Source organism: Micromonospora sp. URMC 107 (assembly GCF_051386315.1).
Classification (GTDB): Bacteria; Actinomycetota; Actinomycetes; order Mycobacteriales; family Micromonosporaceae; genus Micromonospora.
Genome location: NZ_JBPQTK010000011.1, coordinates 1 through 83,737 on the forward strand (window position 1 = coordinate 1; position 83,737 = coordinate 83,737).

Below are 83,737 nucleotides of genomic sequence, written 5' to 3' on the forward strand. Positions count from 1 at the left end.
CCCCCCCCCCCCCCCCCCCCCCCCCCCCCACGGCCGGTGCCTCGGGGCTGCCGCCGGCCCCCGCCGACCGCCGTTTCCTCGACCGGCTCGGCGACGCGCTGGGGCTGCGCTGAGCCGCTCCGGCCCACCCAGTCCCCCCGGGCTCGCTCCGGGCTCGCCCAGTCCACCCGGGCCGTCCCAGTCCCCCCGGGCTCGCCGCGGTCCACCCCGGGCCCCGTCCCAGTCCACCGGGCCGGTGTCGGGCCGTCCGGCCGCCCGGGCCCGTGCCCGCGCCGGGGTCGCGGCCCGGGGTGGGGCCTGCGGGCCGTACCCTGCGTGACCGTGACCGGAGACCAGCTCGACGTCGGCGTGGGACCATGGCCCGGGGATCCGCCGGACGACCCGCGCTACGACCCCGAGCTGCTCGCCGGGGGCGACCGCCGCAACGTCGTCGACCGGTACCGCTACTGGCGGCGCGAGGCCGTGGTGGCCGACCTGGACCGGCGGCGGCACGACTTCCACGTGGCGATCGAGAACTGGCAGCACGACTTCAACATCGGCACGGTCGTCCGCAACGCCAACGCCTTCCTCGCCGCCGAGGTGCACGTCGTCGGCCGTCGGCGGTGGAACCGGCGCGGCGCCATGGTGACCGACCGCTACCAGCACGTCCGGCACCACGAGACCATCGAGGAGTTCGTCACCTGGGCGGCCGGGCGGGAGCTGCCGGTCGTCGGCATCGACAACCTGCCCGGCTCCCGGCCGCTGGAGACCGCCACCCTGCCCCGGCGCTGCGTCCTGCTGTTCGGGCAGGAGGGCCCGGGCCTCTCCGACCCGGCGCGTGCCGCCTGCGACCAGCTCTTCTCCATCGCCCAGTACGGCTCCACCCGGTCGATCAACGCCGGCGTCGCCAGTGGCATCGCCATGCACGCCTGGATCCGCGCGCACGCCGGTCCGCCGCCGGGCTGAGCGGGCCCGATGCGGCCCGCCCGACGCGCCCGGCGGCACCGTTGAGCGGACCCGACGCGGGGCTGTGCGACGCCGTCCGGCGGCATCGAAACCGGCGCTCCGCTTGACGGGGCGGCGCGACGGGGCGACGGTGGGATGGTGAGTGTCGCGGTGAGTTGCCCGAAATGTGGTGGGCCGGTGCGGGCGCCGGACCTGATGCACACCGAGTCGCGCTGCCTCGACTGTGGGCCGGTGCCCCCGCTGCGGGTGCCCGAGCACATCGGGGCGGAGATCGTGGCCAGCGTCGTGGAGCGGATCTCCGCCGCGGCCGACCCGCCGACCCGGCCGAGGACGCCGCTGTGGTGCCCCTGGCCGCTGCCGACGGGCTGGACCATGACCGGCGTGGCGTACGCCGGCGACGACCGCACCGGGGTGCGCGCCACGGCGGTCGCCTGCGCCGGGCCGGAGCCGCTCGGCGGCGGTCCCGCGGACCTGGTCTTCGTGGCCGAGGAGCCGGGCGTCGGCCTGGGTACCCGGTTCGCGGGGCTGGCCGGCCCGGACCCGGGCCCGGAACTCGCGCAGGCGTTGACCGATCCCGGGCCGGGGCATCCGGAGCACGTCGGGCAGGCCAGGATCAAGGTGGCCGGTCATCCCACTCCACTGTGGCTCGTGAATTCGCCGACGGATCGAAGCGCGTACGCCGGCGAGGCTCGGGGATTGTGGCTCCATGCGATAGCCTGGCCGGCGAGTGCGGGACACCTGCTCGCGGAAGACATCGTGCTGCACGACCTGACCGAGTGGACACCGCCCGAACTCGTGTACGGCGCACCGTCTCCGTATTTGCACGGGAAGGCTTGACGGGCCTCAGGGCTTGACAGGCGTCCCGGAATGTCGGAGAACGGACGCAGATATTCACTGTACGACACCACACTGATACTCTGGGTGCCGCTGCGGTAATGGGACCCGGCGCCGCGCGAGAGGATGGCCCGCCATGGTCAAGAAGGTCCTCACCTGGGCCGGAATCGCATTCTTGATCTTCTTCGTCGCATACCGGCCAAATTCTGCGGCGGACGTGTTCAAGTCACTGGGCGGCGGAATCATGGACATCGCCCAGGGGTTCGGCGACTTCTTCACCAGCCTCGTCGCCTAGCCGCCGATGGGAAACCCCTCCGGTCCACCCTTCGATCCCGACGATCCCGATCGGGAGCGCCGGGAGCGAGACACGGAGCCGATCCCCCGGCTCGGCCCCGACGACGGGCCGGGCTACGGCACCGGTCCGGGCCTCTCCGACGGCCCCTCCCTTTCGGACGACGCCGGCTTCGGCGACGGCCCGGCGTACGCCGGGGAGGGGCGGTCCGGTCGGGCCTGGGTCCGTGACCCGGAGGCCGGCTACCAGCCGCCGCAGATCTCCGAGGACGAGCTGGCCGGTCTGCGGGCCGACGCCGCCGGCATGGCGCCGCGCCGGGTGCTGCCGTTGGAGGACGAGCCCAGCTCGCTGGTGGCGCGCTACCTCTTCCCGACCGAGCGCTACCGGGGCGAGTGGAAGCGGCACTGGATCCACCTCTCCACCCCGCTGCTGGTCGGCATCGCCGCGACCTTCGTGCTCGGCTACCTCTCCGGCTTCCTCGCCGGGCAGGACGTGGGCGCGCTCACCACGATCGCGGTGCTGCTCTGGTTCGCCGTGATGGGGTGGGTGGCCTGGAAGGTCGCCGACTGGTGGTACGACCGCTTCATCCTGACCAACAAGCGGGTGATGGTCGTCAACGGCATCATCACCCGGCGGGTCGCGATGATGCCGCTGGTCCGGGTCACCGACATGAAGTACGAGCAGACCCCGACCGGCCGGGCGCTCAACTACGGCACGTTCGTGCTGGAGTCCGCCGGCCAGGAGCAGGCGCTGCGCGAGATCAAGAACCTGCCCAACCCGAACGAGCTCTACCTGCGCGTCGTCGAGGAGATGTACGAGCCGCAGGCGGTCGAGGCGCGGCTGGGCAAGGAGGCCGACGAGGCCAAGGCCGACGACGGGGCGTGAAACTTCTCGTCCGAACATCGGAGGAACTGCGCACCATTCGCCGTCGCTTCGACCACCCCGGGCATGGCAACCTGCCAGGGGGACGGGGTGCGGAGGTGGCCGGTGGCGAGCAGGGATCCCTTGGAGGAGGAGTTCCGCGACTTCGTCGCGGCCCGCTCCAGCGCTCTGCTGCGCACCGCCTACCTGCTCAGCGGGGACTGGGCCACGGCCGAGGACCTGTTGCAGACCGCGTTGACCAAGACGTACCTGGCCTGGAGGCGGCTCGGCGGGATCGAGGCGATCGAGCCGTACGCCCGCCGGGTCATGATCAACACCTCGACCAGCTGGTGGCGTCGGCGCTGGCACGGTGAACGCCCCACCGAGGTGCTGCCGGAGCGGGCCGGGGTCGACGAGATCGAGCAGCAGCTCGACCGGGACCTGCTCTGGCGCCACCTGAGCGCGCTGCCCAGCCGGCAGCGGGCGGTGCTCGTGCTGCGCTTCTACGAGGACATGTCCGAGGCCCAGACCGCCGCCCTGCTCGGCATCTCGCCGGGCACGGTCAAGAGTCAGACCTCGCGCGCCCTGGGCACCCTGCGGCGCCGGATGGGCGTCGAGGCCGCCCTCGACCTGCCGACCGGGGCCGACCCGACCCCGGCTCCCTCGGGGGCCGACGGCACCGCCCGGCCCGCCCGGGGCGGCGCCGGTCGGTCCGCTCCCGCCCACGGCGACCGATCCGTTCCCGCCCACGGCGACCGGCCCGCTCCCGCCCACGGGGGCGTGCCGGTCAGCCCGTCGGCGGCCTACCGGGCGCCGACGATGGTGGTGGGCGAGGACGCGGCGGCCGTGGTCGCGGCGACGAACGCCCCGCCGCCGGTCGTCGCGCCGGCCACGGCGGGCAGGCGGGACGGCGCCCCCACCGCCGTCTCGCACAGTTCGGGGAGCGCCGGCACCGCCGTCCCGGGCGGTCCCGCGACCGAGCTGCCGGCACAGCCAGTCCCCGGGGCGGCCACCGCGCCGGCCACGGACGCCGGGCGCGCCACCTCGGCCGCCGAGCTGGCGGACGAGTCGGCGGGCGACCCGGTGCCCGTGGCCTCGGGCGCGCGGGCCGGCGTCGGGGCGGGGCCGTGTACCGGCCGCGACGAGCGACGCGGCCGGCAGGCCGCCTACCCGGCCGGCACCGGAGAGCACCGGTGAGCCGTCCGGTGGGCCGTGGTGACAACCGGACCGACGGCCCGACGCGTCCATTCGCCGTGACCGAGGACGAGCTGGAGCAGGCGGTACGGGAGACGTTCGCCCGCCGGGTGGCCGTCGCGCGCCCGCTCGTCGCCGACCCGGCGGGACTCGCGATCCGGCGGGCCGACCGGTCCCGGCGCCGACGGACGCTGACCGGGATCGCCCTCGCCGCGGTGGCCACCGTGACGGTCAGCGCCGGGATGGCACAGCTGGGGCAGCAGCCCGGGCGGCCCACCCATCCCACGGTGGTGCTCGGTGACCCGTACGCCTCGCCGCTGCCGGACCCGGCCCCGCAGCTGTCGGCCGCCCCGCAGCCTGACCTGGGTCGGGGCGAGGTGGACCTCGTCCTCAACGACGTGCTGGTCACCGCGAGCGGGCAGCGGATCGCGCTGCCCGACGTGGGCACGGCCGCCGAGCGTGCCCAGCGGCTCCCCGAGCGGGCCGGCTGGGCGGTGGTGGGCGCGTCGACGGCGGCCGGCCGCTCGCTGTGGATCGTGCTGCCGACCGGCGCGGCACACCTGCTCCTGGCCGGGGCCCGGGAGATCGTCCTCAGCCCGGACGGGCGGCAGGTCGCCTGGCGGGAGGGGGCGGACCTGGTCGTCGCCGGCATCGTCGGCGGCCAGGTCGTGGCCGTCGCCCGCACGCCTTCGCCACGCGACGCGGTGCCGGTCGGTTTCGCCGGGGACACCGTCGTGGTCCGCCTGGACCCGGGCCGGCCCGGGCACGCCCTGTGGCGCCCGGCGGCGGGCCCGCCGCGGGGCGCGGGCGACAAGGCCCTGCACGTCTACGGCATCCGCCCCGACGGGCTGGCGGTCGCGCTGGTGTCCGCCGGCACCCCCCGCCGGCCCTGCGTCGCCCTGCTCGACCCGGCCCGGGACCTCGCGCCCGTGCGGACGGGCTGCGGGCCCGCGCTGGCCGGCGACGGGACGGGCGGGGTCTCCGCCGACGGGCGGTGGCTGCTGGCCAACGGGAAGGCGGGCCCGCAGGACGGCGCGGTGCTGGTCGACCTGGACCGGCTCGCCCCGGCGCCGGCGGCCCACCCGGCCGGTCCACCCGTGGCCGGGCCGGTGGCGTGGACGGCGCAGGGGACGGCCCACTACTCCGACGCGGCAGGCGCACTGGTGCGGGTCGAGGTGAGCCGGGTGCTCGACGGCGAGGCGGCCCGCTCCGCGCCCGTGGACGGCCTGCCCGCCGGGGCACGCCCGGTGCCGGTGGGCGGCGACCGCCGTTCCTGACCGCGCCCGCCTGCCCGGGTTGGGCCGCCGGCCGGTAGCGTCGGGCCGATGAGCGCGGCACCCCGGATCGACCTGCACACCCACTCCACCGCCAGCGACGGCACGCTCAGCCCGGCCGAGCTGGTGCGGGCGGCGGCGGAGTCGGGGCTGGACGTCGTGGCGATCACCGACCACGACACCACGGCCGGCTGGGCGCCCGCCCTGGAGGCGCTGCCGGCCGGGCTCAGCCTGGTCCGGGGCGCGGAGCTCTCCTGCCGGTGGTACGGCGAGGAACCGGCGCTGCCGCTGCACCTGCTGGCGTACCTGTTCGATCCGGAAGCCCCGGAACTCGTCGCGGAACTGGCCCGGGTGCGGGCCGCCCGGGAGGAGCGGGGCGAGCGGATCGTGGCGCTGCTGCGGGCCGACGGGATCGACGTGAGCTGGCCGGAGATCCTGACCGGCGCGGGCGGCGGGACCGTGGGCCGGCCGCACATCGCGCAGGCGCTGATCCGGGCCGGCCTGGTGGCAACGACCACGGAGGCGTTCGGACCGGACTGGCTGGGCGAGCGCTACCGGCTGCCCAAGGAGGACATCGACGTCTTTCGCGCGGTCCGGCTCGTCCGCGCGGCGGGCGGCGTGCCGGTCTTCGCCCACCCCCGGGCCACCCGGCGGGGGCGGATCGCGCCCGACGAGCTGATCGCCGACCTGGCCGCCGTCGGGCTGGCGGGGCTGGAGGCCGACCACGAGGACCACTCCCCGGCCGAGCGGGCCCACGTCCGGGCCCTGGCCGACGAGCTGGGCCTGGTGGTGACCGGCTCGTCGGACTTCCACGGCACGCACAAGACCGTCCGGCTCGGGGCATTCACCACCGACCCCGGGGCGTACGAGCGGATCGTCGCCGAGGCGCGCGGGGTGACCGAGGTCGCTTCCGGCTGATCCGCGTTTCCGCCTCCGGCGGCGCGGCTACGTTGATCACGTGGATGCCAAGCTGTTCGGCGAGGTCTTCGTGACCCTGCTGGTGATCGTCGACCCGCCGGGCATGATGCCCATCTTCCTGGCGCTGACCGGCCCGCTGCCGGCGCGGGACCGGAACCGGGCGGCCTGGCAGGCGGTCGCCCTGGCGCTGGGCGTGATCGTGATCTTCGCGGTGGCGGGGCAGACGCTGCTCGACTACCTGCACGTGGACCTGCCGGCGTTGCAGGCCGCGGGCGGGCTGCTGCTGGTGCTGGTGGCCCTGGAGTTGCTGACCGGCAAGGCCGACGACCCGAGCCAGCAGACCACCTCGAACATCGCCCTGGTGCCGCTGGGCACGCCGCTGCTGGCCGGCCCCGGCGCCATCGTGGCCACCATGCTCTTCGTCCAGCAGGCCGACGGCGGGGCGGACGTCACGGCCATCGCCGCCGCGATCGTGGCCGTGATGGTCACCGTCTGGATCGTGCTCCGGTTCTCCGGCGGGATCGTCAAGATCCTGCGACCCGGCGGGATCGAGGTGCTGACCCGGATCGCCGGCCTGCTGCTGGCCGCGATCGCGGTGCAGCTCATCGCGGACGCGGTGGCCGCGTTCGTGACCCAGTACGCCAACATGACCTGACCGGCGGCCGGTTTCGTCGGGGGCGGATGGCAGGATCGCGGTGTGCGACGAGCCTCTTCAGCCGGACGGTCCTCCACCAGCGGCGGCCGGGCGCCCCGGCCGCGCGGTGACCAGCCCGAGCAGCTCGGCTTCGAGGGCATGCCGGAGCGGCTCTTCGTCTGCACCCCCAGCAAACTGGGCGCCTACGCCGACTGCCCCCGGCGCTACCGCTACTCCTACGTCGATCGTCCGGCCCCGCAGAAGGGCCCGCCGTGGGCGCACAACTCCCTCGGCGCGAGCGTGCACACCGCCCTGAAGAACTGGTACGCCCTGAGCCCCGAGCGGCGCCGGCCGGAGGCCCTCGCCGCGCTGCTCAAGGGCACCTGGGTGCGCGAGGGCTACCGCGACGACGAGCAGGAACGGGCGGCCTACCGGCGGGCCCTGGGCTGGCTGGAGTCCTACGTCGAGACCCTGGAGCCCGGGGTCGACCCGCTCGGCGTGGAGCGGGTGGTGGCGGTCAAGACCGCCGTGCTGGCCTTCAACGGCCGGGCCGACCGGATCGACTCCCGTCCCGGGCCCGACGGTCCCGAGCTGGTGATCGTCGACTACAAGACGGGCCGCACCGGGCTGGACGCCGACGACGCGCGCGGCTCGCAGGCGCTGGCGCTCTACGCGTACGCCGCCGAGCGGGTGTTCCGCCGGCCGTGCCGCCGGGTGGAGCTGCACCACCTGCCGACCGGCACGGTGGCCGCGCACGAGCACACCGTGGAGTCGCTGGCCCGCCAGCTCACCCGGGCGGAGGAGACCGCCCGCGACATCATGGCCGCCGAGCGGGCGGTCGCCGACGGGGACGACCCCGACGAGGCCTTCCCGACCACGCCGGGCCCGCGCTGCGGCTGGTGCGACTACCGGCGCACCTGCCCCGTGGGGGCGCAGGCGCCGGGCAAGGAGCCGTGGGCGGCCGTCGAGCGCGCGACCGACCCGGTGCCCGGCAAGGACTGACAGCTCCGCACGCCCCCCACCGGCCAAGCCTGACCGCCCCCGCACCTCCCACCCGGGCACGACCGACCGCCCCGGGGCCGTGCGGCGCCCGGGCACGACCGACCGCCTTGGGCCCGTGCGGCAGCCGGCACGGCCGTGCGGTCAGGCCGGCGTGCCGGTGAGCCGGGTGGCGCGTTCCTTCGCGGCCTGCTGCAACGGCCCCTCCCGCCAGCGGCGGGGCACCGCGGCGAGGGTCAGCCGCAGCGCCCGGACGCTCAGGTCGGCGGAGAGCGCGGTCGTGGGCAGGCCCAGCCCGCCGTACATGCGCCGGGCCCAGGCCGGTAGCAGCGCGAGCGCGGTGCCGGCGATGCCGAAGTACGCCCAGCGGGGCGGCCCGAGGTTGAGCCCGATGCGGGCGGGCAGGCTGAGCTTCCACGGGATCGGCGGCGCGGTGAGAAAGAGCGCCGTCTCGGCCGCCTCGCGGGTCATCCGGAGCTGCGGACGGATCTGCCGGTAGTAGTCGGCCACCTCGGCGGCGGTGCCCGGGACCGTCTCCGGGTCGAGGCCGACCAGGGCCGCGGAGCGCCGCTGCTCGGTGTAGTAGGCGTCGATCTCGTCGGCGGTCAGCGGCAGCCCGGCCCGCCGGGCCGTGTCGAGGAACGACTCGACCTCGGTGACGTGCACCCAGCGCAGCAGCTCGGGCTCGTCGACGCGGAACTCCTCCCCGGTGAACAGGTCGGTGGCCCGCAGCCGGGCGTGCCGGCGGCGCACCCGGAGCCCGGCGGCCTCCGCCTCGGCGGTGGTGCCGTAGATGGTGGTGCCGACGTAGGTGGCGGTGCGCACCAGCCGGCCCCAGGCGTCGGAGCGGTAGTTGCTGTTCTGCGCGACCCCGGCCATGGCCCGGGGATGCAGCGACTGAAGGTAGAGCGAACGCAGGCCGGCGACGATCAGGATCGGCTCCTCGTGCACCTTCCACGTGACCGAACCCGGACCGAAGAGACCGAGGTCATCGGAGTCCACCGACCAAGCGTCCCACGCCCCGCCGTCGGGTGCCGGCGGAGAGCGGCCGGCCGTCAGTCGTCGGCGGAGCGGCGGGCCTGGCAGGTGGGGCAGAGGCCCCAGAACGTCACTTCCGCCTCGTCGACCTCGAACCCGTGGGCGATGTCCGGGTCCAGGCAGGGCGCGCTGCCGACCGCGCAGTCGATGTCGGCGATCTCGCCGCAGCCCCGGCAGACGACGTGGTGGTGGTTGTCCCCGGCCCGGGCCTCGTAGCGGGCGGGGCTGCCGGCCGGCTCGATGCGGCGGGACAGCCCGGCCCGGGACAGGGCGCCGAGCACGTCGTAGACCGCCTGGGTGGAGACCGAGTCGAGGCGCTCGCGGACCCGGCGGGTGATCTCGTCGACCTCGAGGTGACCGCCGGCGGCCAGCACGTCGAGCACGGCGAGGCGTGGCCGGGTGACCCGCAGGCCCCTCGACCGGAGCAGTTCCTCGCCACCGGGCATGTGCCAATGACAGCACGCGGGTCGGGGACCGACAACCGGCCTCCGGAAGAGGGTGGCGCCGGCCACAGCCAGCTCGCCCGGCCGGGCCGACGCGGGCGGCCGGGCATCGTCGCCGAGCGGTGGTGAACCGGACCGCTTCCGGGCGCGTGTAGTGGATCGAGACGACCTGGGCGGGTCGACCGGCGCACCGTACGCTGGCAATCCGCAACCGCGTACCGCCGGAGGTGTGGATGTTCAAGGAGATCCTGGGTCTGCCGGCCCACGTGCTGGTGGTGCACGCGGTCGTCGTCCTCGTGCCGCTGCTGGCCCTGCTCTCCGCCGCGTACGTGGCGCTGCCCCGGTTCCGGTCGCGGCTGGACTGGGCGGTGGCGCTCCTCGCCGTGGCGGCGCCGGTGTCGGCCTTCGTCGCGGTCGAGTCGGGGGAGGAGCTGACCGACGCGTTCGTCGCCCGGGGCATGCAGGGCCCGATCCTGGAGCAGATCCTCGCGCACTCGCGCTACGGCGACGTCCTGTTCCGCTGGGTGCTGCCGCTGGCCCTGGCGACGCTGCTGCTGCTCGTGGCGACGAGCGGGCACCGGCGGGTGCCGAAGCTGCCGGCCTGGGTGACTCCGGTGCTGTCGGTCGCGGTGGTGGCGCTCGGCGTCGTCAGCATCGTCTACGTCTATCTGACCGGGCACTCCGGGGCCGTGACCGTCTGGGGCAACACCCTCTGACCGCCTCCCGCCGGACACGGCGGCCCGTCGGCGGCCGGCACCCGGTCAGAACACGAGCCGGGAGCAGAGCACGCAGACCAGGAGCACCAGCACCACACCGGCCACCGTGCCCACGCCGTACGTGAGCCGCTGCGCCCGCTGCTCCGCCGCGTCGAGTTCCGCCATGTCCTGCGGCGGCAGTCGCCGGGGCGGTGGCGGGCGGAGGTGCACCGGTGGGCGCCACCCGGCCGGCGGCGGGGTGGTCGCGGGCGGGCCCGCGTAGCCGCTCCCCCGCGCCGGGGGCGACGAGGCCGGCCCCGCCGGCGCGCCCGTGGGCCGCTCGGGCGGGGTGTCGGGCCGCCGCCAGTACTCGTCCGGGGGGCCGCCGGAGGTGGGGGTCGTCACGCCGTCCGACGCTACCAACGCCCCGGCCCGCCGACCGGCCGGACGCGGCGGCCCGGCGGTTCGTCGCCGGCCCCGCCGGTGGGCGGCTGCGCTAGTCTTGCCGCTCGTGAGCATTCCCGAGGACCCGGGCACGCCGGCGGTACGCGGCGACGACGACCGCACCGTCGACCTCAGCGACGACTTCGTGGTGCTGCCCGAGCAGACCGCCGACGACACCGACCGGGGCTGGGGCGAGCGCTCCGGCGGCAACGACGACTGGCTGCTCGCGGAGCGCCCCCCGCACTGGGACTGACCGAGCCCACCGCCGGCCGGTGAGACGCGGCGCCCTGTGGACGACCTTGCCGTCCTGTGGGCAAACCTTGGCGCCCTGTGGACGACGCGGCTTGCCCGAGGTCCGGCCCCGGATAGGGGCGGGTCCTCGGGCCGCGGCGGCGTGGGATCAGGAGGCGCTGGCGGTGCTGGCGGCCGGGGTCTTGCCCCCGCCCCCGGTGGAGCCGCCCCCGCTCGACGACGAGGACGAACCCGACGACGAGGACGAGTTCGACGACGAGGACGAGCCGCCGGACGAGCCGGAGTCGCCGCCCGGGGACGAGTCGGACTTCGCCGGCTTGGCGGCGGCGCCGCCCTTCGCGCCGTCCGAGCCGGACGAGCGCGAGTCCGTGCGGTAGAAGCCCGATCCCTTGAACACGATGCCGACGGAGTTGAAGACCTTCCGCAGCCGTCCCTCACACGCCGGGCACTCGGTCAGCGGCGCGTCGGAGAAGGACTGCACCGCCTCGAGCTGGTGGCCGCACGCGGTGCAGGCGTACTGGTACGTGGGCACGTTCTCCTCCGGATCTGGCCACGGCCGGTTGGCACTCGACGTATTCGAGTGCCAATGGTGCGTCATCGCCCCCGGATTCGTCCAGCGGAAGTGTGGGGCGCGACACCCGCCGTGCCGTCCGGGGCGGCGTCCAGCGTACGCAGGCCGTCGGCGGGCGTGACGACCGCGCGTACCGGCCGGTCGTGCGGCTCGGCGGGAAGCGCCTCCACCAGCTCGCCGTCGTGCAGCGGGACCACGGTGGGCGTGGACGCCGGCACCCGGGCCAGCGCCCGGTCGTACGAGCCGCCGCCCCGGCCCAGCCGCACCCCCCGCCGGTCCACCGCCAGCGCCGGCAGCACCACCAGCTGCGCCCCGGCGACCGCCGCCCGGCCCAGTCGCGGCCCCGCCGGCTCGCGCATCCCCCGCCCGGCGGCCACCAGCCCCTCCGGCCCGCTCCAGGCCGCCCAGTCCAGGTCGAGGTCGTCGCGGAGCACCGGCAGCAGCAGCTCCCCGCCCGGCGGCAGCGCCGCGTGCAGCACCGCCGGCAGGTCGGGCCCGCCCGGCTCGGTGCCGACCGGCACGTACGCCGTCATCCGCAGTGGGCGCAGCCGGCGTACGAGAGCCACCAGCTCGGCCTGGACGCGCCCGGCTGCGGCGGCCCGCTGCGGCGCGGTCAGCGCCCGGCGGCGGGCGAGCAGGACGGCCCGCACATCCCGCTTGGCCCCTTCCGCTCCATGAGAAAAATCAGGCACGCAACACTCCTGACGCAACGCTCGCCGACTGGTGGCTCTGTGTCAGCATCGCAAGCAACGGCGGCGGAACTTCCGGGGGGACCGAGTGACGCTACGCGGGCGGTTGACCACAGCCTTCCTGGCGGTGGCGCTCGGCCCGGTGGTGCTCGGGGTGATGTTCGTCGGGGCGACCGTGGCGGCGGTCGACTCGAGCCGCTCCACCGAGCGGCTCGCGGTGGCCGCCGCGACCGTGCGCACCTCCGTCGACGCCCTCTGCCAGCAGCTGCGGGCCGCCGCCGACGCGGTCGCCCTGACCAGCGACCGGCCGGCCGCCGCGAGCCAGGTGGTCCGCCGCGGCCTGGCCGCCGCCGTGCGGGTCACCGACGTCACCGGCCGGGTCACCTACGCCACGCCCGGCGGCCCCGCGGAGCCCTGGCGCGACTGCGCCGGCCCGCCGGTCACCGGGCCGGTGCGGGCGCTCGCGGCCCGGGCCGACCTGCGCGACCGGGCCGGCGGGCCGCTGGGCACGGTCACCGCCGCGCAGCCGGTCGACCCGGCCTTCGTGGCGCGCCTCGCGGCCGTGACGGGAGTGGCGGTCACCCTGCTCGACGACGCCGCGGCGCCCGTCCGGCTCGCCCACAGCACCGAGTCGACCGGCGTACGCGACGCCGTGCTCGCCGCCGCCGGCACGCTCAGGGGCGAGCGGGTCACCGAGACCCCCGACGGCCGGTACGTCCGCCGGGTCGGCCCGTCCGCCGGGCAGCCCCTGCCGCTGGTCCTCTCGGTCCCCAGCGAACGGCCGCGGGGCCTGTACGTCGCGCTGTGGTCGGCGGTCCTGGTGGCGGCCATGCTGGCCGTGGTGGCCGCGTGGCGGCTGGCCCGGGTGACCACCCGCCCCCTGGTCGAGCTGGCGAGCGCGGTGGACCGGGTGGCGCGCGGCGACCTGACCGCCCGGGTGCCGGTGCGCAGCCGGGACGAGATCGGCCGGCTGGCCGGCGCGTTCAACCGGATGACCCGCGAGACGGGCACCTACGTGGCGGCGCTGACCAGCAGCCGCGACCAGCTGCGCGGGCACCTCGCGGTGCTGGGGGACACCCTGGCGAGCACCCACGACCTGCAACGCATCCTGCGGGTGATCCTGCACAGCGCGATCGCGGCGACCGGCGCCCGGGCCGGGGCGGTGCTGCTGGTCGACGACGGCGGGGTGCTCGTCGCGCAGTGCACCGAGGGGCTGGACGGGGGCGCTCCGGCGGACGAACGGTCGGGGCCGTTGCGGGTGCCGCTGGGCAGCGGCGTGGTCGGCGCAGTCGCGGCGACCGGGGAGCCGCGCCGGGGCCGGGTGGAGCCCTCCGCCGCGCCGCCGGGGGAGCCGCGCTGCCGCACGTACATCGCGGTGCCGTTCGCCGCTCCCGGCACGGCGGGCCCGCCCGACGCCACCGTCCGCGACGGGCCGGCCGGCCGCCCCGGGTCGGAGCCGGCCGCCCCGGCCGGGGCGCTCGGCGTGCTGGCCCTCTACGACCGGCTCGGCGCGGACGAGTTCGACGACGACGACCTCGTCACCCTGCGCACCTTCGCCGGCCACGCCGCGGTGGCGGTGGACAACGTCCGGGTGCACGAGGAGGCGCAGCGGCTCTCGCTGACCGACCCGCTCACCGGGCTGTGGAACTACCGTTACCTGCGCGAGTCGATCCGCCGGGAGGTCGAGCGGGCGAGCCGGTTCGGCCGGATGCTCAGCGTCCTCGCCCTCGACCTGGACCGGTTCAAGGACGTCAACGACACGTACGGGCACGCGGCCGGCGACGCCGTGCTGGCCGAGTTCGCCCGCCGGGTGCGCGGCGAGATCCGCGAGGTCGACCTCGCCTTCCGGCAGGGCGGCGAGGAGTTCGTGCTGCTGCTGCCGGAGACCGACGCCCGGGGCGCGGCGATCGTCGCGGAGCGGCTCGGCGCGGCGGTCCGGGACGCCCCTATCGCCGCCGACGGGCACGGCGGGACGGCCGTGGCCATCGGAGTCACCGTCTCCATCGGCATCGCCGTGCACCCCGACCACGGCGGCACCGGCCAGCAGGTGCTGGACGCCGCCGACGACGCGCTCTACGCCGCCAAGGCGGCCGGCCGGGACACCTGGCGGATCGCCGAGGTGCGGGCCGGGCCGCCGGCGCGGGAGATCCCCGTCCCGGCCGCGGCGGTCACCCCCGAGGACGGGCTGCCGCGCGCCGGCGCTCCCCGCCAGCCGGTCCGGACCCGTCCCGAACCGGGCGACCCGGCCGACGCCGTCCCGGGGAGCGCGCCGGCCGGACCCGACCCGGTGCGGCCGGGTCCCTGCGGCGGCGCGTCTTCCGGTCCTCACCCTCCACGACAGAGCCGTGGCCGATAGTCTCGCGACATGTCGGAGCACTCAGCGAACCCCTCAACGGCGACCGCCGCAACCGGTCGCTCCCGCGCGGTCAAGGCCGTCATCCCGGCCGCCGGTCTGGCCACCCGGTTCCTGCCGGCCACGAAGGCGGTGCCCAAGGAGCTGCTCCCGGTGGTCGACCGCCCGGTGCTGCAGTACATCGTCGAGGAGGCCACCCAGGCCGGCATCGGTGACGTGCTGTTGATCACCGGGCGGGGCAAGACGTCGATGGTGGACCACTTCGACCGCCGCCCCGACCTGGAGGCGCGGCTGGAGGCGAAGGGCGACGCCGAGCGGCTGGCCGCCGTGCGCGGCCCCAGCGAGCTGGCCGAGATCTACACCTGCCGGCAGCCCGAGCAGCTCGGCCTGGGTCACGCGGTCGGCTACGCCGAGTCGCACGTCGGTGACCAGCCCTTCGCGGTGCTGCTGGGCGACGAGTTCGTCAAGCCGTCCGAGCCGCTGCTGCCGGCCATGCTGGAACTCCAGGCGCGCACCGGCGGCGTGGTGCTGGCCTTCTTCGAGGTCGACCCGGCCGAGACGAAGCGCTACGGCATCGCCTCGGTGGAGCCGGCGGAGGCGGAGCTGACCGACGTCGGCGAGGTCGTGCGGGTCACCGGCATGGTGGAGAAGCCCAAGCCGGAGGACGCGCCGAGCAACCTCGCGGTGCTGGGCCGCTACGTGCTGCCGAGCAGCATCTTCGACGCGATCCGGCGGACGAAGCCGGGCAGCGGCGGCGAGATCCAGCTCACCGACGCGATGGAGCTGCTGCGCAGCGAGGGCACCCCGGTGCACGCGATCGTCTACCGGGGCACCCGCTACGACACCGGCATGCCGCTGGGCTACCTCCAGACCGTGGTGCAGATCGCCGCCGAGCGCGACGACCTCGGCGCCGAGTTCCGCAAGTGGCTGACCGAGTTCGTCAACTCCGACGCGTCGGGCGTGACTGGTACATGACAGCGTCGGCCGACGCCGAGGCGGCCGCGAACGAGTTGACGCCGCTCGCCGACTACCTGGGCAGCGTGCTGCGCAGGTTACGCGCGCTGCCTCCGCTCGACCTCGACCTCACCCAGGCGCACGGCAACGTCCTCGCCGAGGACGTCGTCGCGCCGCACTCCTTCCCGGCCTTCGACCAGGCGGCCGTGGACGGGTACGCGGCCCGCTGGGAGGACATCTCCGGAGGCGGGCGGGGCGTGGGCTACGTCCCGTCCCAGTCCGGCGGGCCGGGCGGGCGCAACGTCCGGCTCAACGTCGTCGGCGACCTCGGCGCGGCGAGCTGGCGGCCGGTCCGGCTCACCCCGGGCGCCTGCTTCTCCGTCGCCGCCGGGGCGCCGCTGCCGCTCGCCGCGGACGTGGTCGTCCCGGTCGAGTGGACCGACCAGGGCATGGCCGCGGTGGAGATCTTCCGCGTCCCCAAACGGGGGTACGGGGTGCGCCGGGCGGGCGAGGAGCTGCCTGCCGGCACCCTGCTGGCCCGGGCCGGCACCTACGTCTCGCCGGCGCTGGTGGCGGTCTTCGCCGCCACCGGCATCGGGCACGTCGTGGTCCGGCCCAGCCCTCGCGTGGTCATCGTGGCCACCGGCGACGAGCTGGTCGACGTGGGCCGGGGCAGCCAGCCCGGCCAGACGGTCGACGCCAACTCGCACGCGCTGACGGCCGCCGCGGCCGAGGTGGGGGCGCTGGCGTACCGGGTGGGCATCTGCGACGACGATCCGGAAGGGCTGCGCGGGTTGCTGGAGGACCAGACGCTGCGCGCCGACCTGATCATCACCACCGGCGGCACCGGCACCGGGCCGGGCGACATGGTGCGGCGGATCCTCTCCCGGCGGGAGGGCAGCCGGGCCGGCCCGGTCACCTTCACCGAGGTCGCGCTCTATCCCGGCACCTCGCTCGGCTTCGGCACGGTCGGCGCCGAGGAGGTGCCGGTGGTCTGCCTGCCCGGCGACACGGGCTCGGCCCTGATCGGCTTCGAGGTGCTGGCCCGCCCGGCGATCAACCTGCTGGCCGGGGCGGAACCGGTGTTCCGGCCCAGCGTCCGCGCACACCTGCTGGAGACGATCTCGTCCCCGGTGGGGCTGCGCGAGTTCCGTCCCGCGCACGTCGCCGAGCGGCGCGGCGGCGGCTACACGGTGCAGCCGCTCAACGGTGGCCCGTACACCCTCTCGGGGTTGGCCGAGGCGAACGGGCTGATGGTGCTCGGCGAGCGGGTGACCACGGCGGCGGCCGGGTCCACGGTGGACGTGCTCCTGCTGGACCGGCGCCGGTGAGCGCGAGGAGTGGGCTTGCGGGCCCCGCAGTCGCGAGCGGAAGGTCTGTGCGGTGAGTCTGTTCGGGGTCGGTCGGGCGCCCGGCTGGCCGGCGGTGCTGGCCGACGGCCCGGTGCTGCTGCGGCCCTACCGGCGTTCGGACGCCGCCGCCTGGTCGGAGGTGCGCCGCGCCAACCGGGAGTGGCTCGCGCCGTGGGAGTCGTCCCTGCCGGGGAACTGGCACGAGCTGAACTCGCCGGCCGCGTTCCGCTGGGTGTACCGCGACCAGCGCCGGTCGGCGCGCACCGGCGAGGGGATGCCGTTCGCCGTCTGCCTCCGCGAGGACGGCCGGGAGCGGCTGGTCGGCCACCTCAACGTGGGCAGCATCGTGCGGCGGGCGTTCTGCTCCGGGTACGTGGGCTACTGGGTGGACTCCCGGGTGGCCGGTCGCGGCGTCATCCCCACCGCGCTGGCGCTCGCGGTCGACCACGCGTTCGGCGTGGGCGGGCTGCACCGGGTCGAGGTGAACATCCGCCCGGAGAACCGGCCGTCCCGACGGGTGGTGGAGAAGCTGGGCTTCCGCGAGGAGTCGTACCACGTGCGCTACATGCACATCGACGGTGCGTGGCGGGACCACATCGGCTACGCGATGACCAGTGAGGAGGTCGTCGCCGAGGGTGGGCTGCTGGCCCGCTGGCACCGGATCCGCGCCACCACGGGGTGAGCCGTCCCACGCACGGGATCGGCGCGGCGTGTCAGCATCCGCGTCCACGGCCCGTAACCTCAAGTAACTGCAAGCTGTGGCAAGCGCTGCTCCATCCGTACGATCCGCGCACCCGACCACGATCGGTGGAAGATCCTGCGGTCGGACGGCGGTTGCTCCGAATTCGGTGACGGGAGGGGTGAGGGTGCCGACCTCGGTGCTCCTCGCCGTCCTCGCCGCCGCCGGTCTGCTCGCCCTCGCCCCGGCGCTGGTCCGCCGGTACGACGCCACCGAGCGGCTGGTGGCGGAGCGGGCGCAGTCGACGGCGCGGGTGCTCCAGCGCCGCCGGCGGCGCCGCACTGTGCCGGGGCGCCGCCCGGTGCACCCGCCCCGCAGCCTTGTCATCACCCTCAGCGAGGACGCGAACACGGGCGGCCTCTCCGCGCCGGTCTCCGCGCCCCCCGCCGCGCGCCGGTCGAAGCGGCTGCGCGCCGTGCCGCCCGCCGCCAGGAAGGGCCGGCGTCGGCCGCCACCCCGCCGGCAGCACGCCCCCGCCGTCTATCGGCGCCGCCGGGTGCTCGCCGCGCTGCTGCTGCTGAACTTCGTCGAGCTGATCGGCGTGATCGTGGTCAGCCCCGGCTTCTGGATCAGCTTCGGGGTCACCGCCGCGCTGCTGGTCGCGTACGTCGTACACCTGCGGCGGCTGGCCCTGGCGGATCGCCGGCGGCGGCGGGCGCGGGCCCGGGAGGCGGCGTGGCTGGCCGCCCGGCAGGCCGAGGTGCGGCGGGAACAGGCCCGCCGGGCGGCGGCCCGCCGGGAGGCGCAGCGCCGCCTGGCGGCCCAGCGCGAGGTGGTACGCCGCGCCGCGATGGGCCTGGACCGCCCGGCGGACCTGCCGGCGGCGGCCAACGGCGGCTCCGTCTCCTACCGCCGCTCGGGCGGCCTGCGCGGCCGCCCCTACCAGTCCGGCCGCGGCTCCCACTCGGCCTGATGCGGGGGCCTGCCGCGCACCGCTCGTGGCCGGCGGTCAATTCCACCCGGCCCGCGGCGCGTCAGTTCGGGGTCGGCAGGCGGTAGACGGACACGTGGGATCGCGAGTCGGCGGTGAACTCCGCGCCGGACCAGTCCGCGTGCCGGCTCTCCAGCTCGAACCCGGCCAGCTGACCCATCAGGTCCAGCTCCGCCGGCCAGATGTAGCGGTGCGGCGACCGGAACAGCCGGGCGTGCGTGCTCTCGTCGAACTGGAAGTGGTGCGACACGACCTGCTGGTGCAGCACGTCGTAGGTGTCCAGGCCGATGTACCCCGGCTCGGACGACCAGACCGTCGCCTCCTGGCCCGGTGGGAGCTTGCGCAGCTCCGGCACCCACAACTCGATCACGAACCGGCCGCCCGGGGCGAGGTGGCGGGCGGCGTTGCGGAAGCAGGCCACCTGCCCGGCCTGGGTGAGCAGGTTCGAGATCGTGTTGTAGACGAGGTAGACCAGCGAGAACTCGCCCGGCGCGGTGGCGGTCGCCATGTCGCCGACCACCACCGGGACGGTCGCCTCGTCCACCTTCGTCCGCAGCCGTTCCACCATCGGGCGGGACAGCTCGATGCCGCTGACCGGCACCCCGCGCGCGGCGAGCGGAACGGCCACCCGGCCGGTGCCGACGGCGAATTCGAGCGCCGCCCCGCCGGCGGCCAGCTCGGCGAGGCGGTCCACGGTCGGCCCCAGCACCTCGGGGGCGAACATGCCGGTGCCGGGGGTGTCGTAGCGGCGCGCGGTGTCGTCGTCCCAGACGTCTTCCTGTCGCATGCGTCCCACGCTGCTCACCGACGCCCACGATGTCCACCGACTTTCGCCCCGCTGACAGCCGGAGGTCTCTGCCTCGCGATCCTGGCGGCTGGCGGCCCCTGGAAGGGCGGTCTCGCACCAGGATCCCGCTGCGCGGGGGGTGGATTCGCGGCGGGGGCGGTGAACCTGTTAACCTTGGCGCCGGCCCGCCCGGTGAAAGCCGGGTGGGACCGATGCCGGTCCGCCGGCGGAGGGGTTGTGGCGCAGTCCGGTAGCGCACCTCGTTCGCATCGAGGGGGTCAGGGGTTCGAATCCCCTCAACTCCACCCAGCTCAAGGCCGTTTCCGCTCGTCGGAGACGGCCTTTTTCGATCCGTGCGGCTGCCGCGGGGGGCAGGCGCCCGTCTTCGTCGACGGACGCCTGCGAAACGTCACACCCGCGCCGGGCCCCTGCGCGCCGGGGTCAGGGGGCGCAGGGTCAGCACCTCACCGAGCCCGTCGACGTGGGCGAGGTCGGTGGCGAACGCGTCGCTCAGGGCGCGGCGCAGGTAGTCCAGCACCGCCGGCCCGGGGGTGAGCGGCGCCGATCCGGGGTCGCCGGTGCAGACCAGGTGCACCTCGCGGGCCAGCCGGCCGGAGGTGTTGACGAACCGGCAGAGGTCGTCCCACCGCAGGTACCGCCAGAAGTCGACGCTGACCACCGCGTCGAGGCTGCCCGGTGGGATGGGCGGGTCCATGCCGACCAGGTGGAAGTTGGTGGGGCCGGGCGGGGCGGCGTAGTCGAAGGTCAGCGCGCCGGTCGGCAGGCCGGCCTGCTCGCTGCCGGTGCCCACCCACAGCACGCGGGGGCCGGGCAGGCGGTCGGCGAGCCGGTCGTACGCCGGTCCGATCCGGCACGTCGAGCGTTGTGCGCAGTCCGTGGCCGCGGCGCGGTAGTACACGATGCGCTCCAGCGAGTCGTACACGTCCAGCAGGCCGTAGAACTCCCACTCGATGACGTGGTACTGCCCGGTCAGCAGGCCCCGGTTGGCCGCGAAGTCGGTCCAGTCGCGGTCGGTGTTGCGGTGGTGCGGGAGGTGGAAGGCCCGGGCCTCGTCGTCGTAGGCGAAGTTCGACGCCGTCACGCCGAGGTGCCGGTGCACCCGGTAGAACAGCTCGATGTCCTCCAGGCCCCAGCGCAACCCGGAGCGCTCGTCGAATCCGCCGGCCCGGTCGAACAGGTCCCGGGCGAGCGAGATGTTGTGGGTGTAGGCGAGCGCCCAGCCCGCCAGGAGCCAGTCCTGCCCCGGCGGCTCACCGTGCGGGAAGCGCAGGTCCCCGGCGCGGTCCGCGCGGCGGCGGGGGACGTCGGTCAGCTCCCGGCCGTCTAGGGCGGCCTCGACGTGTTCCAGGCTCAGCTCGTCGCGACGGCCCATCAGTACGGCGGGCCGCCCGGCGACCGCGTGGTGGGCCAGATGGCGCTCCAGCAACTGCGGGGCGGCGTACGAGTCGGCGTCGAGGAACAGCAGCAGCGGCGCCCGGGTGCGCCGGACCGCCTCGTTGCGGGCGGCGGAGCGTCCCCGCCGCCTGGGGAACTCCAGGAGGCGGAGGTCGAGCCCGGCGGCCGCCTCGACGGCCTCGGCGTATCCGGTGGGGGAGCCGCCGTCGCGGACCACGACCACCTCGAAACGCCCGGGGTCCACCGTCTGCCGGGTGAGCGACCGCAGCGTCAGCGCCAGGCACTGCGCGTCCTGGTAGGTGGGTATGACCACGCTCAACTCGACCGCGTCGTCCGTCCGTGCCGCCATCCGACTTCCCTCCGTCATGGTGATCCCCTCGGTCGGGGTGCCGGCGCCTGCCGGCACCCCGACCGCGACATCCGGGCGCCGGACCGGCCGTCGCCGGGGCGCGCTGGAAGCGTTTCCATCAGTAGGTGGGATTATCAGCCAAGGGATAGTGGCGATGCACGATTCCCACTGATGCGGCTCCTACGCGAGCGCGGGGTCGATCAGGCGTAGTAGTTCACGCTCACCGGCCAGGAGCCGGTGTACGGCGTCCAGCCCTGCAGCGTGGCGGGGATGCCCACCCGGGTGTTGCAGTTGATGACCTGGAAGTGCAGGTGCGGGCCGGTGGACGCGCCGGTGCTGCCCGACCAGCCGATGACCCGGCCCTGCGGCACCCAGGTGCCGGCGTTGTAGATCGCCCGGTTCAGGTGCGCGTAGTGGGTGCACTGGCCGTTCGAGTGCCGGATGATCACCTCGATGCCGTTCTGCCAGTACGGCGACCAGTTCGACATGATGATGGTGCCCGCCTGCGAGGCGGAGACCTCGTAGTTCGCCGGCAGGCCGAAGTCCCAGGCGTACTCGTTGTACGGGCCGACGTGCGAGTAGGTGCCCTCCGGGCCCTGGGTCACCCGGTAGGACTCGCCCGCCGGGTACGGCATCTCGTAGTAGTAGTTCGCGGCGGCGGCCGGCGTGGCCCCGACGACCGCGGCCCCGGCGACCACCAGCATGGCGCTCGCGGCGGCGGCGATCCGACGCAGGACCGTCGTCATTCTGTTCACTGTGGATCTCTTCCTGGTGTGTCGGCAGATATTCAGCCTCGTCGTCGACGGTGCCGGCGTGAGCTAAACAGCGCGCCAGATGTGGATCAATGGATCGCGTGGACGTCTGGGGTGGGATCAGTGGGTCGGCAGGGGTCGCGACGACACGGGGTGACGAACGCGCGGCGCGGCGTCCACGGAACCCCGTAACGGAGCCGGCGGCCGGACCCGCGACCGTCCCGAGCATCGACGCGCGTGCGGGCGCTCACTACGCTGCCGCCCGTGGAGCGGATGGCGAGCGTGTTCTGGCTGGGTGGCTGCGCGGCGGTGGCCGTCCTCGTCGTGGCGGGCCTCGTCGCGCTGGTGGTGGCGGGCCACCGGCGGGAGCGGGAGCGGCGGGAACACTGGCGGCAGTGGGCCGCCCGGTACGGCTGGACGTTCGTCGAGCGGCCCGAGATCACCTGGACCGACCGGGTGCCGGGCCGGAGCCGGCGGGGCGTGCGGTTCGCGCTGACCAGGACGCTGCACGGCCGCCCCGTCTGCGTGGCCGAGTACGCGTACACCGAGACGCACAGCTCCACCGGCGCGGACGGCAACCAGACGACCAGCTCGCAGACCCACACGTACGTCGTCTGCTCGGTGTGGCTGCGCCGGGCGTTCCCGGCGCTCGCGGTCGGACCGCGACACGCGTTCTCAAAGCTGGGGCGCGCGCTGTTCGGCAGCGACACCTACGCCACCGGGCACGAGGAGTTCGACCGGCAGTGGCGGGTGGCCGCGGCGGCGCCGGGGCAGCAGGCGCTGGTCGGGCCGACCCTGATCGCCGCACACCTGGCGGGGGCGGTGCCGAGCTGGAGCGTGCGGGAGGCGGAGCTGATCACCTACCGGCCCGGCCGGCTGGAGGATCCCGCCCTGCTGCCGTCGCTGGTGACTCCCCTGATCACGGTCGCCGACCTGCTGGAGCAGGGGCGCTGACGAGCAACGGACCCCGGGCACGGGACGGCCGGCGGGCGGAGCCGGGGGATCGGCCGGCAAGGGCGCGGGAGGCCGGTCCCGAGGGGCCGGCCTCCCGTCACGATCCGCGGATCACGGCTTCCAGGAGCCCGCAGTCTCGAACCTGTGCCGGTATTCCAGCGCGCCGTTCTTGTCGGCCACGTTGAACACCACCGTGCCGGCCCGCTTGCTGCCCTCGCGCAGGTTGTTGCCGGATCCGAGCGTGTCGCCGCAGCCGGAGAGCGCGCTCGCCAGGCCGTTGGCCGTGGTGCCGTTGGCGGCCACCCACTCGAAGTAGAACGGGTTGATGGAGCTCTTGCCCTTGGTCACCGTCGCGGTGACGTGGGCGATCAGGTACATGCCCTTGTCCGGGTCCGGGGCGTACGCCCGGCAGCCCTTGGTCTCCGTGGTGAACCGGGTGACCGTGATCTCGATGGTTCCCTCGTCGTCGGCGACGACCAGGGTGGCGCCGGGCTTCAGGTTGAAGTTCTCGCCGTCCTTCGCCGACGGGGACGGGCCGTCCGGCTGCAGAGTGGGGGTCCCCGGAGCGGGCAGGGCCTTCTCCAGGTCGTTCGCCGCCTTGTTGGCGCCGGCGACGAGCGCGACGATGCCGCCGACGCAGCAGAGCAGGGCCAGCACGGCCACCACGGCCACGACGATCAGGACGGTCTTGTTCTTCTTCGGCGGGGCGGCGACCGGATGCGGCGCACCCAGCGGGTAGCCGGGCCCGGCGGGCGGGTATCCCTGCGGGCCGGGCGGGTAGCCGGGCGTGCCGGACACCGGCGGGTAGGGGGTGCCCGAGGTCGGCTGGTGCGGGGCGGCCCACGGCTCGCCCGGCGCTCCGGAGACCGGCGGCTGCGGGGCCCCGGAGACCGGCGGCTGCGGCGCGGCCCACGGGTCGCCGGCCGACTGCTGCGGCGGCACGGGCGGGAGGGGGGCCCACGGGTCGCCCGTGGCCTGCGGGGCGCCGGAGGTCGGCGGCTGGGGCGGGTAGCCGCCCTGTTCGCCGGGGAACTGCGGCATCGGGGCCGTCGGGTACGGCTGCGGCTGCTGCTCCGGGTTCGGCTGGTTCGGATCCTGAGGCCCGTAAGGGGGCGGGGGGTGACTCACCGTACTCCTAGGCACCTGACGACGACGGCAAACGCGGCTGACGCTACCGTGCGCGGACAACGGACCATCTTCGCGTCTCCGGCAGCGCCGCGCTGTCCCCTGTTCGGACGCTCTGCCCGGGTCAACGGGGCAGCAGCACGGCGGCGGTGCGGACCAGGGCGTCGTCGACGCTGAACCGGCCGGTGACCAGCGCGGGCGGCTCGGCCACCGGGGCGGCGTCGCGCCGCGCCGGCGCGATGCGGGCGGTGAACGTGCCGGCCTCCGGATCGAGCTCCACCAAGGCGTCGTGGAAGTCCAGCCACGTGCCGACGACCGGGTGCCACACCTTGTAGACCGTCTCCTTGACGCTGAACACCACCGCCGGCCAGGAGGTCCCCGCCGGCAGGCGGGCACACCGGTCCTCCTCCTCGGGCAGGCAGACCAGCCGGCGTACGCCCGCGTTGAGCTCGCGGTGCCCCTCGGCGTCGATGCCGACCGACCGGACCTCGCCGGCACGGGCCGCGACCGCCGCGCAGTAGCCGCGGGTGTGCGTGATGGCGCCGACCACGCCGGCCGGCCAGACCGGCGACCGGTCCGCCGCCGCCGGCACCGCGACCGGGGGCACGCCGAGGGCGGCCATCGCCCGGCGGGCGCACACCCGCCCGGCGGTGAAGTCGCGGCGGCGGCTCTCCACCGCGCGTTCGCCCAGGCAGGCCCGCTCGGCCGGCAGCAGCTCGCCCGTCCAGTCCGACGGCCCGGCCACGGCCACCGCCACGGCCGGCGGCAGCAGGTCACGCATCGCCGTCCCCCGACAGGTACGACCGCACGCGCGCCCGCTCGGCGTCGAGCGCGTCGGCCGGCACCGGCGGCGACCCCGGCCACAGGTCCACCACCGGCTCCCCGTCGCGGGCCTCCCAGGTGCCCACGACCCGGCCCCGGTGCACCACCACCGGCGAGATCCACCCGGCGGCCCGGCTGACCGAGGAGCGGCGCTCGGCCGGGACGACCGTGGTGTCCTTCGTGCCCGGCCCGAGCACCCACTGGTCGAACGCGGGGAGCAGCCGTACGGCGTCGTCGGGGCGGGCGGCGGCGATCTCGTCCACGTCGGCGGCGCGGGCGTACGCCGGCCGGTCGCCGACGGTCACCGGCACCAGTTCGCCCGCGTCGACGAGGCGGGCGAACCAGCCGCGCAGCGCGGCCCGCTTCGAGCCGCCCCGGCTCAGCCACTGGTCGAAGGTCTCCGGGCTCGCCGGTCCGTACGCGCCCAGCCAGGCCGGCACCACCCGGGACGCCGCCTCCTCCGGCCCGGGCAGGCCCGGCCAGCCGGGCAGCAGCGTCTCCGGTCGGGTGAAGGTGACCCGGTTGCCCTCGGCCGGCCCCTGCACCAGCAGGCCCTGCCAGGCCAGCGGCTTGAGCACGGCCCCCCACCCGGAGTCGAGGTGCGCGGCGACCGTCCCGTCCCCGGTGCGTTCGACGATCTCGGCGGTGAGCTGCTCCCGGGTGAGCGTGCGCCCGTCCAGCGCGGCGGCGGCGGCCTCGGCGATCGCCGCCAGCCGGTCGACGGTCACGAAGGCGCGCTGCCACGAGCCCTTTTCCCAGAACCGGCCGGCGGCCAGCAGGGACAGGCAGGCCGGGGCGTCCTCGGCGCGCATCAGGTGCAGGGTGCCGCGCATGGCCCAGGTGCGCACCAGGAGCCGCCCGGCGAGCGCGCCCGCGACCCCGCCGGGCCGGGGGTCGGCCTGCCGCGCGGCGACGGCCTGCTCGGCGGCGGAGGCGACCTGTGCCTGCACCCCGACCAGGCGGCCGACCACGTCGACGGGACGTACGCCCGCCGGCCGGTGCAGCAGGTGTCGACCGGACCGCCAGGCCAGCACCTGGTCCACGGTCAGCGTCGCGACGGCCATGGTTGGTGAACGTACCGCAAGGCGTAACACCGGAGCGTCCTGCGGCGCTGACAGGGCGTCGCCGGGGGACGATGGGCATCCATTGTCGACCACGCCCCGCCCGGGGCCGGTCGCCACGTGAACCGGAGAGGGAGCGCGATGACCGGTGCTGCGGAGTCCTCGGTGTCCGGGGCGGACGAGCACGCTCCACTGGCGCCCGGCTGGACCTGCGACACCTGCGGCGCCGACTGGCCGTGCGCGGCCAAACGGTCCCGGCTGCTGGAGGAGTACCGGGCGGACCGGGCCATGCTCAGCGTGTACCTGGGGTCCTGCCTGGCGGCCGCCGCGCAGGACCTGCCGCCGTCGCCCGGCACCTGCCTTCAGGACCGGTTCATCGGCTGGCTGCCCCGCCACCCCCGGGCGTCCTGACCCGCGCCCGGGGCGACCGGTCGGCCGCCCCGGCACGCCCGGCGGTCAGTACGCGTGGGTCACCGTGAGCGTGATGTTCGTGCAGGAACTCGCCCGGCTGGTCAACGCGCTCTTCTCGGCGCTGTCGACGCTCAACCGCCACCGGGTCTTGACCGCGACCCACTCGCCGACGTACCGGCACTTCTCGTAGGTCGGCAACCAGGTCGCCGGGTCCTGGTCGCCCTTGGCCTGGTTGACGTTGTCGGTCACCGCGACCAGCGACCTGACGTCGCCGAGGTCGTTGGCGAACGCCTGCCGCCGCGACGTGGTCCAGTTCCGGGCACCCGAGTCCCACGCCTCGGCCAGCGGGACCATGTGGTCGATGTCCAGGTCGGACGGGTCGGTCCAGGAGGCCCCGTCGTAGTAGGAGCGCCAGCGCCCGCCGCTGAGCTGGCAGCCGGAGCCCACCGAGGGGCGGGTGGTGGCCTCGGCGATCAACACCTCGTAGCGGGTGTTGCAGCCGTCGGAGTCCGCATCCGTCCAGTGCGGGAACAGGTCCCGGGAGTAGCCGGTGCGGCTCTCGGTGGCCACCGGCAGGTCGGCGACGAGGGTGCGCAACGGCACCGAGACGGTGGCGGCGTGGGCGGGGGCGGACAGGCCGAGGGTGGCGGCGGTGACGGTGGCCAGCAGGCCGCCGGCCCAGCGGAGGGTACGGGTCATCGCGAACTCCGTCCGAATCGATCGGGGGTTTGGCCGACAGTGCAACCGGCCCGGGTGCCGAGAGACCGGACACGGGATGACTGGAGAACCAAATTCATCGATACGTTACGGGAACTCCCCGCCGGTGGGAATCCCGTCGGCTGCACGATGTGGCCGACGCCGAACCCGGCGGAAGTCGCCGATCCGTACCGTTTGCGCAGGATGACGGACTGTAAGATGCCGGATGTAAACCATCCGTTCGGTGTGGCACGGGTCGGAAATCTGACCGAAGTCGACCCGTTGTGCCGGTGGTACGGGGTGGTTAAGCTTCTGATGCGCGCCCCAATCGCCCGCTTCCCCCGTGGCAGGCGATCGGGGCGCGCTTATACGTCGAACGGGCCCGCACGCCACCGCGTGCGGGCCCGTTCCCCGTGTGCCCGCCGCGCGGCGGGCACCGTGCCGTCCGTCAGATCCAGCGGCCGTCCAGCCACATCCGCGCCGACCACTCGGCGTACGGCAGCAGCTTCCCGACGAAGATCGGATGGAAGTACGCGAAGCAGAGCGCGACCAGCAGGACGTACGCCCCGGCGATCACCCCGCCGACCAGCCTGCGGTCCCGAGCCTCGTCCGGCTCGCCGGGCGCGGCGGCAGGGGCGGCGTCGCCCGGCTGCGCGGCGACCGCTCCCGGTGGACCGGCCGGCGTGACGATCGCGCCGAGCACGTAGACCACCGCCAGCACCAGGAACGGCAGGGCCGGCGCCGTGTAGAAGGAGAACATCGTCCGGCCGTCGAGCGCGAACCAGAACCAGGGCAGCAGGCCGGCCGCCACGACGAGCAGGATCGCCCCCGCCCGCCAGTCCCGCCGGGCCAGGCCCAGCCAGGCCAGCGCCACCAGGGCGGGCAGGAACGACCACCAGAGCAGGGGGGTGCCGAGCAGCAGGATCTCGGAGGCGCAGCTCGGCGCCCCGCAGGTCCCCTCGCCGGACCAGTAGAAGGCGACCGGCCGGCCGAGCAGCAACCACTGCCACGGCCACGACTGGTACTTGTGCGGGTCGTCGAGGCCGGTGTGGAAGCCGTACGCGGCCTTGTGGTACTCGATCAGGTTGTTCAGCGCGCCGAACACCGGGGTGTCGCTCAGCGGGGCGTTCGGGTACCGCTCGGCGAGCCGGTAGTAGCCGTCGTCGCCGAGCAGCCAGCCGGACCAGGTGCCGACGTAGGTGACCACGATCAGCACCCCGGCCAGCACCAGCCAGGGCACCTCGTCGAGGAGCGTGTCCCGCCACGGGCGGCGTACGCCGGCGGAGCGGCGGACCCCGACCTCCCAGAGGATGACCAGCAGCGCGAAGACGGGCAGGAAGTAGAGCGCGCTCCACTTGACCGCGCAGGCGCAGCCGAACAGGACCCCGGCGGCGAGCCGCCACCACGGCCAGTTCCGCCAGCCGCCCGCCGGCCGCCCGGCCCGCCCGGGCCGGCCCGGATCCAGGCCGGCCTCCAGCGCCCGGGCCCACCGGCGGCGCCGGGCGTCCCGGTCGAGGACCAGGGCGCCGAACGTGGCGAGCACGAAGAAGAGCAGGAAGATGTCGAGCAGCGCGGTGCGGGACAGCACCAGGTGGAAGCCGTCCAGCGCGAGCAGCAGGCCGGCGGCGCAGCCGAGCGCGGTCGAGCGGAACATCCGCCGGCCGACGCGGACCAGCAGCAGCACCGACAGGGTGCCGACGACCGCCGCCGAGAACCGCCAGCCGAACTCCGGCGCGGTCGTCGTCAGGTGCCCCGGCACCGAGATGCCGTGCTCGGTGTCCTGATAGCCGAAGGCCCACTCGCCGAGCCCGATGAGCCACTTGCCCAGCGGCGGGTGGACCACGTAGGACGGGCCGCCGTCCTTGAAGTTCCACTCGACGCCCTTGTCGATCAGCCCCCAGGCGTCCCGGGCGTAGTAGGTCTCGTCGAAGATCTTGCCCGGCGGGTGGCTCAGACCGACGAAGCGCAGGATCGCCGCGATCGCGACGATCACGCCCGTGGCGAGCCAGGAGCGCCCGTCCAGCCGGGCCTCGACGGTGGCCAGCCGCCGCCGGACCACGCCGGGGACCCCGTCGCCGGAAGCCGGGGACGCCCCCTGGGGCGGGCCCTCCGCCGTGGGATCCGGTCCCGCCTGGTCCGCGCTCTGTGCTGTCGACGCACTCGTCACCCGGCGATCGTAGGCTGCGAAGGTGCCCGGTGGCGCCCGTCGTCTCCGATACCGGTAACGCCGTCGATGAAGGAGTTGCATCTCGTGGGTGAAATGTCCGAAACCGGGCGCCTGGTCCTGCTCGGCGCACCGCTCGGCAACCCCGCCGACGCCTCCGCCCGGTTCCGCGAGGTGCTCGCCGCCGCGGACGTGGTGGCCGCCGAGGACACCCGCCGGCTCACCCGGCTGGCCCGGGACCTCGACGTCACCGTCGGCGGCCGGATCGTCTCCTACTTCGAGGGCAACGAGGAGCGGCGCACCCCCGAGCTGGTCGACGTGCTGGCCGCCGGCTACCTGGTCGCCCTGGTCACCGACGGCGGCATGCCGAGCGTCTCCGACCCGGGCTACCGGCTGGTCCGGGCCGCCCTGGACGCCGGCGTGCCGGTCACCGCCGCGCCCGGCCCGAGCGCGGTCACCACCGCCCTGGCGCTCTCCGGCCTGCCCTGCGACCGGTTCTGCTTCGAGGGCTTCCTGCCGCGCACCGGCGGCGCCCGCCGGTCCCGCCTGCGGGCCCTCGCCGCCGAGGAGCGGACGCTGGTCTTCTTCGAGGCGCCGCACCGGATCGCCGCCGCGCTCGCCGACCTGGCCGCCGCGTTCGGCGCCGACCGGCCCGCCGCGCTCTGCCGCGAGCTGACCAAGACGTACGAGGAGATCGTCCGCCGCCCGCTCGGCGAGCTGGCCGACTGGGCGGCCGAGCGGGAGCCGCGCGGCGAGATCACCCTCGTGGTGGCCGGCGCGCCCGAGTCGGCGGCCGAGCGGCCCGACGACGACACGCTGCGGGCCGCCGTCGCCGCCCGGGAGGCCGCCGGGCTGTCCCGCCGGGACGCGATCACCGAGGTCGCCACGGAGTACGGCCTGCGCCGCCGCGACGTCTACACCGTCGTGCACGCCGGACCCTGAGCGGGAGTCGACGCGGCCCGGCCGGCACCCGACGGCGGCCCGGCCGGGCACCCTGCAACCGTGGGGTTCACCAGGCGGCGACGAGGAAGCCGGCGGTGATCACCAGCGGGCCGGCCAGCGCGCCGGTCACCGCCCAGCGGCGGGCGCGGGGGTCGGCGAGCCGGGTCGACCCCGTCCACCGGGCGATCCCGGCGGCACAGCCCAGCACCACCAGCAGGCCGAGCAGCCAGCGCAGGTGTGCGGCCGGGCCGGTGTCCGCGTACGCGGTGCCGCCGTCCGGGCCGGTCATCCGCGCCGGCAGCCTCGTGCCGGTCGCGGTGCGCTCCGCGGTCACCCCGCCCACCCGCACGCCGTGCGCGGTCCACCTCTCGTCGGCGGCGGTGAAGTTGCCCCGGCAGCGCTGCGTGAGCCCGCCCCCGGTGCAGTCGGCGATCACCACGGTGCCCCGCGTGGCGTGCCCCACCGCCAGCCAGAACGGGCCGGCGCTGACCCAGGCGAAGAACGCCGCGACCAGGCTCAGCGCCAGCAGCGCGGCCAGCCCCGGCAGCGGATCGGGCGGACGCGGGGTGCGCGGGGCCCGCCGCCGCGCGGCATCGTCCCGGGTCGACCGCTGCCGCTCGTGCGGCGGCTCCTCCCGGATCGGCGTGCCGTCCCAGTGCACCAGCTCGATCGGCGGCCAGTACGCGCCGTCGTCGCCGTCGGACACGCCCCCGCCGCCGTCGCCGTCCGGCGTACGCCCGCCGCCCCCGCCGTCCGGCGTACGTCCGCCCTCGTCCCGGCCGGGCGTGCCGACGGCGGGGGAACGTCCCCGGCGCGGCCAGCGGTTCGGCTGCCGGACGGGGACCCGGCGCGGCACGGCGTCGACCGGCGCCCCGGTCGTGGGCTCCAGCTCGACGGCGGGCGCGGGGGACGGCGGGGCCGCCACCGGCCCGGCGGCCTCGGCGGGCGGTTCCGGCGGCGCGGCGGCCGGGACCACCCGGGGATGCGGCGCGACCGTGCCACGCGGCGCCCTCGCCCCACCGCCGTCCGCCTCGCCGGTGGGACGGTCGTCGCGATCCCGGGCCGCTCGTCTGCCAGTCACGACGTTCATTGCACCCCGCCACCCCGACGTCGGCCCGCAGCCCAGGCCGCGTGTCGGCGACAAATCGGGCAGCGAGCGGACCCGGTCCGGCCGGACCGCCGACCCGCGGGCCCTATTGGTTCGCGGCCACCGCGAGCGGGTCACTAGGCTTGCTGGTCATGAGTCACGTTCTCGCGGCGGTCGCCTGGCCGTACGCCAACGGCCCGCGCCACATCGGCCACGTCTCCGGTTTCGGCGTTCCCTCCGACGTCTTCAGCCGGTACATGCGGATGGCCGGGCACGACGTGCTCATGGTGTCGGGCACCGACGAGCACGGCACCCCCATCCAGGTGCAGGCGGACGCCGACGGGGTCACCCCGCGCGAGCTGGCCGACCGCTACAACCGGGTGATCGTGGAGGACCTGCACGGCCTCGGGCTCTCCTACGACCTGTTCACCCGCACCACCACCCGCAACCACTACGCGGTGGTGCAGGAGCTGTTCGAGGGGATGCACCGCAACGGCTACATCGTCCCGAAGACCACCATGGGGGCGATCTCCCCGTCCACCGGCCGGACGCTGCCCGACCGCTACATCGAGGGCACCTGCCCGATCTGCGGCTACGACAGCGCCCGCGGCGACCAGTGCGACAACTGCGGCAACCAGCTCGACCCGATCGACCTGATCGACCCGAAGTCGCGGATCAACGGGGAGACCCCGAAGTTCGTCGAGACCGAGCACTTCTTCCTCGACCTGCCCGCCCTGGCCGACGTGCTGCGGCAGTGGCTCGACACCCGCGAGGGCTGGCGGCCCAACGTGCTGCGCTTCTCGAGGAACCTGCTCGACGACCTCCAGCCCCGGGCCATCACCCGCGACCTGGAGTGGGGCGTGCCGATCCCGCTCGACGGCTGGCGGGACCGCCCCGACAAGCGCATCTACGTCTGGTTCGACGCGGTGATCGGCTACCTCTCCGCCTCGATCGAGTGGGCCCGCCGCTCCGGCGACCCCGAGGCGTGGCGGAAGTACTGGAACGCGAAGGACGCCGAGGGCGGTGTCCCGTCTGCCGACGGCGTCGGCGGTGACGCCCGCGGCTACTACTTCATGGGCAAGGACAACATCGTCTTCCACTCGGTGATCTGGCCGGCGCTGCTCTCCGGGTACTCGGGCGAGGGCAGCCGGGACGGCGAGCCGGGCCGGCTGGGCCGGCTCAACCTGCCCACCGAGGTGGTCTCCAGCGAATACCTGACCATGGAGGGGAAGAAGTTCTCCTCCTCCCGCCGGGTCGTCATCTACGTCCGGGACTTCCTGGAGCGCTACGACGCCGACGCGCTGCGCTACTTCATCGCCGCCGCCGGCCCGGAGAGCAACGACACCGACTTCACCTGGGCCGAGTTCCTGCGCCGCAACAACGACGAGCTGGTGGCCGGCTGGGGCAACCTGGTCAACCGGTCCGTCTCCATGGCGGCGAAGAACTTCGGCGCGATCCCGCCGGTCGACCCGGCCGGCCTCACCGAGGCCGACGAGGCGCTGCTCGCGGTCGCCCGGGCCGGCTTCGCCACCGTCGGTGACCTGATCGCCCGGCACCGGCAGAAGCAGGCCATCGGCGAGGCGATGAGGGTGGTCGCCGAGGCCAACCGGTACCTCTCCGAGCAGGCGCCGTGGAAGCTCAAGGGCGAGGACGACAAGCCGCGGATGGGCACCATCCTGCACGTCGCCCTCCAGGTGGTCAGCGACGCCAACACCCTGCTCACCCCGTTCCTGCCGCACTCCGCGCAGAAGGTGCACGAGCTGCTCGGCGGCACCGGCGTGCACGCCCCGATGCCGGTCATCGAGGAGGTCGAGGACCTCGACGGCGGGCCCGCGTACCCGGTGCTGACCGGCGACTACACCGTCGGCGCGCGCTGGGAGTCGGTGCCGTTGGAGGCCGGCCGGCCACTGGCCGCCCCGAAGCCGGTCTTTCGCAAGCTCGACCCGTCGATCGTCGACGAGGAACTGGCCCGCCTGGCCGACTGACGGCCGCCTCCGCACGGCGACGGGCGCGACCCCCGAGGGGGCCGCGCCCGTCGGTCGTCCGTACGCGTCAGGCCCGGGCCATCGCCGGTGCCCCGATGAAGTCCATGATGCTGCGGTTCACCTCGGCCGCGTTCGTCCACGGGGTGCCGTGCGGCGCGCCCTTCAGGGTGACCAGCTGGCTGCCGGGCAGCATCGGCTGCAACCGCTGGCCGGTCTTCGGGTACGGCAGCACCGCGTCGGAGTCGCCCTGCACGATCAGCACCGGCACGTCGATCCGGGACACGTCGCCCCGGAAGTCGGTCTGCCAGGCGTCCACGCAGTCGTGGGTGCCCTTCGCGGAGGCGCGGGCGCCGATCTCCCAGTGCGCCCGGAACGCCTCCTCGCTGACCAGCCTGCCCTTGTTCTCCTGGTAGTTGAAGAAGGCCTCGCAGAAGGTGGTGAGGTAGGCGAACCGGTCGTCGACGATGGCCTGCTGGAAGCCCTGGAAGAGGCTCTTGTCGACCCCCTCCGGGTTGTCCGAGGTCTTCAGCAGGAACGGCGCGAGCGGGGCCAGCAGCACCGCGCGGTCCACCCGCTGCGAGCCGTACACGCCCAGGTAGCGGGTCACCTCGCCGGTGCCCATCGAGTGGCCGACCAGGATCGCGTCGCGCAGGTCCAGCTCGGTCATCAGCACGTCGAGGTCGGCGGCGAACGTGTCGTAGTCGTACCCGGACGCCGGCTGGGCGGAGTTGCCGAACCCCCGCCGGTCGTACGTGATCGTCCGGTACCCGGCGGCCAGCAGCGGCCCGACCTGCTTCTCCCAGGTCGACCCGCTGAACGGGAAGCCGTGGATCAACACGATCGGCTGACCGGAGCCGTGGTCCTCGTAGTACAGGTCGATGGGGGCGGAGTTCTCCGTCCCCACGGTGATGAAAGGCATGCGCGTCTCCTGGTCCCGTGACGGTCGGACGCCCGCGCTTTCCCACCCCGCGCGCCGTTATGCCCCCGTCGGGTGGAGGCACCACGCGGTCGCGGTGCGTCCCCGGCCGGTTGCCGTTCCTCCGTCCGGTCGACCGGTCAGAGCTCGTACGGCAGGTCCACCACGCGGTCTTCGGTGACCTCGGCCGCGGGCGCCCAGGTCTCGTAGACGCCCCGCTCCTGGCACTGCGCCCCGGTCTCCGCCACCGCGTCCGGGCCGGGCCGACGCAGGCGCAGGCGCAGCCACCCGGACTCCTCCCGCAGCACCAGGCAGGGCACGCCCCGCCAGTCGGCCTGTCGCAGCCGGCGGGCCACCCACTCCACCGGGTACCGGGCGGCCCGGGTCATCGCCAGCACCCGGAACCCGCCCGGCAGGTCCGCCACCGCCTCGTACTCGCCGTCGGCGTAGCCGCCGACCAGCCGGGTGGAAGGGGGCGCCTCGCCGGTCGGCACGTACTCCTGGTCGGGGTTGAGCCCCGGCACCGCCGCCAGCAGGTGCCGCCACTGCGGGCCGACCATCCGCAGCCAGCCGCGCTGCTCGGCCTGGTAGGCGTAGAGCACCACCTCCGTGCCATCGGGCGGGTAGGCGAGCAGGGTGGCGTTCGCCGGCATCGGCAGGTCCGCGAAGTCCCGGGTCACGAACTCCGGGACGAGCTGGGCGCTGCTGGGCACGAACCCGGTGCCGAGCACCGCCCCGCCCAGCCGGTCCCGGGGCGCGAGCGCGGTCAGCCCCCGGTGCGCCCCGCCGGCCGGCACGTCGTAGTCGGCCGGGTCGGCCGCCCGCCAGCGCAGCGCGTACGTCACGTCCGCGCCGTCGGGCCCGTCCGTGCCGTCGGTGCGCAGCACGGCCGTCGCCGCCGGCGTACGCAGGTGCGCCACGTCGTGCTCCCGGTGACAGAAGCCGTGCGGCAGCCACCCGCGCACGTACCCGGCGAGCTGCCGCGCGGAGAGCACCTTCACCATCCGGGTGCCCCGCCGCAGCACGGCCGAGGCGCGCACCGCCGCCAGCGTCGGGTCACCGGCCGCCGCCGGCTGCTGGCTGAGCTGCTGCACGTGCGCCCAGCCCCGCTCCCGGTGCAGCGGCACCAGCAGCGGGGACTCCGCCTCGTCGCCCGGATCCGCCGCCGGATGCACGACGGTGACCTCGGTGGCGTGCACGAACCTGCGCCACGGCAGCGCGGTGCCGGGGCGGGGCGCCCAGTCGAAGCCGGGCGTCTCCTCGGCGCTGAACAGTTCGTACGCCGCCCCCCGGGCGATCTCCTGCGCCGGGTACACCACGCCCCCGTAGGTCACGCGCGGGCCGTCGCCGCTGGTCCGAGGGGTCATGGTCACGCCGACGACGCTAGGCGCGAGATGTGCCGCCCCGGTGAACAGCCGATGGCGTCCCCGGAACACGGGCCACCGGCGGTGTGTGATGCTGGCCGCGATGAGCGAGCCCACCGAAACCCGCAAGCAGCGCGCCGCCCGCCGGGCCGGGGAGTTCCCGCCCGTGCCCGAACCGCTGCCCCGCCCCGTGCTGGACAGCCACACCCACCTCGACATCACCGTCAGCGAGGCCGGCGTGCCCCCGCGGCCGGACGGGGACCCGGGCGGCGGGCCCGCCGAGGACCCGGTCGCCGTGGCCGTGGCCGTCGCCGCCTCGGTGGGCGTCGACCGGCTGGTGCAGGTCGGGGTGGACGTCGCCTCCTCCCGCTGGGGGGCCGACGTCGCCGACACCCACCCGGCCGTGCTGGCCACCGTGGCGCTGCACCCGAACGAGGCCCCCCGCCTGCCCGACCTGGACGAGGCGCTGCGCGAGGTCGAGGCGCTCGCCGCCCGGGACCGGGTGCGCGGGATCGGCGAGACCGGCATGGACTTCTTCCGCACCGGCGAGGAGGGGCGCGCCGTGCAGGAGGAGAGCTTCCGGGCGCACATCGCCATCGCCAAGCGGTACGGCAAGGCGCTGGTCGTCCACGACCGGGACGCGCACGCCGACGTGCTGCGCATCCTCGACGACGAGGGCGCGCCGGACACCGTGGTGCTGCACTGCTTCTCCGGCGACGCCGACTTCGCCCGCGAGTGCGTCCGGCGGGGCTACCTGCTCAGCTTCGCCGGCACGGTCACCTTCGGCAGCGCCACCGCGCTGCGGGAGGCCGCCGCGCTGACCCCGGTCGAGCAGATCCTGGTGGAGACCGACGCGCCCTACCTGACCCCGATGCCGCACCGGGGCCGGCCGAACGCGTCGTACCTGATCCCGCTGACCGTACGGTCGCTGGCCGAGACGACCGGCACGGACCTGGACCGGCTCTGCGCCGCCATCTCCACCACCGGCGACCGCGTCTTCGGCCCGTGGTGAGCGGGCGGGCCCCTGGCGCGCGCACCCCCGCAGCCGCCCGCATAGGCTACGGGGCGTGACCGGTCTCCTCGGCCCGGCGGAGATCCGGGAACTGGCCGCCCGGCTGGGCGTCACCCCCACCAAGAGGCTCGGCCAGAACTTCGTGCACGACCCGAACACCGTGCGGCGCATCGTCACCGCCGCCGGGCTGGCCCCGGACGACGTGGCGCTGGAGGTCGGCCCCGGTCTCGGCTCCCTCACCCTCGCCCTGCTCCCGGCCGCCGCGCACGTGCACGCCGTGGAGCTGGACCCGACGCTCGCCGGCGCGCTGCCGGACACCGCCGCCCGGCACGCCGGGCCCGACGCGGCGCGGCTGAGCGTGCACCACGCCGACGCGCTGCGCGTGCGCGCCGCCGAGCTGGCCGACCCGGCGCCGACCGCGCTGGTGGCGAACCTGCCCTACAACGTGGCCGTGCCGGTGGTGCTGCACCTGCTCGCCGAGCTGCCCAGCCTGCGGCACGGGCTGGTGATGGTGCAGAAGGAGGTCGCCGACCGGCTCGTCGCCGGCCCCGGCTCAAAGGTGTACGGCGTGCCGTCGGTCAAGCTCGCCTGGTACGCCTCAGCCCGCGCCGCCGGCAAGGTCCCGCCGAACGTCTTCTGGCCGGTGCCGAACGTCGACTCCGGGCTGGTCGCCTTCGCCCGCCGCGAGCCGCCCCGCGCCGACGTACCCCGGGAACGGGTCTTCGCCGTGGTGGACGCGGCGTTCGCGCAGCGCCGCAAGACCCTGCGCGCCGCGCTGGCCGGCTGGGCCGGCGGCGCGGACCGGGCCGCCGCGGCGCTCACCGCCGCCGGCGTCGACCCCGGCGCGCGTGGGGAGTCACTCACCGTCGCGCAGTTCGCCGCCATCGCCGCGTCGGCCCCGGTCGCCCCACCCGCCGCGCAGTAGGCTGACGCCCGTGACCGAGGCGTGGGGACCGGACGACGAGGACGAGCAGCGGCGGCGCGGAGCCAGCGGACCGGTGCGGGTCCGGGTGCCCGCCAAGGTCAACCTGCACCTCGGGGTGGGGCCGCTGCGCCGCGACGGCTACCACGAGCTGAACACCGTCTACCACGCGATCTCGATCTACGACGAGCTGACCGCCCGTCGGGGCGACACGCTCACCCTCACGATGGAGGGCGAGGGTGCCGGCGAGCTGGCCCTGGACGACACCAACCTGGCCATCCGGGCGGCCCACGCCCTCGCCGGCCACGCCGGGGTGCCGCCGCACGCCCGGCTGCACCTGCGCAAGCAGATCCCGCTGGCCGGCGGGCTGGCCGGGGGCAGCGCCGACGCGGCCGCGGCGCTGGTCGCCTGCGACGCGCTCTGGGGGACGGGGCTGTCCCGCGACGAACTGGCCCGGATCGCCGCCGACCTCGGCTCCGACGTGCCGTTCCTGATCCATGGCGGCACCGCCCTCGGCACCGGCCGGGGCGAGACGGTCAGCCCCGTGCTGGCCCGCCCCACCACCTGGCACTGGGTGGTGGCCGTGGCCGACGGCGGCCTCTCCACCCCGGCCGCCTACCGGGAACTGGACCGGCTCCGTGACGCCGGCACCGCCGGTGAGCCGCTGGGCAGCACCGACGCGCTCTTCGCCGCGCTGCGCCAGCGCGACCCGCGGGTGCTCGCCAAGACGCTCGGCAACGATCTCCAGGACGCCGCGCTGACCATGCGCCCGTCGCTGGCGGAGACGCTGAAGGCCGGCGAGGCGGCCGGCGCGCTGGCCGGCATCGTCTCCGGCTCGGGGCCGACCTGCGTCTTCCTCGCCGCGGACGCCGCCGACGCCGAGCGGATCGCCGCGGAACTGACCACCGCCGAGGTGTGCCGCGAGGCGCGCACCGCCCACGGCCCGGTCGCCGGCGCGCGGATCGCCTGACCGGACGGGCCGCCTTGCGCCACCGGAGGCCCCCGGGCCGCGAGCGGGCGGCCCCGGGCCCGCCGACCGGACGCCCCGGCCCGGAGGCTGCCGGCGCCCCGGCCCGCTGACCTGGAACAAGCCGGCCGCCCCGCCGGTTGACCCGCGGTACGCCCGGCTCCGGCCGGGAGGGGCCCCGGCGCCCGCGTACGCTGGGAGGCTCAGGCGTCCCAGGTGCCGACCGGCACCGGGACGCCTTGATCATGGGAGGTGAGGTCGTGGCCAACATCGTCAACCTGGACCGGGTGTCCAAGGGCTACGGCGCCGCCGGGCCGCTGCTCACCGACGTCTCGCTCGGCCTGGACGACGCCGACCGGATCGGCGTGGTCGGCCTCAACGGTGCCGGCAAGTCCACCCTGCTGCGGCTGCTCACCCGGATCGAGGAACCGGACGACGGGCGCGTCACCCACCGCCGCGACCTGCGGGTCGCCTGGCTGCCGCAGACCCTCCAGCTCGCCCCCGAGGCCACCGTCCGGGACGTGGTGCTCGGCACCGCCTGGCTCGGCGAGAGCATGGGCGCCGAGCACGAGTGGGCCGGCGACGCCGGCGTCCGGGCCATCCTCGACGGCCTCGGCATGCCCCACCTCGGCCTCGACCAGCCCGTCGGCCCGATGTCCGGCGGCGAGCGGCGGCGGGTCGCGCTGGCCGCGCTGCTGGTCCGCGAGTCCGACCTGCTGATCCTCGACGAGCCCACCAACCACCTCGACGTCGGCGGCGTCGACTGGCTGGCGAAGCACCTCGTCGGCCGCAGGGGCGCCCTGGTCGTGGTCACCCACGACCGGTGGTTCCTCGACGCGGTCTGCACCACCACCTGGGAGGTCGCCGACCAGACCGTCCGGGCGTACGAGGGCGGCTTCGCCGCCTGGACCCTCGCCCGGGTCGAGCGCGAGCGGGTCGCCGCGGCCACCGAGGCCCGCCGGCAGAACCTGCTCCGCAAGGAGATCGCCTGGCTGCGGCGCGGGCCGCCCGCCCGCACCTCCAAGCCGCGCTTCCGCATCGACGCCGCCAACGCGCTCATCGCCGACGTCCCGCCGGCCCGCGACACCATGTCGCTGCAACGGCTCGCCACCGCCCGGCTCGGCAAGCAGGTGTACGACCTGGCGCAGGTCACCCTGCACGCCGGCCCGAAGGAGATCCTGCGCGACGTCACCTGGCAGGTCGGCCCCGGCGACCGGATCGCCGTCCTCGGCCGCAACGGGGCGGGCAAGACCACCCTGCTGCGGATGCTGGCCGGCATCACCCGCCCCGACGGCGGGCGCTTCGCCACCGGCTCCACCGTCCGGCCGGCCTTCCTCTCCCAGGAGCTGGCCGAGCTGCCCGGCCACCTGCGCGTGCTCGAAGCGGTGGAGGAGGTCGCCCGGCGGGTGCAGCTCGGCGACCGGGAGGTCTCCGCCGCCCAGCTCGCCGAGGTCTTCGGCTTCGACGACCGGCGGCTCTGGACGCCGGTCAGCGACCTCTCCGGCGGCGAGCGCCGCCGGTTGCAGATGCTCCGGCTGCTCGCCGGGGAGCCGAACGTGCTCCTGTTCGACGAGCCCACCAACGACCTGGACACCGACACCCTCGCCGCGCTGGAGGACCTGCTCGACTCCTGGCCCGGCACCATCATCGTGGCCAGCCACGACCGCTACCTCATCGAACGCGTCACCGACGTCGCGTACGGCATGTTCGGCGACGGCCGGCTGGTGCACCTGCCCGGCGGCGTCGACGAGTACCTCGCCCGGGCCGCCGGCCGGCCCGGCCCCGCCATGCCGGAGGTCACCCCCGCCGCCGACGCCGGCACCCCCGCCGCGACCGGCATGTCCGCCGCCGAGGCGCGGCAGGCCCGCAAGGAACTGGCCCGGCTGGAACGGCAGGTCGCCAAGCTGGAGCAGAAGGAGGCGACGCTGCTCGACCAGCTCGCCGCGCACGCCACCGACTACGCCAAGGTCGCCGAGCTCGACGCCCAGCTCAAGGAGCTGCGGGCCGAGCGGGAGCGGACCGAGGAGTCCTGGCTGGCCCTGGCCGACGAGATCCCGGCGGTCTGAGCCGCCACGTGGTCGCGGCGCCGCACCGGAGGCCCCCGTGTGCGGCGTCACACCCCGGCGTGCGGGACAATCGTCGGCGACCCCTCACCCGAACGGCGTTGGAGACTCAGACATGGCCCACACCCCCGTCAACCACCCCGCGCGGCCGGTCTACCGGGCGATCGGCGGGCTGACCGGTCTGTACCTGGTGGCCTTCGGCGTGCTCGGCATCGTCGCGAGCGCCGGCAACGAGGTCCTCGCCCAGGATGACACCCAGGTCCTCGGCCAGGGGACGAACCTCGGCTTCTCGCTGCTCAGCGCCCTGCTGGGGGCCGCGGTGCTGGCCGGCACCGCGATCGGCCGCAACATCGACGTCATGATCAACCAGTGGCTGGCGTACGCCATCATGGTGCTCAGCCTCGCCGGTCTCGCCTTCATTCAGACCGAGGCCAACATCTTCAACTTCAGCATCTTCACCGTCATCGCGCTGATGGTGGTCGGCCTGGTCCTGCTGATGGTCGGCATGTACGGCAAGGTCGGCACCGAGAAGGAGCAGGAGGCCTGGCAGAAGGCCCGCCTCGTGCTCTGAGTGGTTTGGTGGGTTTTCGCCGGAGCCCGACCCGCTCCGGGCGGTCAGGCTTGATCCCTGCACGGGTCGGGCTCCGGCGAAAACCGACGTGGTCCCGCTCCGTCCGGCCGCTGCGGCCCGGTGGGGTGGGATCTTTTCGTTCCGCCGTTGTCGGCTGCGCCTTGAGCGGTTTGGCGGACGGATGACCTCCTCCGAGGGACAATCGGGGCGAATGTCCTGATTGGTGGAGGGGTCATGCCGCACTTTCCCGTGAACCATCCGGCGCGGTCGGTCTACCGGGTCCTCGCCGGCCTGGTGGGGCTCTACATCCTGGTGTTCGGCGTCTGGGGCGTCGTCCTGACCTGGGGCGACCCGCTCTTCGACCGGGGCGACAACTGGGCCCTCGGGCTCCGCACCAACCTGGCCTTCTCGCTGGCCTCCGTCGCCTTCGGGATCGTGCTCATCATCGGGGCGTCGCGGCGCGGCAACCTCGGCCACTACATGAACCTGACCGCCGGCGTCGTCTTCCTGGTCACCAGCCTCCTCATGATGTCCGTGCTCCAGACGGAGGCCAACTTCCTCAACTTCTCGATGTCCACGGTCATCGTGTCGATGCTCTTCGGCCTGCTCCTGCTCGGCACCGGCCTGTACGACAAGGTCGGCACCGACGAGCACGCCGAGGAGGAGCGGCGGCGCCGGCACCACCCGGTCTCCGAGGCCCACAGCCGCTGACCCGACGCCGGGGTCAGCGGCCCCGCACCGTGATCAGGCTCGGCTTCGCCTCCAGGTGCGACAGCCCGCTCCAGGCCAGGTTGACCAGGTGCGCGGCCACCGTCTCCTTGCGCGGCTTGCGCACCTCCAGCCACCAGCGGCCGGTCAGCGCCACCATCCCCACCAGCGCCTGCGAGTAGAGCTCGGCCAGCTTCGGGTCGTAGCCCCGGCTGGAGAACTCGGCGCCCAAGATGTGCTCCACCTGGTGCGCCACGTCGTTCATCACGCTGCTGAAGTTGCCCGCGGCGGACAGCACCGGCGACTCGCGCACCAGCACCCGGAAGCCGCTGGTCTCCTCCTCGATGTAGGTCAGCAGGGCCAGCGCCGCCTGCTCCAGCAACTCGCGGGGGTGCCCGGCGGTCAGGGCCGTGGTGATCCGGTCCAGCAGGGCCCGGACCTCCCGGTCCACCACCACCGCGTAGAGCCCCTCCTTGCCGCCGAAGTGCTCGTAGACCACCGGCTTCGAGACCTTCGCGCGCGCCGCCACCTCCTCGATGGAGGTGGCGTCGAAGCCGCGCTCGGCGAAGATCTGCCGGGCGGTCGAGATCAACTGCTCCCGACGCTGGGCCGCCGACATGCGTACGCGTGAGGAGGGCTTGGGGGCCGCGGCGGGAACCGCCCGCCGCCGGCCGGTCGAGCCGTCGCTGCCAGGGACATCCGCCATGTTCTCGTCACTCCGCCGGCGCTCGGTGACGCCCTGTCGTCCGATGGTGCCGCCGCCGCGCTGGGTCACGTCGCCCCCTCGCCGGTCGTCGGTCGGGTGGCGCCGCCGCCCCCTGCGACCGTATCCGCGGCGGGCACCGCACCCGTGTCGCCGGGCCGCCCGGCGCCGCCCCCGCTTCGCTCGGTCACCCGGCCATCCTGCCAGGCGACCCCCGCGCCCACCGCCCGCGCTACCGCCCGGGGGCCGGCCCGACGAGCTTCGCCGCGATGCGCTCGGGCTTCGGCCAGCGCACGTCCCAGGCCGCGCCGACCTTCTCGAACAGCCAGATCACCCGGGCCGAGACGTCCACCTGGCCGCGCAGTACGCCGTGCCGGGCGCTGGTCGGGTCGGCGTGGTGCAGGTTGTGCCAGCTCTCGCCGAACGACACGAGCGCCAGCGGCCAGAAGTTCGACGCGCGGTCGCCCTGGCGCATCGCGAACGGCCGCTCCCCGTAGACGTGGCAGACGGAGTTGATGGACCAGGTCACGTGGTGCAGGAGCGCGATGCGCACCAGGCCGGCCCAGAAGAGGGCGGACAGCGCCCCCCGCCACGACCAGGTGAGCAGGCCGCCCATCAGCGCGGGACCGAGTACCGAGACCACCACCAGCAGCGGAAAGAGCCGGTCCACCCGGTTGATGTCCCGGTCGGCGAGCAGGTCCGGGGCGAACCGCTTCCGGTTGGACAACTCGCGGCCGAAGAGCCAGCCGACGTGCGCGTGGAACAGGCCCTTGGTCAGGCCGCGGACGCTCTCCCCGAACCGCCACGGCGAGTGCGGGTCGCCCTCCAGGTCGGAGAAGGCGTGGTGGCGCCGGTGGTCGGCCACCCACTGGATGATCTCGCCCTGCACGGCCAGCGAACCGGAGACCGCCAGCGCGATCCGCAGCCAGCGCTTCGCCTTGAACGACCCGTGCGTGAAGTACCGGTGGTAGCCGACCGTGATGCCCAGCCCGGAGACCACGTACCAGAACCCGGCGACGGCCACGTCGGTCCAGCTCAGCCAGCCGCCCCAGGCCACCGGCACGGCGGCGACGAGGGCCAGGAAGGGGATCACCACGAACGCCCAGAGGGCGATCAGGATGCCCCGGGACTGGGTGCCCTGGGTGAGGGGCTTCGGGCCGGCCGTCGGGTCGAGGGACGTGGCGGACATGGCACCTCGCAGAGGGACGCGATGATCACGAAGTTACGCCTACGTCACCGTAACTTAGGTTCCCCGGGCGCGCATGGGACAGCGTCGGGGATGAATGCCCAAGCTGTCGTTCGCGGTCTACGCCCCGCGATCGAGCCGCCTCTACCGGACGGTTGAAGGGATCATGAAGGAAATGAGCGATGGCGTCACGGGCGAGGGGCGCTAAGGTGTAGGAGTCCGGCAAGCTGATCAGTTTGCCCGTTTTAGACCGTCCCGGGTCGTCTAATGGCAGGACGTCAGGTTTTGGTCCTGATTGTAGGGGTTCGAGTCCTCTCCCGGGAGCTTCCGCTCGTCGCGTGACGATGTCTGGTTAGCATGGCCGCGAGATTGTTCGCCGTCCCGACGGGAGCCCGTGTCGTGTCCCAGCCCCACCTCCGCACCGTTGTCGTGCTCGCCGCCGGTGAGGGCAAGCGGATGAAGTCGGCGCTGCCCAAGGTGCTGCACCCGCTGCTCGGCCGCACCCTCGTCGGTCACGTGCTGGCCGCCGCCGCGCCGCTGGCCGCGGACCGCACGGTGGTCGTGGTGGGGCACGGCGCCGACCAGGTCCGCGCGCACCTCGCGGAGATCGCCCCCGAGGCCACCCCGGTGCTCCAGGCCGAGCAGCTCGGCACCGGGCACGCCGTCCGGATCGCGCTGGACGCCGCGCCGGAGGCCACCGGCACCGTGGTCGTCATCAACGGCGACGTGCCGCTGCTCCGCCCGGAGACGGTGGCCGCGCTGGTGGAGGCGCACGAGGGCGCGGGGGCGGCGGCGACCGTGCTCGCCGCCGAGGTGCCCGACCCGACCGGCCTGGGCCGGATCGTGCGCGACGCCGACGGGCGGCTCGAACAGATCGTCGAGGAGCGCGACGCCACCGGCGCGCAGCGGGCGATCCGGGAGATCAACGCCGGCATCTACGCGTTCGACGCCGCCCGGCTGCGCGACGCGCTGGGCAAGCTGTCGACCGACAACGACCAGGGCGAGGAGTACCTGACCGACGTCTTCGCCCTGCTGGGCTCGGCCGGTGAGCCGGTGGCGGTGCACGTGGCGGCGGACCACGTGGAGACGCTGGGCTGCAACGACCGGGTCGAGCTGGCCACGCTGCGCCGGCTGCTGCGCGACCGGGTCAACGAGGCCTGGATGCGCACCGGGGTCAGCCTGCTCGACCCGGACACCACCTGGATCGACGTGACGGTCGCCCTGGACCGCGACGCCGTGGTCGACCAGAACACCCAGCTGCGCGGCGGCACGGTGGTCGGCACGGGCGCGGTGGTCGGGCCGGACGTGACGCTGATCGACACCGTCGTCGGCCCGGGCGCCACGGTGCTGCGCAGCCACGCCGTGGGCGCGGAGGTCGGCCCGGGCGCCAGCGTCGGGCCGTACGCGTACCTGCGGCCGGACGCCCGGCTGGCCGAGAAGGCCAAGGTCGGCACGTTCGTCGAGGTGAAGAACTCGGAGGTGGGCGCGGGCGCGAAGGTGCCGCACCTGTCGTACGTGGGCGACGCGACGATCGGCGCGAAGGCGAACATCGGCGCGGCGACGATCTTCGTGAACTACGACGGGGTGAACAAGCACCGCACCACGGTCGGCGAGGCCGCGTTCATCGGCTGCGACACCAGCCTCATCGCGCCCGTCGAGGTGGGCGCCGGGGCGTACGTGGCGGCGGGCAGCGCCATCACGCAGGACGTGCCGCCGGGCGCGCTCGGGGTGACCCGTGCGCCGCAGCGCAGCATCGACGGCTGGGTGGCCCGCAAGCGGGCCGGTACGGCCTCCGCCGAAGCGGCGGCGCGCGCCCAGGCGGCCGATGAGGATGCGTCGGCGCCGGGATCCCGGGCAAGTGAAGGTGAGGCAATCCACGGGGATGCCGAGCCGGTCGGGTCGGCCTCGGGCGCGGGGGATACTGCAACCGAATAGTCCCCGGCCCACCACCACCGCCGGGTACCACCGACCAACGGGAGCAGACGGGCCCATGGGCAGCATCGTCGCCGAAAACCGCAAGAGCCTGATGCTTTTTTCCGGACGTGGCTTTCCGGAGTTGGCCAAGGAGATCGGTGAGGTGCTCGGCGTCGCGCCGACGCCGGCCGACGCGTACGAGTTCGCCAACGGCGAGATCTTCGTACGGTTCAAGGACTCGGTGCGCGGTTCGGACGCCTTCGTGGTGCAGTCCGTCACGCACGGGGTCAACACGTGGGTCATGGAGACCCTCATCATGATCGACGCGCTGAAGCGCGGTTCGGCCAAGCGGATCACCGTGGTGCTGCCGTTCTACCCGTACGCCCGGCAGGACAAGAAGCACCGCGGCCGGGAGCCGATCTCGGCCCGGCTGGTGGCGGACCTGCTGAAGACGGCCGGGGCGAACCGGATCCTCACCGTCGACCTGCACACCGCGCAGATCCAGGGCTTCTTCGACGGCCCCGTCGACCACCTCTTCGCGATGGACATCCTCGCCGAGTACGTCGAGCACAAGTACGCCGGCCGCCCCATGACGGTGGTCGCGCCGGACTCGGGCCGGGTGCGGGTGGCCGAGCGGTGGACGGACCGGCTGGGTGGCTGCCCGCTGGCGTTCATCCACAAGACCCGGGACCCGCTGAAGCCGAACCAGGTGGTGGCGAACCGGGTGGTCGGTGAGGTCGAGGGGCGGGTCTGCCTGGTCGTCGACGACATGATCGACACGGGCGGCACGATCTGCAAGGCGGCGGACATCCTGCGCGAGTCCGGCGCGGCCGACGTGATCGTCGCCTCGACCCACGCGCTGCTCTCCGACCCGGCGACCGAGCGGTTGAAGAACAGCCCGATCAGCGAGGTCGTGGTGACCAACACGCTGCCGCTGCCGCCCGAGAAGCAGCTCGACAAGATCACCGTGCTGTCGATCGCGCCGCTGCTGGCGCGGGCGATCCGCGAGGTCTTCGACGACGGGTCGGTGACCACCCTCTTCGGTGGCCTGAGCTGACCGTCCGACGCCGGGCCGGCTGGGCGCCGCCGCCCCCGGTCCGGTGTCGACCGCCGCGCGGGCGCCTGCGGGCGGGTGCCGGCGGGCGGGTCCGTATCGCCCTGCGGGCCTGCGGGAACGGTGATAAGGGGACTGCCGGAGCGCGCGGAATCAGCTCGGGTAGACTGGTGCGGTTGCCACGGCGAGGGTGCCCGGCGGGCCGCTGACAAAGCGCCGCACGGAGGCACCGTCATCGACGCGGTGCTCCGGGCAGTCGTTCTCGACGCATGAGCCCCAGCGAGCCCCTCGCCCCAGCACCGCCAGACGACAAGCCGCCGCAGCGAAAGCATCAGGAGTTTCCCCGTGTCCGAGGTAAAGATCAGCGCCGAGCCCCGTACCGAGTTCGGCAAGGGTGGTGCCCGTCGTACCCGCCGGGCCGGCAAGGTGCCCGCCGTGCTGTACGGCCACGGCGAGAAGCCCAAGCACATCGCGCTGCCGTCCCGTGAGTTCGCCGCGGCGATCCGCAAGGGCGGTGCCAACCAGCTCTTCGCGATCGAGGTCAGCGACGGCACCCAGGTGCTGGCGCTGCCGAAGGCGATCCAGCGTGACCCGCTCAAGGACACCTTCGAGCACGTGGACCTGCTGCTGGTCCGCCGGGGCGAGAAGGTCACCGTCGACGTCCCGGTCCAGCTGACCGGCGAGGCCGCGAGGGACACCCTGATCGTCCACGACCACGACACCCTGTCGGTCACCGCCGACGCCACCAAGGTGCCGGACCACCTGGAGGCCTCGATCGAGGGCATGGAGGCCGGCACCCAGGTCACCGCCGGTGACGTGCAGCTGCCGGCCGGCGTCGAGCTGGCCGCCGACGCGGACCAGACCGTCGCCTCGGTGACGGCCGCGCCGACCGCCGAGCAGCTCGAGGCCACCCTCCCCGAGGTCGAGGAGGCCGCCGAGGAGGCCGAGGCCGGTGTCGGCGAGGAGACCGCCGAGGGCGCCGAGGCTCCGGCCGCCGAGGGCGACGAGAACGCCGAGGCGAAGACCGAGGCCTGACCGGTCCGCTTCGTTGCGACAGGCGTCCCCGCACGGTCGGGGGCGCCTGTCGGCGTATCGGTGTCCGGGCGGACGGATGACGGCGAGCAGCGGGAGGGGCGGGGCGTGACGGACGAGACGGGGCCGTGGCTGGTGGTCGGCCTGGGCAACCCGGGCCGGGAGTACGCCGGCAACCGGCACAACGTCGGCTTCATGGTGGCCGACCTGCTGGCGGGCCGGCTCGGGGCGAGATTCGGCCGGCACAAGCGGGCGGTGGCGGAGGTCGCCGAGGGACGGCTCGGGTTCGGCGGACCGAAGCTGGTGCTGGTCAAGCCGCTGACGTACATGAACCTCTCCGGGGGGCCGGTGGCCGGCCTGGCCCAGTTCCACAAGGTGCCGCCGGACCGGGTGGTCGCGGTGCACGACGAGCTGGACATCGGCTACGGCCAGGTGCGGGTGAAGTGCGGCGGCGGCGAGGGCGGGCACAACGGCCTGCGGTCGATGTCGAAGTCGCTGGGCACGAAGGAGTACGTCCGGGTGCGGTTCGGCATCGGCCGGCCGCCGGGGCGGCAGGACCCGGCGGACTACGTACTGTCGGATTTCGGCGCGACCGAGCGCAAGGAGCTGGAGTTCCTGGTGGACCGGGCCGCGGATGTGGTGGAGTCGGTGATCACCAGGGGCGTGGAGCCGACGCAGAACCTCTACCACGGGGTGTGAGCGCCGGGTCGGGCGCCGGGGGCCGGTAGTCTTCGCCTTTCGGCGCGCGCGACCGTCGGGGCAGGTCGTCGGCGGCGGGGCGTGCCGGGCACGGAGCGTGGCGAGGCGACGGGAGCAGGAGTCATGGGCAGTCCTCCGATGATCGACGGCGCTTTCGCCCGGTGGCTGGCGGCCCGGGCCGGTCAGGCGCTGCTCGACCTGCGGTCCGAGATGGGCTTTGCCGACGCGGGGGCGTTGCGGTCGGCGGGCGACAAGGTCTCGCACGACCTGATCCGCACCGAACTGGCGAAGTGGCGCCCGGGCGACGCGGTCCTCTCCGAGGAGGACGAGGGCTCGCGGCTGGCGTGGGCGGCGGAGGTGAACGCCGAGGCGGTGTCCCGGCTGGCCGCCGACCGGGTGTGGATCATCGACCCGCTGGACGGCACGCGGGAGTTCTCCGAGGAGGGCCGTTCGGACTGGGCGGTGCACGTGGCGCTCTGGTCGCGTACCGCGCCGACGCCGCACGGCCTGGTCGCGGGGGCGGTCGGGCTGCCGGCGCAGCAGCGGGTGCTGGGCACCGACTATCCGCCGGCGTACCCGCCGATGACGGTGGAGGCGACGGCGGCGGGTGGCGGTCGGACGATCCGCCTGGCGGCGAGCCGGAGCCGGCCGCCGGTGTTCCTGACCGACCTGGCGGAGGACGTGGGGGCGCACCTGGTGCCGATGGGCTCGGCCGGGGCGAAGATCGCCGCGGTGGTCACCGGCGAGGTCGACGCCTACATCCACGCGGGCGGCCAGTACGAGTGGGACTCGGCGGCACCGGTCGCTGTGGCGACGGCCACCGGGCTGCACGCTTCCCGGATCGACGGTTCTGCGCTGAGATACAACGAGGCGGATCCGCGCCTGCCGGACCTGCTGGTCTGCCGCAAGGATCTCGCCAGTCGGTTGCTTGCAGCGTTGCAGCGTCATTCCGGGTAGCCTGAGCGGCACTTCTTGGCATGCCCGACCGGAAAGGTCTGGAATACGATGAGCGGATTCGAGCGAAGCGAGCCCGTGTCATGACCGCCCCCGCCGCCTACCAGGTGTCGCACCTCGACGCGTTGGAGGCCGAGAGCATCTTCGTGATGCGCGAGGTGGTCGCCGAGATGGAGCGGCCGGTGCTGCTCTTCTCGGGCGGCAAGGACTCGATCGTGATGCTCCGGCTGGCCCAGAAGGCGTTCGCCCCGGCCAACGTCCCGTTCCCGGTCATGCACGTGGACACCGGGCACAACTTCCCCGAGGTCCTGGAGTACCGGGACCAGCGGGTCGCCGAGCTGGGGCTGCACCTGGTGGTGGCGAGCGTGCCGGAGGCCCTGGCCAGCGGGCTGGTGCGCGAGTCGGGCGACGGGATGCGCAACCGGATCCAGACGCCGGTGCTGCTGGACGCGGTGGAGAAGCACCGGTTCGACGCGCTCTTCGGCGGCGCCCGCCGCGACGAGGAGAAGGCCCGCGCCAAGGAGCGGGTGTTCAGCTTCCGCGACGAGTTCGGCCAGTGGGACCCGAAGAACCAGCGCCCGGAGCTGTGGGCGCTCTACAACGGCCGCCACCACCCGGGCGAGTCCATCCGGGTCTTCCCGCTGTCCAACTGGACCGAGCTGGACGTCTGGCACTACATCGCCCGCGAGCGCATCGCCCTGCCGTCGATCTACTACGCGCACGAGCGCGAGGTCGTCGAGCGCGACGGGATGCTCTACGCGGTCAACGAGTTCTTCCGTCCCCGCGCGGGCGAGGACCGGTTCAAGGCGCGGGTGCGCTACCGGACGGTGGGCGACGCGTCCTGCACGGCGGCGGTCCGTTCCGACGCCGACACGGTCGAGAAGGTCATCGAGGAGGTCGCCGCCACCCGGATCACCGAGCGCGGCGCGACCCGCGGCGACGACCGGGTCAGCGAGGCCGCCATGGAGGACCGCAAGCGGGAGGGCTACTTCTGATGACCACCGGGACCGTCGCGCCGGACGGCGCGGACAGCCGGGCCGCCACCGAGACGCCCGGCCGGCCGATGGACCTGCTGCGCTTCGCCACCGCCGGCAGCGTCGACGACGGCAAGTCGACCCTGATCGGCCGGCTGCTCTACGACACGAAGTCGCTCTTCACCGACCAGCTCGCCGCCGTCGAGGCGGTCAGCGCCGCCCGGGGCGACGAGTACACGAACCTGGCGCTGCTCACCGACGGCCTGCGCGCCGAGCGCGAGCAGGGCATCACCATCGACGTGGCGTACCGCTACTTCGCCACCCCCCGGCGCAAGTTCATCATCGCGGACACCCCGGGGCACATCCAGTACACCCGGAACATGGTCACCGGGGCGTCGACGGCCGACCTGGCGCTGATCCTGGTGGACGCCCGCAAGGGCCTGGTCGAGCAGTCCCGCCGGCACGCGTTCCTCTGCTCGCTGCTGCGGGTGCCGCACCTGGTCCTCTGCGTCAACAAGATGGACCTGGTCGACTTCTCGCAGGAGGTCTTCGAGCGGATCGCGGACGAGTTCACCGCGTTCGCCGCGAAGCTCGACGTGCCCGACCTGACGGTGGTGCCGGTCTCCGCGCTGCGCGGTGACAACATCGTCTCCCGGTCGGAGAACATGCCCTGGTACGAGGGCCCGTCGCTGCTGCACCACCTGGAGCGGGTGCACATCGCCAGCGACCGCAACCTGGTCGACGTCCGGTTCCCGGTGCAGTACGTGATCCGCCCGCAGTCGACCACCGTCACCGACTACCGGGGCTACGCCGGCCAGGTCGCCTCCGGCGTGCTGAAGCCGGGCGACGAGGTGATGGTGCTGCCATCCGGGTTCACCAGCCGGATCTCCGCCGTGGAGACCGCCGACGGGCCGGTCGCGGAGGCGTTCCCGCCGATGTCGGTGACCGTACGCCTGGAAGACGAGATCGACATCTCCCGGGGCGACATGATCTGCCGTCCGAACAACGCGCCGGCGGTGTCCCAGGACATCGAGGCGATGGTGTGCTGGATGGACGAGACCCGTCCGCTGCGGGTCGGCGGCAGGTACGCCATCAAGCACACCACCCGCTCCGCGCGGGCGATCGTGCGCGGGCTGCACTACCGGCTGGACATCAACTCGCTGCACCGCGACGAGTCCGCGGGCGAACTGGGGCTCAACGAGATCGGCCGGGTGCGGCTGCGGACCACCGTGCCGCTGCTCGCGGACGAGTACCGCCGCAACCGCACCACCGGCGGCTTCGTGATCATCGACGAGTCCACGAACCGTACGGTCGGCGCGGGGATGATCGTCGAGGCGCAGTGACCCCCACGGTGGGCGGACGCCCGCCCACCGTGGTCAGTCCAGCCGGGTCGCGCCGGGGCCGGGCAGGACGGTGACGTGGCCGGGCGCGGCGAAGCCCCGCTCGGCGTAGGCGGCCGTGACGGCGTCGGCGACCGCGTCGCCCCGCTCCGCGTCGACGAGGGCGAGCACGCAGCCGCCGAAGCCGCCGCCGGTCATCCGGGCACCGAGCGCCCCGGCGGCCAGGGCCGCCTCGACGGCCGTGTCGATCTCCGGCACGGTGATCTCGAAGTCGTCGCGCATCGACGCGTGCGAGGCGGTCAGCAGCGGGCCGATCTCGCGTACGCGGCCGGCGCGCAGCAGCGCGACCGTGTCGAGCACGCGCTGGTTCTCGGTGACCACGTGCCGCACCCGGCGGCGGGTCTCGTCCTCGTCGAGTCGGGCCAGGGCGTCGGCCAGCCCGTCGGCCGGGACGTCGCGTAGCGCGGCGATGCCGAGCAGCCCGGCCGCCCGCTCGCAGGACGCGCGGCGGGCGGCGTACTCGCCGTCGGCGTGCCGGTGCGGGGCCCGGCTGTCGACGACCAGCACGGCGAGGCCGGCGGCGTCCAGGTCGAACGGGACCTGCTCGACGGACTCGTCGCGGCAGTCCAGGAAGAGCGCGTGCCCGGCGCGGCAACGGATCACCGCCGACTGGTCCATGATGCCGGTCGGCGCGCCCACGTAGTCGTTCTCGGCGCGCTGGGCCAGCCGGGGCCGTCGCTCGGCGGGCAGGTCCAGCCCGCCCAGGTCGACCAGGGCGGCCAGCACGGCGGCCTCCAGCGCGGCCGAGGAGGACAGCCCCGCGCCCAGTGGCACGTCGGAGGCGACCGCCAGGCGCGCGCCGGGCACCGCGTGCCCGGCCTCCCGCAGCGCCCAGGCGACCCCGGCGACGTACGCGCCCCAGCCGGCGACCCGGCCGGCCTCGGCGACGTCGTCGGCGCCGAAGGTGACCGTGTCGCCGGTGAGCTCGGAGCAGACCGTCCAGGTGTCACCGGGCTGCGGGGCGGCGGCCACCACCGTGCGCAGCGGCAGGGCGAAGGGGAGCACGAAGCCGTCGTTGTAGTCGGTGTGCTCGCCGATGAGGTTGGCCCGGCCGGGAGCCGCCCAGCGGCCAGCGGGCGGCCCGCCGTACGCCGAACGGAAGGCGGCGGTGGCGCGGGCCGCGACGTCGTCGGTCACCGCGACCCCACCACGTGCGTGCGGTAGAAGGCCCAGGCGTCGGCGACGATGGCGGGCAGGGTCGGCTTCTGCGGCACCCAGCCCAGCTCGTCGCGCGCCAGCGCGGACGACGCGACCAGCTCGGCGGGGTCGCCCTCGCGGCGCGGCGCCACCTCGACCGGCACCCGGTGCCCGGTGACCTCGCGGACCACGTCGACCACCTGCCTATTGGTGAAGCCGTTGCCGTTGCCCAGGTTGTAGATCCGGTGCTGCCCGGCGGTCGCCGCGCCCAGCGCCAGCAGGTGGGCGCGGGCCAGGTCGGCGACGTGGATGTAGTCGCGCACGCAGGTGCCGTCGACGGTCGGGTAGTCGTCGCCGAAGAGTTGGAGCTTCTCCCGCCGGCCGGCGGCCACCTCCAGCGCGATCGGGATCAGGTGCGTCTCGGGGTCGTGCCGCTCGCCGAGCGCGACGTCGCCGTCGAGGTGGGCGCCGGCCACGTTGAAGTAGCGCAGCGAGACGGCGGCCAGGCCGTGCCCGATCGCCTCCGAGGTGAGGGCCATGTCGACGGCGAGCTTGGTGGCGCCGTACGTGTTGGTGGGGGCCTTGACCGCGCTCTCCGGGATCGGCAGCTCGGTCGGGTTGCCGTAGACGGCGGCGGTGGAGGAGAAGACGAGGCGGGGCACGCCGGCGGCCCGGACGGCGTCGATCAGGGCGATCGAGCTGACCGTGTTGCCGTGCCAGTAGAGCTCGGGCCTGGTCATCGACTCGCCGGCGGCGATCAGCGCGGCGAAGTGCAGCACCCCGTCGAAGCCCGCGTCCGGGGTGAGCACCCGGGCGGCCTCGTGGACGGGCGCGTCGACGTACGTCGCGTCGGGGGCGAGCGCCTCCCGGTGGCCGGTGCGCAGGTCGTCGAGGACCACCACCTCGTGGCCGGCGTCGAGCAGCATCCGGGTCACCACGCTGCCGATGAAGCCGGCGCCGCCGGTGACGAGCAGTTTCACGTCGGTCTCCTCCTGCCTGGCCGCCCGTCACGGCCCGTGTCGTGATCACCCTACGGCCGGTCGCCCGATGGCCGCCCTCCGTCGGCGACCTTGCCATTCCATCATGATTCCCCAACTTCGAACAGAGCCGAACATGGGCAGCCTGTCGGCCCGGCGCTGTCTACCATCACTGTCATGCGGGAAGCGGGTGCTCCCGGGCTGCGGCGACGCGCCCGGAGCCGGCCACGCCGCGAGCCCGGGCCGCTGCCCCGGGCCGTAGCCCGGATGGTGGTGCGCGCCGCCGACGGCGCCACCCGGGCGGTGACGGCCCTGCTCGGCGCCAGCCCGGCGGCCGGCCGCGAGCGGATCAGCGAGGCGGAGCTGCGCGACCTGGTCGCCGCCAACACCCTGCTCGACCCGGTCGAGCGCCGGATCATCGACGAGGTGCTGGCCGCGGGCGCGAGCCTGGTCCGCGAGGTGATGATGCCGCGCACCGAGGTCGTCTTCCTCTCCGCCCGGCTCACCCTCGCCGAGGCGGAGCGGATGGTCCGGGCCGAGACGCACACCCGCTACCCGGTCGTCGACGGCACCCACGACGACGTGGTCGGCTTCGTGCACCTGCGCGACGTGCTGCTCCGCCCCGACCTCGACCCCCGTACCACGGTCGGCGAGCTGACCCGCGAGGTGAAGCGGCTGCCCGGCAGCAAGCGGGTGCTCGCCGCGCTCAGCGAGATGCGCCGGGAACGCCACCACCTCGCCGTGGTGGTCGACGAGTACGGCGGCACCGCCGGCATCGTCACCCTGGAGGACCTGATCGAGGAGCTGATCGGGGAGATCCACGACGAATACGACACGGCCCCCGACCCGGTGCACGCGGGCCTGCCCGCCGTGGTGGACGGCCGGCTCAACCTCGCCGACTTCGCCGAGCGCACCGGCGTGAGCCTCCCGCCGGGCCCGTACGAGACGGTCGGCGGCTTCGTGATGGCCGCGCTGGGCCGGCTCCCGGTCGCCGGTGACGAGGTGCCGGTGCTCGCCGGCCCGGCCGGCGACGGCGGCGCGGGACCCGACGACCCGCCCGGCGGCTGGCTGTTGCGGGTGCTCACGCTGGAGGGCCGACGGGTGGCCCGGCTCACGGTCTCCGCCGGGCGCCTGCCGGAGCCCCGGCGCGAGGTCGGTGCCCCGGCACCGGTGGGGCACAGCCGACCCGCCGGCCCGTCATGACGCGCACCGGGTCTTGCTGACAGAATTGCCGCCATGTCCGACGTTCCCGCCCGCCCCCGCGTCTTCTCCGGCATCCAGCCCACGGCCGACTCGTTCCACCTCGGCAACTACCTGGGCGCCGTGCGGCACTGGGTGGCGTTGCAGGACACCCACGAGGCCTACTACTGCGTGGTCGACCTGCACGCGATCACCGCGGGGCACGACCCGAAGACGCTCATGCACCGCAGCCGGATGGCGGCCGCCCAGCTCTTCGCCGTCGGCATCGACCCGGAGCGCAGCGCGCTCTTCGTGCAGTCGCAGGTGCCCGAGCACTCGCAGCTCGCCTGGGTGCTGGGCTGCATCACCGGGTTCGGCGAGGCGAGCCGCATGACGCAGTTCAAGGACAAGTCGCAGAAGCAGGGCGGCGAGCGGGCGAGCGTCGGCCTGTTCACCTACCCGATCCTGCAGGCCGCCGACATCCTGCTCTACCAGGCCAACGCCGTGCCGGTGGGCGAGGACCAGCGCCAGCACCTGGAGCTCTCCCGCGACCTGGCCCAGCGGTTCAACTCGCTGTTCGGGCAGACCTTCACGGTGCCCGCGCCGCACATCGTCAAGGACACCGCGAAGATCACCGACCTGCAGGACCCGACGGCCAAGATGTCGAAGTCGTCCTCGTCGCCGGCCGGCATCGTCAACCTGCTGGAGGATCCGGCCCGCTCGGCCAAGAAGATCCGCTCCGCGGTCACGGACACGGGGCGGGAGATCGTCTTCGACGCCGAGACCAAGCCCGGCATCTCCAACCTGCTGACCATCCACTCCGCGCTGAGCGGGCGGAGCATCGACGACCTCGTCGCCGCGTACGCCGGCAAGGGCTACGGCGACCTGAAGAAGGACCTCGGCGAGGTGGTGCGGGAGTTCGTCGGCCCGATCCAGGAGCGCACCCGGACCTACCTCGACGACCCGGCACAGCTGGACAAGCTGCTCGCCGCCGGCGCGGAGAAGGCCCGAGCGCTCGCCGGAACGACGCTGCGCGCCGTGTACGAGCGGGTGGGCTTCTTCCCGCCGGTGCGCGGCGAGTAGCGCCCCCGGCGCGACGGGTGAGGGCGGACGGGTCGGTGGCCGGAGGGATGACGCACAGCGTGGATCGCAGGGACGGGGCGCCGGACGCCGGCGACACCATCGAGATCGGCATCGCGGTGGACATCCCGGAGCCGTGGGGCGGCATGCTCACCCGGCGGCGGGTCGAGGCCGGCGACCCGCGGGTCGTGCCCGCGCACGTGACCCTGCTCGGGCCGACCGAGATCCCGGTGGCGACGCTACCGGCGGTGGAACGGCACCTCGGCGCGGTCGCCGCCGCCCACCTGCCGTTCACCCTGCACCTGCGGGGCACCGGCACGTTCCGGCCGGTGACCCAGGTCGTCTTCGTGGCGGTGGCCGCCGGGATCAGCGAGTGCGAGCTGCTCGCCGCCGCCATCCGCGCCGCCCCCGAGCTGCACCGCGAGACGCGCTTCCCGTACCACCCGCACGTCACCGTCGCGCAGGACGTCGCGCCGGAGGCGCTGGACCGGGCGTACGAGGACCTGGCCGACTTCTCGGCCATGTTCGAGGTCGAGGCGTTCACCCTCTTCTCGCACAGCGGGCAGACCCGGTGGCAGCCGCGCCGGGACTTCCGGCTGGGCGGCTGAGCGGTCGCCCGGGTGCGCCACCAGCGCCACGGCGGCCACGCCGCCGACGCCGACCCCCGCCGTACGACCGCCGCCCGGCGCTGGCTGCCGCCCGCTTGCCCGCACGGGCGCGGGAGATCGGCGAGGATGACGGCGTGAACGTGCTGGGCCGCATCGAGGCGGGCATCGACCGTCGGATCAGCGCCACGCGCCGCCGGTGGTCCGCCGCCGACCACCTGTGGCGGGCCGGCGTGCTCTACAACGACGTGCTGGGCGGGCGGCTGGCCGCCGCGATCGCCTACTACGGCTTCTTCGCGGTCTTCGCGCTGGCGCTGGTCGGATACTCGATCTTCGGGGCCATCCTGGAGGACAACGACGAGGTCAGCGCCGCCGCCGCGGACTTCCTCCGGGAGAACCTGCCGTTCCTCGACCCCGTGCAGATCGCCGACAGCAGCGGCACGGTCGGGGTGATCGGCCTGATCATCCTGGCGTTCACCGGGATCGGCTGGGTGGAGGCGATCCGCTCCTCCCAGCGGCTCATGTACGGGCTCAACCAGCAGCCCGGCAACCTGGTGGTCCGCCGCCTGGTCGACCTGGGCGTGCTGGTGGTCATCTTCGTCCTGCTCGGCGTCTCGGTGGCGGCGGTGGACGCCCTGGAGTCGCTGCTGCGCTTCCTGCTGCGCAGCACCGGCTCGCTCGGGCTGACCATGGTCAGCGCGGTGCTCAGCGTGGTGGTCAACGCGGTGCTGGCCACCCTGCTGCTGGTGGCGGTGCCCAGGCTGCGGATGAGCCGGTCCCGGCTGCGCCCGGTGGTGCTGCTGGTCGCGGTCGGCATCACGCTGCTGAACACCGTCGGGCGCTTCTACGTGGTGCGCACCGAGCGGAACCCGGCGTACACGGTGGTGGCGGGCGCCGTGGGGCTGCTGCTCTACCTCTACCTGCTCAACCAGTTGGTGCTCTTCGGCGCGGCGCTGGCCGCGACCAGCCCGCGCGGGCGGGTGGTGGACCTGGCGGAGGGCCCGGCGCCGGTGGACCTGGACGCGGACACGGACCCCGGCGCGCCGGGCGGGGCCGGATGAGTGGGGGAGCGGGCGTGCGGATCTCGGTCGACCAGGGCTCGGCGGTGCCGCCGTACGAGCAGGTGCGCGGGCAGCTCGCGGAGCTGATCGGGACGGGCCGGTTGGCGGTGGGCACCCGGTTGCCCACCGTCCGACGCTTCGCGGCCGACCTGGGGCTGGCGGTCAACACGGTGGCCCGGGCCTACCGGGAGCTGGAGACGGCCGGTCTGCTGGAGACCCGCGGCCGGCACGGCACTTTCGTCGCACCCGGGCGCGATGATGCGACGGACCGGTTGCAGCGGGTGGCGGCCGACTACGCCGCCGAGGCCGCCCGGTTGGGCGTGCCGCCCGCGGCGGCGCTGGCCCTGGTCCGCGCGGCGTTGGACGCGGCGCGACCGGGCTGACGGCGCGGTCGGCCCGGCCGACGACGACAGCAGGAGGAGACCGATGCCCGAGGCGCACACCATCCTGGTCGAGACGGCGGTGGCCGCCCCCGCCGACCGGATCTGGCGGGCCCTGACCGAGCCGGAGCAGGTGCGGCAGTGGTTCGGCTGGGACCACGAGGGACTGGCCGACGAGATCCGGTTCATCTTCGTCGACCAGGCCGAGCCCGCCCCGCCGGACAGGATCGCGCTGGCCGCCGGCCAGGAGCTCCAGCTCGTAAGCGAGGGCGACCGGACGCTGCTGCGGGTGGCCGTCCCCGCGACCGCCGACGCCGCCGGGTGGGACGCGATCACGCAGGGCTGGCGGGCGTTCTTCGAGCAGCTGCGCTTCCTGCTGGAGCGGGCACCGTCGGGGCGGCGGCGCACCGTGCACCTGACGGGTACCGCGACCGGGGCCCAGGCCCTCGCCGTGCTCGACGCGGCGGGCCCGACGCAGCGGTGGCACGACAGCCCGCGCCAGCGGATCGTGGTGGACGCCGAGGGGCGGCTGCTCGCCGTGGCCGCCGGCGCGCCGCTGGGCGACGGCACGGCCTCGCCCGTCAGCCTGACGGTCAGCGCCTACGGCCTGGACGAGGCCGGGCTCGACCACCTGCGCCGGGTCTGGACGGCCCGGTGGCAGGCCGCCGTCGGCGTTCCGGCCGCCCCGTCGGCGACCGCGCGGCGGGATCCCGACGGTGAATAGGGGCGATTGCCTCCCGGGTCTGCGGCGTGACGGACCATGATGGGCGCGTGGGCGCACTCGTGACACTGGACCTGCCGGACGACTCGCCGATGCTCGGCCTGCCGTGGATCATCACCTTCGGCCCGCTCGGCGACGCCGACGAGTGGGAGCCGGTGGTCTGCGGCCCCTACGAGCGACCGCACGCCCTCGCGCTGGCCGAGGCGATCGTCGCCGAGGAGCAGCTGATGGCGGTGGTCGAGCCGCTGCTGCCCGCGCTCTCGGCCGAGGAGATCCGGGGCGAGATCGCCGCGGCGCAGGTCGCCGCCGAGGACGAGGCGGCGCAGCTCGACCAGGCCGACCTCTACGGCGACTTCGAGGACACGATCGACGAGGAACTGGAGGCGGCGGCAGCGCAGGAGGACCGTGCGGAGCCGCTCGCCCCGCCCACCGAGGCGGAGCTGCGGGCCGGCTTCGGGCGCATCGCCGCGAAGCTCACCGGCGGCGGCTGAGCCGACGCCTGCGCGACGCGAACCACCATGGGTCCGTCGTACCCGCACGGGCCGAGGGCGACACGCGCCCAGATGGACGCCGGCACCCCCGGAGCGGACTCCGGGGGCGCCGGCGCCACCTCACCCCCCACCACAAGGGGTCGGTAGCCCAGTCGCCCGTCGGCGCGGGGCACAACGGACGACCAGGTCGATGACGGGTTACCCGCTCAGCGCCGTTCGAACCAGGCCGCCGCGTCGACCGGAAGCAGGTGGCCGGAGCCCTGCCCGGTGAGCGGCTCGCTGGCGGCGATCGGTGCGCCGTACCCGTCGATCAGGGCCGGCGCACCGCTGATGTTGACCACGCAGGTCAGCACGGTGTCGCCGGCGGCGCGGTTGAAGGCGAGCAGTCCCGGCCCGGCCTCCAACCAGGTGACCCCGCCCGCGTCGGCGGCCAGCGCCGGGTGCTCCCGGCGGATCCGCAGCGCGGTGCGGTAGAGCTCCAGCGTCGAGCCGGGCACGCCGGTCTGGGCGGCGACCGAGAGGGCGCGCCAGGTCGCCGGGGCCGGCAGCCAGCTCAGCTCGCTGCCCTCCGGCCCGAAGCCGTACGGGGCCAGCTCACCGCTCCACGGGATCGGCACGCGGCAACCGTCCCGGCTCTGGCCGGTGCGCAGGAACGCCGGGTCCTGGCGCAGTTCGTCCGGCAGGTCGAGCACCTCCGGCAGGCCCAGTTCCTCGCCCTGGTAGATGTAGGCGCAGCCGGGCAGGGCGAGCATCAGCAGGGTGGCGGCCCGAGCCCGGCGCAGCCCCTCGGCGCCGTCGCCGTAGCGGGTGACGTGCCGCTGCTTGTCGTGGTTGGAGAGCACCCAGGTGGTGGGCGCGCCGACGATGGTCGACTCGGCGAGCGCGGTGTCGATGACCTTGCGGAACGAGTCGGCCGACCAGGTCGCGTCGAGGAAGTCGAAGCTGAACGCCTGGTGCAGCTCGTCGGGGCCGATGTAGCGGGCGAGGCGCTGCGGGGTCTCGGCCCACGCCTCGGCGACCGCCATCCGGCCGCCCGGGTAGCTGTCGAGGATCGGCCGCCAGGCGCGGTAGATGTCGTGCACCTCGTCCTGGTCGAAGTAGGGGAGCCGGCCCTTGCCGAGCAGTTCCGCCTGACGCTGGCCGGTGGTCATCGAGCTGAACCCGACGTCCGGCAGTCCTTCGGCCTTGATCATGCCGTGCGCCACGTCGATCCGGAACCCGTCCACGCCCCGGTCGAGCCAGAAGCGCAGCACGCCCTCGAACTCGGCGCGTACCTCGGGATGACGCCAGTTCAGGTCCGGCTGGGCCGGGTCGAACAGGTGCAGGTACCACTGGCCGTCGTCGATCCGCGTCCAGGCGGGGCCGCCGAAGATGCTCTCCCAGTCGTTCGGGGGCAGTTCGCCGTTCGCGCCGGTGCCCTCGGCGAAGAGGTAGCGCGCGCGCTCGGGGGAGCCGGGCCCGGCGGCCAGCGCCGCCTGGAACCACGGGTGCGCGCTGGAGGTGTGGTTGGGCACCAGGTCGACGATGATCCGCAGGCCGAGGGCGTGCGCGTCGGTGATCATCGCGTCGAAGTCGGTGAGGGTGCCGAACATCGGGTCGACGTCGCGGTAGTCGGCGACGTCGTACCCGCCGTCGATCATCGGCGAGGTGTAGAAGGGCGTCAGCCAGAGCGCGTCCACCCCGAGGTCGCGCAGGTACGGCAGGCGCTCGCGGATGCCCTGGAGGTCGCCGACGCCGTCGCCGTTGGAGTCGGCGAAGCTGCGTACGTAGACCTGGTAGACGACCGCGGAGCGCCACCAGTCGTCGTCGGTGGTCGGCGGCGTGGGGTTGCTGACGGTCATCTGTGGCGTTCCCCGTTCTGTGGCGCGGGACGGCGGCACCCGGCGCGGTGCGGGTGCGGGGCGGTGTCTGAGCAGAATGCCGCCCGTTACTGCAAGAGTCAAGCATTCCTTGCGCAAGAAATGGCGACGACCGTGCCGTCACCCTGCCGGCTCACGTCCGGCCGGCCCTTCCGGAGGCCCTGCGACCAGGCCGGTACGGCGAGCGCGGGCGGCGCCGGGCGCTGCCGCGACGTGCCGCCCCGGGCCCCTCGCGCGGCGTCGGTGGGGGCGACGGCGGTGGAGCCGCGCACCACCAGTTCCGGGCGGAACACGTACTCCGAATTCGGGGCGGCATGCCCGTTGATCTCGTCGACCAGGGCCCGGACGGCGGCGACGGCCATCGCGGCCACCGGCTGCCGCATGGTGGTCAGCGGCGGGTCGGTGAAGGCCATCAGCGGGGAGTCGTCGTAGCCGACCACCGACAGCTCGCCGGGGACCGACATGCCGCGCTGCCGGGCGGCCCGGATCGCGCCGAGCGCCATCAGGTCGGAGCCGCAGACGATGCCGGTGACGCCGCGGTCCAGCAGCCGGGCCGCGGCGGCCTCGCCGCCCTCCACGCCGAACAGGGAGAGCTCTGCCAACTCGTCGAGGCCGGCCTCGGTGACGCCGACCAGCCGGCCCATCGCGGCCCGGAAGCCGGCCACCCGGCGCTGCACCGGCACGAACCGGTCCGGACCGGTGATCAGGCCGATGCGGCGGTGCCCGAGCGCCACCAGGTGGGCGACGGCCAGCTCGGTGGCCTCGCCGTCGTCGCAGGAGACGAAGGGGGCGGGGATGCCGGGCGCGTACCCGTTGATCATCACGACGGGCAGCGGGCGGGCGATCAGGGCCCGGTAGCGGTCGTGGTTGGCGGCGGTGTCGGCGTGCAGGCCGGAGACGAAGACTATTCCGGAGACCTGCCGGTCCAGCAGCATCTCGACGTACTCGTCCTCGGTGACCCCGCCGGCGGTCTGGGTGCACAGCACGGGGGTGAAGCCGCTCTGCGCCAGGGTCGACTCGATCACCTGGGCGAAGGCGGGGAAGATCGGGTTGTCGAGTTCGGGGACCACCAGACCCACGAGGCCGGCGCTGCGCTTGCGCAGCCGGGCCGGGCGCTCGTAACCCAGCACATCGAGGGCCGTCAGTACGGCCTGCCGGGTCTCGGGGGCCACTCCCGGGCGGTCGTTGAGCACCCGCGACACCGTGGCCTCGCTGACTTCGGCCTGTTGGGCGATGTCGGACAGTCGAGCGCGCATGGGCGCACTTTAGCTCACGGGCAAGTTCTTGCGTACACTCTTGCAAGCCCTTCCATTCTCTGAAACCCCTTGCTAACGTCCCCGCAACACGCGAGAGCAGCGGCGCAGCACGCCAGGCGCCGGTTGGCAAGAAATTTACAGAGCTTCCACTGGCGGGATCGCCCTTCCCCCGGCGTGCCGCCATGACGACAGGAGTACCGATGCGCATCCGTACCGCGGGTGTGGTCGCCGTCCTCGGCCTGGCGCTCGCCGCCTCGGGCTGCGGCAGCGACAGCAGCGACGAGCCGGCCGCGAAGGAATCCACCAAGGCCGCCGCCGGCGGCAAGCTGGTGATCTGGGCCGACGACAAGCGCACCGCCGCCCTCAAGCCGTTCGCCGAGAAGTTCGGCCAGGAGAACGGCGTGACGGTCGAGGTCCAGGCCGTCTCCAAGGACCTCCAGACCAACTTCGTCACCGCCTCGCAGCAGGGCAGCGGCCCGGACGTCGTGGTCGGCGCGCACGACTGGATCGGCAACCTCGTCCAGAACGGCGCCATCGACCCGGTGCAGCTCGCCGCCGAGCAGAAGAGCGGCTTCAACGAGACCGCCGTCAAGGCCGTGACGTTCAACGGCCAGCTCTACGGCGTGCCGTACGCCATGGAGAACCTGGCGCTGATCCGCAACACCGAGCTGGCCCCCGAGGCGCCGAAGACCATCGAGGACCTGGTCGCCGCCGGCAAGAAGCTCAAGGCCGAGAAGAAGGCCAGCGAGATCCTCTGCCTCCAGTCCGGCCAGAACGGCGACGCGTACCACATCTACCCGCTCTACACCTCCGGTGGCGGGTACCTCTTCGGCACCGCAGGCAACGGCGACTACGACCCGAAGGACCTGGGCGTGGGCAAGCCGGAGTCGATCGAGGCGTTCAAGAAGATCGCCAAGCTCGGTGAGAAGGGCGACGGTGCGCTGAAGCGCTCGATCACCCCCGAGAACTCGATCGCCACGTTCACCGGCAAGAAGTGCGCCTACCTGGTCTCCGGCCCGTGGGCCGTCGCGGACGCCAAGAAGGCCAACATCAAGTACGACATCTCCCCGGTCCCCGGCTTCGCCGGTGGCAAGGAGGCCCAGCCGTTCGTGGGCGTCCAGGCGTTCTACGTGGCGTCGAAGGGCAAGAACAAGGCCCTGGCCCAGGAGTTCGTGGCCAACCACGTCACCACCCCCGAGCTGGCCGTGGCGCTCTACAACGCCGAGCCCCGTCCGCCGGCGCTGACCGCCGCGCTCGACCAGGTCAAGGGCACCGACCCGGACCTGGCCAAGTTCCAGGAGGCCGGCAAGAACGGCCAGGTGCTTCCGGCGATCCCGGCCATGGCCACCATCTGGGACCCGTTCGGCAAGGCCGAGGCCGCCATCATCGGCGGCGCCGACCCGGCCAAGACGATCACCGCGGCCGGCAAGACCATCTCCGGCCAGATCAAGTAATGAGCACGTCGCTGTCCGGCCCGGGGGGGGGGGGCTGCCACGCAGCCCCCGGGCCGGGAGCCCGTCGGCGGCGGGCTCCCGGGCAAGTCCCGCACCGCGCCGCACCACGCGCCGATCACCGCGACCGGTCTGCTCGTCAAGGTGGTCCTGCTCGGCCTGACCGCCGGGATCGCGATCTGGGCGGCCTTCCCGCTCGTCGACGCGAAGAAGTGGGTCGGCCTGGCGCTGCTCGTCGCCACCACCGCCGGGCTCTTCTACCTCTACCTGACCCGCCGGCACATCCCGGCGAAGTACCTGGTCCCCGGCACGCTCTTCCTGATCGCGTTCCAGATCCTCCCGGTGCTCTACACGGCGAGCACCGCCTTCACGAACTTCGGCGACGGCCACCGCGGCACCAAGCAGGACGCCGTCGTCGCCATCCAGACCGCCTCGGTCAAGCAGGTGCCCGGCTCCACCGAGTACGCCCTCTCCGTCGCCACCGAGGGCGACCCGGCGACCGGCCCGCTCGTCTTCCTGGTCAGCGACCCGGGCACCGGCACCGTCTCGGCCGGCGACGCCGGCGGGCTACGCCGGCTCGACCCGGCCGACGTCACCGTGGCCCCGGGCGGCAAGGTCACCGCCGCCGACGGCTACACGGTGCTCAACTTCGGCCAGGCCAGCGCCCGCAGCCAGGAGATCACCGACCTCGTGGTGCCGACGTCAGGGGGCGCGCTGCGCTCCGCCGGCCTGTCCCGCGCCTACGAGGGCAAGGCGATCCGGTCGTACGACGCGGGCTGCGACTGCATCACCGACGCCGAGACCGGCCGGACCTGGACGGCGGACGAGGAGACCGGGGCCTTCGTGGCCGCCGACGGCGAGCGGCTGGCCCAGGGCTGGAAGGTCACCGTCGGGCTGGAGAACTTCTCCCGGGTGCTCACCGACCCGGCCATCTCCGGGCCGTTCTTCGGCACGCTGCTGTGGAACTTCGCCTTCGCCATCGGCTCCACCGGCGGCACGTTCATCCTGGGCATGTTCATCGCCCTGGCCCTGCACTCGCCCCGGATGCGGGGCACCAACCTCTACCGCGTCCTGCTGATCCTGCCGTACGCCATGCCGTCCTTCGCGATGCTGCTGGTCTGGCGGGACATGTTCAACACCGACTTCGGCCTGATCAACAACCTGTTCGGGATCGGGGTGGACTGGTTCGGGCAGGAGTGGTCGGCCCGGGTCGCGGTGATCCTGGTCCAGCTCTGGCTCGGCTACCCGTACATGTTCCTGGTCGCCACGGGCGCGCTCCAGGCCATCCCGAAGGAGCTGACCGAGGCGTCCTCGGTCGACGGCGCGTCGCCGTGGCAGTCGTTCCGGTCGGTCACCCTGCCGCTGCTACTGGTCGCGCTCTCCCCGCTGCTGATCGCGTCGTTCGCGTACAACTTCAACAACTTCAACGCGATCTACCTGACCACCGAGGGCGGCCCCTTCCCGGCGGACAACCCGACCGCGGGGGCGACGGACCTGCTGATCACGTACACGTACCGGCTGGCCTTCGGCGCGCAGGGTGCCCAGTTCGGCCTGGCGGCCGCGGTGTCGATCTTCATCTTCACCATCGTCGCGGTGGTGTCGGCGGTGAGCTTCCGGCGCACCCGTAAGCAGGAGGAGGTGTACTCGTGACCTCACTCAGCGGTACTCCGGCCGCGGGGGGCGCGACCGGCGCCGCCCCGGCCCTCAACCGCAACGCGGGCCGGCGTCGCAACCGGTGGTTCGCCCAGGTCGGCTGGCGTCACCTGGTCGGCGTGCTGGCGGTCGCGTTCAGCCTCTTCCCGATCCTGTTCGTGCTCTCGGCCGCGCTCAACCCGCTCGGCACGCTCTCCTCGACGGAGCTGCTGCCGACCGGGGCGTCGGTGGAGAACTTCACGAACCTCTTCGACCGTACGGCGTTCGAGTGGTGGTTCTTCAACTCGCTGCTCATCGCCGGGGTGGCCTCGTTCGCGTCGGTCTTCCTCTCGGCGCTGGCGGCGTACGCCTTCTCCCGGATGCGCTTCGCCGGCCGTCGGGTCGGTCTGCTCTCGCTCCTGCTGATCCAGATGTTCCCGCAGTTCCTGGCGATCGTGGCGATCTTCCTGATCTTCACGACGATCACCGACCTCTGGCCGGCGATCGGCTTCAACACCCCGTGGGGCCTGCTGCTGCTCTACCTGGGCGGCGCCCTGGGCGTGAACACCTGGCTGATGAAGGGCTTCTTCGACACGCTTCCCCGGGAGCTGGACGAGTCGGCCACGATGGACGGCGCCTCGCACGCCCAGGTCTTCTTCCGGATCATGCTGCCGCTGGTGGCCCCGATCCTGGCGGTGACCGGCCTGCTCGCCTTCATCGGCACCATCAACGAGTTCCTGATGGCGAACGTCTTCCTGACCAACAGCGAGTCGAAGACCCTCGCGGTCGGCATGTTCGGCCTGGTGGCCGGGGAGCGCAACAACAACTTCGGGATCTTCGCGGCGGGCACCCTGCTCACCGCGATCCCCACGGTGCTGGTCTTCCAGATGGTCCAGCGCTACATCGTCTCCGGCCTCACCGCCGGAGCCGTCAAGGGCTGAGCCTCCTCGGCTCACCGCTGCGGCAAGGGCGTCGGCGTCCGACGTACACCGGAGCAGTCACGGATCGACCGCCGCGGTCGGGGAACCGGCCGCGGCGGGAGGCCCCTTTCTCTCCCGTCCGACCGACGCGAAAGGCACCGCCATGTCCCTGTTGCCGCACCACGACGGCTCCGCCCTGTACGTCCCCGAGCAGGAACCCGCCCTCGGCGACACCGTCGACGTCTTCGTCCGGGTGCCGGCCGGCGCCGACGTCCGGCAGGTGCACGTGCGCACCACCGGCGACGGCGAGCCCCGGTTCACCGAGGCGGTCGTCGACCGCACCGACGGCGGCGACGTCTGGTGGCGGGTGCCCGTCGAGGCCCGCAACCCCGTCAGCAACTACCGGTTCATGCTCACCGGCGGCCGCGGCTACCGCTGGCTGAACGCCGCCGGCGTGGTGGCCCACGACGTGCCCGACAACGGCGACTTCAAGCTGGTCACCCACGCCCCGCCGCCCGCCTGGGCCCGCGACGCGGTGATCTACCAGATCTTCCCGGACCGGTTCGCCCGCTCCGCCGCCGCGGACGGCCGCGAGGTGCCGGACTGGGCGATCCCGTGCGACTGGGACACCCCGGTCATCGGGCGGGGCCCCGAGACCCCCCGGCAGTTCTACGGCGGCGACCTGGACGGCGTCACCGGGCGGCTGGACCACCTGGACCGCCTCGGCGTGAACACCGTCTACCTGACGCCGGTCTTCCCGGCCCGCTCCAACCACCGCTACGACGCGGCCAGCTTCGACACCGTCGACCCGCTGCTCGGCGGGGACGCCGCCCTGGCCCGTCTCGCCGACGCCGTACGCGCCCGGGGCTGGCGGCTGCTCGGCGACATCACCAGCAACCACACCGGCGACGCGCACGAGTGGTTCACCAGGGCCGCCTCCGACGTGTCCGCGCCGGAGCGGGAGCTGTACTACTTCGACGAGGCAACCGGAGACTACGAGTCCTGGAACGGGGTCCGGTCGCTGCCGAAGCTGAACTGGGGCAGCGCCGAGCTGCGCCGGCGCTTCGCCACGGCCGACGACTCGCTGCTGCGCCGCTGGCTGCGCCCGCCGTACGGGCTGGACGGCTGGCGGGTGGACGTGGCGAACATGACCGGGCGGCGGGGCGCCGACGCGTACACCCACGAGGTGGCGGCGCTGCTGCGCGAGGTGGTCGCGCGGACCCGGGCGGACGCGCTGCTGATGGCCGAGCACGGCCACGACCACACCGGCGACCTGGACCGGAACGGCTGGCACGGCACGATGAACTACGTCGGCTTCACCGACCCGGTCTGGTCCTGGCTGCGCCACGGCGACGAGCCGGTGCCGAACTTCCTCGGCACCCCGGGCGGGGTGGTGCGCCGGGACGCGGACGCGGTGCTCGCCACCATGGACGCCTACCGCTCGCTGGTCTCCTGGCGGTCGTACACGCACTCGTGGCAGCTGCTCGGGTCGCACGACTCCGCCCGGATCCGCACCGTGGTCGGCGACGCCGCGCGGCAGGAGGTCGCCGCCGGCCTGCTCGCCACCATGCCCGGCACTCCGATGATCTTCGCGGGCGACGAGCTGGGCCTGACCGGCACCAACGGCGAGGGCTCGCGTACCCCGATGCCGTGGCACCGGCCGGAGAGCTGGGACGCCTCGACGTTCGCCGCGTACCGCGCCCTGGTCGCGCTGCGCCGGGCGGAGCCCGCGCTGCGCCACGGCGGCCTGCGCTGGCTGCGCGCCGACGCGGACACGCTGCTCTTCCTGCGCGAGGCCCCGACCGGCACGGTGCTGGTGCTGGCCCGCCGCGCCGCCGGCCAGCCACTGCGCCTGAACGGGCTGGGGCCGGCCGAGAACCTGTACGGCGGCGCCCCCGCCCTGCGCCCCGACGCCGACGGCGCGGTCACCCTCCCGGCGGACGGCCCCACCTTCCAGGCCTGGCGGCTCTCCTGACCCCTACGCCCCACTACTACGATCCGTCGTTGATGAGGGAGGATGGTGCCCGTGGAAGCTCTGAGACTGATACTTCGCTACGTCCATCTGATCGGTTTCGCCCTGCTGCTCGGCGGCGCGATCGTCCAGTACATCAGCGGGAAGCTGCGGATCAACCCGGCCATGCTCTGGGGGTCCGTGATCATGCTGGCGACCGGGATCGGCCTCTCCGCGCCCCTGCGGGACGGCGACGAGCCCGACCCCGCGAAACTTGTTACCAAGTTGGTGCTCGCCATCCTGATCTTTGTCATGGTGTTCTTTTCCCGGAAGCGCGACGTGGTCAACCGTGGGCACTTCCTGGCAACCGTCGGGTTGACCCTGGTCAACGCGGCGGTGGCCGTCTTCTGGCGGTAACGTCACCGGCAGGGGACGACGCGCAGAACCGGACGTTCCGCGACGCCTCGCCGCGCACCTACCAGCACTGAGAGTGATCTGCCCCACCTAAGGGTTACGTAGGGGTAACAGGCGCTCAACAGTCGTGCACGATTGTCGGCCGGTGGGTGGGCGCGGGCGTACGCTCCCGTCCGTAACGTGGGACGCCGGCGGCGCAGCGCAGGCCGGCTCAAAGGGCTGCCACCGTGCAGGACGCGGTGTGCAATGGGAAGGAGACGTCTTGCGCTCTGTGCGTGGGATGCGGATTGCCTCCGTCTTCGCGATGGGTGGGCTCGTGCTGAGCGCCGCCGCGTGTGGCGAGGCTCCCGAGGAGAACAACAACGCCGGCAGCGGCGACAAGAAGTACAGCGCCTGCATGGTGACCGACGTCGGCGGCATCGACGACAAGTCGTTCAACACCTCCGCCTGGAAGGGCCTGGAGGAGGCCAAGAAGGCCAACGACAAGATCGACATCAAGTACGTCGCGTCGAAGGCCGAGGCGGACTACGAGGTCAACCTGACCCAGTACGTCAACCAGAAGTGCGACTTCATCCTGGCCGTCGGTGGCCTGATGGGTGACGCCACCTCCAAGATCGCCAAGGCGAATCCGAACCAGCAGTTCGGCATCGTCGACGCGAAGGTCGCGGAGACCAACGTCTACCCGATGCAGTTCGACACCGCCCAGGCCGGCTTCCTCGCCGGTTACCTGGCCGCCGGCATGACCAAGAGCGGCACGGTGGGCACCTACGGCGGCCTGCCGATCCCGCCGGTCACCATCTTCATGGACGGCTACGCCGACGGCGTCGCGCACTACAACAAGACGAAGAGCAAGACCGTCAAGGTCGTCGGCTGGGACAAGGCCGCCCAGAAGGGCTCCTTCACCAACGACTTCGTCAAGCAGGACGAGGGCAAGAAGGTCAGCGACACGCTGGTCGCCCAGGGCGCCGACATCATCATGCCGGTCGCCGGCGGCGCCGGCCTCGGCACCACCGGCGCGGCCAAGGCGTCGGGCGGCAAGTACAACACCATCTGGGTGGACGTCGACGGCTGCGAGAGCACCCAGGACTGCGCGGCGATCATCACCACCGTCGAGAAGAACATCCCGGACGCCGTCAAGGAGGCCGTCGTCAAGGCCGCCAACGGCGAAAAGCTGTCGGCCACCCCGGGCTACCTCGGCAACCTGTCCAACAACGGCGTCGGGCTCGCCCCGTACCACGAGTTCGACAGCAAGGTCCCGGCCGAGCTGAAGGCCGAGATCGACAAGCTGAAGGCGGACATCGCCGCCGGCACCGTCACCGTCACCTCCGCGGCCCAGCCGAAGTGAGGCTCCGCCGGCCGCCCGCGGTGAGACGATCACCCGGGTAGGCCGGCGAGCGGTACAGCACGACGATCCGGCCGCCCCGGCGTCGCGGGGATCCCCCACGGCGCCGGGGCGGCCGATCCGCTCCACCCGACGACGGCCCCGCGCCGCGAGCGGTACATCGGCAGCTACGCTGCACCATCGCTTCGCACTCCAGGAGGTTGCGCTGAGACTCGAACTGCGCGGCATCACCAAACGGTTCGGTGACCTGGTCGCCAACGACCACATCGACCTGACGGTGGAGCCTGGAGAGATCCACGCCCTGCTCGGCGAGAACGGCGCGGGCAAGTCGACCCTGATGAACGTGCTCTACGGGCTCTACCAGCCCGACGAGGGCGAGATCCTGGTCGACGGAGCGCCGCTGAAGCTGCGGGGGCCCTCCGACGCGATCGCGGCCGGCATCGGCATGGTGCACCAGCACTTCATGCTGGTGCCCGTCTTCACCGTGACCGAGAACATCATGCTCGGCGCCGAGCAGGTCCGGGGCGGCATCGCCGGCTTCCTGGACCGGCGGCGGGCCCGGCGCGAGGTCGCCGAGGTCTCCGAGCGGTACAACCTGCGGGTCGACCCGGACGCGGTGATCGAGGACCTCCCGGTCGGCATCCAGCAGCGGGTGGAGATCGTCAAGGCGCTCACCCGCGACGTCGACCTGCTCATCCTCGACGAGCCGACGGCCGTGCTCACCCCGCAGGAGACCGAGGAACTGCTCGCCGTGATGCGGTCGCTCAAGGCCGCCGGCAAGTCGATCGTCTTCATCACCCACAAGCTGGGCGAGGTCAAGGCCATCGCCGACCGGATCACCGTGATCCGGCGCGGCAGGACCGTCGGCACCGCCTCCCCCGAGGCGAGCCGGGACGAGCTGGCCGCGCTCATGGTCGGCCGCAGCGTGCGGCTCACCGTGGAGAAGGAGCCCGCCACCCCAGGCAAGCCGGTCCTGGAGGTCGCCGGCCTGGTCGTCGACGACGACCGGCAGATCCGCGCGGTCGACGGGATCGACCTGACCGTGCACGCGGGCGAGGTGCTCGGCGTCGCGGGCGTGCAGGGCAACGGCCAGACCGAGCTGATCGAGGCGATCATGGGGCTGCGCCCCACGCTCGCCGGCACGGTCACGCTCGACGGGCAGCAGGTCAACGGCTGGTCGACCAAGAAGGTGCTCCGCGCCGGCGTCGGCTACGTGCCCGAGGACCGCAGCGTCGACGGCCTGGTCAAGGAGTTCTCGGTCGCTGAGAACCTGGTGCTCGACATCTACGACCGGCCGCCCTTCGGCAAGGGCCTGGCGCTGAAGCCGGACGCCATCGCGAAGTCGGCGAAGGAGCGGATCGCGCAGTTCGACGTGCGTACCTCCTCGGCCGACGCGCCCGTGGGCACCCTCTCCGGCGGCAACCAGCAGAAGGTCATCGTGGCCCGGGAGCTGTCCCGGCCGCTGAAGCTCTTCATCGCCGCCCAGCCGACCCGCGGCGTCGACGTCGGGTCGATCGAGTTCATCCACAGCCAGGTCATCCGGGAACGGGACGTCGGCACCGCCGTCATGGTGGTCTCCAGCGAGCTCGACGAGGTGATCGGCCTGGCCGACCGGATCGCGGTGATGTACCGCGGCCGGGTCATCGGCATCGTCGGCCCGGACACCCCCCGCGAGGAGATCGGCCTGCTGATGGCCGGCATCACCCCCGACGCGGCGTCCGCCGCCACGACCGGCACGACCCCGGCCGACGGCGCCGCGGCGGCCCCCGCCGCCGAGGGCCCTGGCAACGAGGACGAGGCATGACCAATCCCAACCCCCCGTCGGGCTCCCCGGACAAGGAGCCGGCCACCGAGGCGCAGGCGGCGCAGACCGCGCTCGGCAACACCGAGCGGGCCGGGACCGCCACCTCCCCGAAGGGCCCGGCCCCGGAGGCGAAGCCCTCGCTGGGCCGGCTGTTCCTGGACAACCTCTGGGCGGCGAACACCTTCACGGTGACCCTGCTGTCGCTGGTGCTGGCGATGCTCGTCGGCGCGGTCCTGATGATCGTGTCCGACCCCGAGGTGCTGGCCACCTACAGCTACATCACCGCCCGCCCGACCGACGCGCTCAACGCGAGCTGGACGCTGGTCAGCGAGGCGTACGGGAACCTGTTCAAGGGCGCGGTCTTCGACCCGGAGGCGGTGGGCTTCCAGGCGGTGATGAGCCCGATCTCGGAGACGCTCACCTACACCGCGCCGCTGGTCTTCACCGGCCTGTCGGTGGCGCTGGCGTTCCGGGGCGGCCTGTTCAACATCGGTGCCCAGGGCCAGGCCGTCATGGGCGTGATCCTGGCCGCGCTGGCCGGCTTCCTGCTGCCGCTGCCGCCCGGCCTGCACCTGCTCGTCGCGGTGCTCGCCGGCGCGCTGGGCGGGGCGATCTGGGGCTTCGTCCCGGGCATCCTCAAGGCGCGTACCGGCGCCCACGAGGTGATCAACACGATCATGCTCAACTACATCGCCACGTACTTCCTGACCTGGATCATCGTGCAGAACGGCGTCCAGGACCCGAACCGCACGGACGCGATCAGCCGGCCGGTCGACGGCTCGGCCCAGCTGCCCCGGCTGCTCGGCGACGGGCTGCGGGTGCACGCCGGCATCATCCTGGCGGTGCTGGCCACCTGGGCGGTCTGGTGGCTGCTGAACCGGTCCACGCTCGGCTTCGAGCTGCGCGCCGTCGGCGCCAACCCGGACGCCGCGCGGACCGCCGGCATCAGCGTCACCCGGACGTACGTCCTGATCATGGTCTTCGCCGGGATCCTGGCCGGCCTCGGCGGCTCCAACATGGTGCTCGGCTCCACCGCGAGCGCGCTGACCCCGCTGGTGGTCGCGCAGATCGGCTTCGACGGCATCCTGGTGGCGCTGCTCGGTCGGGTGAAGCCGTGGGGCGTCGCGCTGGCCGCGCTGCTCTTCGGCGCGCTCCAGGCCGGCGGCAACCGGATGCAGTCCTACTCGGGGATCTCACTGGAGCTGGTCACCGTGCTCCAGGCGCTGATCGTCATCTTCATCGCCGCGCCGGCCCTGGTGAAGGCGATCTTCCAGCTCCGGGCCGCCCGCGCCGCCCGGTTGCAGACGAGCCTGGCGAAGGGCTGGTAACTCATGTCCACCATGGCTGTCGAAGACGTCGCGGTCGCCGGAGTCGACCAGGGCTTCTGGACCCGTACCCGCAAGGTCGGCGCCGTGCTGCTCGCCCTCGGCCTGCTGGCGACGGTGCTGTTCGGGGCGCTCGCCACCGGCGAGCAGGCCCGCTTCACCCTGAGCGAGGACGCCGCCGGCGCCGCGCTAGAGATCCACGGCACGGTCGGCGCGATCCTCTTCGGCCTCGTCGCGGTCGCCGCCGGCGTCGCGATGCTCGCCGGGCTGCCGAAGCGCTGGTTCACCCTCGTGCTCGGCGTCGGGCTGGTCGGCTTCGTGCTGTCGTTCCTCTGCTGGCAGGTCTCCGACGCGCCGGCCGGGCAGAACTTCATGCCGCTGGTCAACATCCTCCGGGGCACGTTCATCCTGGCCCTGCCGCTGGTCTTCGGCGCGCTGGCCGGCGTGCTCTGCGAGCGCTCCGGCGTGGTCAACGTGGCCATCGAGGGGCAGCTGCTGATGGGCGCCTTCAGCGGCGCGCTCTTCGGCAGCCTCTCCGGCAACGTCTGGGTGGGCCTGGTCGCGGCGGCCGTCGGCGGCGCGTTCATCTCGCTGCTGCTGGCCGTCTTCTCGATCCGCTACCTGGTCGACCAGGTCGTCATGGGCATCGTGCTCAACCTGCTGGCCGTCGGCGTCACCGGCTTCCTCTACGAGCGGCTGATGCAGACCAACGCGCAGAAGTACAACAGCGCCCCCCGGTTCAGCAACTGGGAGATCCCGCTGCTGTCGGACATCCCGTTGCTCGGCCCGGCGCTGTTCCGGGGCAACATCTTCCTCTACCTCGGCCTGCTGCTGGTGCTGGTCATCCACATCGCGCTGTTCCGCACCCGGTGGGGCCTGCGTACCCGCTCGGTCGGCGAGCACCCGACCGCCGCCGACACGCTGGGCGTCAGGGTGCTCGGGCTGCGCTACCGCAACGTGCTGCTCGCCGGGGTGGTCGCCGGCATCGGCGGCGCGTCCTACACGCTGGCGCTCTACTCGTTCACCAAGAACATGATCGGCGGCAAGGGCTTCATCGCCCTGGCCGCGCTGATCTTCGGCCGGTGGAGCCCGACGGGGGCGCTGCTCGCGGCGCTCTTCTTCGGCTTCGCCGACCAGCTCGCCACCTACCTGGGCGCCATCAACAGCGTGATCCCGAGCCAGTTCCTGGCCATGCTGCCCTACCTGGCGACGATCCTGGCGGTGGCCGGGCTGGTCGGCCGGGTCCGGGCGCCGGCCGCCGACGGCAAGCCGTACATCAAGGGCTGACGGGGGAGTACCACATGGAGATCGACTGGGAGCGGCTGCGGGCCGCCGCCACCGAGGTGATGCGGCACGCGTACGTGCCGTACTCGAAGTTCCCGGTCGGGGCCGCCGCCCTGGTCGACGACGGCCGGGTCGTGGTCGGCTGCAACGTGGAGAACGCCGCGTACGGCGTGGTGCTCTGCGCCGAGTGCGGGGTGGTCTCCTCGCTGCACGCCACCGGCGGCGGCCGGATCGTGGCCCTGTCCTGCGTCGACGCCACCGGCGAACCGCTTATGCCGTGCGGCCGGTGCCGCCAGCTGCTCTGGGAGCAGGGCGGGCCGGAGTGCCTGATCGAGGCGAAGGGCGGGCCGCTGCGGATGGCCGAGCTGCTGCCGCACGCCTTCGACGTGACCGACCTGGAGGCCGTGACCGGGGAGGCCCCGGTGCCCGTGGTGCCGGAGCGGCTGGCCGCCTGGCGCGGGCGCGGCACGGTCTTCGTGCACCCCGACCTCTCCGCCGGACAGCAGGTCTGGACGGCCTACTGGGAGCGGTCGGCGGGCGACAGCGAGGGCGCCGAGACCGGCGTGCTGGAGGAGGGCCCGAGCTGGGACGACGCGGCGGAGGCGATCGCCTGGGGCCTCGCCCGTACGCCCCGGGTGGTGGTCGTGGACGCGTCCGGCGGCATCTTCTGGGCCGGCGAGGGTGAGCCGCCGATGGAGATCCCTGCCCGCTGGGGTGGTTGAGCTTAGAGCGGATCGGGCCGACCGTGCCCGGCTCCGGGCGGTCAGGCTTGATCCCTCCGCCGGGCACGGTCGGCCCGATCCCTCGGTGGTCGCGGCCCGCGTGCGGGTATCGCCATAACGACGAGAGAGATCTTTTGTGATGAGTGGTTTTGCGGCGGTTGATGTCATCCGGGTGAAGCGGGACGGGGGTGTGCTCTCCGACGCGCAGATCGACTGGGTGGTGGACGCGTACACCCGGGGGCTGGTGGCCGACGAGCAGATGTCGGCGCTGGCCATGGCGATCCTGCTGCGCGGCATGACGCCGGCGGAGATCGCCCGCTGGACGGCCGCGATGATCGCCAGCGGGGAGCGGCTCGACCTCTCCGCGGTGGACCGGCCGACCGTCGACAAGCACTCCACCGGCGGCGTCGGCGACAAGATCACCCTGCCGCTCACCCCGCTGGTCGCCGCCTGCGGCGCCGCCGTGCCGCAGCTCAGCGGCCGGGGCCTCGGCCACACCGGCGGCACGCTGGACAAGCTGGAGTCGATCCCGGGCTGGCGGGCGGCCCTGAGCAACGACGAGTTCACCGCCCAGCTCCGGGACGTCGGCGCGGTGATCTGCGCGGCCGGCGCGGGGCTAGCCCCCGCGGACCGCAAGCTGTACGCGCTGCGCGACGTGACCGGGACGGTCGAGGCCATCCCGCTGATCGCCAGCTCGATCATGAGCAAGAAGATCGCGGAGGGCACCGGCGCGCTGGTGCTCGACGTGAAGGTCGGCTCCGGCGCGTTCATGAAGTCCGTCAAGCAGGCCCGCGAGCTGGCCCGGACGATGGTCGAGCTGGGCGGCGCGCACGGCGTGCGGACGGTCGCCCTGCTCACCGACATGTCCACCCCGCTCGGCCTGGCCATCGGCAACGCCGTCGAGGTGACCGAGTCGGTCGAGGTGCTTGCCGGGGGCGGCCCCGCCGACGTGGTCGAGCTGACCCTGGCGCTGGCCCGCGAGATGCTCGACGCGGCCGGGCTGCCGGACGCCGACCCGGAGGCCGCCCTGCGCGACGGCCGGGCGATGGACTCCTGGCGGGCGATGATTCGCGCCCAGGGCGGGGACCCGGACGCCCCGATGCCGACCGCGAACGAGGTCGAGGTGGTCCGCGCGGAGGCGGACGGCCACGTCGCGGCGATCGACGCGTACGCCATGGGGGTGGCCGCCTGGCGGCTCGGCGCCGGGCGGGCCCGCAAGGAGGACCCGGTCAGCGTGCCGGCGGGGATCGTGCTGCACCGGCGCCCGGGCGAGGCGGTGCGGGCGGGCGACCCGCTCTACGAGCTGCGCGCCCAGGACGCCGCCCGGATCCCGGCGGCGCGCGACGACGCCGCGCGGGCGGTGCGGATCTCGCCGGTCGCGCCCGCCACGACGCCGCTGGTCATCGAGCGGATCGGCTGAGCGCGGCGGCCGCCGGGGCGGCATGGTGCCGTCCCGCTCGGACCGCTATCCTCCCAGGCCAAGGGGGGACAACCGGCGCCGAGTCGTCGCGAGCAGACAGGATTTTCCGCCGTGACCGTACCTGCCCCCGATCCACGGGAGGTGCGTGAGGCGAGCCTGGACGAGTTGTCCCGGCTGCGTCTCCCGCTGCCGCCCGCCCAGTTCCCGCTCGTGTGGGAGCCGGGCGACCAGATCGAGCTCCGCCCCACGGTGGAGATCGAGGCCCGCATCGCGGTGCTGCACCTGATCCTGGCCCGCTGCTTCGGGATGCCGCCGCAGGCGGCGATGAGCTGGCTGCTCGCCTCGCACCTGGTCGACATGGTCACGCCGCCGGAGTTCCAGTTCGTGACCGGCGGCAAGGGCGACCACCGGTCGTTCGTGCTGCACCACGACGCGCTCTTCGCGCTGGCCTGGGTGCTCGGGCTGACCAAGCAGCTCGACCCGACCCTGCCGGTCGACGAGCGGCTGGTGGAGCGGATGCCGCACATCCCCGACGGGGAGACCTTCGGCCAGTGGCGGGCCCGGATCCTCACCGCCCCGCAGCACCCCGCCGACGCGGCGGCCCTGCTGGACCTGCACTACTGCCTGGACTGGGCGTACCTGGAGACGGAGCGGGCCGGCCGGACGCCGCCCGGGCTGGTGGACGCGAACGCGATCGGCCAGCGCCGCTGGGCCCTGGAGTGGGCGGTGATGCTGCGCGGGCCGTACCACGACGAGCCCCCCGGCTGGGAAGAGGTGGACCTCTCCACCTGACCGGGGCGGTCAGCGTGGTGCCGGGCGCCAGACGGTCAGCCGCACCGCGACGGTGACCCGGACCGGCTCGGGGAGGGCGGCCACCCGGGCGGCGAGCCCGGCCGGGTCGGCGTGCCAGGCGCTGGGGCCCATCCCGACCAGCGTCGCGACCTCCGGGCCGGTCAGCGCCAGCTCCCGCCGGTGCACGGTGGACGCCGCCGGGGCGAAGTGCCCGCCCAGGCTCTCGGCGACCCGGTCCGCCTTGGCCGGGTCCACCCGCAGCAGGCCGAGGGCGCCGACCAGCTCGGTGAGGTGGTCGGCGGCCGGCGTCACCACCAGCAGGGACCCGGCCGGGTCGAGGACCCGGTGGAACTCCGCGCCGTTGCGGGGCGCGAAGACGTTCAGCAGCACGGCCGTGCCGGCGTCGGCCAGGGGCAGCCGTTGCCAGGTGTCGGCGAGCGCCGCCGCCGCGCGCGGGTGCGCCCGGGCGGCCCGGCGCAGCGCCGGCTTCGACACGTCCAGGGCGAGACCCGCGGCGTCCGGCAGCGCCGCCAGCACCGCCGCGAGGTGCCGGCCCGTCCCCGCCCCGGCATCCACCACCAGGGGGTACGTCCCGTCGGGGCGCGCCCCGGCCAGGTGCTCCACGGCCTGTGTCGCGGCGGCGGCGAGGGCGGTCGAGATGAGGTCGTAGTGGCCGGCGGAGAGGAAGTCGGCGCGGGCGGCCACCATCTCGGCGGTGTCCCCGACGTGCGGGGCGCGGCCGGCGAGCAGGTTGACGTAACCCTGGCGGGCCACGTCGAAGCTGTGCCGGCGCGGGCAGCGCAGCGCGCGGGCGGCGCCGGCGGCGACCTCGGCCAGCGGCTGGGCGCAGACCGGGCAGCGGAGCCGGTCGACGACGCGGGGGTCCACGTCAGGCGTCCAGGTGGGTCGGCACCGCGGGTGCCCGGCGGTGGTCGTCGTCGCAGTCGCGCTCGGGGTCCACCGGCTCATTCTCCGGGTCGGGCGAGGTGGTCGACCACCCGGTGGGTGAGCGCCTCCAGCGCGGCGACCTCGTCGGGGGTCAGCAGGTCGATGAGGTGCCGGCGGACGGCCGCGACGTGGCCGGGGGCGGCGGCCTCGATGGCGCGCCGGCCCTCGGCGGTGAGGACGACGACCGCGCCCCGCCCGTCCGTCGCGCACTCCTCGCGGGTGACCAGCCCACGCTGCTGCATGCGGGTCAGGTGGTGGGAGAGCCGGCTGCGCGACCAGAGCATCCGGTCGGCCAGCTCGCTGAGCCGCAGCCGCTGGTCGGGCGTCTCGGAGAGGTCGGAGAGGACGTCGTAGTCGGGTTCGGAGAGACCGGCGTCGCGCATCAGCTCGCGGGCCAACTCCAGGTCGAGCAGGCGGCGCATCCGCCGGTAGCCCCGCCAGGCGCTCTGCTCCCGCTCGTCGAGCCAGCGTGTCTCTCCCATGCCGCCACTCTAGCGATCTGGTTGACATGTCATCAACTCGCTCCTATGGTGTGTGACATGTCAACTAGATCGGCGCGTGACGCCGCCGCCGCGGTGCTGCTCGACGAGGTCGCCCTGCTGGCCGCCGCCCTCGCCCCGCTGCGGGTGCCGGCGTGACCGCCCGGCTGTGGGAGCTGTTCGAGGAGCGCAGCCGGGGCGTGCTGGTCACCCTGCGGCGCGACGGCCGGCCCCAGCTGTCCAACCTCGACTTCCTCGCCGAGCCCGGCCTGATCCGCTGCTCCACCACCGCCGACCGGGCCAAGGTGCGCAACCTGCGCCGCGACCCGCGGGCCAGCCTCCACGTCACCACGGCCGACGGCGGGGCCTACGCGGTCGCGGAGGGCGTGGTCACGTTCACCCCGCCGGCGGCGGCGCCCGACGACGCATGCGTGGAGGAACTGGTCGAGGTCTACCGGCGGATCCGCGGCGAGCACCCCGACTGGGCGGACTACCGGGCGGCCATGGTCGCCGACGGCCGGCTGGTGCTCCGGCTCGCCGTCGAGCGGCTGTACGGCTGGCGGCCCTGACCGGCACCAGGCCGGTCTCCCGGCCGTTGCGGCCCGGCTGCGCGGGGCGGCCGGCCGTACGCCGGTGCCGGCCGGTGCCGGTGCCGGCGGCGCGCCGACCGTGGATCCGCGCCGGTCCCGTCGGCCGGCCCGGCGCGGCCGACTAGGGTCTGGGCATGGTCGCGACAATCCGTTACGAGGACATCGTCAAGGTCCCGAAGGCACTGCTGCACGATCACCTCGACGGCGGCCTGCGGCCGGCGACGATCGTCGAGCTGGCCGCCGAGGTGGGGCACGAGCTGCCCACCACCGATCCCGAGGCGCTCGGCCGGTGGTTCGTCGAGGCGGCCGACTCCGGCTCCCTGGAGCGCTACCTGGAGACGTTCGCGCACACCGTCGCCGTCATGCAGACCGCCTCGTCCCTGCGGCGGGTGGCCCGGGAGTGCGCCCAGGACCTGGCCGCCGACGGGGTGGTCTACGCCGAGGTGCGGTTCGCCCCCGAGCAGCACCTGGAGCGGGACCTGAGCCTGGACGACGTGGTCGAGGCGGTGCTGGCCGGCTTCGTCGAGGGCAGCGCGCTGGCCGCCGAGGCGGGTCGGCAGATCCGGGTCGGCACCCTGCTCACCGCGATGCGGCACGCCGCCCGGTCGCAGGAGATCGCGGAGCTGGCCGTCCGGCACCGGGACTCCGGGGTGGTCGGCTTCGACATCGCCGGCGCCGAGGCGGGCTTCCCGCCCACCCGGCACCTGGACGCCTTCGAGTACCTCCAGCGGGAGAACTTCCACTTCACCATCCACGCCGGCGAGGCGTTTGGCCTGCCGTCGATCTGGCAGGCCATCCAGTGGTGCGGGGCGGACCGGCTCGGCCACGGGGTGCGGATCGTGGACGACATCGCGGCCGGCCCGGAGCCGGTGCTCGGCCGGCTGGCCGCGTACGTGCGGGACAAGCGGATCCCGCTGGAGCTCTGCCCGTCCTCGAACGTGCAGACCGGCGCCGCCCCCTCGATCGCCGAGCACCCGATCGGGCTGCTGCGGGACCTGCGGTTCCGGGTGACGGTGAACACCGACAACCGGTTGATGAGCGGCACCTCGATGTCCCGGGAGATGGCCCTGCTGGTGGACGCCTTCGGCTACGGCTGGAAGGAGCTCCAGTGGTTCACCATCAACGCCATGAAGAGCGCCTTCATCCCGTTCGACGAGCGGCTGAAGATCATCGACGAGGTGATCAAGCCCGCGTACGGCAAGCTGCTGGGCTGACCGGGACGGCGGCGGCGGTCAGGAGCGGTGCGGGTGGCCGGCGAGCAGGCCGGCCACCGCGCGCAGCACCTCGCCCGCCCGGGCCGCCTCGGCGCCCAGGCCGGTCTGCCGCCGCAGCACCGCCGGCTCGGCGCGCAGCAGCGCCAGGCCGCGGCGCACCAGCACCCGGGGCGCCTTGCGCTGCTCGGCGAGGTCGCGGGCCAGCCGGCGGACGAAGGTCGCCCCCCGGGGCCGCCGCAGGGCGTACGCCCCGGCGAGGACCCCCCGTCGACGGCACTCCTCGACGATCTCGGCCGCGAAGATCCCTTCGGCAACGAAAAGTGGCGAACCGGCGACCTCGAATGGCCGGGTGGACACCCGACGGTCCGCATCGATCGCATAGACCGGCACTTCGGCCCTGCCCTCGCTGGCCAGGCGGGCGATCGTCTCCACGGCCGCCGCGGCGTCCCAGGAGCGGGGCGACTCCCAGTCCACGGCGCCGTTCCGTCGCGGCAACGTGGGGTCGTCACCGTCCTTGTAGAAGTCGTCCAGGCAGAGCACCGGAAGGCCGGTTCGCTGCGCTATGTACGACTTTCCCGAACCGGAAGGGCCGGCGAGCAGGACAACGCGATGGGGGTGCTTCATTACCTTCAGTGACTCCGGCCAGACGGATTGCTATCAAATTGCATCAACATCTCATCACACCCCCGGCTGCGGCCAACCTGGGCTTTCTCTTTCAGGGGTAGCGTGATGGAATCTCGGATGGTCCGGCCCGCGCGGTCGGCCGCTGGGCGTTGTCCAGGGGCAACGCAGTCCAGGAATCGCGAGGGCGGTGACGTGAGCAAACGGCCAAAGGCGGCGGGTTCCTTCCTGTCGCGCCTGCGCCGGCCGAGCGGTCGGCTCCGCGACATGCCGATCTGGTCCAAGCTCGGTCTCATCATGATCGTGCCGACCATCGCCACGGTGGTCGTGGGCACCAGCGGTCTGGTCGACCACCTGGAGACCCTCAACAGCGCGAACCGGGCCGGCGACCTGGCCAACCTCGTCGGCTACTCGGGCGACCTGGTCGACACCCTCCAGGACGAGCGGACCAACGCGCTGCGCCTGCTGGGCGTGCCACGCGGTCAGGACAACGCCCGCTACAAGCAGGCGTACGAGCAGGCCAATGCCCGCGTCGACAAGGCCAAGGGGCCGTACTCCCAGCAGCGGGCCGAGGTCGAGGACCTCCCGGCGAACCTCGACAGCCTGCTGGGTGAGATCGACCAGACGCTGATCGACCTGCCCGGCACCCGCAGCCAGGTCTTCAACGGCAAGCTCGGGCTCGTCCCGGCCATGCAGGCGTACGACGGCCTGATCGACGACCTGATCAGCATCCGCGACTCGGCCACCCAGCTCGCCGGCGACAACGAGCTCAGCGACAAGATGCGCGCGTCGACGGCCACCGCCCGCAACAAGGAGTTCCTGTCCCGTCGCCGCGACGTGGTGCACCGGGCGTTCATCCAGCAGCGGCTCACCCCGAACCTGCGCAACGAGTACATCGCCACCAGCACCGGCTCCAGCCAGTGGCTGCAGAGCTTCCAGGTGGTGGCCAGCCAGCCGGAGCAGGAGTACTACGCCCAGGTGGTGGCCGGCCCCGACCTGCGCGAGGCGAACACCTACAACAGCTGGCTCAACGGCATCACCAACGCCGACAGCCTCGCCGGCGCCCCGTTCGACGCGGACGAGTGGGACGCGGCGATGGTGGCCAACGCCAAGCTGATCCGCACGGTCGAGGCGAAGATCGATCGCGAGGTCGTCGCGGGCGCCGAGGACCTGCGCTCCGGCGTGCAGCGCCAGGTGTTCCTGGAGACCGGCCTGCTGCTCAGCATGCTGCTCCTGGCGGTCCTCTTCGCCTACCTGGTCGCCCGCTCGATGGCCCGCTCCCTGCGCGAGCTGCGTCAGGGCGCCCTCTCCATCGCCCAGTTCGGCCTGCCCCAGGCCGTCGCCCGGCTGCGCGACCCCAAGGTGACCGGTCAGCTCTCCCCGGTGCAGCTCGCCAACCAGATCGCCGAGCCGTTGCCGGTGCGCAGCAAGGACGAGTTCGGCCAGGTGACCGAGGCGTTCAACGCGGTCCACCTGGAGGCCGTCCGCACCGCCGCCGAGCAGGCCGCGCTGCGCGCGTCCGTCGCCACGATGTTCGTCAACCTGGCCCGCCGGTCGCAGATCCTCGTCGACCGCCTGATCGGTCACCTCGACCGGTTGGAGCGCGGCGAGGAGGACCCGGACCGGCTGGCCGAGCTGTTCCAGCTCGACCACCTGGCCACCCGGATGCGCCGCAACGACGAGAACCTGCTGGTGCTCGCCGGCGCCGACTCCACCCGCGTGCAGCGGGAGCCGGCCGCGCTGATCGACGTGCTCCGGGCGGCCCAGTCCGAGGTCGAGCACTACACCCGGATCGAGTTCGGGGTGATCGACCGGGACATCGAGGTCGCGGCGCACGCCGTCAACGACATGGTCCACCTCGTCGCCGAGCTGTTCGACAACGCCACCGCCTTCTCACCACCGGACTCGCACGTCATGGTGGAGGCCCGGCGCGTCGGCGACCGCGCGTCGCTCTACGTGGAGGACCGGGGCATCGGGATCAGCCCTGACCAGCTCCACGACCTCAACGAGCGGCTCGCCAGGCCGCCGCAGGTGGACGTGGCCGTCTCGCGGATGATGGGCCTGGTCGTGGTCGCCCGCCTGGCGTCCCGGCACGGCGTCAAGGTCGAGCTGCGTCCGGGCACCGACCGGGGGACCGTCGCCGAGGTGGTCATGCCGACGTCGGTGCTCGTGCCCCGGGCGCTCTCCGGCCGCCCGCAGTCGCCCGGGCTGCCGCCGCCCGGCCCGCAGCCGCTCGGTCCGGCCCCGGCCTTCGGCGCGCTGCCGGCGCTCGGCAACGGCCCGACCAACCCGATGCCCACGCAGCGCTCCGGCGAGTCCGGCAACCAGGTCACCCTGGGCGGCCGACCGTTCGACCCGGCGCCGCGCAACGGGGCCGGCACGCCGGCATCGGCCGGCACGGCACGGTCCATGCCGGCCTGGTCCGACCTGACCGGCGCCAGCGGCTTCAACGGCGGCGAGGCCTTCCGGCCGCGTACCTCGAACGGCCAGCCGATCGACCCGCTGCCGCAGCGGCGCTCCGACGACCAGGACGCCACGGGCCAGCAGCAGGCCGTCCCGCGGCAGCTGCCCAGCAGCCCCGAGGCCCGGCCGTACTCCGTCCCGCCGGTCTCCGCGCCGCCCGTGCCCTACGCGGGCCCGCCGGTGTCGACTCCGCCGGCGCCCTACTCCGCGCCGCCGG

The 83,737-nt window shown here is 73.9% G+C and carries 79 protein-coding genes, 2 tRNA genes and 1 pseudogene; 57 read left to right on the plus strand and 25 right to left on the minus strand.

What is annotated here, in order from left to right:
• The first annotated feature begins 321 nt into the window (after positions 1-321).
• From ACSNN9_RS04135 to ACSNN9_RS04175, 9 genes are all read left to right on the plus strand, one after another.
• A complete protein-coding gene (locus tag ACSNN9_RS04135; protein WP_436671283.1) occupies positions 322-945 on the plus strand; it encodes a TrmH family RNA methyltransferase in 624 nt (207 codons plus the stop codon).
• A gap of 135 nt (positions 946-1,080) precedes the next feature.
• Positions 1,081-1,782, plus strand: a complete 702-nt coding sequence (locus tag ACSNN9_RS04140) for a DUF6758 family protein (protein WP_436671284.1) — start codon at positions 1,081-1,083, stop codon at positions 1,780-1,782.
• 133 nt (positions 1,783-1,915) lie between these two features.
• Positions 1,916-2,074, plus strand: a complete 159-nt coding sequence (locus ACSNN9_RS04145) for a hypothetical protein (RefSeq protein ID WP_007455302.1) — start codon at positions 1,916-1,918, stop codon at positions 2,072-2,074.
• 6 nt (positions 2,075-2,080) lie between these two features.
• Positions 2,081-2,956: a PH domain-containing protein gene (locus tag ACSNN9_RS04150; protein ID WP_357875652.1), complete on the plus strand. Its 876-nt coding sequence runs from the start codon at positions 2,081-2,083 to the stop codon at positions 2,954-2,956.
• 102 nt (positions 2,957-3,058) lie between these two features.
• Positions 3,059-4,129: a SigE family RNA polymerase sigma factor gene (locus ACSNN9_RS04155; RefSeq protein WP_436671285.1), complete on the plus strand. Its 1,071-nt coding sequence runs from the start codon at positions 3,059-3,061 to the stop codon at positions 4,127-4,129.
• 56 nt (positions 4,130-4,185) lie between these two features.
• Positions 4,186-5,403 (plus strand): hypothetical protein, encoded by a 1,218-nt coding sequence (locus tag ACSNN9_RS04160; RefSeq protein ID WP_436671286.1) that lies wholly within the window; start codon positions 4,186-4,188, stop codon positions 5,401-5,403.
• 48 nt (positions 5,404-5,451) lie between these two features.
• On the plus strand, positions 5,452-6,318 hold the full coding sequence (locus tag ACSNN9_RS04165) for a PHP domain-containing protein (RefSeq protein WP_436671287.1): 867 nt from the start codon (positions 5,452-5,454) through the stop codon (positions 6,316-6,318).
• Between the two features lie 40 nt (positions 6,319-6,358).
• Complete coding sequence (locus tag ACSNN9_RS04170; protein WP_436671288.1) at positions 6,359-6,973, plus strand: MarC family protein; 615 nt, start codon at positions 6,359-6,361, stop codon at positions 6,971-6,973.
• 138 nt (positions 6,974-7,111) lie between these two features.
• On the plus strand, positions 7,112-7,954 hold the full coding sequence (locus tag ACSNN9_RS04175) for a RecB family exonuclease (RefSeq protein WP_436671346.1): 843 nt from the start codon (positions 7,112-7,114) through the stop codon (positions 7,952-7,954).
• Between the two features lie 141 nt (positions 7,955-8,095).
• Here ACSNN9_RS04175 and ACSNN9_RS04180 read toward each other — a convergent pair whose 3' ends face one another.
• Both ACSNN9_RS04180 and ACSNN9_RS04185 read right to left on the minus strand, forming a co-directional pair.
• On the minus strand, positions 8,096-8,953 hold the full coding sequence (locus ACSNN9_RS04180) for an oxygenase MpaB family protein (RefSeq protein ID WP_436671289.1): 858 nt from the start codon (positions 8,951-8,953) through the stop codon (positions 8,096-8,098).
• A gap of 53 nt (positions 8,954-9,006) precedes the next feature.
• Positions 9,007-9,435: a Fur family transcriptional regulator gene (locus ACSNN9_RS04185; protein ID WP_358090950.1), complete on the minus strand. Its 429-nt coding sequence runs from the start codon at positions 9,433-9,435 to the stop codon at positions 9,007-9,009.
• 230 nt (positions 9,436-9,665) lie between these two features.
• On the opposite strand from ACSNN9_RS04185, the gene ACSNN9_RS04190 reads away from it, so the two are divergent.
• Positions 9,666-10,148, plus strand: a complete 483-nt coding sequence (locus ACSNN9_RS04190; RefSeq protein ID WP_436671290.1) for a DUF2231 domain-containing protein — start codon at positions 9,666-9,668, stop codon at positions 10,146-10,148.
• A 45-nt stretch (positions 10,149-10,193) separates the two neighbouring features.
• Here ACSNN9_RS04190 and ACSNN9_RS04195 read toward each other — a convergent pair whose 3' ends face one another.
• Positions 10,194-10,532, minus strand: a complete 339-nt coding sequence (locus tag ACSNN9_RS04195) for a hypothetical protein (RefSeq protein ID WP_436671291.1) — start codon at positions 10,530-10,532, stop codon at positions 10,194-10,196.
• 97 nt (positions 10,533-10,629) lie between these two features.
• On the opposite strand from ACSNN9_RS04195, the gene ACSNN9_RS04200 reads away from it, so the two are divergent.
• A complete protein-coding gene (locus tag ACSNN9_RS04200) occupies positions 10,630-10,824 on the plus strand; it encodes a hypothetical protein (RefSeq protein WP_357875672.1) in 195 nt (64 codons plus the stop codon).
• 147 nt (positions 10,825-10,971) lie between these two features.
• Here ACSNN9_RS04200 and ACSNN9_RS04205 read toward each other — a convergent pair whose 3' ends face one another.
• Together ACSNN9_RS04205 and ACSNN9_RS04210 are read right to left on the minus strand one after the other, a co-directional pair.
• Positions 10,972-11,355: an FmdB family zinc ribbon protein gene (locus tag ACSNN9_RS04205; protein WP_436671292.1), complete on the minus strand. Its 384-nt coding sequence runs from the start codon at positions 11,353-11,355 to the stop codon at positions 10,972-10,974.
• Between the two features lie 62 nt (positions 11,356-11,417).
• Positions 11,418-12,086: a 5-formyltetrahydrofolate cyclo-ligase gene (locus tag ACSNN9_RS04210; protein WP_436671293.1), complete on the minus strand. Its 669-nt coding sequence runs from the start codon at positions 12,084-12,086 to the stop codon at positions 11,418-11,420.
• 85 nt (positions 12,087-12,171) lie between these two features.
• On the opposite strand from ACSNN9_RS04210, the gene ACSNN9_RS04215 reads away from it, so the two are divergent.
• From ACSNN9_RS04215 to sepX, 5 genes are all read left to right on the plus strand, one after another.
• Positions 12,172-14,439, plus strand: coding sequence for a diguanylate cyclase (locus ACSNN9_RS04215; RefSeq protein ID WP_436671294.1), 2,268 nt, complete (start codon positions 12,172-12,174; stop codon positions 14,437-14,439).
• Between the two features lie 9 nt (positions 14,440-14,448).
• Positions 14,449-15,411, plus strand: coding sequence for a UTP--glucose-1-phosphate uridylyltransferase (locus ACSNN9_RS04220; RefSeq protein WP_436671295.1), 963 nt, complete (start codon positions 14,449-14,451; stop codon positions 15,409-15,411).
• Positions 15,408-16,721: a molybdopterin molybdotransferase MoeA gene (locus ACSNN9_RS04225; RefSeq protein WP_357870214.1), complete on the plus strand. Its 1,314-nt coding sequence runs from the start codon at positions 15,408-15,410 to the stop codon at positions 16,719-16,721. The genes ACSNN9_RS04220 and ACSNN9_RS04225 overlap by 4 nt, the downstream gene beginning before the upstream one ends.
• Positions 16,722-16,773: 52 nt before the next feature.
• Entirely contained in the window at positions 16,774-17,424 is a 651-nt protein-coding gene (locus tag ACSNN9_RS04230; RefSeq protein ID WP_436671296.1) for a GNAT family N-acetyltransferase, read from the plus strand.
• 178 nt (positions 17,425-17,602) lie between these two features.
• On the plus strand, positions 17,603-18,394 hold the full coding sequence (sepX, locus tag ACSNN9_RS04235) for a divisome protein SepX/GlpR (protein ID WP_357870209.1): 792 nt from the start codon (positions 17,603-17,605) through the stop codon (positions 18,392-18,394).
• A gap of 61 nt (positions 18,395-18,455) precedes the next feature.
• On the opposite strand, the gene ACSNN9_RS04240 is transcribed toward sepX, so the two are convergent.
• On the minus strand, positions 18,456-19,199 hold the full coding sequence (locus ACSNN9_RS04240) for a class I SAM-dependent methyltransferase (protein WP_436671297.1): 744 nt from the start codon (positions 19,197-19,199) through the stop codon (positions 18,456-18,458).
• Between the two features lie 231 nt (positions 19,200-19,430).
• On the opposite strand from ACSNN9_RS04240, the gene ACSNN9_RS04245 reads away from it, so the two are divergent.
• A tRNA-Ala gene (locus tag ACSNN9_RS04245) sits at positions 19,431-19,504 on the plus strand.
• A gap of 104 nt (positions 19,505-19,608) precedes the next feature.
• Here the strand turns inward: ACSNN9_RS04245 and ACSNN9_RS04250 are convergent.
• Complete coding sequence (locus ACSNN9_RS04250) at positions 19,609-20,964, minus strand: glycosyltransferase family 2 protein (protein WP_436671298.1); 1,356 nt, start codon at positions 20,962-20,964, stop codon at positions 19,609-19,611.
• 200 nt (positions 20,965-21,164) lie between these two features.
• Positions 21,165-21,710 carry a M23 family metallopeptidase gene (locus ACSNN9_RS04255; RefSeq protein ID WP_436671299.1) on the minus strand — a complete coding sequence of 182 codons (546 nt, stop codon included), beginning with the start codon at positions 21,708-21,710 and terminating at the stop codon, positions 21,165-21,167.
• A 243-nt stretch (positions 21,711-21,953) separates the two neighbouring features.
• On the opposite strand from ACSNN9_RS04255, the gene ACSNN9_RS04260 reads away from it, so the two are divergent.
• Positions 21,954-22,670 carry a hypothetical protein gene (locus ACSNN9_RS04260; RefSeq protein ID WP_436671300.1) on the plus strand — a complete coding sequence of 239 codons (717 nt, stop codon included), beginning with the start codon at positions 21,954-21,956 and terminating at the stop codon, positions 22,668-22,670.
• 111 nt (positions 22,671-22,781) lie between these two features.
• Here the strand turns inward: ACSNN9_RS04260 and ACSNN9_RS04265 are convergent, their stop codons facing one another.
• From ACSNN9_RS04265 to ACSNN9_RS04275, 3 genes are all read right to left on the minus strand, one after another.
• Entirely contained in the window at positions 22,782-23,711 is a 930-nt protein-coding gene (locus ACSNN9_RS04265) for a hypothetical protein (protein ID WP_436671301.1), read from the minus strand.
• A 208-nt stretch (positions 23,712-23,919) separates the two neighbouring features.
• Entirely contained in the window at positions 23,920-24,576 is a 657-nt protein-coding gene (locus tag ACSNN9_RS04270; protein WP_436671302.1) for a 4'-phosphopantetheinyl transferase family protein, read from the minus strand.
• Complete coding sequence (locus ACSNN9_RS04275) at positions 24,569-25,681, minus strand: DNA glycosylase AlkZ-like family protein (protein ID WP_436671303.1); 1,113 nt, start codon at positions 25,679-25,681, stop codon at positions 24,569-24,571. The genes ACSNN9_RS04270 and ACSNN9_RS04275 overlap by 8 nt, the downstream gene beginning before the upstream one ends.
• Positions 25,682-25,819: 138 nt before the next feature.
• Here ACSNN9_RS04275 and ACSNN9_RS04280 point away from each other — a divergent pair, with 138 nt between their 5' ends.
• A complete protein-coding gene (locus ACSNN9_RS04280) occupies positions 25,820-26,089 on the plus strand; it encodes a hypothetical protein (RefSeq protein WP_436671304.1) in 270 nt (89 codons plus the stop codon).
• Between the two features lie 45 nt (positions 26,090-26,134).
• Here ACSNN9_RS04280 and ACSNN9_RS04285 read toward each other — a convergent pair whose 3' ends face one another.
• The gene (locus ACSNN9_RS04285) at positions 26,135-26,788 is read right to left on the minus strand and encodes an HNH endonuclease family protein (RefSeq protein ID WP_436671305.1); all 654 of its coding nucleotides are present in this window, start codon (positions 26,786-26,788) and stop codon (positions 26,135-26,137) included.
• Positions 26,789-27,233: 445 nt separating this feature from the next.
• Positions 27,234-28,952 carry a dolichyl-phosphate-mannose--protein mannosyltransferase gene (locus tag ACSNN9_RS04290; RefSeq protein WP_436671306.1) on the minus strand — a complete coding sequence of 573 codons (1,719 nt, stop codon included), beginning with the start codon at positions 28,950-28,952 and terminating at the stop codon, positions 27,234-27,236.
• Between the two features lie 66 nt (positions 28,953-29,018).
• Between ACSNN9_RS04290 and rsmI the strand changes: the two genes are divergently transcribed.
• Positions 29,019-29,891 (plus strand): 16S rRNA (cytidine(1402)-2'-O)-methyltransferase, encoded by an 873-nt coding sequence (gene rsmI, locus ACSNN9_RS04295; RefSeq protein WP_436671307.1) that lies wholly within the window; start codon positions 29,019-29,021, stop codon positions 29,889-29,891.
• Positions 29,892-29,958: 67 nt separating this feature from the next.
• On the opposite strand, the gene ACSNN9_RS04300 is transcribed toward rsmI, so the two are convergent.
• Positions 29,959-30,981 (minus strand): hypothetical protein, encoded by a 1,023-nt coding sequence (locus ACSNN9_RS04300; protein WP_436671308.1) that lies wholly within the window; start codon positions 30,979-30,981, stop codon positions 29,959-29,961.
• Between the two features lie 149 nt (positions 30,982-31,130).
• Between ACSNN9_RS04300 and metG the strand changes: the two genes are divergently transcribed.
• A complete protein-coding gene (gene metG / locus ACSNN9_RS04305) occupies positions 31,131-32,963 on the plus strand; it encodes a methionine--tRNA ligase (protein WP_436671309.1) in 1,833 nt (610 codons plus the stop codon).
• Between the two features lie 67 nt (positions 32,964-33,030).
• Here the strand turns inward: metG and ACSNN9_RS04310 are convergent, their stop codons facing one another.
• Together ACSNN9_RS04310 and ACSNN9_RS04315 are read right to left on the minus strand one after the other, a co-directional pair.
• Positions 33,031-33,882 (minus strand): alpha/beta fold hydrolase, encoded by an 852-nt coding sequence (locus ACSNN9_RS04310; protein ID WP_436671310.1) that lies wholly within the window; start codon positions 33,880-33,882, stop codon positions 33,031-33,033.
• Positions 33,883-34,019: 137 nt separating this feature from the next.
• On the minus strand, positions 34,020-35,246 hold the full coding sequence (locus ACSNN9_RS04315) for a hypothetical protein (protein ID WP_436671347.1): 1,227 nt from the start codon (positions 35,244-35,246) through the stop codon (positions 34,020-34,022).
• A gap of 88 nt (positions 35,247-35,334) precedes the next feature.
• Between ACSNN9_RS04315 and ACSNN9_RS04320 the strand changes: the two genes are divergently transcribed.
• The 6 genes from ACSNN9_RS04320 (at position 35,335) to ACSNN9_RS04345 (ending at position 41,489) form a co-directional block, all read left to right on the plus strand.
• A complete protein-coding gene (locus ACSNN9_RS04320; RefSeq protein ID WP_436671311.1) occupies positions 35,335-36,255 on the plus strand; it encodes a TatD family hydrolase in 921 nt (306 codons plus the stop codon).
• A 55-nt stretch (positions 36,256-36,310) separates the two neighbouring features.
• Complete coding sequence (rsmA, locus tag ACSNN9_RS04325) at positions 36,311-37,180, plus strand: 16S rRNA (adenine(1518)-N(6)/adenine(1519)-N(6))-dimethyltransferase RsmA (protein ID WP_436671312.1); 870 nt, start codon at positions 36,311-36,313, stop codon at positions 37,178-37,180.
• A gap of 10 nt (positions 37,181-37,190) precedes the next feature.
• The gene (locus ACSNN9_RS04330; RefSeq protein WP_436671313.1) at positions 37,191-38,147 is read left to right on the plus strand and encodes a 4-(cytidine 5'-diphospho)-2-C-methyl-D-erythritol kinase; all 957 of its coding nucleotides are present in this window, start codon (positions 37,191-37,193) and stop codon (positions 38,145-38,147) included.
• A gap of 257 nt (positions 38,148-38,404) precedes the next feature.
• Complete coding sequence (locus ACSNN9_RS04335; protein WP_436671314.1) at positions 38,405-40,210, plus strand: ABC-F family ATP-binding cassette domain-containing protein; 1,806 nt, start codon at positions 38,405-38,407, stop codon at positions 40,208-40,210.
• Positions 40,211-40,322: 112 nt separating this feature from the next.
• Complete coding sequence (locus ACSNN9_RS04340) at positions 40,323-40,778, plus strand: DUF4383 domain-containing protein (protein ID WP_436671315.1); 456 nt, start codon at positions 40,323-40,325, stop codon at positions 40,776-40,778.
• Positions 40,779-41,012: 234 nt separating this feature from the next.
• Positions 41,013-41,489 carry a DUF4383 domain-containing protein gene (locus ACSNN9_RS04345; RefSeq protein ID WP_436671316.1) on the plus strand — a complete coding sequence of 159 codons (477 nt, stop codon included), beginning with the start codon at positions 41,013-41,015 and terminating at the stop codon, positions 41,487-41,489.
• Positions 41,490-41,502: 13 nt separating this feature from the next.
• Here ACSNN9_RS04345 and ACSNN9_RS04350 read toward each other — a convergent pair whose 3' ends face one another.
• Positions 41,503-42,192 (minus strand): TetR family transcriptional regulator, encoded by a 690-nt coding sequence (locus ACSNN9_RS04350; protein WP_436671348.1) that lies wholly within the window; start codon positions 42,190-42,192, stop codon positions 41,503-41,505.
• Positions 42,193-42,421: 229 nt separating this feature from the next.
• Positions 42,422-43,378, minus strand: a complete 957-nt coding sequence (locus ACSNN9_RS04355) for an acyl-CoA desaturase (protein WP_436671317.1) — start codon at positions 43,376-43,378, stop codon at positions 42,422-42,424.
• Positions 43,379-43,628: 250 nt separating this feature from the next.
• Between ACSNN9_RS04355 and ACSNN9_RS04360 the strand changes: the two genes are divergently transcribed.
• The 8 genes from ACSNN9_RS04360 (at position 43,629) to ACSNN9_RS04395 (ending at position 51,345) form a co-directional block, all read left to right on the plus strand.
• Positions 43,629-43,699 (plus strand) — tRNA-Gln (locus ACSNN9_RS04360).
• 33 nt (positions 43,700-43,732) lie between these two features.
• Complete coding sequence (glmU, locus tag ACSNN9_RS04365; RefSeq protein WP_436671318.1) at positions 43,733-45,310, plus strand: bifunctional UDP-N-acetylglucosamine diphosphorylase/glucosamine-1-phosphate N-acetyltransferase GlmU; 1,578 nt, start codon at positions 43,733-43,735, stop codon at positions 45,308-45,310.
• A 55-nt stretch (positions 45,311-45,365) separates the two neighbouring features.
• Positions 45,366-46,346: a ribose-phosphate diphosphokinase gene (locus ACSNN9_RS04370; RefSeq protein ID WP_357870128.1), complete on the plus strand. Its 981-nt coding sequence runs from the start codon at positions 45,366-45,368 to the stop codon at positions 46,344-46,346.
• A 342-nt stretch (positions 46,347-46,688) separates the two neighbouring features.
• On the plus strand, positions 46,689-47,378 hold the full coding sequence (locus tag ACSNN9_RS04375) for a 50S ribosomal protein L25/general stress protein Ctc (protein ID WP_436671319.1): 690 nt from the start codon (positions 46,689-46,691) through the stop codon (positions 47,376-47,378).
• Between the two features lie 105 nt (positions 47,379-47,483).
• A complete protein-coding gene (gene pth / locus ACSNN9_RS04380) occupies positions 47,484-48,074 on the plus strand; it encodes an aminoacyl-tRNA hydrolase (protein ID WP_436671320.1) in 591 nt (196 codons plus the stop codon).
• A 123-nt stretch (positions 48,075-48,197) separates the two neighbouring features.
• Complete coding sequence (locus ACSNN9_RS04385) at positions 48,198-49,031, plus strand: inositol monophosphatase family protein (RefSeq protein ID WP_436671321.1); 834 nt, start codon at positions 48,198-48,200, stop codon at positions 49,029-49,031.
• Positions 49,032-49,111: 80 nt separating this feature from the next.
• Positions 49,112-50,023: a sulfate adenylyltransferase subunit CysD gene (gene cysD, locus ACSNN9_RS04390; protein ID WP_436671322.1), complete on the plus strand. Its 912-nt coding sequence runs from the start codon at positions 49,112-49,114 to the stop codon at positions 50,021-50,023.
• On the plus strand, positions 50,023-51,345 hold the full coding sequence (locus tag ACSNN9_RS04395) for a sulfate adenylyltransferase subunit 1 (protein ID WP_436671323.1): 1,323 nt from the start codon (positions 50,023-50,025) through the stop codon (positions 51,343-51,345). The genes cysD and ACSNN9_RS04395 overlap by 1 nt, the downstream gene beginning before the upstream one ends.
• Before the next feature lie 33 nt (positions 51,346-51,378).
• Here ACSNN9_RS04395 and galK read toward each other — a convergent pair whose 3' ends face one another.
• Together galK and galE are read right to left on the minus strand one after the other, a co-directional pair.
• Positions 51,379-52,539 (minus strand): galactokinase, encoded by a 1,161-nt coding sequence (galK, locus tag ACSNN9_RS04400; RefSeq protein WP_436671324.1) that lies wholly within the window; start codon positions 52,537-52,539, stop codon positions 51,379-51,381.
• Positions 52,536-53,519 carry a UDP-glucose 4-epimerase GalE gene (gene galE / locus ACSNN9_RS04405; RefSeq protein WP_436671325.1) on the minus strand — a complete coding sequence of 328 codons (984 nt, stop codon included), beginning with the start codon at positions 53,517-53,519 and terminating at the stop codon, positions 52,536-52,538. Before galE ends, galK begins: the two co-directional genes overlap by 4 nt.
• Positions 53,520-53,693: 174 nt before the next feature.
• On the opposite strand from galE, the gene ACSNN9_RS04410 reads away from it, so the two are divergent.
• The 7 genes from ACSNN9_RS04410 (at position 53,694) to ACSNN9_RS04440 (ending at position 59,033) form a co-directional block, all read left to right on the plus strand.
• Positions 53,694-54,719: a hemolysin family protein gene (locus ACSNN9_RS04410; RefSeq protein WP_436671326.1), complete on the plus strand. Its 1,026-nt coding sequence runs from the start codon at positions 53,694-53,696 to the stop codon at positions 54,717-54,719.
• 33 nt (positions 54,720-54,752) lie between these two features.
• Positions 54,753-55,778 carry a tryptophan--tRNA ligase gene (gene trpS, locus ACSNN9_RS04415; protein WP_436671327.1) on the plus strand — a complete coding sequence of 342 codons (1,026 nt, stop codon included), beginning with the start codon at positions 54,753-54,755 and terminating at the stop codon, positions 55,776-55,778.
• Between the two features lie 47 nt (positions 55,779-55,825).
• Positions 55,826-56,383, plus strand: a complete 558-nt coding sequence (locus ACSNN9_RS04420) for a 2'-5' RNA ligase family protein (RefSeq protein ID WP_416607059.1) — start codon at positions 55,826-55,828, stop codon at positions 56,381-56,383.
• A gap of 134 nt (positions 56,384-56,517) precedes the next feature.
• Positions 56,518-57,441, plus strand: a complete 924-nt coding sequence (locus ACSNN9_RS04425) for a YihY/virulence factor BrkB family protein (RefSeq protein WP_436671328.1) — start codon at positions 56,518-56,520, stop codon at positions 57,439-57,441.
• A 14-nt stretch (positions 57,442-57,455) separates the two neighbouring features.
• On the plus strand, positions 57,456-57,824 hold the full coding sequence (locus ACSNN9_RS04430; protein ID WP_357870095.1) for a GntR family transcriptional regulator: 369 nt from the start codon (positions 57,456-57,458) through the stop codon (positions 57,822-57,824).
• A 43-nt stretch (positions 57,825-57,867) separates the two neighbouring features.
• Positions 57,868-58,545 carry an SRPBCC family protein gene (locus tag ACSNN9_RS04435; RefSeq protein ID WP_436671329.1) on the plus strand — a complete coding sequence of 226 codons (678 nt, stop codon included), beginning with the start codon at positions 57,868-57,870 and terminating at the stop codon, positions 58,543-58,545.
• A gap of 47 nt (positions 58,546-58,592) precedes the next feature.
• Positions 58,593-59,033: a hypothetical protein gene (locus tag ACSNN9_RS04440; RefSeq protein WP_436671330.1), complete on the plus strand. Its 441-nt coding sequence runs from the start codon at positions 58,593-58,595 to the stop codon at positions 59,031-59,033.
• 206 nt (positions 59,034-59,239) lie between these two features.
• On the opposite strand, the gene ACSNN9_RS04445 is transcribed toward ACSNN9_RS04440, so the two are convergent.
• Positions 59,240-60,874: a glycoside hydrolase family 13 protein gene (locus tag ACSNN9_RS04445; RefSeq protein WP_436671331.1), complete on the minus strand. Its 1,635-nt coding sequence runs from the start codon at positions 60,872-60,874 to the stop codon at positions 59,240-59,242.
• A gap of 188 nt (positions 60,875-61,062) precedes the next feature.
• Positions 61,063-62,148 (minus strand): annotated as a pseudogene (locus tag ACSNN9_RS04450) (LacI family DNA-binding transcriptional regulator); the annotation flags it as partial.
• 200 nt (positions 62,149-62,348) lie between these two features.
• Here ACSNN9_RS04450 and ACSNN9_RS04455 point away from each other — a divergent pair.
• The 12 genes from ACSNN9_RS04455 to ACSNN9_RS04510 all read left to right on the plus strand — a co-directional run bounded on the left by ACSNN9_RS04455 (position 62,349) and on the right by ACSNN9_RS04510 (position 77,205).
• Complete coding sequence (locus ACSNN9_RS04455; RefSeq protein WP_436671332.1) at positions 62,349-63,602, plus strand: sugar ABC transporter substrate-binding protein; 1,254 nt, start codon at positions 62,349-62,351, stop codon at positions 63,600-63,602.
• A 141-nt stretch (positions 63,603-63,743) separates the two neighbouring features.
• Positions 63,744-65,249, plus strand: coding sequence for an ABC transporter permease subunit (locus ACSNN9_RS04460; protein ID WP_436671333.1), 1,506 nt, complete (start codon positions 63,744-63,746; stop codon positions 65,247-65,249).
• Between the two features lie 113 nt (positions 65,250-65,362).
• Positions 65,363-66,172 (plus strand): sugar ABC transporter permease, encoded by an 810-nt coding sequence (locus ACSNN9_RS04465; RefSeq protein ID WP_436671349.1) that lies wholly within the window; start codon positions 65,363-65,365, stop codon positions 66,170-66,172.
• A 142-nt stretch (positions 66,173-66,314) separates the two neighbouring features.
• Entirely contained in the window at positions 66,315-68,126 is a 1,812-nt protein-coding gene (locus ACSNN9_RS04470) for a glycoside hydrolase family 13 protein (RefSeq protein WP_436671334.1), read from the plus strand.
• A gap of 51 nt (positions 68,127-68,177) precedes the next feature.
• Entirely contained in the window at positions 68,178-68,519 is a 342-nt protein-coding gene (locus tag ACSNN9_RS04475; RefSeq protein ID WP_121399067.1) for a hypothetical protein, read from the plus strand.
• A gap of 277 nt (positions 68,520-68,796) precedes the next feature.
• Positions 68,797-69,861 (plus strand): BMP family lipoprotein, encoded by a 1,065-nt coding sequence (locus ACSNN9_RS04480; RefSeq protein ID WP_436671335.1) that lies wholly within the window; start codon positions 68,797-68,799, stop codon positions 69,859-69,861.
• Positions 69,862-70,123: 262 nt separating this feature from the next.
• Positions 70,124-71,662 (plus strand): ABC transporter ATP-binding protein, encoded by a 1,539-nt coding sequence (locus tag ACSNN9_RS04485; RefSeq protein WP_436671350.1) that lies wholly within the window; start codon positions 70,124-70,126, stop codon positions 71,660-71,662.
• A complete protein-coding gene (locus ACSNN9_RS04490) occupies positions 71,659-72,990 on the plus strand; it encodes an ABC transporter permease (protein WP_436671336.1) in 1,332 nt (443 codons plus the stop codon). The genes ACSNN9_RS04485 and ACSNN9_RS04490 overlap by 4 nt, the downstream gene beginning before the upstream one ends.
• A 3-nt stretch (positions 72,991-72,993) precedes the next feature.
• Complete coding sequence (locus ACSNN9_RS04495) at positions 72,994-74,274, plus strand: ABC transporter permease (RefSeq protein ID WP_436671337.1); 1,281 nt, start codon at positions 72,994-72,996, stop codon at positions 74,272-74,274.
• Between the two features lie 14 nt (positions 74,275-74,288).
• Positions 74,289-74,993: a cytidine deaminase gene (locus ACSNN9_RS04500; protein ID WP_436671338.1), complete on the plus strand. Its 705-nt coding sequence runs from the start codon at positions 74,289-74,291 to the stop codon at positions 74,991-74,993.
• Between the two features lie 139 nt (positions 74,994-75,132).
• Positions 75,133-76,413, plus strand: a complete 1,281-nt coding sequence (locus tag ACSNN9_RS04505) for a thymidine phosphorylase (RefSeq protein WP_436671339.1) — start codon at positions 75,133-75,135, stop codon at positions 76,411-76,413.
• Positions 76,414-76,524: 111 nt separating this feature from the next.
• Complete coding sequence (locus ACSNN9_RS04510) at positions 76,525-77,205, plus strand: DUF4272 domain-containing protein (RefSeq protein ID WP_357870056.1); 681 nt, start codon at positions 76,525-76,527, stop codon at positions 77,203-77,205.
• A gap of 9 nt (positions 77,206-77,214) precedes the next feature.
• On the opposite strand, the gene ACSNN9_RS04515 is transcribed toward ACSNN9_RS04510, so the two are convergent.
• Both ACSNN9_RS04515 and ACSNN9_RS04520 read right to left on the minus strand, forming a co-directional pair.
• Entirely contained in the window at positions 77,215-78,093 is an 879-nt protein-coding gene (locus tag ACSNN9_RS04515) for a putative RNA methyltransferase (protein ID WP_436671340.1), read from the minus strand.
• A gap of 77 nt (positions 78,094-78,170) precedes the next feature.
• Positions 78,171-78,635, minus strand: coding sequence for a MarR family winged helix-turn-helix transcriptional regulator (locus ACSNN9_RS04520; protein WP_436671341.1), 465 nt, complete (start codon positions 78,633-78,635; stop codon positions 78,171-78,173).
• 152 nt (positions 78,636-78,787) lie between these two features.
• On the opposite strand from ACSNN9_RS04520, the gene ACSNN9_RS04525 reads away from it, so the two are divergent.
• Together ACSNN9_RS04525 and ACSNN9_RS04530 are read left to right on the plus strand one after the other, a co-directional pair.
• Positions 78,788-79,201, plus strand: a complete 414-nt coding sequence (locus ACSNN9_RS04525; RefSeq protein ID WP_436671342.1) for a PPOX class F420-dependent oxidoreductase — start codon at positions 78,788-78,790, stop codon at positions 79,199-79,201.
• A 155-nt stretch (positions 79,202-79,356) separates the two neighbouring features.
• Positions 79,357-80,436 (plus strand): adenosine deaminase, encoded by a 1,080-nt coding sequence (locus tag ACSNN9_RS04530; RefSeq protein ID WP_436671343.1) that lies wholly within the window; start codon positions 79,357-79,359, stop codon positions 80,434-80,436.
• An 18-nt stretch (positions 80,437-80,454) separates the two neighbouring features.
• Here ACSNN9_RS04530 and ACSNN9_RS04535 read toward each other — a convergent pair whose 3' ends face one another.
• Positions 80,455-80,976, minus strand: a complete 522-nt coding sequence (locus ACSNN9_RS04535; protein WP_436671344.1) for an ATP-binding protein — start codon at positions 80,974-80,976, stop codon at positions 80,455-80,457.
• A gap of 276 nt (positions 80,977-81,252) precedes the next feature.
• Here ACSNN9_RS04535 and ACSNN9_RS04540 point away from each other — a divergent pair.
• Positions 81,253-83,737, plus strand: a 2,485-nt coding sequence (locus tag ACSNN9_RS04540; RefSeq protein ID WP_436671345.1) for a sensor histidine kinase, incomplete at its 3' end; no start/stop codon positions are given.

Bases quoted from the DNA above. Each gene is read 5' to 3' on its own strand.
- ACSNN9_RS04165 (WP_436671287.1), top strand. From the start codon at position 5,452: ATGAGCGCGGCACCCCGGATCGACCTGCACACCCACTCCACCGCCAGC.
- ACSNN9_RS04500 (WP_436671338.1), top strand. From the start codon at position 74,289: ATGGAGATCGACTGGGAGCGGCTGCGGGCCGCCGCCACCGAGGTGATG.
- ACSNN9_RS04370 (WP_357870128.1), top strand. From the start codon at position 45,366: ATGGGCAGCATCGTCGCCGAAAACCGCAAGAGCCTGATGCTTTTTTCC.
- ACSNN9_RS04520 (WP_436671341.1), bottom strand. From the start codon at position 78,635: ATGGGAGAGACACGCTGGCTCGACGAGCGGGAGCAGAGCGCCTGGCGG.
- ACSNN9_RS04270 (WP_436671302.1), bottom strand. From the start codon at position 24,576: ATGCGTGACCTGCTGCCGCCGGCCGTGGCGGTGGCCGTGGCCGGGCCG.
- ACSNN9_RS04395 (WP_436671323.1), top strand. From the start codon at position 50,023: ATGACCACCGGGACCGTCGCGCCGGACGGCGCGGACAGCCGGGCCGCC.
- ACSNN9_RS04255 (WP_436671299.1), bottom strand. From the start codon at position 21,710: ATGACGACGGTCCTGCGTCGGATCGCCGCCGCCGCGAGCGCCATGCTG.
- cysD (WP_436671322.1), top strand. From the start codon at position 49,112: ATGACCGCCCCCGCCGCCTACCAGGTGTCGCACCTCGACGCGTTGGAG.
- ACSNN9_RS04145 (WP_007455302.1), top strand. From the start codon at position 1,916: ATGGTCAAGAAGGTCCTCACCTGGGCCGGAATCGCATTCTTGATCTTC.
- ACSNN9_RS04480 (WP_436671335.1), top strand. From the start codon at position 68,797: ATGCGGATTGCCTCCGTCTTCGCGATGGGTGGGCTCGTGCTGAGCGCC.
- ACSNN9_RS04490 (WP_436671336.1), top strand. From the start codon at position 71,659: ATGACCAATCCCAACCCCCCGTCGGGCTCCCCGGACAAGGAGCCGGCC.
- metG (WP_436671309.1), top strand. From the start codon at position 31,131: ATGAGTCACGTTCTCGCGGCGGTCGCCTGGCCGTACGCCAACGGCCCG.
- ACSNN9_RS04185 (WP_358090950.1), bottom strand. From the start codon at position 9,435: ATGCCCGGTGGCGAGGAACTGCTCCGGTCGAGGGGCCTGCGGGTCACC.
- ACSNN9_RS04420 (WP_416607059.1), top strand. From the start codon at position 55,826: ATGACGCACAGCGTGGATCGCAGGGACGGGGCGCCGGACGCCGGCGAC.
- ACSNN9_RS04250 (WP_436671298.1), bottom strand. From the start codon at position 20,964: ATGGCGGCACGGACGGACGACGCGGTCGAGTTGAGCGTGGTCATACCC.
- ACSNN9_RS04140 (WP_436671284.1), top strand. From the start codon at position 1,081: ATGGTGAGTGTCGCGGTGAGTTGCCCGAAATGTGGTGGGCCGGTGCGG.
- ACSNN9_RS04315 (WP_436671347.1), bottom strand. From the start codon at position 35,246: ATGACCCCTCGGACCAGCGGCGACGGCCCGCGCGTGACCTACGGGGGC.
- ACSNN9_RS04385 (WP_436671321.1), top strand. From the start codon at position 48,198: ATGGGCAGTCCTCCGATGATCGACGGCGCTTTCGCCCGGTGGCTGGCG.
- glmU (WP_436671318.1), top strand. From the start codon at position 43,733: ATGGCCGCGAGATTGTTCGCCGTCCCGACGGGAGCCCGTGTCGTGTCC.
- ACSNN9_RS04470 (WP_436671334.1), top strand. From the start codon at position 66,315: ATGTCCCTGTTGCCGCACCACGACGGCTCCGCCCTGTACGTCCCCGAG.
- ACSNN9_RS04220 (WP_436671295.1), top strand. From the start codon at position 14,449: ATGTCGGAGCACTCAGCGAACCCCTCAACGGCGACCGCCGCAACCGGT.
- ACSNN9_RS04265 (WP_436671301.1), bottom strand. From the start codon at position 23,711: ATGCCGCAGTTCCCCGGCGAACAGGGCGGCTACCCGCCCCAGCCGCCG.
- ACSNN9_RS04350 (WP_436671348.1), bottom strand. From the start codon at position 42,192: ATGGCGGATGTCCCTGGCAGCGACGGCTCGACCGGCCGGCGGCGGGCG.
- ACSNN9_RS04300 (WP_436671308.1), bottom strand. From the start codon at position 30,981: ATGAACGTCGTGACTGGCAGACGAGCGGCCCGGGATCGCGACGACCGT.
- ACSNN9_RS04340 (WP_436671315.1), top strand. From the start codon at position 40,323: ATGGCCCACACCCCCGTCAACCACCCCGCGCGGCCGGTCTACCGGGCG.
- ACSNN9_RS04445 (WP_436671331.1), bottom strand. From the start codon at position 60,874: ATGACCGTCAGCAACCCCACGCCGCCGACCACCGACGACGACTGGTGG.
- ACSNN9_RS04495 (WP_436671337.1), top strand. From the start codon at position 72,994: ATGTCCACCATGGCTGTCGAAGACGTCGCGGTCGCCGGAGTCGACCAG.
- ACSNN9_RS04435 (WP_436671329.1), top strand. From the start codon at position 57,868: ATGCCCGAGGCGCACACCATCCTGGTCGAGACGGCGGTGGCCGCCCCC.
- ACSNN9_RS04355 (WP_436671317.1), bottom strand. From the start codon at position 43,378: ATGTCCGCCACGTCCCTCGACCCGACGGCCGGCCCGAAGCCCCTCACC.
- ACSNN9_RS04285 (WP_436671305.1), bottom strand. From the start codon at position 26,788: ATGACCCGTACCCTCCGCTGGGCCGGCGGCCTGCTGGCCACCGTCACC.
- rsmI (WP_436671307.1), top strand. From the start codon at position 29,019: ATGAAGGAGTTGCATCTCGTGGGTGAAATGTCCGAAACCGGGCGCCTG.
- ACSNN9_RS04190 (WP_436671290.1), top strand. From the start codon at position 9,666: ATGTTCAAGGAGATCCTGGGTCTGCCGGCCCACGTGCTGGTGGTGCAC.
- ACSNN9_RS04455 (WP_436671332.1), top strand. From the start codon at position 62,349: ATGCGCATCCGTACCGCGGGTGTGGTCGCCGTCCTCGGCCTGGCGCTC.
- ACSNN9_RS04505 (WP_436671339.1), top strand. From the start codon at position 75,133: ATGAGTGGTTTTGCGGCGGTTGATGTCATCCGGGTGAAGCGGGACGGG.
- ACSNN9_RS04320 (WP_436671311.1), top strand. From the start codon at position 35,335: ATGCTGGCCGCGATGAGCGAGCCCACCGAAACCCGCAAGCAGCGCGCC.
- ACSNN9_RS04310 (WP_436671310.1), bottom strand. From the start codon at position 33,882: ATGCCTTTCATCACCGTGGGGACGGAGAACTCCGCCCCCATCGACCTG.
- ACSNN9_RS04175 (WP_436671346.1), top strand. From the start codon at position 7,112: ATGCCGGAGCGGCTCTTCGTCTGCACCCCCAGCAAACTGGGCGCCTAC.
- ACSNN9_RS04225 (WP_357870214.1), top strand. From the start codon at position 15,408: ATGACAGCGTCGGCCGACGCCGAGGCGGCCGCGAACGAGTTGACGCCG.
- ACSNN9_RS04240 (WP_436671297.1), bottom strand. From the start codon at position 19,199: ATGCGACAGGAAGACGTCTGGGACGACGACACCGCGCGCCGCTACGAC.
- ACSNN9_RS04275 (WP_436671303.1), bottom strand. From the start codon at position 25,681: ATGGCCGTCGCGACGCTGACCGTGGACCAGGTGCTGGCCTGGCGGTCC.
- ACSNN9_RS04345 (WP_436671316.1), top strand. From the start codon at position 41,013: ATGCCGCACTTTCCCGTGAACCATCCGGCGCGGTCGGTCTACCGGGTC.
- ACSNN9_RS04410 (WP_436671326.1), top strand. From the start codon at position 53,694: ATGCGGGAAGCGGGTGCTCCCGGGCTGCGGCGACGCGCCCGGAGCCGG.
- ACSNN9_RS04530 (WP_436671343.1), top strand. From the start codon at position 79,357: ATGGTCGCGACAATCCGTTACGAGGACATCGTCAAGGTCCCGAAGGCA.
- ACSNN9_RS04150 (WP_357875652.1), top strand. From the start codon at position 2,081: ATGGGAAACCCCTCCGGTCCACCCTTCGATCCCGACGATCCCGATCGG.
- ACSNN9_RS04280 (WP_436671304.1), top strand. From the start codon at position 25,820: ATGACCGGTGCTGCGGAGTCCTCGGTGTCCGGGGCGGACGAGCACGCT.
- trpS (WP_436671327.1), top strand. From the start codon at position 54,753: ATGTCCGACGTTCCCGCCCGCCCCCGCGTCTTCTCCGGCATCCAGCCC.